Source organism: Trichocoleus sp. ST-U1 (genome assembly GCF_039961835.1).
Lineage (GTDB): Bacteria > Cyanobacteriota > Cyanobacteriia > Cyanobacteriales > FACHB-T130 > FACHB-T130.
The window spans coordinates 1-115,343 of sequence record NZ_JAMPJZ010000003.1 but is presented as its reverse complement, the minus strand read 5'-3'; the positions used below and the strand labels follow the sequence as shown (position 1 = coordinate 115,343).

Annotated in this window: 101 protein-coding genes, 2 tRNA genes and 3 pseudogenes; 39 read left to right on the top strand and 67 right to left on the bottom strand. The window is 47.4% G+C overall.

Annotated elements, in window-relative coordinates; all coding sequences use genetic code 11:
* Positions 1-284: 284 nt before the first annotated feature.
* The 5 genes from NDA06_RS02625 to NDA06_RS02605 form a co-directional block, all read right to left on the bottom strand.
* Positions 285-527, bottom strand: a complete 243-nt coding sequence (locus NDA06_RS02625) for a DUF4327 family protein (RefSeq protein WP_190437435.1) — start codon at positions 525-527, stop codon at positions 285-287.
* Between the two features lie 295 nt (positions 528-822).
* The gene (locus NDA06_RS02620) at positions 823-2,493 is read right to left on the bottom strand and encodes a glycoside hydrolase family 3 N-terminal domain-containing protein (RefSeq protein ID WP_190686335.1); all 1,671 of its coding nucleotides are present in this window, start codon (positions 2,491-2,493) and stop codon (positions 823-825) included.
* A 5-nt stretch (positions 2,494-2,498) separates the two neighbouring features.
* Positions 2,499-2,900: a 30S ribosome-binding factor RbfA gene (gene rbfA, locus NDA06_RS02615; protein WP_190414734.1), complete on the bottom strand. Its 402-nt coding sequence runs from the start codon at positions 2,898-2,900 to the stop codon at positions 2,499-2,501.
* Between the two features lie 51 nt (positions 2,901-2,951).
* The gene (locus tag NDA06_RS02610; protein ID WP_190414768.1) at positions 2,952-3,158 is read right to left on the bottom strand and encodes a DUF751 family protein; all 207 of its coding nucleotides are present in this window, start codon (positions 3,156-3,158) and stop codon (positions 2,952-2,954) included.
* Positions 3,159-3,252: 94 nt separating this feature from the next.
* A complete protein-coding gene (locus NDA06_RS02605; protein WP_190984860.1) occupies positions 3,253-3,414 on the bottom strand; it encodes a hypothetical protein in 162 nt (53 codons plus the stop codon).
* A gap of 106 nt (positions 3,415-3,520) precedes the next feature.
* Between NDA06_RS02605 and NDA06_RS02600 the strand changes: the two genes are divergently transcribed.
* The 3 genes from NDA06_RS02600 to NDA06_RS02590 all read left to right on the top strand — a co-directional run bounded on the left by NDA06_RS02600 (position 3,521) and on the right by NDA06_RS02590 (position 6,447).
* Positions 3,521-4,354, top strand: a complete 834-nt coding sequence (locus NDA06_RS02600; RefSeq protein ID WP_190984859.1) for a DNA adenine methylase — start codon at positions 3,521-3,523, stop codon at positions 4,352-4,354.
* Between the two features lie 159 nt (positions 4,355-4,513).
* The gene (locus NDA06_RS02595; RefSeq protein ID WP_190984858.1) at positions 4,514-5,182 is read left to right on the top strand and encodes an SOS response-associated peptidase; all 669 of its coding nucleotides are present in this window, start codon (positions 4,514-4,516) and stop codon (positions 5,180-5,182) included.
* 173 nt (positions 5,183-5,355) lie between these two features.
* Entirely contained in the window at positions 5,356-6,447 is a 1,092-nt protein-coding gene (locus NDA06_RS02590) for a DUF3616 domain-containing protein (RefSeq protein ID WP_190984857.1), read from the top strand.
* Between the two features lie 195 nt (positions 6,448-6,642).
* On the opposite strand, the gene NDA06_RS02585 is transcribed toward NDA06_RS02590, so the two are convergent.
* Complete coding sequence (locus NDA06_RS02585) at positions 6,643-7,683, bottom strand: SGNH/GDSL hydrolase family protein (protein WP_242037147.1); 1,041 nt, start codon at positions 7,681-7,683, stop codon at positions 6,643-6,645.
* 281 nt (positions 7,684-7,964) lie between these two features.
* Between NDA06_RS02585 and NDA06_RS02580 the strand changes: the two genes are divergently transcribed.
* Positions 7,965-8,162: a hypothetical protein gene (locus NDA06_RS02580; RefSeq protein WP_190414739.1), complete on the top strand. Its 198-nt coding sequence runs from the start codon at positions 7,965-7,967 to the stop codon at positions 8,160-8,162.
* A 201-nt stretch (positions 8,163-8,363) separates the two neighbouring features.
* Here the strand turns inward: NDA06_RS02580 and NDA06_RS02575 are convergent, their stop codons facing one another.
* Complete coding sequence (locus NDA06_RS02575) at positions 8,364-9,746, bottom strand: cytochrome P450 (RefSeq protein WP_348251677.1); 1,383 nt, start codon at positions 9,744-9,746, stop codon at positions 8,364-8,366.
* 217 nt (positions 9,747-9,963) lie between these two features.
* On the opposite strand from NDA06_RS02575, the gene NDA06_RS02570 reads away from it, so the two are divergent.
* Both NDA06_RS02570 and NDA06_RS02565 read left to right on the top strand, forming a co-directional pair.
* A complete protein-coding gene (locus NDA06_RS02570; protein WP_190414741.1) occupies positions 9,964-10,596 on the top strand; it encodes an AAA family ATPase in 633 nt (210 codons plus the stop codon).
* Between the two features lie 5 nt (positions 10,597-10,601).
* Positions 10,602-11,261 carry a hypothetical protein gene (locus NDA06_RS02565; RefSeq protein ID WP_190986258.1) on the top strand — a complete coding sequence of 220 codons (660 nt, stop codon included), beginning with the start codon at positions 10,602-10,604 and terminating at the stop codon, positions 11,259-11,261.
* A 305-nt stretch (positions 11,262-11,566) separates the two neighbouring features.
* Here NDA06_RS02565 and NDA06_RS02560 read toward each other — a convergent pair whose 3' ends face one another.
* Positions 11,567-12,688: a site-2 protease family protein gene (locus NDA06_RS02560; protein WP_190986257.1), complete on the bottom strand. Its 1,122-nt coding sequence runs from the start codon at positions 12,686-12,688 to the stop codon at positions 11,567-11,569.
* 271 nt (positions 12,689-12,959) lie between these two features.
* Here NDA06_RS02560 and NDA06_RS02555 point away from each other — a divergent pair, with 271 nt between their 5' ends.
* Together NDA06_RS02555 and NDA06_RS02550 are read left to right on the top strand one after the other, a co-directional pair.
* The gene (locus NDA06_RS02555; RefSeq protein ID WP_190986256.1) at positions 12,960-13,457 is read left to right on the top strand and encodes a 2TM domain-containing protein; all 498 of its coding nucleotides are present in this window, start codon (positions 12,960-12,962) and stop codon (positions 13,455-13,457) included.
* A gap of 299 nt (positions 13,458-13,756) precedes the next feature.
* Complete coding sequence (locus NDA06_RS02550; RefSeq protein WP_190414745.1) at positions 13,757-14,236, top strand: hypothetical protein; 480 nt, start codon at positions 13,757-13,759, stop codon at positions 14,234-14,236.
* A 9-nt stretch (positions 14,237-14,245) separates the two neighbouring features.
* Here NDA06_RS02550 and NDA06_RS02545 read toward each other — a convergent pair whose 3' ends face one another.
* Positions 14,246-14,377, bottom strand: a complete 132-nt coding sequence (locus NDA06_RS02545; protein ID WP_277878419.1) for a hypothetical protein — start codon at positions 14,375-14,377, stop codon at positions 14,246-14,248.
* On the opposite strand from NDA06_RS02545, the gene NDA06_RS02540 reads away from it, so the two are divergent.
* Positions 14,369-14,800 carry a hypothetical protein gene (locus NDA06_RS02540; RefSeq protein ID WP_190986255.1) on the top strand — a complete coding sequence of 144 codons (432 nt, stop codon included), beginning with the start codon at positions 14,369-14,371 and terminating at the stop codon, positions 14,798-14,800. The genes NDA06_RS02545 and NDA06_RS02540 overlap by 9 nt on opposite strands.
* A gap of 77 nt (positions 14,801-14,877) precedes the next feature.
* Here the strand turns inward: NDA06_RS02540 and NDA06_RS02535 are convergent, their stop codons facing one another.
* The 7 genes from NDA06_RS02535 to NDA06_RS02505 all read right to left on the bottom strand — a co-directional run bounded on the left by NDA06_RS02535 (position 14,878) and on the right by NDA06_RS02505 (position 21,783).
* Positions 14,878-16,578 (bottom strand): DUF6077 domain-containing protein, encoded by a 1,701-nt coding sequence (locus NDA06_RS02535; protein ID WP_190986254.1) that lies wholly within the window; start codon positions 16,576-16,578, stop codon positions 14,878-14,880.
* Between the two features lie 11 nt (positions 16,579-16,589).
* Complete coding sequence (locus tag NDA06_RS02530; RefSeq protein WP_190986253.1) at positions 16,590-16,898, bottom strand: hypothetical protein; 309 nt, start codon at positions 16,896-16,898, stop codon at positions 16,590-16,592.
* 54 nt (positions 16,899-16,952) lie between these two features.
* Complete coding sequence (locus NDA06_RS02525; protein ID WP_190986252.1) at positions 16,953-17,921, bottom strand: glycosyltransferase family 2 protein; 969 nt, start codon at positions 17,919-17,921, stop codon at positions 16,953-16,955.
* A gap of 91 nt (positions 17,922-18,012) precedes the next feature.
* The gene (locus tag NDA06_RS02520; protein ID WP_190986251.1) at positions 18,013-18,903 is read right to left on the bottom strand and encodes a class I SAM-dependent methyltransferase; all 891 of its coding nucleotides are present in this window, start codon (positions 18,901-18,903) and stop codon (positions 18,013-18,015) included.
* 82 nt (positions 18,904-18,985) lie between these two features.
* The gene (locus tag NDA06_RS02515; RefSeq protein WP_190986250.1) at positions 18,986-19,684 is read right to left on the bottom strand and encodes a methyltransferase domain-containing protein; all 699 of its coding nucleotides are present in this window, start codon (positions 19,682-19,684) and stop codon (positions 18,986-18,988) included.
* A 293-nt stretch (positions 19,685-19,977) separates the two neighbouring features.
* Complete coding sequence (locus tag NDA06_RS02510) at positions 19,978-20,373, bottom strand: DoxX family protein (protein WP_190986249.1); 396 nt, start codon at positions 20,371-20,373, stop codon at positions 19,978-19,980.
* A 201-nt stretch (positions 20,374-20,574) separates the two neighbouring features.
* Entirely contained in the window at positions 20,575-21,783 is a 1,209-nt protein-coding gene (locus NDA06_RS02505) for a NupC/NupG family nucleoside CNT transporter (protein WP_190437462.1), read from the bottom strand.
* Between the two features lie 157 nt (positions 21,784-21,940).
* Between NDA06_RS02505 and NDA06_RS02500 the strand changes: the two genes are divergently transcribed.
* Together NDA06_RS02500 and NDA06_RS02495 are read left to right on the top strand one after the other, a co-directional pair.
* A complete protein-coding gene (locus NDA06_RS02500; RefSeq protein WP_190527445.1) occupies positions 21,941-22,771 on the top strand; it encodes an N-acetylmuramoyl-L-alanine amidase in 831 nt (276 codons plus the stop codon).
* Between the two features lie 144 nt (positions 22,772-22,915).
* Positions 22,916-23,560: a molybdenum cofactor guanylyltransferase gene (locus NDA06_RS02495; RefSeq protein WP_190986248.1), complete on the top strand. Its 645-nt coding sequence runs from the start codon at positions 22,916-22,918 to the stop codon at positions 23,558-23,560.
* Positions 23,561-23,632: 72 nt separating this feature from the next.
* Here NDA06_RS02495 and NDA06_RS02490 read toward each other — a convergent pair whose 3' ends face one another.
* The 10 genes from NDA06_RS02490 to NDA06_RS02445 all read right to left on the bottom strand — a co-directional run bounded on the left by NDA06_RS02490 (position 23,633) and on the right by NDA06_RS02445 (position 32,194).
* Positions 23,633-24,280: a hypothetical protein gene (locus NDA06_RS02490; protein ID WP_190986247.1), complete on the bottom strand. Its 648-nt coding sequence runs from the start codon at positions 24,278-24,280 to the stop codon at positions 23,633-23,635.
* 298 nt (positions 24,281-24,578) lie between these two features.
* Entirely contained in the window at positions 24,579-25,751 is a 1,173-nt protein-coding gene (gene moeB, locus NDA06_RS02485; protein WP_190414751.1) for a molybdopterin-synthase adenylyltransferase MoeB, read from the bottom strand.
* Positions 25,752-25,849: 98 nt separating this feature from the next.
* Entirely contained in the window at positions 25,850-26,341 is a 492-nt protein-coding gene (locus tag NDA06_RS02480; RefSeq protein ID WP_190427498.1) for a M67 family metallopeptidase, read from the bottom strand.
* A gap of 378 nt (positions 26,342-26,719) precedes the next feature.
* Complete coding sequence (locus tag NDA06_RS02475) at positions 26,720-27,448, bottom strand: ABC transporter ATP-binding protein (protein ID WP_190427495.1); 729 nt, start codon at positions 27,446-27,448, stop codon at positions 26,720-26,722.
* 90 nt (positions 27,449-27,538) lie between these two features.
* Positions 27,539-27,763, bottom strand: coding sequence for a 4Fe-4S dicluster domain-containing protein (locus tag NDA06_RS02470; RefSeq protein ID WP_190414753.1), 225 nt, complete (start codon positions 27,761-27,763; stop codon positions 27,539-27,541).
* A gap of 178 nt (positions 27,764-27,941) precedes the next feature.
* On the bottom strand, positions 27,942-29,165 hold the full coding sequence (locus NDA06_RS02465) for an ATP phosphoribosyltransferase regulatory subunit (RefSeq protein ID WP_190986246.1): 1,224 nt from the start codon (positions 29,163-29,165) through the stop codon (positions 27,942-27,944).
* A 140-nt stretch (positions 29,166-29,305) separates the two neighbouring features.
* Positions 29,306-30,280, bottom strand: coding sequence for a J domain-containing protein (locus NDA06_RS02460; RefSeq protein WP_190986245.1), 975 nt, complete (start codon positions 30,278-30,280; stop codon positions 29,306-29,308).
* 113 nt (positions 30,281-30,393) lie between these two features.
* Positions 30,394-31,218, bottom strand: coding sequence for an inositol monophosphatase family protein (locus NDA06_RS02455; protein ID WP_190683630.1), 825 nt, complete (start codon positions 31,216-31,218; stop codon positions 30,394-30,396).
* Between the two features lie 60 nt (positions 31,219-31,278).
* Positions 31,279-31,773, bottom strand: a complete 495-nt coding sequence (locus NDA06_RS02450) for a thermonuclease family protein (RefSeq protein WP_242033038.1) — start codon at positions 31,771-31,773, stop codon at positions 31,279-31,281.
* 52 nt (positions 31,774-31,825) lie between these two features.
* Entirely contained in the window at positions 31,826-32,194 is a 369-nt protein-coding gene (locus NDA06_RS02445; RefSeq protein ID WP_190414758.1) for a 2Fe-2S iron-sulfur cluster-binding protein, read from the bottom strand.
* Positions 32,195-32,257: 63 nt separating this feature from the next.
* On the opposite strand from NDA06_RS02445, the gene NDA06_RS02440 reads away from it, so the two are divergent.
* Positions 32,258-32,342: transfer RNA gene (locus NDA06_RS02440), tRNA-Ser, on the top strand.
* Between the two features lie 301 nt (positions 32,343-32,643).
* On the opposite strand, the gene NDA06_RS02435 is transcribed toward NDA06_RS02440, so the two are convergent.
* Both NDA06_RS02435 and NDA06_RS02430 read right to left on the bottom strand, forming a co-directional pair.
* Positions 32,644-34,401 carry an EamA family transporter gene (locus tag NDA06_RS02435; RefSeq protein WP_190427481.1) on the bottom strand — a complete coding sequence of 586 codons (1,758 nt, stop codon included), beginning with the start codon at positions 34,399-34,401 and terminating at the stop codon, positions 32,644-32,646.
* A gap of 640 nt (positions 34,402-35,041) precedes the next feature.
* Complete coding sequence (locus tag NDA06_RS02430) at positions 35,042-36,391, bottom strand: inorganic phosphate transporter (RefSeq protein WP_190673607.1); 1,350 nt, start codon at positions 36,389-36,391, stop codon at positions 35,042-35,044.
* Between the two features lie 284 nt (positions 36,392-36,675).
* Here NDA06_RS02430 and NDA06_RS02425 point away from each other — a divergent pair, with 284 nt between their 5' ends.
* The 3 genes from NDA06_RS02425 (at position 36,676) to NDA06_RS02415 (ending at position 39,186) form a co-directional block, all read left to right on the top strand.
* Positions 36,676-38,070: a hypothetical protein gene (locus NDA06_RS02425; RefSeq protein WP_190986244.1), complete on the top strand. Its 1,395-nt coding sequence runs from the start codon at positions 36,676-36,678 to the stop codon at positions 38,068-38,070.
* Between the two features lie 15 nt (positions 38,071-38,085).
* Positions 38,086-38,490 carry a hypothetical protein gene (locus NDA06_RS02420; RefSeq protein ID WP_190986243.1) on the top strand — a complete coding sequence of 135 codons (405 nt, stop codon included), beginning with the start codon at positions 38,086-38,088 and terminating at the stop codon, positions 38,488-38,490.
* 63 nt (positions 38,491-38,553) lie between these two features.
* A complete protein-coding gene (locus tag NDA06_RS02415; protein ID WP_348245628.1) occupies positions 38,554-39,186 on the top strand; it encodes a hypothetical protein in 633 nt (210 codons plus the stop codon).
* 156 nt (positions 39,187-39,342) lie between these two features.
* Here the strand turns inward: NDA06_RS02415 and NDA06_RS02410 are convergent, their stop codons facing one another.
* The 8 genes from NDA06_RS02410 to NDA06_RS02375 all read right to left on the bottom strand — a co-directional run bounded on the left by NDA06_RS02410 (position 39,343) and on the right by NDA06_RS02375 (position 54,178).
* On the bottom strand, positions 39,343-39,903 hold the full coding sequence (locus tag NDA06_RS02410) for a chemotaxis protein CheW (protein ID WP_190986242.1): 561 nt from the start codon (positions 39,901-39,903) through the stop codon (positions 39,343-39,345).
* Positions 39,904-40,014: 111 nt separating this feature from the next.
* A complete protein-coding gene (locus NDA06_RS02405) occupies positions 40,015-43,845 on the bottom strand; it encodes a response regulator (RefSeq protein ID WP_348251676.1) in 3,831 nt (1,276 codons plus the stop codon).
* A 211-nt stretch (positions 43,846-44,056) separates the two neighbouring features.
* The gene (locus NDA06_RS02400) at positions 44,057-49,480 is read right to left on the bottom strand and encodes a GAF domain-containing protein (protein WP_190986241.1); all 5,424 of its coding nucleotides are present in this window, start codon (positions 49,478-49,480) and stop codon (positions 44,057-44,059) included.
* Between the two features lie 122 nt (positions 49,481-49,602).
* Positions 49,603-50,190, bottom strand: a complete 588-nt coding sequence (locus tag NDA06_RS02395) for a chemotaxis protein CheW (protein ID WP_190437513.1) — start codon at positions 50,188-50,190, stop codon at positions 49,603-49,605.
* 35 nt (positions 50,191-50,225) lie between these two features.
* Positions 50,226-50,591, bottom strand: a complete 366-nt coding sequence (locus NDA06_RS02390) for a response regulator (protein WP_190412983.1) — start codon at positions 50,589-50,591, stop codon at positions 50,226-50,228.
* A gap of 29 nt (positions 50,592-50,620) precedes the next feature.
* On the bottom strand, positions 50,621-51,838 hold the full coding sequence (locus tag NDA06_RS02385) for a response regulator (RefSeq protein WP_190412982.1): 1,218 nt from the start codon (positions 51,836-51,838) through the stop codon (positions 50,621-50,623).
* Positions 51,839-52,193: 355 nt separating this feature from the next.
* Positions 52,194-53,387 carry a deoxyhypusine synthase gene (speY, locus tag NDA06_RS02380; RefSeq protein ID WP_190412981.1) on the bottom strand — a complete coding sequence of 398 codons (1,194 nt, stop codon included), beginning with the start codon at positions 53,385-53,387 and terminating at the stop codon, positions 52,194-52,196.
* A 272-nt stretch (positions 53,388-53,659) separates the two neighbouring features.
* On the bottom strand, positions 53,660-54,178 hold the full coding sequence (locus NDA06_RS02375; protein WP_348251675.1) for an O-acetyl-ADP-ribose deacetylase: 519 nt from the start codon (positions 54,176-54,178) through the stop codon (positions 53,660-53,662).
* A gap of 68 nt (positions 54,179-54,246) precedes the next feature.
* Between NDA06_RS02375 and NDA06_RS02370 the strand changes: the two genes are divergently transcribed.
* Complete coding sequence (locus NDA06_RS02370; protein ID WP_348251674.1) at positions 54,247-54,687, top strand: hypothetical protein; 441 nt, start codon at positions 54,247-54,249, stop codon at positions 54,685-54,687.
* 200 nt (positions 54,688-54,887) lie between these two features.
* Here the strand turns inward: NDA06_RS02370 and NDA06_RS02365 are convergent, their stop codons facing one another.
* Both NDA06_RS02365 and NDA06_RS02360 read right to left on the bottom strand, forming a co-directional pair.
* The gene (locus NDA06_RS02365; protein WP_348251673.1) at positions 54,888-55,979 is read right to left on the bottom strand and encodes a response regulator; all 1,092 of its coding nucleotides are present in this window, start codon (positions 55,977-55,979) and stop codon (positions 54,888-54,890) included.
* Between the two features lie 212 nt (positions 55,980-56,191).
* Positions 56,192-57,796: an ATP-binding protein gene (locus tag NDA06_RS02360; protein ID WP_190412976.1), complete on the bottom strand. Its 1,605-nt coding sequence runs from the start codon at positions 57,794-57,796 to the stop codon at positions 56,192-56,194.
* Positions 57,797-58,003: 207 nt separating this feature from the next.
* Here NDA06_RS02360 and cobO point away from each other — a divergent pair, with 207 nt between their 5' ends.
* A complete protein-coding gene (gene cobO / locus NDA06_RS02355; RefSeq protein WP_190412975.1) occupies positions 58,004-58,678 on the top strand; it encodes a cob(I)yrinic acid a,c-diamide adenosyltransferase in 675 nt (224 codons plus the stop codon).
* Positions 58,679-58,820: 142 nt separating this feature from the next.
* Here the strand turns inward: cobO and NDA06_RS02350 are convergent, their stop codons facing one another.
* From NDA06_RS02350 to NDA06_RS02330, 5 genes are all read right to left on the bottom strand, one after another.
* Entirely contained in the window at positions 58,821-59,339 is a 519-nt protein-coding gene (locus NDA06_RS02350) for a hypothetical protein (RefSeq protein WP_190412974.1), read from the bottom strand.
* Positions 59,340-59,909: 570 nt separating this feature from the next.
* Positions 59,910-60,899 (bottom strand): RNA polymerase sigma factor, RpoD/SigA family, encoded by a 990-nt coding sequence (locus NDA06_RS02345; protein ID WP_190412973.1) that lies wholly within the window; start codon positions 60,897-60,899, stop codon positions 59,910-59,912.
* 563 nt (positions 60,900-61,462) lie between these two features.
* A complete protein-coding gene (locus NDA06_RS02340; protein WP_190984743.1) occupies positions 61,463-63,202 on the bottom strand; it encodes an ATP-binding protein in 1,740 nt (579 codons plus the stop codon).
* 144 nt (positions 63,203-63,346) lie between these two features.
* On the bottom strand, positions 63,347-64,147 hold the full coding sequence (locus NDA06_RS02335; RefSeq protein ID WP_348251672.1) for a glutathione S-transferase family protein: 801 nt from the start codon (positions 64,145-64,147) through the stop codon (positions 63,347-63,349).
* A 356-nt stretch (positions 64,148-64,503) separates the two neighbouring features.
* Positions 64,504-64,773 (bottom strand): GlsB/YeaQ/YmgE family stress response membrane protein, encoded by a 270-nt coding sequence (locus NDA06_RS02330; RefSeq protein WP_190412970.1) that lies wholly within the window; start codon positions 64,771-64,773, stop codon positions 64,504-64,506.
* 698 nt (positions 64,774-65,471) lie between these two features.
* On the opposite strand from NDA06_RS02330, the gene NDA06_RS02325 reads away from it, so the two are divergent.
* Entirely contained in the window at positions 65,472-66,299 is an 828-nt protein-coding gene (locus tag NDA06_RS02325) for a fasciclin domain-containing protein (protein ID WP_190984744.1), read from the top strand.
* Between the two features lie 189 nt (positions 66,300-66,488).
* Entirely contained in the window at positions 66,489-67,091 is a 603-nt protein-coding gene (locus tag NDA06_RS02320) for a hypothetical protein (RefSeq protein ID WP_242030332.1), read from the top strand.
* Positions 67,092-67,141: 50 nt separating this feature from the next.
* Here the strand turns inward: NDA06_RS02320 and NDA06_RS02315 are convergent, their stop codons facing one another.
* From NDA06_RS02315 to NDA06_RS02305, 3 genes are all read right to left on the bottom strand, one after another.
* Positions 67,142-67,627, bottom strand: a complete 486-nt coding sequence (locus NDA06_RS02315) for a gluconokinase (RefSeq protein ID WP_190984745.1) — start codon at positions 67,625-67,627, stop codon at positions 67,142-67,144.
* A gap of 46 nt (positions 67,628-67,673) precedes the next feature.
* On the bottom strand, positions 67,674-69,269 hold the full coding sequence (locus NDA06_RS02310; protein ID WP_190984746.1) for an NAD(P)H-hydrate dehydratase: 1,596 nt from the start codon (positions 69,267-69,269) through the stop codon (positions 67,674-67,676).
* Between the two features lie 96 nt (positions 69,270-69,365).
* Positions 69,366-70,199 (bottom strand): hypothetical protein, encoded by an 834-nt coding sequence (locus tag NDA06_RS02305; RefSeq protein WP_190984747.1) that lies wholly within the window; start codon positions 70,197-70,199, stop codon positions 69,366-69,368.
* 246 nt (positions 70,200-70,445) lie between these two features.
* On the opposite strand from NDA06_RS02305, the gene mnmA reads away from it, so the two are divergent.
* The 7 genes from mnmA to NDA06_RS02270 all read left to right on the top strand — a co-directional run bounded on the left by mnmA (position 70,446) and on the right by NDA06_RS02270 (position 78,706).
* Positions 70,446-71,501 carry a tRNA 2-thiouridine(34) synthase MnmA gene (gene mnmA, locus NDA06_RS02300; protein ID WP_190984748.1) on the top strand — a complete coding sequence of 352 codons (1,056 nt, stop codon included), beginning with the start codon at positions 70,446-70,448 and terminating at the stop codon, positions 71,499-71,501.
* A gap of 414 nt (positions 71,502-71,915) precedes the next feature.
* The gene (locus NDA06_RS02295; protein WP_190984749.1) at positions 71,916-72,188 is read left to right on the top strand and encodes a hypothetical protein; all 273 of its coding nucleotides are present in this window, start codon (positions 71,916-71,918) and stop codon (positions 72,186-72,188) included.
* A 46-nt stretch (positions 72,189-72,234) separates the two neighbouring features.
* Positions 72,235-72,492, top strand: coding sequence for a hypothetical protein (locus NDA06_RS02290; protein ID WP_190984750.1), 258 nt, complete (start codon positions 72,235-72,237; stop codon positions 72,490-72,492).
* Between the two features lie 133 nt (positions 72,493-72,625).
* Positions 72,626-73,840, top strand: a complete 1,215-nt coding sequence (sat, locus tag NDA06_RS02285) for a sulfate adenylyltransferase (RefSeq protein ID WP_190984751.1) — start codon at positions 72,626-72,628, stop codon at positions 73,838-73,840.
* 102 nt (positions 73,841-73,942) lie between these two features.
* Complete coding sequence (locus tag NDA06_RS02280) at positions 73,943-76,408, top strand: caspase family protein (protein WP_199323973.1); 2,466 nt, start codon at positions 73,943-73,945, stop codon at positions 76,406-76,408.
* Between the two features lie 300 nt (positions 76,409-76,708).
* Positions 76,709-77,731: a hypothetical protein gene (locus NDA06_RS02275; RefSeq protein ID WP_190412960.1), complete on the top strand. Its 1,023-nt coding sequence runs from the start codon at positions 76,709-76,711 to the stop codon at positions 77,729-77,731.
* 171 nt (positions 77,732-77,902) lie between these two features.
* Complete coding sequence (locus tag NDA06_RS02270; protein WP_190412959.1) at positions 77,903-78,706, top strand: phytanoyl-CoA dioxygenase family protein; 804 nt, start codon at positions 77,903-77,905, stop codon at positions 78,704-78,706.
* 213 nt (positions 78,707-78,919) lie between these two features.
* Here NDA06_RS02270 and chlP read toward each other — a convergent pair whose 3' ends face one another.
* Positions 78,920-80,140 (bottom strand): geranylgeranyl reductase, encoded by a 1,221-nt coding sequence (gene chlP / locus NDA06_RS02265; RefSeq protein ID WP_190412958.1) that lies wholly within the window; start codon positions 80,138-80,140, stop codon positions 78,920-78,922.
* Between the two features lie 183 nt (positions 80,141-80,323).
* Between chlP and yidD the strand changes: the two genes are divergently transcribed.
* The 8 genes and pseudogenes from yidD (at position 80,324) to NDA06_RS02225 (ending at position 88,704) form a co-directional block, all read left to right on the top strand.
* A complete protein-coding gene (gene yidD, locus NDA06_RS02260; RefSeq protein ID WP_190535678.1) occupies positions 80,324-80,800 on the top strand; it encodes a membrane protein insertion efficiency factor YidD in 477 nt (158 codons plus the stop codon).
* Between the two features lie 281 nt (positions 80,801-81,081).
* Positions 81,082-82,098, top strand: coding sequence for a TOBE-like domain-containing protein (locus NDA06_RS02255; RefSeq protein WP_190412956.1), 1,017 nt, complete (start codon positions 81,082-81,084; stop codon positions 82,096-82,098).
* Between the two features lie 85 nt (positions 82,099-82,183).
* The gene (locus NDA06_RS02250; protein ID WP_190984752.1) at positions 82,184-83,833 is read left to right on the top strand and encodes an ABC transporter substrate-binding protein; all 1,650 of its coding nucleotides are present in this window, start codon (positions 82,184-82,186) and stop codon (positions 83,831-83,833) included.
* A 162-nt stretch (positions 83,834-83,995) separates the two neighbouring features.
* Entirely contained in the window at positions 83,996-85,021 is a 1,026-nt protein-coding gene (locus tag NDA06_RS02245; RefSeq protein ID WP_190412954.1) for an ABC transporter permease, read from the top strand.
* Between the two features lie 23 nt (positions 85,022-85,044).
* Positions 85,045-85,199, top strand: a pseudogene (locus tag NDA06_RS02240) (DNA adenine methylase); the annotation flags it as partial.
* A gap of 76 nt (positions 85,200-85,275) precedes the next feature.
* A complete protein-coding gene (locus NDA06_RS02235) occupies positions 85,276-85,419 on the top strand; it encodes a hypothetical protein (protein ID WP_190527517.1) in 144 nt (47 codons plus the stop codon).
* Between the two features lie 24 nt (positions 85,420-85,443).
* Positions 85,444-87,768 (top strand): hypothetical protein, encoded by a 2,325-nt coding sequence (locus tag NDA06_RS02230; protein ID WP_190984753.1) that lies wholly within the window; start codon positions 85,444-85,446, stop codon positions 87,766-87,768.
* Positions 87,769-87,975: 207 nt separating this feature from the next.
* Positions 87,976-88,704, top strand: a complete 729-nt coding sequence (locus tag NDA06_RS02225) for a response regulator transcription factor (RefSeq protein WP_190411733.1) — start codon at positions 87,976-87,978, stop codon at positions 88,702-88,704.
* 167 nt (positions 88,705-88,871) lie between these two features.
* Here NDA06_RS02225 and NDA06_RS02220 read toward each other — a convergent pair whose 3' ends face one another.
* Positions 88,872-91,343, bottom strand: coding sequence for a PAS domain-containing protein (locus NDA06_RS02220; RefSeq protein WP_242047354.1), 2,472 nt, complete (start codon positions 91,341-91,343; stop codon positions 88,872-88,874).
* A gap of 230 nt (positions 91,344-91,573) precedes the next feature.
* Positions 91,574-91,879: pseudogene (locus NDA06_RS02215) on the bottom strand (glycosyltransferase).
* Between the two features lie 51 nt (positions 91,880-91,930).
* Between NDA06_RS02215 and NDA06_RS02210 the strand changes: the two are divergent.
* On the top strand, positions 91,931-92,158 hold the full coding sequence (locus NDA06_RS02210; RefSeq protein ID WP_199323970.1) for a hypothetical protein: 228 nt from the start codon (positions 91,931-91,933) through the stop codon (positions 92,156-92,158).
* 145 nt (positions 92,159-92,303) lie between these two features.
* Here the strand turns inward: NDA06_RS02210 and lpxB are convergent, their stop codons facing one another.
* The 6 genes from lpxB to purC all read right to left on the bottom strand — a co-directional run bounded on the left by lpxB (position 92,304) and on the right by purC (position 99,510).
* Complete coding sequence (lpxB, locus tag NDA06_RS02205) at positions 92,304-93,458, bottom strand: lipid-A-disaccharide synthase (protein WP_190984755.1); 1,155 nt, start codon at positions 93,456-93,458, stop codon at positions 92,304-92,306.
* A 123-nt stretch (positions 93,459-93,581) separates the two neighbouring features.
* A complete protein-coding gene (gene lpxA, locus NDA06_RS02200; RefSeq protein ID WP_190535668.1) occupies positions 93,582-94,388 on the bottom strand; it encodes an acyl-ACP--UDP-N-acetylglucosamine O-acyltransferase in 807 nt (268 codons plus the stop codon).
* Between the two features lie 252 nt (positions 94,389-94,640).
* Positions 94,641-95,177, bottom strand: coding sequence for a 3-hydroxyacyl-ACP dehydratase FabZ (gene fabZ / locus NDA06_RS02195; RefSeq protein WP_190411736.1), 537 nt, complete (start codon positions 95,175-95,177; stop codon positions 94,641-94,643).
* Positions 95,178-95,243: 66 nt separating this feature from the next.
* Positions 95,244-96,092 (bottom strand): UDP-3-O-acyl-N-acetylglucosamine deacetylase, encoded by an 849-nt coding sequence (lpxC, locus tag NDA06_RS02190; protein ID WP_190984756.1) that lies wholly within the window; start codon positions 96,090-96,092, stop codon positions 95,244-95,246.
* A gap of 79 nt (positions 96,093-96,171) precedes the next feature.
* Entirely contained in the window at positions 96,172-98,679 is a 2,508-nt protein-coding gene (locus tag NDA06_RS02185; protein WP_190984757.1) for a BamA/TamA family outer membrane protein, read from the bottom strand.
* 90 nt (positions 98,680-98,769) lie between these two features.
* Positions 98,770-99,510, bottom strand: coding sequence for a phosphoribosylaminoimidazolesuccinocarboxamide synthase (purC, locus tag NDA06_RS02180; protein WP_190984758.1), 741 nt, complete (start codon positions 99,508-99,510; stop codon positions 98,770-98,772).
* 401 nt (positions 99,511-99,911) lie between these two features.
* Here purC and NDA06_RS02175 point away from each other — a divergent pair, with 401 nt between their 5' ends.
* The gene (locus NDA06_RS02175; protein ID WP_190411740.1) at positions 99,912-100,175 is read left to right on the top strand and encodes a hypothetical protein; all 264 of its coding nucleotides are present in this window, start codon (positions 99,912-99,914) and stop codon (positions 100,173-100,175) included.
* A 56-nt stretch (positions 100,176-100,231) separates the two neighbouring features.
* On the opposite strand, the gene NDA06_RS02170 is transcribed toward NDA06_RS02175, so the two are convergent.
* The 5 genes from NDA06_RS02170 to NDA06_RS02150 form a co-directional block, all read right to left on the bottom strand.
* Positions 100,232-102,928 (bottom strand): GAF domain-containing protein, encoded by a 2,697-nt coding sequence (locus tag NDA06_RS02170; RefSeq protein ID WP_190984759.1) that lies wholly within the window; start codon positions 102,926-102,928, stop codon positions 100,232-100,234.
* A 386-nt stretch (positions 102,929-103,314) separates the two neighbouring features.
* Positions 103,315-104,424 (bottom strand): glycosyltransferase, encoded by a 1,110-nt coding sequence (locus NDA06_RS02165; protein ID WP_190984760.1) that lies wholly within the window; start codon positions 104,422-104,424, stop codon positions 103,315-103,317.
* A 242-nt stretch (positions 104,425-104,666) separates the two neighbouring features.
* Positions 104,667-105,821: an NAD-dependent epimerase/dehydratase family protein gene (locus NDA06_RS02160; RefSeq protein ID WP_190427239.1), complete on the bottom strand. Its 1,155-nt coding sequence runs from the start codon at positions 105,819-105,821 to the stop codon at positions 104,667-104,669.
* A gap of 39 nt (positions 105,822-105,860) precedes the next feature.
* Positions 105,861-106,046, bottom strand: a complete 186-nt coding sequence (locus NDA06_RS02155) for a hypothetical protein (protein ID WP_190411744.1) — start codon at positions 106,044-106,046, stop codon at positions 105,861-105,863.
* Between the two features lie 88 nt (positions 106,047-106,134).
* Positions 106,135-106,725, bottom strand: a complete 591-nt coding sequence (locus NDA06_RS02150; RefSeq protein ID WP_190411745.1) for a chromophore lyase CpcT/CpeT — start codon at positions 106,723-106,725, stop codon at positions 106,135-106,137.
* 79 nt (positions 106,726-106,804) lie between these two features.
* Between NDA06_RS02150 and NDA06_RS02145 the strand changes: the two genes are divergently transcribed.
* Positions 106,805-107,722: an ADP-ribosylglycohydrolase family protein gene (locus tag NDA06_RS02145; protein WP_190984761.1), complete on the top strand. Its 918-nt coding sequence runs from the start codon at positions 106,805-106,807 to the stop codon at positions 107,720-107,722.
* Positions 107,723-107,893: 171 nt separating this feature from the next.
* Here the strand turns inward: NDA06_RS02145 and NDA06_RS02140 are convergent, their stop codons facing one another.
* Together NDA06_RS02140 and NDA06_RS02135 are read right to left on the bottom strand one after the other, a co-directional pair.
* Positions 107,894-108,274 carry a surface-adhesin E family protein gene (locus tag NDA06_RS02140; protein WP_190527540.1) on the bottom strand — a complete coding sequence of 127 codons (381 nt, stop codon included), beginning with the start codon at positions 108,272-108,274 and terminating at the stop codon, positions 107,894-107,896.
* Positions 108,275-108,393: 119 nt separating this feature from the next.
* Complete coding sequence (locus tag NDA06_RS02135) at positions 108,394-109,572, bottom strand: esterase-like activity of phytase family protein (protein ID WP_347276997.1); 1,179 nt, start codon at positions 109,570-109,572, stop codon at positions 108,394-108,396.
* Positions 109,573-109,722: 150 nt separating this feature from the next.
* Here NDA06_RS02135 and NDA06_RS02130 point away from each other — a divergent pair, with 150 nt between their 5' ends.
* Entirely contained in the window at positions 109,723-111,051 is a 1,329-nt protein-coding gene (locus NDA06_RS02130; protein ID WP_190984762.1) for a tetratricopeptide repeat protein, read from the top strand.
* Between the two features lie 525 nt (positions 111,052-111,576).
* Here the strand turns inward: NDA06_RS02130 and NDA06_RS02125 are convergent.
* The 5 genes from NDA06_RS02125 to NDA06_RS02105 form a co-directional block, all read right to left on the bottom strand.
* The gene (locus tag NDA06_RS02125; RefSeq protein WP_190984763.1) at positions 111,577-112,824 is read right to left on the bottom strand and encodes an aminotransferase class V-fold PLP-dependent enzyme; all 1,248 of its coding nucleotides are present in this window, start codon (positions 112,822-112,824) and stop codon (positions 111,577-111,579) included.
* Positions 112,825-112,853: 29 nt separating this feature from the next.
* Positions 112,854-112,925 (bottom strand) — tRNA-Asn (locus tag NDA06_RS02120).
* A gap of 110 nt (positions 112,926-113,035) precedes the next feature.
* Positions 113,036-113,584 carry an NYN domain-containing protein gene (locus NDA06_RS02115; protein ID WP_190411750.1) on the bottom strand — a complete coding sequence of 183 codons (549 nt, stop codon included), beginning with the start codon at positions 113,582-113,584 and terminating at the stop codon, positions 113,036-113,038.
* Positions 113,585-113,705: 121 nt separating this feature from the next.
* Positions 113,706-114,383, bottom strand: coding sequence for an ABC transporter ATP-binding protein (locus tag NDA06_RS02110; RefSeq protein WP_190411754.1), 678 nt, complete (start codon positions 114,381-114,383; stop codon positions 113,706-113,708).
* Positions 114,384-114,406: 23 nt separating this feature from the next.
* On the bottom strand, positions 114,407-114,673 hold the full coding sequence (locus NDA06_RS02105) for a hypothetical protein (RefSeq protein WP_190411751.1): 267 nt from the start codon (positions 114,671-114,673) through the stop codon (positions 114,407-114,409).
* Between the two features lie 428 nt (positions 114,674-115,101).
* Here NDA06_RS02105 and NDA06_RS02100 point away from each other — a divergent pair.
* Positions 115,102-115,343: pseudogene (locus tag NDA06_RS02100) on the top strand (photosystem II D2 protein (photosystem q(a) protein)); the annotation flags it as partial.

The window sequence follows — 115,343 nt, the reverse complement described above, 5'->3', positions numbered from 1 at the left end:
GAATTGCGCGATCGCAGCGCGATTGTTGATCGCAACGTTACGCCAACGCTCCACTACGTTTTGCTCAGAATGGCATCTTCACTTTTTGGATAGGTCTAACAAGCGAACTTAATTATTCGCACTAGAAAGAATCAGAATATTCTCCAAACCAGGCTAATTAAGAATCAACAGGTGAAAGAATAAAAGCAGTCTTTCCTTAAGTTGAGACAAGCGTGGAATCAAGCTTGTCCTGAGTTTCACTGTTTCCAGTGGAAATTTAGGATTGTCTTAAAGGTAAAAAAATATCAATCGTTCTCCCATTGTTCTTGCCCCATCAGATCGCCGATGCGATCGCGGAGTAAGATATTGCATCTTTCTAATTCACACTCAACACAAACCCACTCCCGTGCAGGGATGTACTGGCACAGAACGTAGATGGGTTGCTGACGAGTCACAATTCCTTTCTCCACCAATTGACGGGCTTCTTCTTGAAGAACGTCGATGGAGTATTGCACAGATGATTTAGGCGGCATTATATCAGCAGTCATGGTCTCAGCCTCGAAACTAACGAGCTACGACTATAACTTAATATAATCCAATACTGCTTAGCGCGGAAATAATTTTTGAACAGTATATCAAGTTACAAATGAATTTATTCGTTTAATAAGGATTCCAAAAGTCAGGGAACTTTGACATAAAAATATATCCTTATGCTGATGAAATTGTCGAAGAACGGATCTAGTTATAATTAAGCCTGTATTTTCAAATTGAAGACACCGTAAATAATCGGTGATAACGGTTATGACATTGATTAACAAAATTAATCAATGTGCTGCATAGTTGCTAAATGCTTAGAGCTGGGGCACCGAACAAAACTTCAAGGGCGATCGCCTGAGCTGCTGGCATCTGCCCGTAAGAAAACACACAAGGGATATGCGGGGGCAGGTGTGGAAGAAACTGTTCCAGAAGATAAGGACTGCCGTAAATCACTAGCGCTTGGAGTTCGGCATTTCCTAAGAGTTTTTTAAACAAGTCCTGAGCCAACGGTGTCAAGCCAGCACTGCCTCGGAAAGGATTCCCACGGATGAACAGCTGGAGTAGGGTTGGTTGGGCATTTAAACCCGATTTATGATAAAATACCCAGCCAGGAATTAAGGTGGTGTGGGGATCGAGTAGTTGGAGTTGATAGCCGTGCTGTTTGGGCAGAGCCACAGCCGGTGCTTGTTTATCGAGAAAATCACAATTCAGGGTGTCATCCACCACGATTAAGTTGCGTAAGTTGCCCTGACTGGGAAGTAAAGGAATTTCGCCATGAACGACGAGCGCCTCTCGCACGATGTTGGCAGATGTGGCGAGGGCGTGTGGTTGAGCTAGTTGGAGGAGATGGGGAGGGAATGGTGAAGGCGCTGGTTGGACTTCAGGCGCGATCGCCCTTGCCTCTACAGGCGGCTGTGCTGTGCCTTGTTGGACTCGGCGCTTGGCTGTCCAGATACGCTCAACAGACGCACGAATTCGCGCCTCTGAAATGCGTCCCTGTGCTACCGCGTCGCACACCGCTTGGATAGCACCCGCAGGATCGACTGGCATCAGCAAAATATCTGCACCGGCTTCGACAGCTAAGACTGGAGCTTCATTTGCTCCATAGCGGTTGGCGATCGCTCCCATCACCAATGCATCGGTAACAATTAATCCTTCAAATCCCAGCTGTTGCCGTAGCAGTTGAGTCAAAATCGGTTGGGAAAGGGTGGCAGGGCGTTCGGCATCCCAAGCCGGGATCAGGAGATGGGCACTCATTACGGCATCTACACCGGAGGCTGTACCCGTACCGATTGCTTCTTGAAACGGCAGTAACTCAATCTCAGCCAGTCGTGCCGGGGAATGGGGCAAGACGGGCAAATCTAGATGGGAATCCACCGCCGTATCGCCATGTCCGGGAAAATGCTTAGCAGTCGTTAACACCGGATAAGCTTTCGCCCCCCGGATGAAAGCAGACGCTAGTTGAGTCACTTCCTCTGGGTTTTCGCCAAACGCCCGGACGTTAATCACTGGATTATTAGGATTGTTATTCACATCCACAACCGGCGCAAGCACCCAGTTGATGCCAATCGCGAGTGCTTCCGAGGCGATGATGCCTCCCATTTGTTCGGCGTATTTCAAGGCAAGAGAGGCATCTTTCCGGAATACTGCCCCGATTGCCATCGGTGGCGGAAACCAAGTTGCCCCAGAAAAGCGTTGTCCGACGCCTTCTTCAATATCAGCCGCGATCAGCAAGGGGGTTTTTGCCCAGTCTTGGAGTTGTTGCGATCGCAGTGCTAATTCTCCAGCACTGCCTCCCAACAAAATGACCCCCCCGACGCCCAAATCCTGCACCCAGTGTTGCAGAACTGCCGCCGGGGGTTCCCAATCTGGATACTGAATTTGGTGGTCGAACAGGTAGCCTGACGCCCGTACCACGACCATTTGCGCTACCTGTTCTGCTAGAGAGAGCGATTCCCACTCCGGCAGCAATGCCACAGATTTCAATCTTCTGCCTCAACGATGTCTTCTTCTTCCACTCTCGCAGCCGGACGGTCTTGATTAAGCTGATTCAACAAAGACAAAATGCGATCGCCTCTTTCCAGAGAACGATCTTCCTGAAACAGTAACTCTGGTGTCCGACGCAGTCGCAACCGTTGACCGAGTTCGCTGCGGACAAAGCCAGTTGCTGCTCTTAACCCAGCCATCGTTTCTACCTTTGCTTCCTCGGTGCCATAGATGCTGACGAAGATTTTAGCGTGTTGTAGGTCGCCTGACACATCCACATCGGTGACGCTGACCATGCCAGCACCCACGCGATCATCTTTGATTTCGGTTAGCAGCATTTGGCTGATTTCGCGTTTAATCAATGCGGCAACGCGAGAAACGCGGCGACTTGTAGCCATAATCATCTGCTGCCTTTAAGACAGTGTGAGCAATGCTTTTACTCATCCTACCTAAATCGGACTCACTCCCAGCATCGCCCGTAGGGTTAGGGTAATAAAAGTTAAGGCTGCCACCAGAAAGCCCATCAAAGCGATCGCGCTGGTTCGATTTTGGAGTAGCGGTTTCAACCACCCAAAGGTATAAAAGAATACCCCTAGGATAATGGTGACAAAGTAGCGGGGGTAGCGAGAGATATTTTCCCAAAAGCCATCAAACATATTATTTAAAGCAGCCGACACAAAAAGCGGCGATAAGTCACTGCATCTTAACTGGTAACATTTGTCTGCGAGTTCGACAAGCTCGGCATCGCCCCTAAATGGGGTTTCGTCGAGAGATGGTTCGCCAAGCGTCCGGTGGTAGCAGGTTACTACCCGCTATATTTGTCCAACCGCGACCCATTGACTCATAACACATTGCCCGATAACACACGGACTCATAAGAGCGATCGCGTGTTTTGGTCGCGGTGATAGTCATTTTTTTCCTCTTGTCGAACCCGCTAGGTATTCTAAATTAAATCATATCCCCCCACTTCCACAACAACTGTTACAAACGCTTTAATTTTTTTAGATAGCTAGAAGCAATGTCAACTCAGGCGACACAACAAGAAATAGCGCGTCCCTTTCTAAAATGGGCTGGTGGGAAAAGCCAGCTAATTCAGCAATATATTCCCTATTTTCCCCCAAAATTTACAACTTACTATGAGCCATTTTTGGGTGGCGGCGCTCTTTTCTTTCATTTATTGCCGAAAGTATCTATTTTGACGGATATTAATGGCGAGTTAGTCAATGTTTTCCGATGTGTAAGGGATGAAGTAGAACCGCTAATTGAATTTTTGCACCAGCATCAAATGAATCATAGTAAGGAGTATTATTACTGCGTGCGTTTGATGCAACCTAGCACCCCTCTAGAAAGAGCTTCTCGATTTATTTACCTCAACAAAACCTGCTTTAACGGATTATATCGAGAAAACTCAAAAGGGCAATTTAATGTTCCGATTGGGAAATACAAAAATCCAAAAATTTGTAATCCAGCTTTACTCAGATCGGTTTCCGCTGCGCTTCAGAGTGCCCTGATTGATGTTCAACCTTTTGAAGCTGTCTTGCAATCTGCGGAAAACGCTGAAGATTTTGTTTTCTTTGACCCACCTTATTATCCTCTAAGCCCTACCAGTAACTTTACCGCCTATAGCCGTCATTCTTTTAATGAAGCTGACCAAATTCGGCTCAGGGATGTCTTTGTAGAACTGGCGAAGCGTGGTGTCAAAGTGATGCTTTCTAATTCTGACTGTCTGTTTATCCGAGAAATTTACAGCAATTTTAATATTTATGAGATATCAGCTTCCAGAATGATTAATTCCAACGCTAGAAAACGGGGTAAAATATCTGAATTATTAATCACATCTTATGCAAGATAACTGTTTATCCATAAAATAACGTAAAGTATTTGCCGTACAATTTTCCTTAATTATTGGGATTTGTTATAATAGTATGTATATATTATTCGACCGTTAGAGTGTTAATTGCTCGATTGAAATAAGCTTGCAAATTTGTAATTTACCACATGGGATAGAAGTATGTGTGGAAGATTTACCCAAAGTAAGTCCGCTGAGACAATCGCCCAAGCATTCCAGGTAAATGATGTTCCTCTCCTGACGCCTCGTTATAACATTGCCCCTACCCAGTCAGTACAGACAGTTTTACAAAATCCAGAACAGTCTCAACGACAGTTCAAAATGCTGCATTGGGGGCTGATTCCCCGTTGGGCAAAAGATCCAAAAATGGGAGCAAAACTGATTAATGCACGGGCGGAAACGGTAGCCGAAAAACCGGCTTTTCGGGCAGCTTTTAAACAACGACGTTGCTTAGTAGTAGCGGATGGTTTTTATGAGTGGAAGCAGCAAGATGGGAAAAAGCAGCCATTTTATTGTCGCGTGAATGATGGACAAGCTTTCGGCTTTGCTGGTTTGTGGGAGCATTGGGAAGGAGAGGATGGTGAGGAAATAGATTCTTGCACGATTTTGACAACAGAACCCAATGAGGTAATGCGCCCGATTCACAACCGAATGCCAGTCATTCTCGATCCAAAAGATTATGATTTGTGGTTGGATTCACAGGTGCAAAAGCCGGAGTTATTACAGCCTTTGTTGCGTCCATATTCAGCAGAAGAAATGGCAACTTATCCAGTCAGCACAAAGGTAAATAAACCAATGAATGATACGGCGGAGTTGATCAATAGCCTTTAAGCGATCGCACTCTCAAGATAGTCGGGTGAGCATCGATCGCCTTACTTTCTAGTTTGCCTCCTCAAATACTTCCAAAACTTCTTTCTTTCGGTAGAGGGTAAAAACCAGTCAAGCGTGAGCTATGCTGGCAGTGATTTCTATCGAGTCCAAACCGTTTTAGGAAAGCAGCCGTTATGCCAGAAAGTTTCTTACTCAGCCGCGTACTCATTCGCTTCAACGGCAAAGCTGATGAACCTCTTAGTCAAGATTTATCAGCGGCTGCTTTGACACCTGATGGTAGTTTGTGGGTAGGTTCTGATGAAACGAGAACGATTGAGCGATTATCCCCTGTCGAGCCATATATCTTCGGCAAACATCAGCAATTTTTTGTAAAAGATTTCATCGATTTAGCCGATCCGGAAGGCGAAATCGATATCGAGGGAATGGATTATACAAACCATTATCTTTGGTTCATCGGTTCCCACAGTACAAAGCGTAAAAAAATAAAGGGCAAAGACCTTGAGAAGGATCTTGATAAACTAGCAACCATAAAGTTTGAACCAAACCGTTATTTACTTGCCCGGATTCCTGTAGTAAAAGGTGAATTAGTTAAATCAGTCTCTCACCCAGAGCAGCCAGATAAAAAACTGACAGCAGCCTGTCTGCAAAAAATAGGAAATAGTAACGTTCTGATAGAAGCACTCAAACAAGATCGGCACCTAGGGGCATTTCTAACAACTTCTATCCCCTCTAAAGAGAATGGATTTGATATCGAAGGCTTAGCGATTCGGGGAGATAGGATTTTTATCGGCTTGCGAGGCCCTGTACTGAGAGGGTGGGCAATTATTTTAGAGGTTGAAGTTGCAGAAACCGAGCCAGGAATTTTAACGCTGAAGAAAATTGGCAAAGATGGGAAGCAATACAAAAAACATTTTGTAGAGTTGAATGGGTTAGGTGTCCGGGAACTATGTCTGGATGGTGAAGACTTGATCGTTCTAGCGGGACCCACGATGGATTTAGAAGGTGCGCTGAGAGTCTTCCGCCTGAAAAATGCCTTACAACGTGATGAAAACAGCATCTCTTGGCAGAAAGAGGGAGATTTGGAAGTGTTGTTTGATCTGCCTTTCAGATTTGGTTCCGATCATGCGGAAGGGTTGGCACTGTTTCCCTGTTTAGGACAACCAAATTCTCTAATGGTGGTTTATGATTCTCCGGATGAGAATAGAGTCGTGAAGCCGAATGGTATTTTTGCAGATGTCTTCAGTTTGAAGTCTCTACCTTGTTAACTCTCAGGGACACGGCATTGCCGTGTCCTTACAAACAATATGTATTGCACGTTCATTGAGAACCTCACTAATCGCTAAATGTGTTGGAGATTATTAGCCCTTAGCAAAAGAGAAAAATGCGAACTGACAAGTTAGCGATGCTAACGCGATCGCTTCCTTCGCATACCAGCCACTTAGGAAAGGGGAAATCGCTTCTTAGGATTTGTTTTTCATCCTATGAATGCGCGTCACGATTAACCCACCACCGACAGCCCCCAATATAATCCCGCCTATTGCAATAGTAGGTTCAACAGAGGTTCCAGAGACAGGGGTTGGAGAGACAGTGGTTTGAGAGCTAGAAACTGCGCGAGATTCGAGCGTAGATTTTAGCGCTGGGAATGCTAACTCTACAAATAACTTATGGGCGGCAGTCGTGGGATGAATGCTGTCCCAAAATAAATATTCGTTTGGATTGTTACATATTTTGGCTCTGCTGATACAGGCGTTGGTTACATTCGTGAAACCGAATTTTTTTGGATTGTTGGTGACTTGATTGTAAAGAGAATTGACATCAAGATAGGTGATTTTGATATCAGAGTTGAGTTGCTGACGCAAACCGTTGAGGGATGCGGCTAATCCAGAATTATGCTTCTTTGTTAAAACGTTGAGGGAGCCGGAACGTTGAGTTGTGCGCGTGCCGGGAAGCTTTCCTAAATCTGGTAAGTTAACAACTACGATATTTTTTGCGCCTGCTGCGGAGAGGGACTTCACCGCGCTCGCTAAATTGTTGATTGGCACGGTAGAGTCGGTAGCGCCTCTTAGGTAATCATTCGCACCAGCCCAGACAACATACAGAGCCTTAGGATTAGCCGCGGAATGGGTTGCCTTAAAGCTCTCGATCTGCGTCAGCAATCCAGGGGGAATCTGCTTAGAATTGCCTGTAGTCGCGCCTCCGTAGGCGAAATTCGTCTCTGTACTGGATTTTAATTTCAGCTTAGAGGCGAGATAATCTGTCCAAACCGGGCCATTGGAATAGCGTCCTTGAAAGTAGGGTGGGCTTGGGGGATATTGCCCGTTGGTAGCCTCTAATACATTGCCAACATCGGAGAGGCTATCTCCAAAAACATAAATTTGATTAAAATTCTGTGCCGAAGCCGGATTCGGAACTCCCAAAACGCTGAAGAGCGTGAGAAGCGCAAGGACGCGCCGAGGCTTTGCGATCGCTGCTTTAGCAGTAGCCATCCACAACTTTTTCATGAACATCCCCAGAAACTCCGATTAGAGCTATCACCAGCCGCTTTCTCCTTGTAGCAAAGTTTCTGGAAGATGGCTGAGCGAGTAGCGATCGCTTGACAAACTGTGCTTGTCATTTGCAATTCATCCATAAACGCGATCGCGCTTATGCTTGGGGACTTTCAAGTCATTACCCTAACTCATGTTTCAAAAATGTAACTTTAGCTACTTTTTGCTGAAAATGTCATTAAAATATGACTTATACGGTCTTACCGCGCACCCGTTCTATCAGCAGAGGTTGTCTTATGCCAGAACTTATCTGTACTGTTCCCGTTCCCAAAACCCCACAAGAATTGGAACAAGCCGTTGAGCAATACATCACTAGCGATATCAGCGGTACTGAACTCATTTGTAAGTGGCAAGCCATCCGCGATGCTTCCCTAGATCAAGACTTTTGCGTGCCTACTGATAGCGACCAAGTTGCAGGCGGAGACAGCTATTAAGTTACATCTATTGACACGGATTGGGCGCTTAGGAGTATGGGTTGATTAACCCCCCATTTCCGGCGTAGGGGTATGGCATTGCCATACCCCTACAGATTGGGACTTTTGTAAGTTATTTAGTCCATGTTCATTGGCAATAAATCGATAAAAACTCCCCCAGAGGATCTGAGGGAGTTTGATTTTAAGTTTTCAAAAACCGAATTACACCGAGACTGGAGTATTTGCAGGCTTCTTTAGCCGAGGAGTTGCAACCATTTTCATTCCTTCCGGTGCGGCTAAAGTCAAACCCCGACGCACTGGAATCACCGGACGCTTATTAACGAGCGACACTTGAAAATGCGACACAATTGTCGCGAGAACCAATTTCATTTCATACATGGCAAATGCCATCCCGATACAGCGACGATTTCCGCCACCAAAGGGCAAATACTCGTATGGAGAAAATTGCCGTTCCAAAAAGCGCTCTGGCTTGAATTGCTTCGGCTGTGGGAAAGTTTCCTCCCGATGGTGGGCTAAATAGATACTGGGGACGATTACCGTTCCTGGGGGCAATTTGTAGCCGGTTATCTCGAAGGGCGATCGCACAACCCGAACAAAGGTATTCGCAGCAATTGGATAGATACGAAGCGTTTCAGAGCAAACTGCCGTTAGATAGGGCAGTTTGGCAATGGCACTTGGATCTGGATCGGCGTCAACAGAGTCCAACTCAGCGAGCAGTTTGTCGCGCACCTGCGGTAATTGGTCAACCCAGTACAAAGCCCACGTCAGCGCAGAAGCCGTGGTTTCATGTCCGGCGACTAGCAAAGTCATTAACTCATCGCGTAACTCTACATCCGTCATCGGTTGACCTGCTTCATCACGAGCAGACATCATTAAGCTGAGGATATCTTCGCGATTCAGGTTAGCTTCCGCTCGACGTTCCGCAATCTGAGCGTAAATCAGTTCGTCAATTTGTTTTATTTGGCGCAGCATCCGACCCCAAGGACTCCAATCGCCTAAATCTTGTTTAAGAAACTCAAAAAAGAAGGCGCTGGAGTTGAAGCGGGAAGTCATCAAGTCCAGGGTTGAACCGATTAAGCTGCGTAGTTGTTCCAAACGCGACCCCTCATCTAGTCCAAACACCACCCGTAAGATGACGCGCAGGGTGATTTCTTGCATCGACGCACGGATGTTGAAGGGTTTGCCAACTGTCCATTGATTCATCACCTGCTCGGCGATTTCAGAGATAATCTGACCGTAAGCCCGCATCCGTTCCCCGTGAAAGGGAGGGGTTAACATCTGTCGTTGGCGCTGATGGAGATCGCCATCCAGCAGTAGCAAAGAATTTTCTCCCATTAAAAACTCTAAGCCGCTGTTCCCCCTCCCAGCGTCTAACTGACTAGAATCGGCAGTGAAAATCCTTTGCAGTGCTTGTGGCTGGCTGAAATAGACAATCGGAGTCCCCTTGCTTCCCTGGATGGTAAAGGTGTCACCATAAGCTTTCGCATAATCATCCAGGTACTTGATGGGCTGAAAAATAAATTTCATTAACCGCAGCGATCGCGGAGTGTTTGGCCCCTTAGGCAGGTTATGAGTGAGTTCCATTGAGGCGTTTTGTGTTCAGAGCTATTCGATTCTATTGTGGCGAGTTTGGAGGGCGGAGTGTTGGCTTTCAACCCGATGTCCTCAGAGGGCGATCGCTTGCTTCTTATCGTAGCGATTGACAAAGATTGCGCCAGTCAAGCGCTGCGCTAAGGCACAAAAAGCTCCCCTCGATCCCATTAAGCGGTATATTCGGTGGAGTCAGCATCACAAGCGAGCAGTGCCAAGAATAATTGCGATTCTCAACGGAAAGGGAGGAGTCGGTAAAACCACTACAGCAGTCAATCTGGCTGCAACCTTCTCGGAAGAAAAACGGGTTCTTCTGGTCGATGCAGATATTCAGGGTTCGGCGACTTGGTGGGTTGAGCGTAGCGAGAAAGGAATGGGCTTCGATCTCGCTCAAGAGACAGATCCAAAACTTTTAGGTCGTTTACGTAAGATAGAAGGCTACGATTTAGTAGTAGTGGATACGCCTCCAGCATTGCGATCGGAAGCATTAGCGGCGGTAGTAGCGATCGCTGATTATCTGGTTTTACCCACGCCTTGTGCGCCGATGGATCTGGCTGTACTCATTGAGACAGTAAGGGAAACCGTCATGCCAGTTGGAATCGCCCATCGGGTACTTCTGACAAAGGTGGATGCGCGAAGTTTGGGGGAAGCACTGGAGGCTCAAAACACACTTCAAGAGCTAGGAATTCCTGCTTGCCATAGCTTTGTCCGTGCCTACAAAGCCCACGAACGAGCGGCTCTTGAGGGGGTGCCGATTCATCAATGGGCGGGGAAAAAGGCGCGGGAGGCGGAAGCAGACTATCGCCGCGTGGCTAATGAAATACAGCGTGATTGGAGAAACTAAAAATAATGGCTAAAAAACGTATCTCAGACTTACTACACGAAGAAGCACAAAAATCCCCAGATTCAGAAACTGAACCTGTTCTAGAGGCGACCGTTGAGGAAGTTATAGAAGTGGAGGCGGAAATAATAGAGGATTCATCAACAGATACGCCTGATAAAACTCCTGCTAAAAACTCAAATCCAACGAAGGCTGACTTAGAAGCAAGTGTGACAGAGTTAAAAACAGCTCTGGATCAAGCACGCGAAAGGGAAGAAGCTCTACAACAGCAAATTACCAATTTGCAATCCAATTTGGATGAGCAAAAATCTCTGATGGCTGACTTAAAAGGTGTTGTGAAGGAAACCCGTAAAGTGGAAGCTTCTTTACACCAGCAAATTGCCAATTTGCAGGCGGATTTGGATGAGCAAAAAAAATTGCTAAACAAGCATCAAAAAGCTCAAGAGCAAGCCAAACAGTTGAAAACAGAGCTAGAGCAAGCCAAAAAAGCAGCGATGCAACTTGCAGAAGCGAACTCTAAGCTAATTGAAGAAGCCAATGCTCTACACAAAGCGCCGCAAGCTGCTCAACCACAGAAGCACAAAACATCTGAGCGGGTATCTAACATCTTCTCTGAACCTCCAACCGATGAGCCTGCTGATTTTGCCTCAAAAAGTTGGTTGCTGTAAATACTCTTAGTAAAGAGGGCGAATAGAATTCGCATCTATACAGACTAAACCCACCTATGCGGGTTTCAAAAGTCCGCGTTAGCGTAGCGTGTGCGTTAGCGCATAGGCGGATTTTGTTGAATAGAAGCGAAGCAACTTCTGCCCCCCGTCTTCTTGAAGGGGGGTAAGGGGGTTGGCGTAGCCGCGATTTCTAATCGCAAGGTATATTTGCAAGATTGGGATGTATAGCAGTAGGGGCGGGTTATTAACCCGCCCCTACATCTAAGCGCACTTGTTATTTAGCTGAATTCAAAATCCGAAATTGATTAAGCAGGATTTGCTTGCGCTCTTCTCTGGAGTAAGTTGAGAATCGAAGCTTTTTCCAGAAGTCCTACTAGCACGCCGTTTTCACGAATCACGGGTAGTTGAGTGAGTTTTTCTTGTTCTAGTAGTGTCACCACTTCTAGTAAAGATTGATCGGATTTGACGGTTGTGGAGAATTCGACGGGTTTTGTTAGCTGTGCGACTGATATTTCAGTCCACTGGGAGGTTGGGACAGCTTTGAGATCGTCAACTGCGATCGCGCCCACTAATTGTCCTTCCTCATTGGTGACTAAGAATCGCGACGCTTCGCTTTTGCCAATGATGTACTCGTTAACAAACTCTCTCAGGGAAAGCGACTCAGATACAATCGGGCTATCACTCATGACTGCATCTTCTGCGGTCAAAGCGGCTAATTGTTCTTGCACTCTAGCAGCTTGGGTTGCTCGACCCGCGTTTTGCAGCAAGAACCAACCGATTAACAAGTTCCAGAAGTTAAGACCGCCGCCCAAGAGTAGAGGAACCAGACCAGAAGCGATCGCCATCCAACCAATGACTTGACCGGCGCGTCCCGCAAACACAACACCTTTATAAGGATTGCCGGTGATCTTCCAAACCAACGCCTTGAGGATATTACCACCATCTAGGGGTAAGCCAGGAATCAGGTTAAACAGCGCTAGCACTAAGTTGACGTAAGCCAGCACTCCTAGAATGGCTCCAAACGGCCCGGAAATGCTCGTGGTAAAGCCAATCGCGCTAATTAGACCAAACAGCGCCAAACTGACTAAAGGCCCTGCGATCGCCAGCCAGAATGCTCCTGCTGGGGTCTTTGATTCTTTTTCTAGGCTGGCGAGACCACCAAACAGAAATAAGTTGATAGATTTAACTTCAATTCCCTGCTTGATGGCAACAAAACTGTGTCCGAGTTCGTGCGCCAAGACGGATGCAAACAATAACAGCGCCGCAATTAATCCCAGTAGCCAGGGTAATCCCCCGCCTAGACCGGGAAATTGAGCCGCTAGTCCACTGCCATAACTCACCGTCACCCAAGCCAGGACAAAGAACCAGGTTGGATGTACGTTGAAGGGAATTCCGAATAAATTGCCGACGCGAATCGTGCCGTTCATTACGCCACCTCTGATTTAACATCTGAGAGGCTTAAATTGAACCTCTCTTTCTTGCACCTCTTTATCGTAACGATATGTAACGAGGATTTTAATCTTTCAACTACCGTACTATCCGTCCGTTAAGGTTCGGTTTTGGAATAGCCTGACATGAGGCATTCTTACTTTTGCCTCGGCATAATAGAATCAGTACTGCTCTTGAAAGGCTGACTTCTGCATCACGTCCTTGGGGCAGAAAAGCTCTCCCAACCTCGACGACCGCAGGTGCCTTCCTATGCCCGTCTCCGAAACTCAAATCACCCGCTCCTATAATCAAGAACAGATTCAGCAAATTCTCCAGATAGCGATCGCGCGTCAAACTGACGACACAGAATTTACCCGCGAACAGCTACTAGAAATCGCATCTGAATTAGAAATCTCCCCAGAGTGCCTTCAGGTGGCAGAACAGCAGTGGCTAGTCAAACAGGGAGAAATCCAAAAGCGACAGGATTTTAATCTCTACCGCCGCACCAAATTACAGAAACAAGCTGGCAAATATACGGTCGTCAATTCGTTTTTGATGCTGCTGAATCTCGTGAACGCCGGTCAGCTTTCTTGGTCTTTATATATTGCCTTATTCTGGGGATTAGGTCTGGGGCTTAATGCTTTGAATACCTTTCAATCTGGAGGCGAAGATTACGAAAAAGCCTTTCAGAGATGGTATCGTCAGCACCAATTAAGACAATCATTTACCACTGTTTGGGATAAGGTTCTCAAAGCTTGGCAGATATAAGGCGTATTTCTCTAGCCAAAAAGAAGTCGCGGCTTTGCAAAGCGAGTGCGTTGAGAATTAATTTTTACGGGCGAGAATTTTGTGTAGAGACTATGCAACGTCTCTAGATTCGCTAACCCCAGATATGCCAAAGGCGCGAACTGACAAGTCAGCACAACGCTCTCGCATTTTTTCACCTCCTCAGCACATCTGCCACAGGAACAGCTTTCGTTTGCCTTAAAATAATCCTGTCGGCTTGGTTTAACTAACCAGACTATTACGGCTAGACAAGTTCTCTCTGCATTCTCCCTGCATTAGATATGGTTCAGTACACTCTCGCACAAAGCCCAGAAGTCATCTTGACTGTTTCAGGCAAAGATTCAAAAAAAGCCCGTGAGAAAGCGATGGAGCAGCTCATGGAACTCATGGATGCAGACAAGCTACCCACCGATCTTGAAGATGGATTTAGTCCAGAACAACTGATTGAAGTCAAAGAGCTGGAAGCGGATGGGACTAGCGATGAAGACGCCGTAACCCAAGCTGTACAAGTTTTGAGCAACCTTGCCACACTGAAGCTGAAGGTGCAGGAATCACGCGCCGAGGCGCTTAAGGTTCGCGCTCAAGTAGATATCCTGTTTTCAGAAAAGTCGGTGAGTGAAGAGGAAATCGCTCAACTCAAGGACGGTTTTAAGGTTCTCAAAACCTTTGCTCAAGTGAATCTGCGCTACCACGAGGCTCGATCGAAAGCAGAGCAAGCTCGGAGCGTGCTAGATCAAGCTTTAAAATCTCCTGAGAGCTAATTTCTCTGCTTAGGCGCATCCGCTGACGCGATCGCGTCGGCGAGAATTCAGATTTGATAAGCGATCGCGCTGTTGAGTTTTTCTCTCATTCGCAGCGCCAAATGCATCTGTAACCACCCAAGAAGATAAGCAATGATTCAATTTGGTAAAACTCCTTCTGATTCCGGAGAAAAAAGCTGGCGAAACCAGCTGGCTCAGTTTGTCAAAGCTAATCAGCAAGAATTGGCAGCATTATCTTGGGGTTTGTGGTTAGAAAATGGAGACACTCAAGGTTATCTAGGGATCGATGTGCAACCAAAGCCGCATTTCGTTTATTGTCCAAAAGAGGCAATAGAAACACTCAATAATAAAGTCGAAAATCAGCTTCAGGAGATGTTAGGAGTTGTGGAGGCTCATAACCCTGAAGTGGAGGTTATGATCATTGGAATTGGTGAGGGACAAATAAAGCTGGTTCAGTTTCAACCAGAACCTCCACCTCCCGCTTGCTTTGAGAAAGTCGCCGCAGATGTTAATACCTTGCTAGAGCGATTAGAGCAACTGATGGGTGAGCAAATACAACGCTAAATCCAGATAGCGATCGCACGGGGGCAAATCCAGCTTTGAAAGCTTCTCATAATCGCAGGCGGCAAGAAGAGCTGTAATTACCTAACTTGTCTAACCCAAATCTCGAAGCCCGACGACGACCTAATTCTAGCAAAGCCTTCTTGTGTAAGTACCGAGCGGATTTCATCTCCCCATGATGCTGAAGAGTTGAAACAAACACCTTGAAGCTGGTATCTCACCAAGCTGCTGCGGAATAGAGCGGCACTATTCGGCGGACGCTCCGATCCATCAACATAATTGGCCAACTGGATTCGCCGAGACACCTCCCCATCACCCAGGTAAGGTCGCATCGTGTATAAGTAATGCTGCCGAGAAACCAAGGGATATGGATGGTGATGAAACGTAGTAATCCACGCTGATACTTCTTGAGGAGCAAGAACGTAAGTGCCTCGACCCACACTCTCAACCAGCAGCGATGCAATTTTGTAGCCATTGTCTACTTTCAACGAGGGCAGCTTGAGCTGCACATAGTTTTGTGGTGATAGTGTACTGAAACGGGGGATAGTGCTGGCAAACAAAAGCAATCCAGAAAGAAATGCCACTACTCTAGTTCGCGGCGATAATTTACCTTCACCCAGAAATAGTATAGAAGTAAAAACGATAGCCATGAGGGCAGGAACAGGTAGAACCCAGAAAACCCGCCAATAAGTCGGTACGCTTGTTATCCTCGATGCTACCAATTCCGCTAGATAAGGATTGAAAAGAAAAACTAGAAATCCTAAAGGGAAAAAGATGCTTAATCTTCGAGCCAAGCTGTTATCGCAAACGCACCAGGCAACCAGAATCCCAAAGAGGGCGGTATATGAGAGTAACCCTGTGCCAAAAACACTTTCAAAACTTACCTTTAGTAGACTCTCGCTTGGGAGAGTAAATTCTGGTACTGCTTCAAGAACAGCTTGCGTTTTGCTTCTAAACAACACAGCCAGAATTACGACATAGCTGGATGCTAGTAAACCGAATAGTAGAACTTTTGACTCTTCGCGTGTTGGTCTCCAGGCACTAAACAGAGATAGGCAAGATACAATTGGTGCTATCCATAGGGCAGTTGAAGTCATACCAACCGCAGAAACTTGTGCTGCACTCAGAAGCAGCCACTGCTGGAGTGTTGGTGTTATAGAAAATTGCAGAGCATAGGTTATTATCAGCGGAACAAATATGGATAGGAAAATAGCCTTACCTTGATGTAAGCGAACAAATGAAAAATTACTGTACCAAGGATGGGTATCGCCAACGAATATAAATATTACTAGTACTGCTACGACTCCCCAAAGCCAGTGTAAAGGGAGTAAGACACGAAACAGCTTTGCATAAGCGAAAACAACAAATAAACCAGCAATACTAGGAATAATTAAATGGCTAACGTAAATAGCCGAAATGCCCGTCAAAAATGATACGGATGCGCTGAGTAATTCGACTGCATGCACTTTGTAAGTTGGCAAAATGAGTGGCAGGTTTGCTATTCCGTGAAGTGTATCGTGTTGCAGTAGTGGAAGGTGAGGAGAATCAGCTACACCTACAGCTAGATTCACATAAAATGCATCGTCCACATCAGGGCGATGTGCAATTAGCGTCAAAACAACGCAAATAAGCCCAAGGCTCCAAAGGGAAAGTTCCCAACCCATCGCTCGTTTCGCTGCGGGCAAAAAATATTTTTTCGGAAATCCTTGACAAAAGCAAACAGTTGTAAAATATACAAGCATTAATAACCAGAGAAAATATATGTGATTTTTCAGGGACAAAATTGTCCCCGCTAAAATAAAAAGAAATAAGTAAACCCTTTTTTTTTTGCCTCAAGGGGCTTTTCTGGGGGCTTTTCTTTTGCCTGTATCCTGTTATTTTGCAAATCTTTTTCTAAGAAAAATATTAAACCTAAGTTATTAGGTTTAATCCCAATAAAACCTAAAAATAAACATAGATATGAAATGACTGCAACTAACAATAAATCCAATAAGTTTTTTTGATAAAACACCGCAAAATTACAAACTATTGTCCAAATAGCAAAGATGATGCACAAAGCATCGCATAATCTCGAACTCAAAATGATTGGCTTATTTTTCATTTCGTTTTATGTAATTAAAACTATCAATTTGATTTGGATAATTGCAATGAAGCATTATAGTCTTTTGTGCAGCGTTCTATTAGGCACATTTTGCATATCGTAAGTCATAAAAGCCAATACTAACTGCATACCGATAATCATAGGTAGTGCTGCCAGCATTACAGTGCCGCTGGTGGCAGGGATACCAGTTCGTACACTTACATACCATCGGTCACTACCCACCACGATGCCAAAAATTAACAGGACTAAGCCAAGAATAATCTCGATTGAGGCGATATTAAAGTTACGTAAATAGTAGGTGTAAAAGATTCGCTTAAAGAAGTTGGCAAGATGTTTGCCTGCAAATTCGCCGATGATTTTCGAGATGTTCAAATTGCTTTCTTCGTCGCCATATCGCGCATGCATCGGAATATCAACGACCACAGCGCGTAGGGTGTTAAGACGGAAAAGCATGTCGGACTCGAAAAAATATCGCTTGCTGATTTTATCGAATGGTAGCTCTTCCACCACACGGGCATGGATTGCGGTAAAGCCGTTGGTGGGGTCGAAAATGTCCCAATATCCAGTGGAAAGCTTGCTGATAAAAGATAGCAGAGAATTTCCAACCACCCTAGCTGTAGGCATTTGCTGAATTTTATCTAAATGAAAAAAGCGGTTGCCTTTAGTGTAATCTGCCTCGCCCGCAAGTATCGGACGGATGAAGCGGGGAATCAAAGTTGGTTTCATCTGCCCGTCACCGTCGATTTTTACAATAATCTCCGCTCCCTCCGCGACAGCTTCACGATATCCTGTTATTGTCGCACCGCCAACTCCTTGATTGGCTTCATGGAATATCACCTTAACCCGGATATCTCCAGTCTCTGCTTCAACAAATTTGCCAGTTTTTTCTGGGCACTTATCGTCAACCACAAAGATAAGATGAACATCCGAACCAATTTCGCTAAGAACTTTCAAAATGTGTTTTTTGACTCGGAAGCAGGGAATGACAACAGCAACAAATGGAGCCTTTTCATTGGCTAGCATAAGTGACTACCTATAATCAGTCAAGGAGAATTTTTTGATTATCAAACTATCTCCTGGCGTTGATATATAGTCAAGGAGAATTTTTTGATTATCAAACTATCTCCTGGCGTTGATATATATGCAAAAGTATATCTGGAGGGGCAAGCCAGGTCAGCAAAGGATATGCTACCAAAAGTACTCCATAGATTATAGCCGCTGGCATAAACGACGCTGTGCGGTCCATTAGTAACCGAGACCACAGCCCTTGTAAGCGCACTGTTTCCAAGCTTTGGCTGTGAAATAATTTAAACCCATACTTAGATGCATACGTCTTCAAGTTATCGGAATTAAAATATATCAAATGTGGACTCCGATAGTCCTTTTGCCAAAGCCGATGCAGGGGTTTTTTGTACCCTAGTTGCGCCAATAGACAAGCAAGATGGAAAAAGAAACCCTTACTGTTGGGCAAATTAACTACTAGCTTTCCCCCTGGTAGTAACAATGCATGGCACTGTTCAAACACGCGATCGATGTTGGGTAAGTGTTCTAGAACATCGTTGAACACAATGGCATCAAAGCACTCGTATGCTTTACAACATTCTGGGAAATAGCCAACCCTGATGTCGAAACCCCTTTCCAAGCCTTCAGCCGCGATTTCTTCCTCTGGTTCGATTCCAACTGGAAGCATACCCCGCGCCGACGCTGCTTGTAAAAACCATCCATACGCACAGCCAACATCCAATATTTTGGCTCCCTCAAGGGGCATAAAGCGGCAAAGGGCATTTAAAAGCTGCTCATAATTGTACTCGCGCAGCGGCTTTAAAGCCGTATAGCGTTTCTCCTCAACAAGCAGAGTATCGGAATTTAGCTTATAGTTTGCTTGTGTAAGCAGTGATGTCCACAATCCGCAGCTTGGGCAATATCTTAGCCACGGCTCAATTTTCTGAATCATCACTTTAGAACAAACGGGACAAGAGACAGGGATCAATGTGGAAATTGGCATAGTTACTTGTTAGCTGTTGTGACTGGCAATAACCAGCTATTACTTGACCTTCAGTAGCAGGTTTGGACACAGACATTTAGATTTATAAAAAGTTATTCACTTGGTTGATATCATTTTTACTGTGAATATTTTTCTGCCACACACTAATAATAAAAAGTGGCGTAATAGGCAAAATAAAAGGCAAGAACAATCGGCGCACCCGCCGGAAGCCATTGCGTCTTAAAAATGCCTCAACCTGATAGCCAGTGTGATAATGGTCTACTGGTTTTTCTATTTTGAAAAGCTTGCGTAGCAGTACATAAACGAAGTTTTCTGTCGGTAATGAAGTGAAAAGATAACCATCATCTTTCAACCATTTTTGCAATGCATTTACAGCCGGGCGCAGCTCCTTAAAATGTTCAAGTACATCAGCCGCGATAATGGCATTGAAGGGCGCTTCGATATTCTTTGCATTAGTAATGTCTGCACGTATCAAAACGACGTTATCAAGACAAAAGTGTGTGACGACTTTAGAAGCTTCCTCTGTGTCTAGATCGATACAAATAACTTTGGAGAAAAGAGCCGAAAGAGTTGGCTCAAAAACACCTCCACCCCCACCAAAATCAAGACATATTCCCCGCCGACTTGTATATTTAACCAAAAGCCTGTAGATAATTTTTAGGCGGAGCCAAAATAAATTTCGTACTACTACATTTTGGCTGTAATATAAAGTAGGTATACGCTCATTGCCTTTGGCAATAGACCTCAAAAAGTCTGGGGGTATTTCGATGAAATTGGGCATATTACTAGCAAAAATGATGAACCAAGTATCACGAGTACTCGTACCGACCAGATTATAACAATATACCCGCGATCGTAGATTATAAATTCACTAGCTGCGCTCAAAGGGTTGTTGTCTTAAGTCAACCACATCAATCAAATTGTTGTCAGCTTGCTTTCAGCAATTAGGCGCTCGCTGTTCAACCAAACACTGCATCATAGAACTGACCTCATCTGGATCAAGGAACGCGAGCGCTCCTCCCCGATCGCAACAACATACCCGCGATCGCATCTTTCATCAAACCAGCTAGTGAGTTAATCAGAACGCTTAGATGCCATCTGCTCGTCCAAACTAATTGGCCCAGAGCCAATATAGTAGACCATGAGCAATCCCCCGATAATTGCTAAGTTTTTCATGAACGCAATCACCTGCATTCGGTCGTCAAAATCGGTGTGAAAAATTAGCGTAGCTGGAATCATAAAGATAATTAGCGCGATCGCTCCCCAACGCGCTTTGTAACCGAGCAATACGGATAATCCGCCTGCCAATTCAATAATAATTGCCGCAACTAGCAAGAGTGCTGTCAGGGGTAAGCCCTTGCTAGCCATAAACTGTTGCGTGCCACTAAAGCCCGTAATCTTATCAAAGCCGGATTTCAAAAAAATGGCGGCTAAGAAAGCCCGTGCTATGAGGGGGATGTATTTTTCCATATTGACCTGCGATCGCTTAGCCTTTAACTTACAACAACATCCGGGCGGGAAGCAAAGTAACGGGATAAGCGATCGCCTTCACCACCGCCGATGATATCCTTTGCTGCGACTACCCGAACCTCTAGCTATAGCGAATTAACATAACAATAGTGCTTCTAGAGAATTAGTGCTTCTAGAGAATTCTTCAACTGAATGCCTTGCTCACAATAATATTCCCGCGATCGCAGCAGTCATAAAACCCGCGAACAAACCTCCGATCATCGCCCTAACACCCATTCTCGCTAAATCTTTCTGTCGGTTCGGTGCCATCCCGCCAATCCCGCCGATCGTGATTCCAATCGAGCCAATATTGGCAAAGTTGCACAAAGCGTAGGTTGAGATAATTACCGCCCGTTCGGATATCGCCTTCTGCTCAATCAGCGTCTTCAGATCCAGATAGGCGATAAAATCATTCAAAATCGTCTTTTTTCCTAACAACACCCCCACCTGAGCGCAGTCAGCCCAAGGCACTCCGAGCAGCCACGCAACGGGAGCCATTACAAAAGACAACATCCACTCCAACGACAGCAAAGGCACGCCAAGAAGCCCCCCCAACCATCCCAGGAGCGCATTGACGAAAGCCAGTAACCCCAAAAAGGCAATAATCATCGCCGCGACATTCACTGCCAGTTTCGTCCCGTCAATTGCTCCCCCAGCTGCTGCGTCAATCGCATTCACAAAGGTACTCTCCACCTCTATTCCTGCCTTGCCAACCGTCTTGGGGACTTCCGTTTCTGGATAAAGCAATTTTGAGGCAACCAGCGAAGTCGGGGCAGTCATGAAGAAAGCGGCAATCAGATGTGCCGGTGGAATCCCAAAGGAGAGATATGCCCCTAATACGCCACCCGCAATTGTCCCAAAGCCCGCGGTCATTACTGCATGAAGTTCTGATTGCGTCATCGTCGCCACATAAGGCTTCACCAGTAACGGTGACTCAGTTGGCCCTAAAAAGACGTTCCCCGCACACGATAAAGACTCAGCCCCTGATGTTCCCATCGTCTTCATCATGACCCACGCCATCCCATTCACCACTCGCTGCACAATGCCGTAGTGGTATAGCACCGTGATGAAGGAAGAAAAAAAGATAATCGTCGGCAGCACTTTAAAAGCAAAAAAGTGTTCGACAAAGTTATCTCCAAAGACAAATTTGGCACCCACATCAGAGAATTCTAAAAAGCGGCTAACGACATCGCCGAGAAACTTAAATACAGCTAAACCGCCGGGAGTTTTCAGAATCAGCAGTGCAAAAATAAACTCTAACCCAAGCCCCCAAAATACCGGACGCCAACGCACAGCACGCCGGTTCACTGAGAAGGCATAAGATAATCCCACAAAAACAGCCAACCCCAGTGCTGAAATCAACCGCTCCATCGACTCTCTCAGGGCTAAGTTACAATACGGCGTATCATAGCCTGGATGTGTGGGCAAGAAAGTATCAGCTGAGCCTGCGGATTCTATCTTTGTGGGGATGGATCGGAATGAATTACGACAACATTCAAGGCGATTAAAATTTTGGAGAGATCGTAAAATGGTACGAATTTTTCTTTCCGCTGGACATGGTGCTGGCGATCCGGGCGCACAATCTGGAGGCACTACAGAAGACAGAGAAATGCGGCTTACCCGCGATGCTGCGGTTAAGGAAATGCGATCGCGCGGTTTAGAGGTTTCCTCGGTTCCCGATTCCCTGAGTTTGAAGGAAACGATTACTTGGATCAACGCCTACTCCCGCCGTGGCGACGTCGCTTTAGAAATTCACGCCGATTCCGTCGGCAACACTAATATCCGGGGTGCCAGCGTCTTCTATACTGACGGCAACGAGCAACGCGAAGGCGATGCCCAGTTACTGCTGCAATCCTTACTGAAGGCAGTTCCCAGTTTGCCATCTCGTGGGGTTAAATCGGATATCGCCACAGGTGTCGGGAGTTTGGGTTTCTGCCGTCAAGTGGATATTCCCTCTGTGCTGATGGAGTTGGGGTTTATTACCAATCCAAGCGATCGCTCTTTATTTCAAACGAAGCGTCCAGACTTCGCCCGTGGATTGGCGGACGGTCTAGAAGCATGGAGTCGGAAGGAAGCTCAGAGGCAGGGCTTAACGCCTCCCCCTCCTCCTAGCTACCCCGTTATTAGTGTCAAAATCAACGCCCAGCTATATCAAAATCAAGGAATTTTGGTGAATGGGAATGCTTGTATTCCGGTTGTTTTCCTAAAGTCTTTAGGAATCGATCCGAGTAAAGTCGCAGACTTCCGCACCACTACTCACCGAAATCTCGAATATATCAAAGCGGTAGATTTGCAGCCATTTAAAGTATCCGTTAAATGGGACAATCCAACCCGTACAGTCGTTTTAACAACCTATTAATTTGCTTTCAATGTATTGGGTCATGGGTAATTTATAATCGGTTAAATATTTGAGTTTTGAATGAATCACTCATGACTCACCGCTTATGCGCGATCGCTCTAAAATTACCGATTCCCGATTCCCCGATTGTTCAATGAATATTCAATGAACCCATCCTCGGCTGTATCGCTGACAGCAATTGTTTTGGCAGGTGGAAAAAGCTCCCGCATGGGGCGGGATAAAGCCTTAATTTCTGTTAACGGCGTTCCCCTGATTCGGCGGGTTTGTGAAGTTGCCCAAGCGTGTGCTTCAAAAGTGTATGTAGTAACGCCGTGGATCGAACGATACCAAGATATTTTACCCAGCACCTGTAAATTAATTCGAGAAGTCGGGACAGGAGAACCCCGCCCTTTTTCTACAGAGGAAAAAACCCACGGGCCACTGATTGGCTTTGCCCAAGGACTCTCGCCAGTGCAAACAGAATGGGTGCTGTTACTTGCCTGCGATTTGCCCAATTTAAAAGAGGAAATTTTGCTCAATTGGGTACAGCATTTACCTGAGGTGCCAGAAGATTGTATTGCCTTTCTTCCCCGACATCCCAAAGGCTGGGAACCGTTATGCGGTTTTTATCGCCGCTGCTGTTTGCCTAGCTTGACTGAATTCATTCATAAAGGGGGCAGATCCTTTCAGCAATGGTTGTCTCAACATCCCGTAAAAGAACTGCTCCTAACCGAGCGATCGCTCTTATTTAATTGCAACACACCGGCTGACTTGGGAGAGGTAATGGGTAATAAGAGTTTTGAATTTTGAGTTGTAGAGACCCGATAAACTTTTTACCTTTTACTCATTACCCACTACCGATTACCCATTACCGATTACCATTTAAGGATTAACCGGCGCAGCCGGAACAACGGGTTCTGCTTCCAAATTGGGCAAAGGTGACAACTGAGGAATAGGTGCCTGTGGCGGCGTAAAGTCAGGCGTCGGCTTTCGGGGTGGCGGCGGCGCAAAGGTGGGGGATAAGTTGCGGGGCAAATTATCTGCGGAAATGCAGGTATCCAGCGCTTTAGTGGCAGAAATCTCTAACTGACGATTCAAGCCAACAACGCATTCAGCAAAGCGGATGGGTAGGAGGCTACGACGACAGGATTCGAGGACCTCAAGCAATGGCGGGTTTTTGGTATCTTGGGAAATATTAATCACGCACCTGCCTAACTCGATGGGACGTCGCACTCGGAGACAGGCAGCCAGAGCATCTTGTGAGGCAATCTGAGTTTCTCGGTTAATATTAAACACGCAAGCGGATAAATCTGTCGGTTTGAGGGCATCCGAACAGCTAGAGGCAGAGAGTTCTGTAGAGATACCAACCGCCCTTAATTCGGCAGCGCAGTATTGAAAGGGGCTGAAATGGGTGGCGGTGGCAGGAACGGTCTCAACAGCGATCGCAAATAATCCTGCGGTAAAGGCTAGCCCAGTCGTGGATAATCGTCGGGAACGAGACAAGGCTCGTTCGCTACTTTTGTTTTGCATGATAGTTCTACATAAGTAGGTCACAAGCTATCCTACTTGGACATTGGTAGCAGTTTGCACCTTTGCACTCAGTCTAATGTTATCGGCTGCAACTAAAAATGCGATTGGGGAAGCGAACCGACAGGTCGGCGCTTTGCTATCGCACTCCAAAAGCGAATAACAATCAAACCCCACATCTGCACCCAAGAAGTTAGCAAGTTAAAATCTAGAATCAAATCTAGAATCAAATCTAGAAAAATAGAGACGTTCTCACAGAACGCCTCTATTAAAGGTTACTAAATTCAAAGCTGTAACCTTTTTAGTATTCAGGCACCGAAGGGTCAATTTCTCGACTCCAAGCGGTAATTCCGCCTTTGACGTTGGTGCCTTCTATTCCAGCTTGTTTCAAAATACCCAGCGCCTTCGCCGAACGTCCACCCATCTTACAGTGGGCAATCAAGCGATGACCGTTGAGCAATTCCTTCACTTGGGCGACACCCGCACCATTTTCAATATCTGGTAACGGAACCAAAACGGAACCCGGAATTTTAGCAATTTCGTACTCGTTAGGATTGCGAACATCAAGCAGGACAAAATCATTTGCACCGCTATCGAGCAATTCCTTCAATTCCCGAACCGTCATTTCTGACATTTCCATCTGCTGTTTTGCCTCTTCCGCTTTTGCTTGTGGAATACCGCAGAATTCTTCGTAATCAATTAATTTGTCAATGACTGGTCTTTCCGGGTTCGGACGCAGTTTCAGTTCCCGGAACTTCATTTGCAAGGCATCATACAGCAACAACCGTCCACTCAGGGTATTCCCCTGACCTAAGATGATTTTGATCGCTTCAGTTGCCTGGATGGTGCCAATCACGCCGCACAGAACGCCGAGAACCCCTCCTTCAGCACAAGAAGGTACTAATCCGGGTGGTGGCGGTTCCGGATAGAGGTCGCGATAATTGGGACCCCCTTCGTAGTTAAATACCGTTGCTTGACCTTCAAAAAAGAGGATGGAGGCGTAGACGTTGGGCTTGTTTAACAGCACGCAAGCATCATTAACGAGATAACGTGTGGGGAAGTTATCGGTGCCATCTACGACAACATCGTAGGGTTCAAGGATTTGCAGGGCGTTCTCTGAACTCAGGCGGGTTTCGTACAAATCAACTTGGCAATCAGGATTGATTTCTAAAATCCGGTTTTTTGCCGATTCAATTTTGGGTTTCCCTACCCAAGAGGTGCCGTGAATGACTTGCCGTTGTAAGTTGGAACTATCAACGACATCAAAATCGACGATGCCGATGCGTCCGATACCAGCAGCTGCGAGATACAGCAACAGGGGCGAACCCAGTCCACCTGTACCAACACACAGGACACTGGCGGCTTTGAGGCGTTTTTGCCCTTCCAGTCCAACTTTGGGCAGGATTAGGTGGCGAGAGTAGCGTTCGTATTCTTCTTTGGAAAGCTGGATTTCATCCAGATTGGGATTGAGCATGGCCTTTTAGTGAGGGCAGACAGAGTTAACAGCCTACCAAAAATACAATAGTCTTTGTATCCTTGGGTCTTAATCGTTTTTAAAATTAAGTTTGTAATTTAGGTTGTTTCAACAATTATCATTTCTTCAGGCTGGAACTGGTGGGCGTCGTCGAGACTCCAGTTGCGGAGAGCGCCAGCTTTACCTTGTTGAACAGAGACAATAATATACGAGTACACTGACCAGGCACACGCCCGATCGAATTCCGAAGGAATTGCTGGATGGTCGGGATGGGAGTGGTAAATCCCAATGATATCTAGTGGGCTGGGCGAAGCATCGCGTCCCTGCTTTTGTGCTTTCAGCATATCTTCGGGAGCGATCGCGTATCTGTCTCGCTTATCTGAACCCAGTTTGGCGGAACCTTCAATCTCTTGAAATGCTTCCACTGCTTCTGCATTCCAGCTGTTCTCGGTTGGCATAACTTCCACTACGGTTTTGCCATCTTCCGCCAGTTTACCCAGCAGTAAGCCGCAGCACTCTTCGGGATAGGTGCTTTCGGCATGGGTGCGGATGGCTTGCAAATGGTGAGGGTGGAGTTTTAATACTGCCAAGATGCCAAATCATCCTGCGCGAGACGTGGAACTATTGTATGCCACAGATGTCTCTCGTTTTGATTGTCTGACTATCTGCTTTTCTTTCACAACAGCCTTGCTTCTATAGGAATTTTGAAGAAAATCTTCTCTCTTCTCGCTGCTGCCTTGTCTATCAATTCGTTGAGATTGAAACGACAAATTTTATCGGGAATTCAATCAAAAATATTTTTAATTTCCGGAGGGTTGCTGTAAAATTCCAGAAGTTAATTGTATTGTTCTAAATTTCAGCAATATATATGGGCGCATAGATTCCAATTATAAAAAATATAGTACCAAAGCGAACAATATTTGTATAGTGCCAATTTCTTTAATTTTTAGCAGCGATCGCTCAATGCGTCAGTGAGCTTTACCTGCGCCCAGATACAGTTCTCCTACCTTCGGATCGTTCAAGAGTTCGGAGCCGGGACCTGTGAAGCGATCTCGTCCTGTATCTAGCACATAACCCCGGTGTGCCATGCCTAAAGCTTTCCGGGCATTTTGTTCCACCAGGACAATTGCTTTGCCCGTTTGATTAATCGCTTGAATCTGCTCAAAAACGTTATTGACCAATAAGGGAGACAGCGCCGCCGAAGGTTCATCCAGCAGCAACAGAGTAGGTTCCAACATCAAAGCTTTTCCCATCGCCAGCATCTGCCGTTCTCCCCCAGAAAGAGTTCCAGCCCGCTGATGCCGCCGTTGAGCCAGAACCGGAAAGGTGGCAAAGATATGATCTTTGAGCGGTTGCAAAGGGACATTGCGAATAAACGCGCCCATCTCCAGATTTTCTTCCACCGTCAGCGATGGGAACACATTCGAGATTTGGGGCACATAGCACATTCCCCGCCGAACAATTTGATCCGACTTTAAGCCAGCAATATTTTCGCCTTTGAAAGTAATTTTGCCTTTATGAGGGCTTAAAAGTCCAAAGATAGTCTTTGCTAATGTTGATTTCCCGGCACCATTAGGGCCAATTACGGCAACTAATTCACCCGGATATATCTTGAAATTAACCCCTTGAAGGATATCTAAATCTTTGACATATCCCGCCCAAACATCTTCAACTTCTAATAAAGGTTCATTCGTCATTATTTCTAATTTATTATTTAATATTTATTATTTATGGTTCATGATTTATTGCAATTTCTGCATCAATCATGAACCCTGAATTCTCAACAATTAAGGCGTCTTTTGCAAATCGGGGCGTTCTTCGGGGACAATTGCTCCTTCCACAGGGCAGACTTGCAGGCAGATGCCGCAGTCAATGCAAGTGGAAAAATCAATCCAGTACCAGTCAGTCCCCTTCGTGTTTTTGCCAGGTCCTTCGTGAATACAGGCAACAGGGCAGGCATCGACACAATCAGCGACGCCTTCGCAGGTATTAGTAACAATCGTATGCGGCACAGTGTTCTCTCTCTTGGGATTGGCAGACGGCTGCTTCTATAGCCTACCAAAGTCTTTTGAAAGCTGATAGCTGAAACGAGACTTTTTAAATGCAAAAGTATGCAAATAAAGGTGAAATTTTGCAAGAAAAATCGCCTCCCCTTTGCGTACCTCTGCGCGTACCTTTGCGTTAAAAAATCTAACTCAGCGTCTCAATTTTAGTAGCACCCTCAGCTTCCACCCAGGCAATGCGACGGATGTGACGGCTACGGGCATATTCTCGCACATCTTCAGGCGATCGCTCCCCTAAATCCATTTCCACCCGTACTAGATGAATAGAATCTCTCAGGGTTTGGGCGTAGGCAAACGCTGCCAGATAGGCTTGGGGAGATGAAGGAACGACTAACCAATCACTCGCGGGCGTTTCGCGGGGCATCCCAGCCTTCGAGAGCAAGACTTGATATAAGTCTTCAATATTCAGCGCAAAGCCAATACTGGGGTAAGTTTGCCCCTGGGGATGATAGAGTCCCAGCAGTTGGTCATAGCGTCCACCCTGGGCTAAAACCCGTGCTTGAGTGTCTGTATCGCTAACGACTTCAAACACAATGCCGGTGTAATAGTTAAAGGTTTGGATCAAGCTGAGATCCAGAGTTACGGGGAAGCTTTGCTGATGGGAACAGCCTTCATTGAGAAGATCGATCAGGGATTTCAGAGTATTGACTGTTTGCCGCTCAGATTCTGCTAAATCTAGGGTGGAAACTTGTTGCAGCACATCAGCAGGATGTCCCCGCAGCTCAAATAGAAATAAAGCTCGTTCTCGCAATTCGGGGGAAAGGGGCAGAGTTTCCAGTGCGATTCGATCGAGATGCGCGATCGCCCGTCGCACTTTTTCTTGCAGATGAACTGGAAACGGGGAAAAAAGCGATCGCGTTAACCCCGCTTCTCCCAAAATTACCTGCCACTGGCTTAACCCCAGACACTTAAAGCAGTCTCCCAGCAACAACAGCACTTCTGCATCTGCCAAGACACCCCCCGCACCCAACAGCTCTACCCCTGCCTGGTAAAATTCCTGCTGACGTCCGTAATTACTGCCCTGCGAACGGCGGAATACATTTGCGTTGTAGTAGAGGCGTTGCGGATAAGTAACACCAGCCATCCGCGTCACAGATGCACGGGCGATCGAAGCCGTCAGTTCTGGGCGCAGTCCCAGCGTCCCCTCCTCAGCATCCTGGATTTGAATCACTGTGGAGCGCTGGATTGCTCCGCCTGCCATCAAAGTATCCAACCGCTCTAGAGTGGAGGTGATAATCCGGTGATAGCCCCAGCGGTGATACACCTGCTGCAACCGATCTTCAATCCAGCTTTTTTGAGCGACATCGAGAGGCAGCAAATCCCTCGCGCCTGCCGGGGGTTGATAAACCATTCAGTCGTTGTTTTTTGTTAGTTGACAAGCGATTTTCAAGCGAAGTATTCACGATTAGCGAGTTGACGGTTTGACTCTAGCTCTCACCGAGAACTTCCAAACATCTAATAGCCGAGTTGCTAATCGAAGAAATCGCTTTCTTATTTCTTCTTACCAAACATACCAAATAAACCGCCTCCAGACTTATCCTCCGGCTTGCCCTGCCCTGGCTTGCCCTGCCCTGGCTTAGGCGGCGTCGTTGTCTTGCCACCCGCAACTTTTTGTGCCAGCTTGTCTAGTGCCTGTTTGCCCTCTATCCCAATCGGATCTTGAGGGTTTAATTTCAAAGCTTGGGTGATATGTACCTTCGCCATTGTCACCTTAGGGGGAGTTTGCTTTAAATAAACCATCCCTAATAAGCTATGGCAACGGCTATTGTTCGGCTCCATTTTCAGGGCTTCCCGCAACTCTATCTCCGCCTTCGCAAACTGGTTCTTCGTTATCAACTCATCAGCACGACGGAAATAGGGTTCCGCCACTGATGATGGTGTTGGTGTTGGTGGCGCTGGGGGCGGCGCTGGGGGCGGCGATGCATTTCCGCCAGCCGCCCCCGTGACAGGACGTTTATCTGACATCATCGGGGTTGCTACCCCAGAACCCCCCTTCCGCCTCAGATAAACCATATTCAGTTCGCTGATTTGAGCCGTCACTTCTAGGACTTGGCTCAAAGATTCATATTGCGTTTGTGCTAGCTTTTGCAGTGCCGTTTTATAGGAATGCTCTAAATCGCCCCCCGCTTGAGCTAACTGTTTCGCGGTTTCACCTTGGGGTTGAGCGTTCGCCCCTTCCCCAGCCAAGCGCTTACCCATGCGCCCGACCATAACGACGTATTCTGCCCGCGTGCGATCCTGAGACAGTTGCTCGTAGGCAGGATTTACCAATTTTGACAACATCTGGCTGGCACGCTGTTTTTCTGCTTCGTTTTCAGCCTTGCAACTATCCGGATGCAATCTCCGGGCAATTTTGAGATACCGTTTGCGGATGTCATTGACGCCTGCATCTACTGGCACCCCTAAAATTGCGTGGTGGTCTGTGAAATCAAACTTGAACAGTCCACGGTCGATCCGAAATGACATAGCCCGCTGTCCCACCGTCAGAGCCGAATATTCTTTCTAATATACTTCCCTTGCGAAACCTATGTGTGACCTTGCTTACAGAGAAGCCTGATTTTTAGCACTTTGCCATCTACTTATTGCCATCTACTTAGAGGTGTAATTTGCAAAAGTTCTTGACTGAGCTGTGGGTGTAGATAACCATTTGTCGCCAAAATCCGACCGGAATGAATCGCTAAAGGACTCCCATCATAGGCGCTGACTTTGCCCCCAGCTTCCTCCACGATTACCACTCCGGCTGCCAGATCCCAAGGCTGTAAACCCCTTTCCCAGTAACCATCCAGGCGTCCGCAGGCAACATGAACGAGATCGATGGATGCGGAACCGCTGCGCCTGACACCCTGAGTGAGATGCGTAAGGTGACAAAATTCAGCGTAGTTATTGTCTGCGGTTTCGCGTCGATCGTAAGCAAAGCCGGTGACAAGCAAGCTTTTGCTCAACTCGGCTGTTTTGGAAACTCGGATGCTCCTCCGGTTGCAAGTGGCTCCTAAGCCTTTGGCAGCCCGATACAACTCCTGATGAAATGGATCGTAAACGACACCGACTTGGGGAACTCCGTCAATCAGTAACCCGATTGAGGCGGAGAAAAAGGGATACTGATGAGCATAATTTGTGGTGCCATCTAGGGGATCGATTGCCCAGAGATATTCGCTGTTAGTATCTCCCAGTTGCCCGGATTCTTCTGCCAGGATTTGATGGTGGGGAAAATGGCGATTGATGACTGAAAGAATGGTGGCTTCGGCGGCTTTATCTGCTTCGGTTACGAGGTCGCCTGGACGTCCTTTTTCTTCAACGGCTTCTAATTTGCCCCAGTAGCTTTGCAAGACGGCACCAGCAGCTAGCGCCGCCTCGGTGGCAATATCTAGAAAAATTTGCAGTTGGTCAGGGGTATGGTGTGTCATATTTGTGGCTAATAGCTAATGGCATTGAACAATGAATAATTAGCCATTCGCAATGAGCCGTTAGCGATTTTGACGCCGAAACTCTGCTGGAGTCCAGCGCATGGGTTTTTCTGGGTTCCAAATGCCCTTGCCCATAATTCGAGCATATTCTTGAGCGGTGGTGAGCCGTTGGTCATATTTGTTGTTGAGCGATCGCGGTACAAACACATACCCTTCTACCACCATCTGCTCGTTCAGCAATACCCCATCTTTCCACACATAAGCTAACCGGCGCTCAAACTGGTCTTTGCTCGATCCATCCGACTCTAACAAAACGGATTGTCCGCCAATCAACTGCTTGAGCCGCTCTTGAGCCGCCGATCCCCAAGGCTGCTGTTTCATGTCGGGTGCCTCGATTCCCAGCAGCCGCACTCGCTCTACCAAAGCGGATTGCTTGCTGGTATCCAGCACTTCCAGGGTTTGTCCGGTGACAACCCGCTCCACCTTCACGGTGACGCCTGTCGGAACTTCTTTCGCTTGGCAACCGACCAAGAAAAACCAAAAGCCAAAAGCCAAAAGGCAAAAGAGAAAATTCTTTTGCCTTTTTGTTTTTCGCGATCGCCTTTGGTTATTCTTCATCCAGCGGTAAACCGAAACGGACTTTGCCCTTGCCAAAATAGCGACCGAACTGGAGTTCGTAAACTTCATCCTCATCCTGAGTTTCTACTTCCAAGTCGGAGCGAGGATAACTTACGCAGAGTAGAGCATAGCCTTTGTCGCGCAGTTGCGGAGAAAGCCCCATTGCTTCTGGCTGATGGATTTCCCCTGAGAGGACGCGCACGGCACAGGTGGTACAAGCGCCATTGCGACAGGAAAAAGGCAACTCGACGCTCTGATGCTCGACGCTAGATAGGATATAGCGATCTTCTGGCACCTGAAGGTCATGGTGAGTGCCGGTTTGGCGATTGCGTATCCGAATGGTGTGGTAATTCGTCATAGTTTTAGTGTATTATTAAAAATCGCAGCTTTGAGTTGCACGTTTCAAAATAAATAAACCTCTGGAGAGGTGGCCGAGTGGTTGAAGGCGCAGCACTGGAAATGCTGTTTAGGGCAACTTAACGTGGGTTCGAATCCCACCCTCTCCGTTGAAAATCAAAACTCAGCAATGCTGAGAGGCTTATCGCCCTAGAATTATCTTCTGGGGCGATATTTATTTTTGTCGAGCGCCGGACTATCAGCGAGTGAATCCCCAGCAGAAAAAGCGATTGGTAGTTGATTTTGCAGCCGGAGTTTTGACGTTGGGGTAAGAGCGATCGGATTCAAATTTGACTAGAGAGAAAGACGCGATCGCGCGTTTTGAATAAATTAGAAGTGCCTAATAAAAAACAATAAAAAAAGGGTGAGCATTGCCCACCCTAAGACGAATCAATTAACCAACAGCATCGTTTATTTTGCGGGTTGCGCCTTGTTTTGAACCAGCAGCCGCTCAAAACTTAGGGCAAACACTCCCAGCGTCACCAGTACGATGCCGAAAATTGATATCGGCTGTAAAGCATTCTGAGCGCTCGGAATAATCAAAAATGCCAAAACTGCTGTTAACACAGGGCCACTAGAAGCGATAATCGAGGCTCGTGCGGCACCCAAGAAGCGAACGCCAAAGTTATTTAACAAATAGCCCGCTAGAGTTAATATCCCCAAGACAACGCCGCCGATAATCAAACCCAGGCGCTTATCCGGGATGACCTGAACAGCCAAATTTTCTGGTAATGGCAACATCAGACTGATGCTAGCTAGGACAAAGATGGTTGTAAACTGAACCAAGCTGACGGGGACGGGGTGAAGCTTTTGAAAGCCAAGCTGCATAAAAATCAGGTAGAAGGCAAAGGCGATTCCTGAGGCGGCGGCGGTGCCAACTCCCACCCCAGAAATGCTTGCCACCCCACTATTAACCGCCGGGAAGATTTTAGGCCAAGCTGCGAGGATAACACCCAAGGAAATCGTACACATCACTCCAACGCGCAGGAAGGTGGGGCGATCGCCAAAAAACAGCCACGCCAGCGGGACTGTAATAATTGGATACATAAACAGAATTGTCACTGCAACCCCTGGGCCAATTTGGGGGATGGCGATATAAATCAGCACTTGCGACAAAAACAGGAAGAAGCCACTCCCGACTACCGTTAAAAGTCCGCGCCGGTCTGGATCTAATAAAAACTTCTTAATATCCCTCCACACGTTGGGATAGAGAACGATGGCAAGTAAAGCCATTAAAGGCAGCACCACCATCATGCGGAACCACAAAATTAACAGCGAGTTGCCCAAACCTAGCTTGATGAATCCTCCCAAGGAAAACAAGTTAAAAATTTGACTTTCTCTGCCAATGATTTGGACAACCACGTTATGAACCGACAGCGCCACGGTAGAAATTAAAATCAACAATAACCCTAACTGACCTTGGGAGCTTGGTTTAGGTTGGCGTGGCGGTGGTAACGGGGCAGCCGGAACCGAGAACGGAATCGCATTCGCTTCTGGAGGCTGTTTGCGATCGCTATAAGCTTGTCCTCCAACCTCTGACTCGGATGGTACTAATGGCAGCGCATCGCTTTCTGCTTGCAGTTGTTCGTGCAGGCGATTGACGAGAGTTTCTAAAATTGCTTCTCCTTGTTGCTCCAAGCCGTGCATCCGCGACAGCTGCTGGGAGAACGAACTTTGATAGCTGCTGATGTCTTGTTGCAGTGTTTTAAAAGTCGTTCTTAGGGTTGTATCCAAGGAAGAGAGGATTCGGTAGGCACTGTCGTTGTAGTCATTTGCCGAGGGCGGCAAATTGGCGCTGCTAGTGCCACCCAGCGGGTGATAGGAGCTACCTGGTTGCTGGGACAGCCGTTGCATCAGCAGATCTTGCAGGTGTTCTGCGATCGCTTGGGTGAGTTGCCCAACTAAATATTGCTGCTGATCCTGATCAATTTGTTCTTGAGGCAGAGAGCTTTGGGACGAGGGTAATTGCTGACGCTGAGCTTGTAGATGATTGATCTCATCGACCAACCGGGATTTCTCAGCCTGGAGTCGCTCAACGTCTTGATTCAACTGGACGATGAGATTTTGCTTCAGGTTCTCAAGTTCCTGCGTCATCGCCCTCAAAAGAGCCTCTGTTGCCGTAGCATTTCCGGTGTTGTGATTTTCCGGTAGATTGTCCAGTTGCCCCATTAGCGTATAACCTCGGTACGATTGGCTATAACGAAGTGTAGTTTTAACTTAGTTTACTTAAGTCTTGTTAGTATTTCTGATATTTTGGCAGATACACTTTCTGATGGATGTGATTTTGCTCAACTAGGTGTTGTTTCTCTGATGAAGGAAAGTGTTTAATGTTTTGTCATCAATCCTGACAGATTACTCCAAAATTCTGGTGATTTTTAAGAGATTTTTCTGGTGAATTTAATTTTGTTCTAGACTGTTGAATCTTGCAGTGCCTGCAAGAAAAACTACTTAGACACTATCCTCCCTCGACATATTGAAGAACAAAGAGGGAGTTTCTTCTTCCCGCGAGCGAGAGACTTTTGGAGGGTTCAGACAACTTTTGCAAGAAGTCTAATATTTTGCTCCCTAAAGCCCCAATAAAAGGGGGAAGAAAGTTCGCGCCACGTTTAAAAGCAGAGGTTTGAGCTTTGCAATACGCGGATGAAACAGCGCCGTGTCTCCCTGCCTGAAAGCCAATTGATCGCTGGCATTTAGGATCGAGTTTTTGGACGCAGACGCATTTTCCCCAACAGGGTAGCAGCCGCCGCCTAGAAACTCCTTCCAGAAAGAGTGTATCCCAATCGGGCAACCGGAGAGGGGATGTAAAGTTTTAAATTGAATCCATCAAGTGGAAAATTCCGAATTGTCCCCCTATCTGACGGATAACTAGAAAGATAATTGCCCCCAAACCCGCACTAATGGGAAGGGTAATTAGCCAAGCGAGTCCAATCGATTGCAGCGTTTGGAAGCGGATGGATTTCCAGTCTTTGACTGCACCAATGCCAACCACAGCACCGACAAGGGCGTGGGAGGTGGAGACGGGCAAGCCGAGCCGGGAAGCAAGCAAGATGGTCGTAGCGGTTGCGAGTTCGGCGCAGAAGCCACCGCTCGGCTGGAGGGCAATAATGCCTTCTCCAATTGTCGCAATGACTTTTTTGCCCCAGACGGCAAGACCGGCAACGATACCGGCACCGCCCAATACTAGAATCCAGAGGGGAATGCTAAAGCCAGTGATAGGAACGGAACCTGTGCGATTGATATAAACGATCGCCGCTAAGGGAGCGATCGCGTTGCCAACATCATTGGAACCGTGGGCAAAGGCGACGAAGCAGGCACTTAATAGCTGAAACCGTGCTAGCTGGCGCTCAATGGGATTGAGAATTTTAGATTGGGAGTTTGGGATTTCGCGGTTGTCCGTCTCATTGGCTCCCGCGATAACCCTTGTGTCTACAAGCTGCTCTGCTTCCTCGCGGGCTAATTGTCGCCAGATGAACCGGGTAAGGCCAACTGATGCGATCGCGCCAATCAAGAGAGGGATATCGTGGGCAGGAAGGTTGATGCCGAAACGATTTGTCAGCCAGGTATCGATGGGTTGACTCACAGAGGGTAGAACAATCACCCCAAAGACGCCCAGCAACGTCACGCTCAACCAGGGGATCCATTCGCGCAGTTGAAAAAGTGGGTTGGGTTGATCGAGAATCCAACGCTTGACAACGCTGTAGAATAACGCGGCAATCGTGCCACTGATGACCGGCGTTATCACCCAGGCGAAGCTGATTAGACCAATTAATGACCAATCAATGGCACCGACACCCGCTGCCACCCAGCTAAAACCAGCGATCGCGCCGACTACCGCATGAGATGATGCGACTGGCAAGCCCAGACTGGTGGCAATTTGCAGCCAGACGCCACAGGCTATCAATACCGAAACCATGCCAATCAGTAGCATCTGAGGTACGGCAGCGAACAGTTCTGGATTGACAACCCCGGTTGCCAGCGTCTCCGATACAGAACGACCAAACAGCACGGCACCTGTAAATTCCAACACTCCGGCAATCACCAATGCCTGCCGTAGGGTGACAGCCTTCGATCCCACCGACGTTCCCATCGAGTTAGCAACGTCGTTTGCGCCCAGATTCCAGGCAACGTAGAAAGCTAGCAGGGCAACAAAAACAATCATGCCGTAAATATAGATATCGACACAGCTAGTTTATCCGGTGAAGGATAGGGGAGCGAACTGAGAACTCAGCGTGCGGCTAACGCCTCGCTTCTCTAACGCGATCGCGCTGAAGGGAGAGGAAGCGGCGATCGGGATTTGAAGCGATGATTTTTACTCAAATCGAGGCAAAATTTGCGCGATTATCACTGCGGATACACGCGCCCAACTCTGTATAAGTATCTATTCAACGATTTGGGAAGACCGACTTCTCAATTGGAGCGGTGTGAGTTTAGTAGGGCTAATTTATGCGTTTTCCTCATGTTGCTGTTTGTACTTTAGCTGCTTTTGTGGCTGGAGGGATGACAGCCCAAGCAAGTGAAAGTCCGAGTTCCGAAGGTTCTCCCCAGGCAGCCGTGACCGATGAGGGGAGTGTTGCCACCCCGATGGTGACTCCTAGAAGTATGACAGCGATCGCTGCACCAGAAATACAACAAGAACCACGATTAGCATCCAGGCAGGAATTTCCGTTGCCTTCTCAGAATGCCCCAGGATTCGCTGCAAGGCAACTTCCGGCATTAACAGTCGCCCCCCAAACTGATTTGCCAGAAATCCCTGAAACTGCGGCGCTTCCCTCAAATAACCTTCTCTCCCAGTTATCAACAGCTTCTGATATTAACCAGTCTGCATCTGAGGAATCCGGGAGGAAAGCTTCTGACTTAGCTTCCTTCCGAAACGGGGAAACCGTTAACGAAGCGGCTGTCAATGAACGAACGATACCCGGTGGAAGTGCATTTACATCCAAGGCTGAAGCACTCCGTCCAGATCGAGCGATCGCTAACTCGTCAACGGTACAAACCAGCCAGTCAATGGCAACGGAACCGAAAGCCGGGAATACCTGTGCCTCCCAAAGCATCAAGAACGTTAAATCCTTAGATAATGCAACTTATCAAGTTGCTCAAGAAGTAAGCACACCGGCTACAGAACGCTGTCCGGGTCCGGAACCTGTTGCGCCGCTAGCGTTGCCAGCACCCATCGAGGAATTTGAAGCTTCGCCCGCCCTGAGCATTTATATCCCAGTTGGCTATGGTGCCGATAGAAACACCGCCTTTATCAGCGGCACCTATCAACCCAACGTGCGAGAAGATAGTGGTTCTGTGGGGGCTGCGGGAATCGGCATCGGCTTAGGCAATGCTGATAAAGCCGTCGGGGTAGAACTATCCTACGCTTTAGCGACAAATGACAGCTTCGGCGAAGGTGGTTTTAATGGCAAGCTGCATCGTCGATTTGGGGGAGATGTATCCGCAGCATTAGGCTGGAATGGCTTTTTAAATATTGGTCACAACGACTTTGAACAATCCAAATATGGAGTTGTTACCAAAGTATTCCGAACGAGAGAATCTCTCAATGATGCTTTCAGCCGCGTTGCTTTTACGGTTGGTGTCGGCGATGGACAGTTCCGTTCCAACGGTGCGGTTGATGCGGGTGAAAACAATATCAATGTATTTGGAAATTTGGCAGTTCGTGTTGTTCGACCTGTTAGTTTGATTGCGGAATGGACAGGACAGGACTTAGCATTGGGTCTTTCCATCGCTCCCTTCAAAAACTTTCCTTTTGTGATTACTCCAGCCTTGCGCGACGTTGCGGGTGCGGGTGATGGCTCTCGATTTGTATTAGGTGTTGGGACAGCATTGAAGTTTTAAGGAGGAGTACCCCAAATGCACACCATAAAATCTCTGGGTTGGGTTGTTGGCTTATCAATTGTGGCGCTGGGTATGGCTGCGCCTGCGAGAGCCGACCGTAGTTATTCCGATATCACGGGAACGAATATCTGGAACAATACGGCACCCGTTTTTGATACTGATGACAAGTTAGATCCGGAACTAACGGCAAATATTACCCGGCTTAACCAAGAGTCAGAAACAGCCTTTCAAGCCTGCGGGGCTGCTCTGACGGAACAAACTCCTACTACGCGCCGGTTTACTCGACAGCCTCAAACACCCCCCCCGGTTCCCCAAGCGTGTCAGCGTCTAGAGGAGTTAAGGACAGAAGTCGAAAACTTGAGAACGACTTTGCCGCAAAAAGACCTTTCCAGAGCCAACTCCGGTTTGCGGACTTGGTAGCGGTTCAGTTGTCAGTTGCAGAGTCATTCTAGTGTGAGCAGGAGCAAGAATACGATGAGGCAGATGAAGCGTAAAAACGGTAGAACCGCCGGGTTCAAGTGGCTGCTGGGAGCGATCGCGGCTGGGTTTATGGGCGTGGCAACGCCCGTTCACGCTGAAGATTTGTTTGGCAATGAAGCTGTCCAGTTCCCGGTGGATACGACGATTGAATTTGAATTCAAAGAGTCCCACGGAGCTTATCGATCAACGCTTGGCGTTGTCAATTTAGATACGGGTGAAGAGACCGTGCTGTTTCAGGAAGTCAAACCCTATGACGACTTCGGAAGCGAACAGCCTCAGCCTTCTTCGCCCGGTCAAAATAATATTGGCACGGCAATCGATTTTCTGGGGACAGTTGATGGGGGAGCTGTAGAAAATCGACTCAGCGAATATACTTTTAAAGCGAATACCCGGTATGCTTTCTACCTGGAATCTGTTAGCCCTACGGGTCAAACTCGCCGCAGTGTCAGATCCACCACTAACTTGGCAGCTGCGTTTAATGGCAGTTTAGATGGTGGCACGAACGAAGAAATTACTGGCGTTCGCATCGCTTGGGACGATACAGGTCTACCCCAACCAGGAAAAGATGAGGATTTCGATGACTTCGTGATTGAGGCGGGAGGTTTTCCACCCGTTCCCTGTCCACCAATCCGCTAATCGCAATTTCATTATTTTGATCCCCCAAATTTACTCCCTTCAAAAGAGGAGGTAAATTTGGGGGATTTGGTTGTAAGTCAATATCAATTAACGAGAGCGATCGCGCTTCAGGAGATGAGGATGCGATCGCTAACTCCTACCGATTCCAACCGGGTATTATTGATGCTGCTGTTCTATGTCCTCATCCGTACCAGGTGGCAGAGCCAAATTTCCCCAAGAAAGGCTCGTTGTTGTATCAATATCTAATAGAAATAAGGTTAGAGAAGTCTCTGGTTGAGAAATGACAGCAACGTGACTGGCTATCCCTAGGGAGTTAGCGTGACGAAAGGATTCGGGTAAGACTCGAATCGTAGATAAAGGTACATCTATCAAAGCGGGAACGGTTTCAACGGGGATACCATACAGTTCACCCTCTGTATCTTGAATAACAATCAGGTAGGCTCCCTGAAGGGTTTCTTGGGTTGGGTTGGATGAAAATAACCGCTGCTGTAGATTCAAAACAGTCACTTCGCGATCGCCTACATGAGCAATACCGACTCCATTCAGTTCGCTGCCAAAAATTTGGGTAGAATTTAGCACTTTGTAGATAGACTCAATCCGCAAACCCAAGTTTAAGCTACCAATGCTAAACACAAGCACTTTAATAGCGGGTACAGACGCGGAAACATCTAACGGATCGAAATCTGGGGGGGTTGAGTTGATTAAAGTGCTGTTCATGCCTTTTTTTCAGGGGAAAGTAGGATTCATCCCTCCCGATTCACCCAGAGGGGTGGGGTGGGTTTCTGGACTGTAATAGATATTTTTAAAAACATTGAGATGCTCTCATTATTATGAGCTACGAACGGCAGCTCCTAAAGAGCCACTTTTTTCAAAAAGGGCTTTGAGGGCTGCTAAGAATTCTTGCTCTAAGTAAGGTTTGCTAAAGTAAGCACTGGCTCCCAAGTGAGTGGCTAATTGTCGATGTTTTTCACTACTGCGGGAAGTCAGCATTGCTACAGGTATTTTCGATAGTTGCGGATCTTGACGACGATGGTTAAGAAATTCAAAGCCATTTAGATTCGGCATTTCTACATCGCAAACTACCATTTGAATGTTGGAATTTTGCTGTAACTGTTCGATGGCTTCCCGTCCATCTCTTGCTTGTAAAACGCGGTATCCTGCTTTTTGGAGTGTTAAAGCTAAAGTTTGTCTCAGGGTAATGGAGTCATCTACGATTAATATCAAAGGCGATTTAGCTGTGTTTGCAGATACTTTACTTTTGTCAATTGATGCAGTTTGGATGGGGGAAGCAGTTGGCAGATCGGTGAAAGTAGTCGTAGCGATCGCGTTCTTACTTTGCCCAACCATCTGGGTGAGAAGCGTTGCCCCATCAATTACCGGAATCAGGCTCCCATCTCCTAAAATCGTGCAACCGTAAATATAACTTGGAGGCGCGATCGCTGCACCAAAGGGTTTGATCACCAATTCTTGCTCTGTGACCAAGCGATCGATTTCTAAGGCAAGAATTTGGTTATCTCGGCGGATTAGCAGCATCGGTGGTGCCCAAGCTTCGGGAGTGGGAACGGCGACTAAAGCTTGGCTGGGAATTGATTCAGGCAACGGACAACTATAGTCCAGTAATTCTGATAAGTGATAGACAGGAACGATTCGCTTGCGCCAGTGCAAGAATCTCTGTTTTCCAGAGTGCTTCATCTGGTCAGTTTTCGGAATGACGATCTCTTCAATGCTGTCAGCGGGGAAGGCGTAAGCAGTGGAACCAACCAAGCAGACGAGTAATTTAGCAATCGTCAGCGTCAGCGGGATGCGTAACGTAAAGGTGGTACCTTTTCCAGGAGTGGTCGTGACGGTGATGGTGCCTTTGAGCGATCGCAACTGCGATCGCGCCACATCTAATCCCACACCTCGACCCGACAGTTCGCTGACTTGAGCCGCAGTGGAAAATCCTGGCTCAAATAGTAAATCTAAAAGTCGAGTGGTTGAAGTTGTAACCACTTGTTCTGGTGAAAGCAACCCCAACTCTAGTGCTTTCAAACGGATGCGTTCTAGGTTGACTCCTTGACCGTCATCCCGTACTTCAATAATCGTGTGACTCCCCTGATGATAAGCCTGAATTTCAATCTGACCCCGCTCCGGTTTCCCTTGCTGACGGCGTACTTCTGGTGGCTCAATCCCGTGATCGAAGGCATTGCGGAGCAAGTGCAGTAAAGGATCGTTGAGTTTTTCTAAAGCGGCTTTATCAACTAAAACTCCCGTCCCGCTTAATTTCAGCTCGACTGGCTTTTTGTATTTTGTGGAAAGGTCGCGCAAAACTCTAGGAAAGCGGCTCAACACTTCGCGCAGGGGAAGCATCCGCGCCCACATCAAATCATCCCGCAAGTGGGCGATCATTTGACGTTGACTTTCTAAAGTTTGGCTTGACTGTCCAGCTAAGTGTGCCACATCCCCGACGATTTCTTCGAGTTGCACCATCTCTTCGAGGCTCTCTTGCACCATTGAGTGCAATGCTCCATAGCTGTCCATCTCTAGGGAGTCAAACGAAGAAGTTAGGGGTGTAGAGGTGCTAGAAGACAGGAGATTTTGCTCTATATTTTCCTCGGTTTCAGACGCAGGAAATCGCGTTTTTACATCCGGCTTTTCTGCTTTTCGAGATGCGATTTGCTGGTCTGACGCAATAGAATGGCGTTCTGGAGCCACTATCATCTGGTCTGATAAATCGCGCAGATGATTGGCGATTTCCTGAAATTTAGTAAACCGCCGCAGCAGTTCTTGTACCGTTGCTTGCAGTTGTTCGTTTTGGAGGAAAAGACCGTTTCGGTTAATGGCAAGTTCACCCACCAAGTTATTCATTCGTTCCAGTCGATCTAAGTCAACTCGAACAGAAAGTTGGGGAGTAGAATTGGTAGGGACAATGGTTTCTTTCTTCTTGTCTTTGGCAGCAGGCAATTTAGCGGGTCTAGAAGTTTTAGGCGCTGCTTTGTCGATTTCAGACTGAATTATCTGAGGCGAATTTTCTGTGTTGACTAGATTGACCGGAAGCTCGGTTACGGAAGGCAAACTATCAAATAATTGCTCGATTTCCTGAACAACTGCTTGAATATTCGTTGAGGATTTTGTTGCAATTAATTCTGAGTGTAGTTCTGGAGCTGGGGGAGAAATAGTAACTAGGTTAGTTTCTTCAACAGCTAGCTCTAATTCAGGAATTTCCTCAATCAGCGCCATCGGCTCAGCTACTTCAAAAGAAGATGAGTTTTCAATTTCTATCTCTGGTAAATTTGAGGCAAAACTACCAAAAACTTCATCTAGAGAAGGAGGGGAAGCGAGGATTTCTTCTTGAGCGATTAACTCAAATTCTTGATTTAGATTAGCTGCTGGTAGCGCCGGAAGTTTCAGCCCGTTGAAAGATGAATTATTATAAAAATCTGTAATTTCTGCTGTTAATTTTGAATCCTTAAAAATTTTATCTGAAGTTTGTTTCTGTTTTCGCTCGTCTAAGTTTGGTTTGAGACTTTCCTCATCTGTAGTTAAGGTTAGATGCTCAGGTTCATCAACTTTGAGAAGAGGGAGTTGATTTTGAGTTGATAGGCTGGAATCTGAGAAATCAAGAATTTCGTCGAAAGCAGCGATAGAAGTTAGCGTTTCCCCTGGAATGCCTAACTCGGTTTCGGAAATTTCTTCAGATGTGAATAGTGCCGAAACGTCTAAGAAATCTTCATTGATTTCAGAAGGGAGGACAGAGCTACCAAAAATATCTTCAATAGAAGAAAAGGAAAAGGAGAGCGCTGATTCCTCTTCATCTTCAGTCAGTGTCAGTAGCTCTAATTCGGGAGCCAGTTGGACGCCTGTAACCGTTGATCCAGGGGAAGTTTGAACTGGAGAAGTAGCAGCAAGTTTTGTTAAAGCGGTAGAGGGAGAACCGCCAAGCAAGCGATCGCCTGCGAGTACGTCTTCTCTCGCTGCCAGAAAATCAGCTAATGCCAGTTTAGCAATCTGCAAGGCTTGTTCGGGATGAGCATCGAGCGCCGCCAAAGTAGTTTGCGCGATCGCTCCAAATCCTGGCAAACTTAATAATTCTGCGATGCCGGTAAATACATCAGCGAGTGCCCGCAATTCTCCGGCTACTTGATTGCTCTCAGGATGGGCTAAAACATGAGTGAGGCGCTCTAGTTCTTGCGCCACGTCCACTTCAAATATCGATAAGGTGATATCAATTCCCAATTCCACCGCATTGGGTAAAACTTCCTCTCCGGTGAGGAAATCTCCTAATTGTGCCTCAATTTTGGCAAACACGGGTTCGGCGATCGCGATCGCCTGTTCTGCGTTGAAATGACCCGCCAGAATCTGCTCCGTTAAAGGGAGGCGGAGACAATCATAGGCTTGCAGCAATAAGCTTTCTAGTTCGGCATCAATCTCTAACTCTTTGTTGTGGAGCGCCTTAAAGATGTCTTCAAGGCGGTGAGCTATCGTTTTGATCGTTTCGAGTCCCACGCAAGCAGATCCCCCTTTAATCGAGTGAGCCGCACGCATGAGACTGTGAACTTTCGCGGTTGTCCGCTCTGTCTTGAGCGTCAGCAGTTCCGATTCGATGACCTGCAACAGCTCTGGAGCTTCTTGAATGAAGAACTGATAGGCTTGGTCGCGGATATCAGAGTCGAGCGCCATAATACTGAATTGGTAATTGGTAATTAGTAATTGGTAATTGGGGAATAGGCGTATGGGAATTGGGAATTAGTAATTGATAATTGGGGAAAAGGGGTTTAGTAATTGATAGTTGGCTGGATTCTTCCCCCTACCAATTACCCATTACCAATTACCCATTACCAATTACCCATTACCAATTACCCATTACCAATTACCCATTACCGATTACCCATTAGCTAACTTTAAATCGACCCACGTTTGCTTGCAGTTCTTGCGCCAACGCTAGCAATTCCTTAAAGGATGCCGATACATCGGTGGCTCCCGTTGAGGTTTTAGTGGCGATCGCTGCCACGTCGGTCATGGTTTTGGTGACTGCATCGGAAGCTTTGGATTGCACGACAGCCGCTTGGGCGATCGCTTCCACCAAGGCGCTGATCTGGGCGCTGGCAGTCGTAATTTTGTTCAGGCTTTGGCGGGTTTCATCCACCAGTTTCGTCCCTGTAACGACCTGCTCAGTGCCTGCTTCCATCGCCGCTACCACCTCATTGGTTTCTGCTTGAATGCCTGCAACCAGCTTTTCGATTTCCGCCGTTGCTGCTGCCGATTGCCGCGCTAGCGATCGCACTTCATCTGCAACTACGGCGAAGCCTCGACCCTCTTCCCCAGCGCGTGCCGCCTCAATTGAAGCATTGAGCGCCAACAAGTTCGTTTGAGCGGCAAAGGTGCCAATTAGGTTCACCACTTTGGAAATCTTTTGCGAAGATTCGCCCAAGCGCTTGACTTTTTTGGAGGTTTCTGCGACAGTTTCCCGAATCGCTAGAATCCCGTCCACCGTGCGGTTCATGGCAGCGTCACCCTCCTTCACAATCTGCGTCGCTTGTTGAACCGCAGCTTCCGCTTGTTCGGCATTGGCAGCAACCGCTCGAATCGAGGTGGACATTTCCTGAATTCGATCCAGAGCAGCTAAAATTTCCTCCGATTGCCGTAAAGCTTCTGCCGATAGCTCTTGAACAGAGACTTCATTGCTGCTGGTGGTTGCTGCCACTTGTTTGGCGGCGGTTTGCACCTGGCTAACAATTTTCCGTAAGCTACCGATCGTGGCATTGTAGGAGTCAGCAATCGTGCCAATTTCATCCTCAGTCACCTGCGCCCGAATGGTGAGGTCTCCTTTACTGACAGGATCGACTTCCAGCAGCAGTTCCAGCGCTCGTTTTTGCAGGGCTTCCTTGGCTGACCTTTGCTGTTCGGCATTTGCAGATTGTTGGCGGGTCGCTTCCTCTTGCGCCGCCAGCAAAGTTTGAATCTGTTCCAGCAGCGTCGCTTGGTTGAGGGCAATACCCACTTGAGTTGTCAACTGGGTGAACAAATCGATTTCACCCTTCTGCCAAATGCGAGTCCCCGAACATTGATGAGCAATCATCAAGCCGAATAGCTCGTTATCTACTACGATGGGCACGACCAAGTTGGCTTTGACTTGAAAGCGCTCCAACATTTTAATGTGACACTCGTTCAGACCCGCTTGATAAATATCCTCAATCGCACGAATGCGCCCTTTGTTGTAGCTTCCCCCCTGCGTCTCTTTCAAGCAGGTATCTTCAACTTTGACTCCTTGAGTGGGCATCCAACCCGTCGCTACAGATTCTGCAATTACCGTCCCATCCCAGTTCGCATCGAAGCGATAGACGATTAAGCGATCTGTTTTAAATGCGCGTCGCACCTCTTCGACCGCTGTATTCAGAATGTCTTCCAGCTTCAGAGATTCCCGAATGCGGAGGGTAATCATCGACAAAAGTTGCGATCGCGTAGCTTGAGCTTCTTTCTGTTCCAGATAGCTGATGCGGTCTATCGCCAAACCAACTTGAGTGGACAACTGCGTGCAGATAGCGACTTCAGACTGCTGCCAAGTCCGAGGGGTTGAACACTGCTGGGTACACATTAAGCCCAGTAGTTTGTCACCGCTAACAATCGGGGTGATCACATTGGCTTTGATTTTTAATCGCTCGTACAACTCAACGTGACAAGGGGCGAGATTCGCTTGATAAATGTCATCGATAACAAACACGCGACCTTTGCGGTACAACTCTACCCCCGCCTCTGAGTCGGTGAAATAAGTATCTGCTACTTTCATGTTCATGCAGGTCGGTAATCCGGGCGTCACCGCTTCCGCAACTACATTCCCACTCCAGTCCGGGTTAAAGCGATACAAAAACACCCGTTCCGCATTCAGGATTTGTTGAGCGCCAATCACTGCTTTCTCGAAAACCTCTTTGACATCGAGAGATTCACGAGCGCTGTTGGCAATATCTGCAAACAATTGTGTCAAATTTGCTTCGACTTCTCGCTGTTTGGCTTCCGCTTCCTTCTGTTTGAGGAAACTGATTCGGTCTAAAGCTAAGCCGATTTGAGTAGATAACTGCGAGCAAAAATCTACTTCATACTGCTGCCAAGTCCGAGGAGTAGAACACTGCTGCGTACACATCAAGCCTAATAGTTTGTCACCGCTGACAATTGGGGTGATTACATTGGCTTTGATTTTTAATCGCTCGTACAGCTCAATGTGACAACCTGTAAGATTGGCTTGATAGATGTCATTAATGACAAATACGCGACCCTTGCGATACTTTTCTACACCCACATTCGAGTCGGTGAAGTAAGTATCGGTCACGGTCATTTTCAGGCACGAAGGTAAGCCAGTTGTCACCGCTTCCGCAACAACATCTCCACTCCAATCCGAGTTAAAACGATACAAAAACACTCGTTCTGCATTCAGGATTTGTTGAGCGCCAACAACGGCTTTTTCAAATACTTCCTTGACATCTAGCAACTCACGAGCGCTAGTAGCAATATCAGCACACAGTTGAATGCGCTTAGCTTCAACTTCTTGCTGTTTTGCTTCAGTTTCTTTCTGTTCTAGGAAACTGATTCGGTCTAGAGCTAAGCCGACTTGAGTAGATAACTGCGAGCAAAAGTCTACTTCATACTGCTGCCAATTCCGAGGATTTGAACACTGTTGCGTACACAGCAAGCCTAATAGTTTATCACCGCTGACAATCGGGGTAATCACATTGGCTCTAATTCTTAATCGCTCATACAACTCAACGTGGCAATAAGTCAAACCAGATTGATAAATATCATTAATGACAAATACGCGACCATTGCGATATCTTTCTACCCCCACATTCGAGTCGGTGAAGTAAGTATCGGTAACAGTCATTTTTAGACAGGAAGGCCAACCCGGCATTACTGATTCAGCAACTACATCCCCACTCCAATCTGGGTTGAAGCGATATAAAAACACCCGTTCCGCATTCAGGATTTGTTGAGCGCCAACAACGGCTTTTTCAAATACTTCCTTGACATCGAGAGATTCACGAGCGCTAGTAGCAATATCGGCACACAGTTGAATGCGCTTAGCTTCAACTTCTTGCTGTTTTGCTTCAGCTTCCTTCTGTTCTAAGAAACTGATTCGGTCTAGAGCTAAGCCGACTTGAGTAGACAACTGCGAACAAAAATCGACTTCATACTGCTGCCAATTCCGAGCATTTGAACACTGCTGCGTACATAGCAAACCTAATAGTTTATCACCGCTGACAATCGGGGTAATCACATTGGCTTTGATTTTTAATCGCTCATACAACTCAATGTGGCAACCCGTAAGATTGGCTTTGTAGATGTCATTGATGACAAACACGCGACCATTGCGGTATCGTTCTACCCCTGCGGGAGAGTCGGTGAAGTAGGTATCCGTGACGGTCATTTTTAAGCAGGAAGGCCAACCTGGAGCAATAGATTCCGCGACTATATCTCCACTCCAGTCTGGATTGAAGCGATACAAAAACACCCGTTCTGCTTTGAGGATTTGTTGAGTTCCTTGAACGGCTTTCTCGAAAATTTCTTTGACATCTAACGATTCTCTAGCGCTGGTGGCAATATCGGCACACAACTGTAATCGCTTGGCTTCAACTTCTTGTTGTTTAGCTTCAACTTCCCGCTTTTGCAAATAGCCAATCCGATCTATGGCTAGCCCTAATTGAGTGGACACCTGGGTACAGAAATCGACTTCAGACTGCTGCCAAGTCCGAGGATTAGAACACTGCTGCGTACACATCAAGCCGAGTAGTTTGTCGCCGCTAATCAGCGGGGTAATTACATTGGCTTTGATTTTTAATCGCTCGTACAACTCAATGTGGCAAGGTGTGAGATTGGCTTTATAGATGTCATCAATGACAAAAACGCGGCCCTTCCGATAGAGTTCTACTCCCACCTTGGAAGAGGTGAAGTAGGTATCAGCTACCTTGATTTTCATGCAGGTCGGCAATCCAGGAGCTACGGCTTCGGCAACAACATAACCACTCCAGTCAGGATTGAAGCGATAGATGAATACTCGTTCTGCATTCAGGATTTGTTGCGTGCCTTGAACTGCTTTCTTGAATACTTCGTGAATATCAAGAGATTCTCTGGCACTGGTAGCAATATCAGCACATAGTTGTAATCGCTTGCCTTCAACTTCTTGCTTGCTTAATAAGTCTTTAACTCGTGCTACCAAGTTATTGAAGCTGACAGCTAGAGTTTGCGTTTCAGTAGTCCCGCGAGGTTCAACGTAGGCATCCAAATTTCCGGCAGCAACCTGCTCTGATGTACCCGTCAATTCTTTCAAAGGAGCAGACCAGCGGCGTGCTAAACTCACCACAATGCCTGCACCTACAGCTCCCAAGGAAAGAAAAATTAGGACAAAAATTAGTCCATGCTCATTTCCAGCGGCAGCAATTTCCGAAAGCTCAATTGAGGTGACACTGACCAAATCGATGCCAGGAACTGCGGCAAGGCTATACTTTCTGCCGTCCCGATCGAATGAAGTACTCAGAACTAATTGTCCCTCTTGGCGAACGTAAGGGACAATGGTAAGTCCCTGGAGTTGACCTGTAGTGGCTACGTAGCTTGGTTTTTTCCCAAGGGGAGCGTTTTTCCCAAAATTAGCCTTTTGTACTTCTAGTTCGGCTAACAGAGCTGTGGCTGTTTGTAAAACCGCATCGCCACCCAATACTTCTTTTTGAGCGATCGCGCCATTAGATGTAATGGTACTAATCACGGCTTTGCTTGCCGGAGCCAAAATCTGAATTTTTTCAGTGTTACTCAGTCCCACATGCTCCAACGGCACCGCTAGTTCGTCAAAGTTAGCAGCACGCGCAACATCAATAGTTAAGGAATTTTCTGCCAAAGACGACGAAATCAAAGCATCCTTGACCTTTACGCCAGCCAAGTTGGAGGATAGCATCGCGTCATTCCATAATTTCGTCTCGGTGCGCCCAGATGCTTGATAATTCGTCATCCCCCAGCTCACGATACCTGCGATCGCTAGCGGTGCTAGTACCACAGGTAAGATTGTCCTCAACAATTGGCTGCGGAGCGTGGGGCTTTTAGATAGATTCAGTTGTGGAGGCGGCGGGTTAATGTGGTCTTGCTCTGTTTGCTCTAGCTGCTCTTTTCCCTTGTTCTCTACCTTTTGCTCAAGATTTTGAGAGCCGTTTAAATCTTGTTGGTTCGGAATGAGCTTAAGAGGAGGGGGTTGATGGCTAACACCTGTCTTGCGACCCCGGAGACGACGCTTAATATTGGCTTTTGTTGTATCTGATTGAGGATCGGAAGGCGTCTTCATAGTTTAAACTTTGCTAAAGGTAGATGAGTGTGGCGAGTTGAGTTGATTAAGGGATACAGATAGAGGTTAAAAAATTGAAATTCCAGACCCAAAGAAAGACATCTGGATATTCAAACAGCCATTCAAACTTCTGGCTTAGGCATTCCAGCCATGATGGATTCTCCCTCTAGAACCACCAGTATTTCACCATTTGATTTCAGCCAATATCCCCGTAAAAATGGCACCAATTCCGGGGTGACAGATGATTGTGGAGGAGATTGAATTAAATCTGGATCGCAGCTTTCGATGTCTTCGACTCGATTCACTACCAATCCCAGCATCTTTTTTCCTGTGATTTGGCTACCAGTTCGCTGTTTACCAAGGATTTGCTGTTCCCCATGAATCACAATGACTGTGTAGGTTGATCGGTTAATTGCCTGTAAGTATAAGGGAGTCAGCCCTACCAAATGACCGAGATCCGCAATCCATAAAATCTCACCGCGCCAGTTATAAACTCCCATCACCCAAGCTGGCATATGAGGAATGGGGACAATCTGACTAACTGGAATTGTCAGCACCTCTGTCATTTGGTGCATGGGGAATAGTGCGGTAATGTCAGGAAAAAGATGAAACCGCAAAAATTGCTCTCCCACGACTGCTTTATGTTCTGCGGTTGGGATTTCAAATTGTTGAATCAAAGCTTTGTTGCCAGACAAAAATTCAGATTCCATTGCTTGTCTCTTGACGGTGCTGACGAAGATTTTTCCTAACCTTTAATTAATTGATTAACAGTACGCAGTAGTTCCTCTTGATCGACTGGTTTTGGAATGTAGGCATCTGCTCCTTGTTTCATGCCCCAAAATTTATCCATATCAGTGCTTTTGGTGGAACACATCACGACTGGAATTTTGCTGGTTTCTGCATCTGCTTTGAGTTCGCGGCAGAGTTCAAAGCCGCTACGACCGGGCAATACAACGTCTAAAATGATCACATCAGGTTTATGGCTACTGATTTTTTCTAAGGCTTCTTCTCCAGTATTTGCTGTTAAAACATTTAACCCACCTCGTCGCAAGCAGCTAGCAAAAGTTTCCCTTTCAGTTAGGGTATCTTCAACGATTAAAGCAGTATGCATTGTATTAAGGCTCCTAGGAAAAACAAAAATCAACTGACCACGAGGGAACTGTTTTTGAGGTGCTTGAGGTACTTGTTGGTTATCGCTAGCACCTTTTCTGCATCGACTGGTTTCCCCATGAAATCTGAAGCTCCGACAACCTTAGCTCGGACTCGGTCAATGATACCGTCATTTCCTGTCAAAATAATAATTGGGGTATCTCGGAAAGCAGAAACTTTACGCAATTGGGTACAAATTTCATAGCCGTTCGTATTGGGCATTACCAAGTCTAAAAAGATGATATGAGGTTTGCGGTTTAATAAAGTAGCGATCGCTCGCATCGAATCTGGTACTGCCAAAAATTGATACCCGGCTGACGTAAGAATCTTTTCCATATTTTTGCAAACCAACGGGCTATCATCCACACAAGCAATGAGTGGTTTTCGAGTTGCCGCTTGAGCGGGTGTTTTGCCTGAAGAAGTCGGAGGATTTTTAGCAGTTAATTCTGAAGAAGTCGGGGAAACCGGATTTGCTAAATCAGGAATATCATTTAACTCTACTAATCCAGTTTCAAGGTAAGGCAATAGAGATCGGGTTACTTCCGCAACATTGCGCTTAGTTTGAACTGCAATATCTCGTAAGGTTCTTTGCCCATCTAATAACAATGTCAGAGATTTATAAACGGTAGGCGATGTTTTTTGTTGGAGTTGTTCTGGTTGCTTGATCGATGGCGCTCGATTGGGAAGCACATCAGAAATTTTAGCGATTTTCCAGGCTTGCCAAATTTCTTGAGTTTTCGCGATCGCTTGTTCGGCATCAATCAATAACAACTGGGGGGCTAAGGCATTTTCTTGCTTGATTTGTAATGCTTTTGGTACTTCTTGAGTAATGTCAAACAATAATTCAAGAACAATGCCTTGAATTATTTTTACAACTTGTTCACGGGTAATTTTTTGCTGCTTCAGCCATAAACATAACAAATAATATTCTCGACAGTTTTTGCTAAGATCGGAAGAAGTTTCAGAAATATCAGTTTGTAAACTAAGTTGATTCGGACTAACATTAGAACAATTTATTCCTAAATGTCTTTGCCACCTTCTAACTGGATGAGTTCCTCCAGTTGCGTACAAAATCCGACCCAGGTAGAAGTAAAGAATCCACTCTCGCCCCAAAGTACCTTTCAGGAACAGCCGCCCACTAAAGCGAGCTTCCTTCAAAGTAGTCAGCTTGCTAGCAAAAGCAGTAATCGTCATAGGTTGGGCGGTCATAATTCTTGATTCCTTCTTGCAAAGTTCGCTTGACTTTAGCGAAAACCAGAGTTTACATTTATAAATATTTCTGATAAAAAAGCCTATTAATTTAATTAATAGCACTATATAGAAATAACAAGTCTCAGTAATTTTACTGAAATATTTTTAGAATTTTAGGCGTTCCGTAAATTTACGAAACCCCCCTATTTTAATAATTTTTATTAAGATACGAGCAAACAATTTGATTTCGCTTTGATAATAGTAAACTGAGTCTTAGTTGAGTAAACAATTAAGATAGTTTATTGAGCATAAAACGGAATAAAAAATCCCCCAGGTTGATGCAACTTGGGGGATTTGATCCAAAAGCAGCCTGCTATTGGGTATTAGGAATTAGCCTGCCGCAGGGATAAGTTGCTACAGGTTGTTCAGAAGCATTTTCGACAACAGCGGCAGGAATTTCATCGGAAGGCTGGGTTTTTGCTGCTTGATAGTCCGTCCGCAATTTTGAGAACATCTCTTCTCGACGATCGTACAAGCGCTTCAGGGGGCGGGGCTGACATTGGTTCATCACGTAGGCGGCGATGAGAGGTAGGGCAATTGTGCTGTCGGTGTAACAGACAATGGTGCTAGGTAACTCTTCGGGGTCAATCTTGCCCCAGCTAACGGCTTCGCTGGGTGTTGCACCAGAGAGTCCGCCGGTATCAGGACGCGCATCGGTGACTTGTACGAAGTAATCGTGACCTCGTTCCTCTAATCCCAACACTTCGTGAAGTTGCGGTTGAGTTTGCAGCAGGAAGTTTTTGGGACTACCACCGCCAATAATCACGGCGGCGCTTTTGCCTTCTACGTCTGGGTTGCCGGTTTCACGAGCGCAGTAGGCGATCGCAGCTGTCTCATTCACATCAATGGCTGGATCTAACACTAAGTTTGAGCCTTCCAAGGACAATGCTGCTACGTTCATCCCAATCGAACTATCTCCGGGAGAAGAAGTATAGATGGGGACACCACATTCATAAGCTGTCGCCAATAAGCAGGAATTTTTCACTCCTAACTGCTTTTCCACTTCCCGAACATACTTTCCAAGCAGGTAGTGAAATTCAGCAGTTCCCATCCGCTTTTGGAACGGTTCTGCTTGCAAAATCTTTCGGATGAAGGCATCAGTTTCCAGCAGCACATCGTAGCCAAAGATAATGTCATAAATGCGAATGGTGCCTTCTTCGCGCAGTTTCACATCATCTGCAAACGGATTCCCTGCGTAAAGGTCGAAACCCAGCCCGAAATGCATATCGTGGTAAAGATTGGCACCCGTACTGATCATCCAGTCAATAAAACCGTGGCGAATCAGGGGAGCCAAAATTCCCACACCCATCCCAGCGGGGGTCATCGCGCCTGATAGGCTGACTCCGACGGTGACGCCCTCGCGCATGACCTCTCGGCTGAGCAAGTGACACATTTCCCGCAGACGAGCTGAGTTGTAGGCGCTGAAGTAACCATCAATTAGATCGACAACATTAATTGCTGTCGGCATGGGGGCGGGTGCGATTTTGTTACCGGGCAGTTGTGACATTTTTTACTTTTAAAAGAATGAACCGCATTGTCAACTATAACCAGCAAAAGCAAGTCAGAAACCCAACTGGAGCAGGAAAAATATAAGTGTGGGGAAAAGATAAATGAGCGCTAGAGCGATCGCACTCATTGCATCCTCACGCAGATAATTTTGTCGGGTGAGCAGCGAGCGCGATCGCGCCATCCCTTATCTGATTGAATTCTACTCAGTATCGGTGGGGTCTTTTTGCCCTTACAGCACTTAGGATTTTTTCAGGCGATCGCTACCTTGTCTTAAATAATTTCTTTTATCGCAGCCGAGTAAGAATTATAGGCAGTATCCCCAAAGCAAACGAAAATCGCCTGCTCTATCGAGGTAGTGCGCTCCAAAAACTTCTTCACTTCAGTTACAGCAATTCTAGTGGCGCGTTCTATCGGGAACCCATAGACACCCGTGCTAATAGCTGGGAAGGCAATGCTGCGTATCTCGTATTGCTCCGCCAAAGCCAGAGAATTGCGATAACATCTAGCTAGCAGCTCATCTTCCTGGCGATCGCCCCCTCGCCAAATTGGGCCAACTGTGTGGATTATCCACTCGGCGGGGAGATTGTAACCTTTTGTAATCTTTGCTTCACCCGTGGCACAGCCCTTCAACTGGCGACATTCTGACAACAATTCTGGTCCAGCGGCGCGGTGAATTGCCCCATCGACGCCGCCACCACCGAGTAAGGAGGTATTCGCTGCGTTGACGATCGCATCTACCTTTTGCTGAGTTATATCACCTTGAACGATTGCAATTTTGCCTAAAATCATGGGATTTTTTTCCTTAGCACAAAAAACTGACCAAGACCGGCTGAGTCATAATTGCCATCATAGGGGTGTTGCAAAGCTCCCTGCGGGGATCGCAAAAGCGATCGCCACAATTCGATAAATCTCAAATTTTTGTAAACTGGAAAAAGGTCATTCTCATGGCTTTAATCCAGAGAAGGATTTTGTCTCAGTCCAGTCAATATGACAAGATGGCAAGCAATCTTTCCTCTCGCAATCCACTTAGAGTTCAATCAGCATCTCAGAGCCAGCACCATAATCATTGGTCTAACTTTGAGGAAATGTTGCAACGGCTTCATGCAGAAGGTTTGTACATTCATCCCGATCATCTGGCAGAATTTCTGCTGGCGCATGGTATCCCTGTAAACCTCCGCTATGTACCCGAACATTTGAAGAGTAAAGCGGTTTTCATTAACGAGAACTATCAGGGCGATATGGCTCATTTAGTTGAAGAACCCGATGCTACTTCCAGCCAGTTTCCGTGGTTGAATTAAGACCAGATAATCGCTAATGGCTAATCGCTCGTGGCTAATTGTTAATAGTTATGGGCGATTAGCGATCGGCTCTCAATTAGATATGTAAAATCAAAACTTTGATTTCTCCTCAGCAAGGGGAGAGATTTAATTTAGCAGTTTATTTATATCTATTTACTGATAATAGTTGTGCTACAAATTGCACATAATTTTAAATTCGTTCACATAGGCAGGGTAACACGCACAATGGTTTTTTGAGTGGGAATACTCTCAATTGATAATTCGCCAGCGTGTAGTTCGGCTAGGCGTTTAGCAATGAGCAAGCCCAAACCAGAGCCTTGCTGTGAAGCGAGTTTGCGCTCAAATCGCATATAGGCTCCAATTGTCGCAATTTGCTCTGGTGTCATCCCCTGTCCGAAGTTGCTCACGGACAGTACAAAAGTGCTATTTTTACATCGAGTGGCAACGCGAATTGCGGTGTTGGGAGACGAAAATTTACAGGCATTATCGATTAGTTCTTCCACAATTTTTCGCAATTTTGGCTCTGAAATTAAGACGGCAGCTTCTTGGAGGTCTAATTCCAAATCCATTTCCCGACAAACTTGCTTGGCTTTTTTAATCGCCGCTTCTGCGATCGCGCTCTTCGCTGAATCAGTTCGGCTGTTTTGTCTAAGATCCGCTATCTGAAGCGGATCGGTTCCGATTAGCTCTAATTGAGCGAAGAGTAAAAAATTCTGGACTAACTTAGATAAACGTTCCGCAGAGGTACGAATATCGACTGCCATTTCTAGAATTTCTTGCGGTTCTAGGGAGTCGGCTTCATCAATTAACATTTGCGAACAACACAAAATGCCATTGAGGGGAGTATGGAGTTCGTGAGGGAGGGAGAAAGAGATATTGCTGCGTAAATCATCGAGTTTTTTTTGCGAATGTCGCTCAATCGCCGCCTGTTTTTCCATCCTCGCTGCGATCGCTCCCAGTAATTCCGCTCTCGTAAATGGCTTGGTGAGGTAGTCGTCTGCACCCAATTCCATCCCTTGACGCCAATCGGTTTTCGCTGCTTTGGCAGTGAGAAAGATAAAGGGAATCGTTGCCGTGACAGGGTTAGAGCGAAGTGCCTTCAGAACGCCATAACCGTCGAGTTCCGGCATTAGCGCATCGGAGAGAATTAAATCGGGGATTTCTGCTTGAGCTAACTGCAACCCTATTTGACCATTTTCGGCTGCAATAGCGTCAAATCCCTCTGCTTCTAACAACTCCAGAATGTTCTCTCTGATAGATATTTCATCTTCAATTACCAGAATCTTTGCCATATCAGCGATCGCCTAGCAGGTAAGCAATTAAAAATTAAAAATGTCAGCTCCCAGGACTGCAAACAAGATGTTCGCTAGGATTGTCCAAATTCAATGCACAACAACCGAGCAGCTTTAATAAGGTTTGAGTATGTTCGGGGCACTTTCTTCTATACACCCAAACTTTCCTTTTAAATAAAGACTTTAGACTTTATCTTGCAAGAAAGCTTACCTTAGCACGGGCGGGTAGACCTTGCCTCTACAGCACTCTTCAGGGGTAGTCTTACTTTAAATTTAGTTCCCACACCCACTTTACTCTTAACGGTAATCTCACCCCCGTGAAGATCCACACACTTCTTAACGATTGCTAATCCTAAACCAGTTCCAGGGATGTTGCCGACATTCGCGGATCGATGAAATGCTTCAAATAAGCACTGACGCTCTTGCAGAGGAATCCCAATTCCTTTGTCTTCAATTTGGAAGACGATTGCATCTTTTTGTTGGGTAATTTCAAATCTGACTGGACTCCCTTCAGGTGAATATTTTATCGCGTTTGAAAGGAGATTGCTAAGAATATGTCGCAGCAATTTTTCATCTAGACTAAAGGAGGTAGATTTGCAATGATTAATCAAGTTAATTGCACGGGAATTGCCTTCATTCAGTTGCAATTCTTTCACTAATTCAATACAAAATTCTTCTAGATGCAGCGGTTCAGGTTTGAAGTCCGACTGTCCGGCTTCGGCTTTACCAATGATTAATACATCATCAAGCAGTCCAATCATGTGCTTAACAGCGATTTGAATGCGATGCAGGTGGATGAGTTTTTTCTCTTCAGACCAATTGTTACTGTAATGTTCCAATAATTCGGCAGAAGAGAGGATCGTACTCAGGGGAGTGCGGAATTCGTGGGAAGTCATGGAGATAAAGCGGGATTTTAGGTCGCCGAGTTCTTTTTCTCGCTCAAGCGATGCTCGCAGTTCTTCTTCTAATTGCTTTCGTTTGGTAATATCAATTCCTACTGTGACAGCCGCTTGATCTTGGTTGTATTTCTGCGCCACCATAAGATAATTTTTGATATTGCCGTCAACTTCTGCGGTCACTTCCTGAGAGGTTGTTTTCGTCGGGGAAGCAAAGAATTGCTCCACAAATTCACTAAAGTTGGGGCTACTGTCAAAACAGCTAAGTTCCTGACCGACAAATTCCTCTGAAGACAAGTTAAAGGATGCAGCTAAATGCTGGTTGACGCCCAGGTATTGTAAATCCGAGCTAATCCAGGAGACAAATCCAGGCACGGCATCTAAGACGGCTAAAAGTTGGTTTTTTGCCTGTTGCAGCGCCAATCCCATTTGCTTATAGGCTGCCATTGTAATTTCATGCACCTCTGACTGAGCCAGCAGAAGTTGATGCACGTCTAACAATTTATAAATTCCGGGTGCTGTTTGTACGATGATTGGTTCATAGATCAATTCAGGCGAGCGCTTCAAAGACTCCCGCACCGCTGCGGTAATGGAAGTATAACTGGGAAAAACTAGAATTTCGGTATGGTTAAATTGATAGAGCGATCGCAAACTTCGTTTCGACAGTAACTCCAAGCTGTAACGACGGCTCAGATATTCAAAAAAACGCCTGCGACTGATCATCCCGACTAGTTGGTTTTTATCCATGAGGATTAAACCCGGTAGTAGCGGTTTTTCCTCGAAAAGCCTGAGAACCTCTGCGGCTGTGTGGTTGTATTCAATGCAAGCCTCATACAGGGTTAATCCCTGCAATGTAGACTCCAAATTCAGATTAAGTTGCTCTGCACCTTGTTCAGAAGAGATTGATAAGGTTAAAGACATAAATCTTAAAAGAAGGTAAGTAAATTTATACTGAAATCAGTGTTGCTGAATCTATAGGCAAAATGGAAGGGGGGTTATGCCCTCTGTCTTGAAGTGATGACTGGGAGCGATTCCCTGCAATTAGAAGGAATTGCCGATGGCTTATCCTGATGCATATCCCTTTGGGGCTATTTTAATAGGTGTGAAAGTTTTTTCTAGGCAGACTTGATGACAACTCCTACCCCGACTGATTTAAATAAAAATTTAGAATCTGCTGACTTACTGGAGACAGAAACATCATCACTAACTCCAGAACAATACCAGCGCAAGATGCAGCGGCGCAAGGAAGTTCAAGAGCAGCGGGTGGCAAAGGCATCTCAGGAGAAAGGCTTAATTATTGTTAATACAGGCAATGGCAAGGGAAAAACCACTGCTGCTTTGGGAATGGTAATGCGATCGCTTGGTCACGGCTATCGAGTCGGGATCGTACAATTCATTAAAGGAGCCTGGGAACCCGCTGAGAAAGCTGTCCTCGGTCGCTGGGAAGGTCAGCTAGAGTTCCACGCGATGGGAGAAGGCTTCACTTGGGAAACTCAAGACCAACAGCGAGATATCCAGAAAGCGCATCAGGCTTGGGAAACTGGACTCAGCTTTATCCGCAATCCTGAATTTAAGCTAGTGCTGTTGGATGAAATCAACGTAGCTTTAAAACTCGGTTATTTGAGCGTTGAGGAAGTGCTAGCTGGTTTGGAGGAAAAACCTGCGGATTCTCACGTTATTCTCACCGGCAGAGGTGCCCCAGCAGCCCTGATTGAGCGAGCCGACTTGGTAACAGAAATGACTCTTGTTAAGCATCCGTTCCGGGAACAGGGCGTCAAAGCGCAGCCAGGAATCGAGTTTTGAAGTTCAAAAAATCAAGAAACCCGTTTTCTTCAAGAAAACGGGTTTTTAGAGGAGTTAATTGTTTTTTGGTGATTAGTCCTTGGTTAGTAGCAACAAACTACTGACAACTACCTTGATTTGCACCGCCAAAGCTTACTAATTGTTAGAAGTTAACTTTACAAGCGTTCAAGATTTGCTGGTCGTTAGCGCTAATTTTGTTAATTGGGTGATAGCCCTGGAGCCGTAAACTATCTTCAATGGGCAACCGACTATCGGCAGAGGCGACTGGGGGGGCTTCGCTGAGGGCTATTGAGTGAGAATAGGTTGTACTGTCGTAGGGATCTTGAACGGTTAGATTGATTTGCTGTGCCCCAACCTTGCCGGAAAAACAACTATATTCTGAGGAAGGCATATAAAACGCACCCCTTACCTTTCCCTGACGCGCCTCAAATACTATATATTCTTGACCAATCTCTTCTGTCTTTTGGGAGCTACCATACAAATAAATACCGTCAGCCACTGAAGTGTCTGATGCTGGCATTTGTGCAAGGGAAACGGAATTTGTGCCAACGATTCCCGTCTTACTGAAGGATGTTGGTGCTTGCAATGCAACTGTACTGGTTGCGAAGCTCATCGTTAGAAGTAATCCTAGGGCAGGTACTTCAAGCGGAAGCCGAGACATAAACTGCTGATAAAACTTGTTAAGCACCGTTTTTTCCCCCCTAGCAATTACGAGCAGACACCCTCAAGCATCTAATTAAAAAGTACCTAATTCCTTAGGTGTAAAGCTTCACCCATTTGAATGAACCGTAGGTCATCCGAAAGGAGTTTTTTTTGTTAAGACAAGCAACGCATTCATCTTTGATTCCCGGTTATTAAATTGCCTCCTAAAATCAAAATGCGTATTTATACTCACTTTATTCACCCGTTTTATGAGCTTTCCCAAATCTGGTCAGTGTGGGCTTGTCTGTAGTACTTGTTCCTTAACTGTGGATGACTTCACTGGCACCCGTTCGAGTTCCCGAACTGCTTTACGAAACTTTACAAAAATATAAAAAAAGAGCAGTAACAGATTTTAGATGTCTACAAAAAACTTCAACAGGTAGACACATCTACTCGACAGGGGCTAAAAGCGGGGATTGAAATGACTGAAAAACCCGCCCTTACTTAGCTGTAAGGACGGGTTTTAGGAGCGATCGCTATAGGATGATGTGGGAGGCAGGAGCATAGCGGCTCAATCCCGCCTCTACAATTAACTAGCAGCGATATACTCGCGGACATTCGCCTGACGACGGCGCAGATGGGCGAGGGCTTGGTGTTCTAGCTGGCGTACCCGTTCGCGGCTGAGGCTTAGGCGTTCGCCGACTTTTGCTAGAGATAGCTCGTTACCATCTTCCAAGCCAAAGCGCAGAGTTAGCACTTCCCGCTGCTGTGGGGTTAGTTCTGCCAGAAGATCGTCCAGGTCTTGCCGCAGCGACTCCTGAGTCATATAATGGTCAGGGGTTGGCCCTTCGTCTTCCAGAAGGTCTTGCAGTTCGGTATCCTGGTTATCGCCAACGCGCACATCCAGAGAAATTGGTTGACGGGCGATATTCAAGTACTCGCGGATCAACGCGGGTTCTAAGTCTAGCGCCTTAGCGATTTCACCGGGGGTAGCACTGCGACCAAGCGTCTGAGCTAGTTCCCGTTGCACCCGCTTAATTTTATTAAGCTTTTCGGTGATGTGGATGGGCAAACGAATCGCACGGGCTTGTTGAGCGATCGCGCGAGTAATCGCTTGGCGAATCCACCAGTAGGCGTAGGTCGAAAACTTGTAACCGCGCATCGGGTCAAATTTCTCGACGCCGCGTTCCAAGCCGAGAGTACCTTCCTGAATCAAATCCAGGAATTCCATGTTACGCTTCTGGTACTTCTTCGCGATCGCGACCACTAGACGCAAGTTAGCTTCTATCATCTTGCGCTTTGCCCGCGTTCCCAGTTTGATTATCCGGTCGAGTTCGGGTTCACTCAAGCTAACATGGTCTGCCCACTCTTGATGAGTTGGTTCTCGCTGCAATGTCTCAGCCAAGGTCTCCTTCGCCTCCAGCAGCGCCATCATTTGCTGCACCTGCTTGCCGAAGACAATCTCTTGTTCGTGGGTCAGCAGGGGCACGCGCCCAATCTCATGGAGATAGGTGCGAACCATATCAGCCGTAAACGTGGGTTGTTTAGTCGTCTTTTTTAGGGTGTTGGCAGTGGGCATGAGTGAGTGGTGACTCCGTAAACAAGCAACAATTCTGTAGCAGGGGTTGACCTTAGCGGGAGATTGCCAGCTCTTACAATGAGAGTAGCTAGGTCAATTAGTGGAACACATCCTGCAAAAGTTGTAAAGATCGCCTACCCAATTGAATAGGCAAACATAACACACAAAAAGCTAATCGTCAAACCTTTCGGCTGGGGGATGCCTTAAAGAGCTGGTATCGACCCCCATTTAGCCACTCCTGATAGGTAATAAAGGCTAAAAAGTCAAAGTCGGTATGAGTTTGTTTTACATTTCTATCGTATCACTAATGATAGACGACGCTCCAGGTTGAAAGGTTCATCCGATTGGGTTAAACTTGCTGCTCTGGCAAATTCCTGTTAACCCTTGAGTACCACCCGGAAAATCATTAGCTAAAAGCGTCCTATCTGTGTCCTATATATATAATCATCCACGGAAAACCCTTCAACGGGTACTCTAGTCGTTGTGGGATAACCGAACTATTTTTGCCTAGAAGTCCGTAGTCAATAATCCAATGACTATTGACTACGGATTAAAAACCACGATCAAAAACCAATATCAGCTTTAGCGGCTTCAGCCGCAGCGAACACTTCATCGTCTGGCATCTCTTCCCAGCAAGTATCGCCAATTTCTCTGTAGAACGTTTCATCGTAAGGACGAGTCCTTACCACCACAGGCATTGGAACCGCGTGACCCAAAATTAAAGCTTGTTGCTTAGAATCCAGCTTTGCCAGAACGGAACGCAGACTCATCCCGCCAGAGACGCCAGTAAAAATAGCGTCGATGTCTTTGTCATCGTTTAGCAAAGCCGTGATGCGGGTACCAATCTGGGACATCACCTCATTATCAATTCCAGAGGGACGCTGATCTACCACCAGAAGGGTGACAAAGTATTTTCGCATCTCGCGGGCAATCGTACCAAAAATGGTACTTTGCACGATGGCGGAGTCAAGGAAGCGGTGGGCTTCTTCTATCGTAATGACTAGCTGCTGAGGACGATCGATCGGGTTCTTGGTCTGCAAAAACAATTCAGACTTGCTTACATAAGCTTTGTGAATGCGGCGGGTGATCATATTTGTCACCAGCATATAGGAGAGCATATCTGACTGAGAACCAAACTCAATCACCACGTGCTGACCTGCATCGAGGCATTGCAAAATTTGATTAACGTAGTTGTGGGGACAGGCAGTTCGCAGATATTTGAGATTTTCCAGGCGCATCAGCTTACGCTGCAACGCCATAATTGAACCCTTATGACCCTTCTTCTCCTCGCAGAACAGCTGGATTTCCTCGTTGGTCATATTCAACAGTTGGACAATCCAGGAGTTGCCAAACTCGGCGTGCAGAATATTGGCATTGTCCAAAGCTGCTTCGGAAAGACCTAACTCATTCCGCACCAGCATGATGTCTTGGACTTCGATTTGGTCGTAGCTGAGGTACAGTTCCTGAGAGTCACGCACCCCGCGCCGCTTGGTAGATTGGGGGTCAAGGGTGTAAATTTGCACCTGTCCTGGGAATAGCTGCCGCAAGCCTTTGACAGTGCTGAAGTGTTTGCCTTCGCGGACAGCTTCCCAGCCATATTCCGAGTGCATATCAAAAATTAAATTGACCGCTGCCTGCCTGCGGATGATGCCAGATAAGAGTAAGCGGGTGAGAAAGGATTTGCCGGTGCCAGATTTCCCGAAAACGCCGTTGCTGCGTTCCACGAATCGGTGTAAATCCAGACATACGGGCACATCCATATCCAAAGGTTGACCGATGGCGAAGTTGCACCGAGTGGGGTCATCTTCCCAACCGAAGACGGCGCGGAAATCGCGTTCCGTCGCATCATAAACCTGGCTGAAATGACTGGGAATGGTCTTAACGGGCATCAACTCCATCTCACTATCAGCACTGCTTTGTAGTTGAAACGATCCCAGAGTTGCACCGTTGGATTTGCCGTTGGAGTTAGGATTTTCGGCACCCACCACATAAGCGCCTACTGACTTTGTTGCTTCTCGTGTCAGCATTAACATCGGCGTCAGATTGATGGTGCCATAGGTGCCACTCCCTGCTAGAACCGCTTGCAAAAAAGTGTCCTCTGGACTGGGAGGGTTGGCAACAATTCGCTGACTGGAGGTGCCCAGCGAAACGTCTGTGAGCATACAGAAGAAATCTGAACGGGCACCTTTGACTACCAGAAATTTGCCAACCCGCATATCCTCTACAGAAATATCGGGATGTAGTCTTACTTCTAGTCCCTGACTGAGGGAGCCTTGAATTACCGACCCTAATGGCATTTCCATAATCGCTTCTGGAGTCTTTTTAGTGTTGCTTCAGAACACTTAGGCATCCAAAGTTTACCCTAATTCTCGGAGCCTAACTATTCGCTCAATCTTAGATTTTGGATTTTTCAACCAATCCAAAATCTAAAATCTCAAATGGATTGCCTAATCTATCTCAATTGATGTTGGCGTTGAGCCTGTGGCTCCGGCGGTTGTGTTGGCACTTAGGGGTTTGCGATAATCGGCATAAAGGCGATCGCGCCAGTTGAAAAATGTCTCGTAAGCGCTACGGTCAGCCAAACCAGGGATTCCTTTGCCTCTAAGGGTTTCGGGAAGGTCAAGATAGGGGCCAGAGGGAAATTTAATCAGCATACTTAGCCCAGCGACGGCAAAATCTGCCAAGGTTGGATAGTCGCCGACTAAGTAAGGGCTTTCCAATAGTAGCAGGGATAGGCTCTCTAGGTCTTGCTGAAGATCCTCTGTCGCCGCTTGTACGGCATCGGGGCCGTATCCGACGCCAAGACCCAGGAGATTCAGCACTTCACCAGGCAGTGCCCCCACGAGAGTCTTGAGAGCATCTGGCGTATTGCTGGGTAAAATCGAGGTGCGGAAGTTCTGATTTTGGCTGAGTGCCCCAAACAACACCTTACGACTTTTGGAACCAATAGATTCATCTGCCCAGGCTTCGATCAGTAAGCACAGTCCCTTTTGTTTTGGGTCAATTGGGATCAGGGGGCGGTCGGGATATTGCTTATCGAGGTACTTAGCGATCGCTGTCGAATCAGCAATTACTGTATTGCCATCCTTCAGGACGGGTACCTGTCGTTGACCAGACATCCGGAACAATTCTACCTGTCCCACTCCTGGCGTCACCTCGATTTTGCGGTAGGGCAGACCTTTATAATCCAGCAGCAGTCGCACTTTTTCGGAGTAGTGGGATAGCTCAAATTGGTACAACTCCAGCATTTTTTATCTCCTTCTATTTTTAAGTAACACTGTTAATCTAACGTTTTTAGCCTACTATTGTTATTATTTGCATCGCTGGAACTAAAAGCAAAAGTTATTGTTTTTGGGCAGTTACACTTATTGAATTACTTATTTTTACTGATAAAAAATCTAACTTGGAAAATTACAATTTTACCAAATTAAAAAATTAGTTCAAATGGCTTTATTTCTATTCTTAATGAAAAATGATCGAATCGGCTCTATTAAATGCAGCCAAATAACGACGGCTGTAACACAAAATAGACCCAATAAAAATACCCCAGGCTAAGCTGGGGGTGCTTTCTAAATGCTAGATGGTAATAAAAGGGAACCCTTAATTAAGCTCTCTGGCGAGTTAACAAGCCCCACAGGAATAGCAGAACCATTGCGCCTAGAACAGCAAAAGCAATACTCGGTACTGTCAACGCTCCGTAGGCTGCGCCTCCCGATGACCCCAGTAAAACTTGTCCTAAATAACCACCAACCAAGGCACCTAAAATACCTAATACCATTGTGGCGAGGATACCGCCGCCTTGATGACCGGGATAAATAGCTTTAGCAATCGCACCTGCAATCAGACCTAAAACAATCCAAGCAATAATTCCCATTTTTTTGCTCCGTTCTTATTAATGTTTTTTGTTGATGTTGTTATCTTTTTGTTGTTATTAGAATAACAAGCTGGCTTAATTGTCCACCTCTATCAGAGGGTATAATCAAAAGGCATAGATAATGAAGCTATTGCTTAAGTTTGTTTATATATAAAGAAGTAGTATTTCCAGTTAATTAACTCGATTGCAATAAATTTTGGCTGACTGAGGGCGGTTGAAGCCAGAAACGGCAATCATGACTCAACTCGCCCAGTGGAGAGGGCGGTGCTAGCCTCAGCAAAGCGGAGAACAAAGCTTTATTTAGTCAGACGCGCGAACTTTTTACTCCCCTAACAGAAAGTAGGCAGGAGGGAGAAAAGTCGGAATCGCTCCGAGACAGGAATGGTTTCTGCCTAGATGAGCGTAGGTAAACGTAGGCGCGATCGCAACAAAATTCTCCTTTTAGTCTGAAGAGCATACCAGCCGCCTTGCAACCTCTAACTCTTAACAAGCCGCCACGAAGAAAGCTAACGCTGACATTCTTAATAAGAAATAAGTTGCACCTTTTCGCCTATTTAGCTACTTAGATTGTTCAATCCCCCTGTGTTGTCCCGGTTTCCCCATCGGTTGGCAGAGGAACTCACACTTTAGGCAGAGGTAAACATATGTAACAAAATGTGAACTTAACTAAGTCTAAGTTTTTAGGGAAACCCTTAGCAATGACCAATCAAAAACGCAACAGTTTGATTAAACAACTGGCTAGCCTGATGGGAGTTATCGGTGCTAGTACCCTTATGGGTCTGCCAGCTGGTGCCCAGGTGAATCCCAACCCTGAAATTCTTCAATCAGACGTTTTCAGCAAGCCGCCCTACAATCGCGATCGCAGCGCTCAGTCAACCCCAAGAACTGTACCATCCCCTACCGCTATCCCTAGCCAAGGCGCTCAGCCGAAGCCGTCTTCGACCGACCGGATGATGCAATCCCCCAGCAACAGCACTCAGCCCCCTGCTACAGAAGGGATGATGCAATCCCCCAGCAACAGCACTCAGCCCCCTGCCACAGAAGGGATGATGCCAGCCCCCGGCGAAGGTCCTGACCCGGCTGCTACACAAGGGACGATGCCTTCAAGTAGCAACTTGGTTGCGCTTGCTGCCCAAAATGGTTCATTCAAAATTCTGACTGCTGCTTTGGAAGCCGCAGGTTTGACCGAAACCCTCGAACAACAAGGACCGTTCACGGTTTTTGCACCGACTGATGCAGCATTTGCAGCTTTACCCGAAGGCACTGTCGAAAAGTTACTGCAACCAGAAAATAAAGCGATGCTGGTTCAGATTTTGACCTACCACGTCATTCCCGGCAAAGTGAGTTCTTCCCAGTTGAAATCTGGAGAAGTGACGACAGTTGAAGGCAGCCCAGTCACCGTTAAGGTTGGAAACGATGGCGTGATGGTGAGCAACGCCAATGTCTCTCAGGCTAACATCGAAGCCACTAATGGCATCATTCATGCGATTGACAAGGTGATTATGCCACCGATGCCGACCAAGTAGATGTGAAACAGAGTCATCGTTTGTAACGCTAACGTTTCAAAAGAATAAACACCGTTCCGAAAAAGCTTGGGGCGGTGTTTTTTATCTCTGGCTATGAATAATTTGGTACTGAGGAAATTCAGGATAAATTAGAATACAATCGACACAAACATGGAGCATTTTGCTTCATGGGCGCTGAGGAGTGGGGAAATGGAGCGTTTCAAGGATTTATTTCTGCAAGAAGGAGTCGCCTTAGAAGGTGACAGGAAAAAGGTAAAAAAAAGCCTTTTTTACTTTTTATTTTTTGCGTTTTACTTTTTGCTTCCCGTAACCGATTCGACTTCCGGTAAGATAGGGTTTGCTTTTTGTCAGCCAGCATCGGCTCAAGCAGCATACGGCAGCTATGTGGGTGTTGGTGCTACGGTGGGGATTAATGATAATGATTTTGGAGAAGGTCGCCAAATCGGTGGGGTGGTTGCTGTACGCTACAAACTCCTGCAAGCTCCCCTTTCCTTAAGGGCACAAGCGCTAATTGGGGCGAGTCCCGCGGTTGTGCCAACGATTTCCTATGATATCCCCCTCAACTGGCAAACAGATGTCTATGTGGGTGCAGGCGTTGCTTTTGGCAGTGGGAATCGGACGCCTTCGCCGGTAGGGGATAAAACCAGTTTTGCGATTCAACCGGGGATTGATTACGTCGTTCCCAACAGCAATGCTGTTCTTTTTGGCAATGCGATTATTGCTTTTGATGCCTACCGCGATGGCGGTGGTACTGCTGTTTCAGTGCAGGGTGGTGTGGGTTTGAGATTTTAGGATTGCCTGTGGTGAGACAGTGGATTTGAAATGATATGCGATCGCTCGTTTTAGATTTCTAGACGTTTGCGAATCTGCTGCACGATTACGTCTAGCGGCTCGGAAACATCCACCCAAAGGGCATTCTGTGGTTCTTCAAGAGTGTCAAACTGGCTTTGCAGGAGTGTTTTGGTCATAAAGTGGCTTTGACGTGCTTCCAGCCGTTGCGCGATCGCCTCGAAACTCCCTTTGAGATAAACAAGTCGCATCTGTTGGGGATCTCGCCACAGCATCTGACGATAGGATTCTTTTAAGGCAGAACACGCGAGTACCTGATTCTTGCCTTCCTGTAGCCATTGGTCGATGGCGTGTTGCATTGCCTGCAACCACGGCATTCGGTCGGCATCGGTGAGGGGAATGCCACGGCTCATCTTTTCAATATTAGCGATCGTGTGGAAGCAGTCGGCGTCGCTAAAATCCCAGTTTAGTTCTTGTCCGAGTAGCTGGGCGACGGTAGATTTGCCGCTACCAGATACGCCCATAACGAGAATAATCATCTTTCCTCAATCAGCCGGATTCAGGGATTTTACAGTGCGATCGCGCTCAACGGGACGATCTACTATGCGATCGCACGACTGCCATCAAATACTGTGTCAAAGTATACGCATCAACTCCTAACTCAGTCTGCTCCTCGGCTGCCAAAATTCCCGCTTGAGCGTGCCACCAAGCCGCACTTTGCACCATCTCTGCGATGGGTAACTCTTGCTGAGATGCCGTTGCGACCAATCCACCCATTAGCCCCGTTAGCACATCTCCACTACCGCCACGGGCTAAAGCGGGAGTGCTTTCGGGAACAATCCATACTGAGCCACCAGGATGGCAGATCGCAGTCCTTGCCCCCTTCAGGAGTACCACTGCCCCACTCTGCTGGGATGCTTCCCGAACTGCACTTACCCGATCTTTCGTGGCATCGGGTGCATCTGGAAACAAACGCTTAAACTCACCTGTATGAGGCGTGAGAACAGTGGGTGCTTGTCGTTTAGATAGGGTTGAAATTGTATTTAATTGGGCGAGGATATTTAAGCCATCAGCATCTAAAACAATCGGCAAATGGCTTTCTAATACTTTTTCGACGACTGACGTGGCATCTTTTGTCAAACCGGGACCGCAAGCGATCGCATTATACGAACTCAAATCAATTTCTTCTGGCAAAGATGCGATCGCACCTGTCTCCGTTTCTGGACAACCGATAATCAGTGCTTCCGGCAACTGAGCTACCAGCAAAGGTTTCAGCGATTCTGGCACTGCAATTGAGAGCATCCCGACGCCACTGGATCTGGCTCCCAAACCGGATAAAATTGCCCCTCCCGCATACTTGCGAGAACCGCAAATCAACAGCAAATGTCCTTGTTTGTACTTGTGAGTTACTGCGGGGCGAGGAATGGGAAGATGCGCGATCGCAACTGCCGGTGTCACCCGCTGAATGTTGGGCGTTTCGCCCAGTACCGCCGAGATATCCGCCACCGGGATACCAAAATCAATCAGTTCAGCTTTTCCGACAGATTCCAACGCTTGATCTTGCAGAAATGCCAATTTCCACAAGCCCAAGCAAAACGTGTGAGTTGCACGAACCGCCGTTCCCAGAACTTCCCCAGTATCGGTGTGCAAACCGGAAGGCAAATCGATACTAATGACTGGCTTAGACCACTGATTAAGTTGATGAATTGCAGAAAATATCGGTTCTGCGATCGCTCTTTCTAACCCAAACCCAAACAAACCATCAATAATTAGATCGCACCCTTGCAACGGCTCAATCTCCTCAAAACAGGGAATGCCCAAACTCTCAGCATACTGGGCGTGTTGCGAAGTTAATTCTTTCAGCTTGGCAATCGGACGATAGATAACAACTTCATAACCCTGAAAATGCAACTCACGGGCGACCACCAACCCATCGCCCCCATTGTGACCTGGCCCTACCAAAACGCCTACACGCAGTCCCTTCTTACCTCCCCCCGTCAATGGGGGGAATGAGGCGGGGAAACAAGGATAAAGCGCTTGAACTCGACTAGCAATCAGTCCCCCCACCTTTTCCATCAAAGCCGCCACCGGCATTCCAGCAGTAAAGATACGCTCTTCAATCTCGCGCATCTGCTGGGCAGTCACCACCATTTGCTGAATCTTTTCCTGCCTTTGTTGCATCTGTGCCAATTTCAGTGCTGATTCCTGCGAGTTCTAAGTTTTATCTTATTCAGCATAAGCACGGGCAAGGTCTTCCCGCCCCTACGCAGGGGCGCGCTATTGACCGAAATAAACAACCCGCGCATCCATACCATTAGACCGAAGAAAGCGACTCCAGCGTTCTGCTTGTGACTGATTCTCAAAAGGGCCGACCGCAACGTGGGGTCCGCGTGGTACCTCTCTTTGAAACACCGCATCTTCGGAGAACCCCAGCCGGATCATGTGGGCAGCAATGTCAGGTAAATACTCCTGACTCCCTGGAATCACAACGAAATAGGTAACTTCCTCCACTTCTTCCCTACGGGTGACTGGACGAGAATCGAAATTCTCTGCATCAGCATCAAAATTCTCCTCAGAATAAGCGCTAATTTTCGCCCGAATGCCCCATTCTTCCAGATCCCGAATCCGCTGCTGGGCTTTAACTTCATCAGCAAATACTCCCGCTTGGATTACACCCCCGCCGTACCGCACAAAAGCTTCGGGTTCTATTTTTCGGACTTGGGCTAACAACAGCGGGCTATCCCCATTAATAAAAACCCCAAAGAGACGAGAATTCCGACGCACCGGGGGAGAATTCTCATCTCTACTTCTGCTGGGTGTCCTTCTGCTAGGTGTAATTGGTGGTGCCTGAAATTCAATCTCACGCCTGCCCGAAGGATTCGGTGAAATCGAGGGCAAAGTATCTTGAGGAAACGCTGGCGGAGTATTTGGTGATGTAGGTAAGCCAGGAAGCACATCAGGTGGTGTAGGGAGAGGTCTGGCTGCTGCTGGAATTGGGTGTGGAATGAGCAAATATCCACCCCAGAACAAGCACGAGGCAAGGGACAACAGCCAACAGGTTTTTCTTTCTCTGTTGCCATGAGTGAGTAAACGCTGCTGATTGCTCCTCATTTAAAATCAGCTCTCCTCGGCGATCTTCCAGGAATTGTGCGGACAAAATTTGTAGTCAATCTAGCATAATTAGTCATCAGTCCTTCATCATTAGTGATTAAAACGTTGGAATATTGTCAGGTTGGAACGTTTTAACCTGACAACGCCTACAGACAAAGGACTAATCACTCTAGACGAATGACGATTATCAAAGTGTTAGTCTAGAAAAGAAAAAACTGATAATTCAGTAATTCACTTTTTCGTTCTATGAATAAAGTCGTCGTCGGCCTCTCCGGTGGAGTTGATAGTTCCGTCGCAGCTGCCACCCTCCATCATCAAGGATATGAAGTTGTTGGTCTTACCCTCTGGCTAATGAAGGGTAAAGGTCAATGCTGTTCTGAGGGAATGGTCGATGCGGCTTCTCTTTGCGAACAGTTGAGTATTCCCCATCACATTGTTGATAGCCGGGATGTTTTTCAGGAAAATATTGTCGATTACTTGGTTGCCGGATACGAATCGGGGATTACTCCGTTGCCTTGTTCTCAGTGTAATAAGGCGGTGAAATTTGGCCCGATGCTGCGCTATGCCTCTGAAGAGTTGGGGATTGATAAAATTGCCACGGGTCATTATGCGCGGATCGGGTATGACGCAGAAACGGGACGTTATCAGCTACGTCGGGCTGTAGATTTATCTAAGGATCAGTCGTACTTTTTGTACGATTTGAGCCAAGAAATGCTAGCGGGATCGATGTTTCCGTTGGGAGAACTACACAAGACAGAAACTCGGCGTATCGCCGCAGAATTCGGCTTAAAAACCGCTGATAAGCCAGAAAGTATGGATTTGTGTTTGGTTGAATCCCACGGTTCCATGCAGACGTTTCTAGACAAGTACATTTCTCAGCAGACGGGGGACATTGTTGACCAGTCCGGGAAGGTGTTGGGTCAGCATACGGGTATCCATCACTACACCATTGGACAGCGGAAGGGAATTGGTGTTGCGGCGGCGGAACCGCTGTATGTGGTGGCGTTGGATGCGGTACGGAATCGAGTGATTGTAGGCGATCGCGCTAGCACTCATAAGCCTGAATGCACCGCAGCGCGGTTAAACTGGGTTTCAATTCCCGAACCCACTAGTCCCATCCGCGCCGAAGTGCAAGTCCGCTATCGTTCAAAGGCAGTTCCAGTCAGCGTAATTCCCCTGGAAGATTCGCGCATCAAGCTTGTCTTCGATGAACCTCAGTTCGGGATTACCCCTGGACAAGCTGCGGTTTTGTACGATGGAGATATCGTACTCGGCGGTGGCATTATCGACAGGTTTGAGTAATTAAGAAACCAAAGGAGCGCCAAGATACGCAAAGGAAATTATACTTAGCGTACTCTACAAGAAATAGACAATTTATTTAGAGGCAAAGCTAAAATATTTTGCCTCTTTTTTATTGCTGTTCAATCAGCTAAAGAGGTGTTATTTTTGGGATAAATGTAAATCCAATTCAGAGAATTTCCTAGCTTAAAACTGCATAAGTGAAGCCATTACAGATTCTAAAATTATTCAAACAGCACCAAAAAGTTATCCGAGGCATCTCTTGCAGCCGCAGAATAGAAGCTAATTATATTATCCTATCCGTGCCGTAATGTTATACATTTCCTGCATCGACTCTTGAAAACGGTTGAATTCAAAATTCTGTCCTGTTTCTAGGTAAAGCAAGATACTGTCTGGTACCTTTATATCCCTTCAAAAATGCCTATCTATGAGCTTTTGGAAAGAATAAAACCTAGACCTGGTATGTACTTGGGAAAGAAGTCTATTACCTTATTAAAGGCATTTATTTCCGGGTACTATTTTGCTAGACAAACAAATAATGTTGCTATTCTAGAAGAAATTCCTCCATTTGGAAAATTTCATGATTGGATTGCTAGATATTACAATTGGGAATCATCAACAGCAGGATGGAATAACATTATTTTGCAAGAACTTGGAGACGAAGCCAAAGCTCTAGATGTTTTTTTTTGAGCTACTCGAATTATTCAAACAACGATTGCCCATCTTAAAGCATCGTGTGTTTCTAAGTTCGCAACATACATCTACCAGAGTCGTGCGTCGGTATCGCTATGTAAATGGGGAAAAAATAGAGCTATCTCCACCTCAAGAAATTAGAATTGTGCAATACACACCTGACTCTGGTTTCTATCTCTTTCAAATATCGCAGGAGTGGGGAGCTTCCGAAGAAGGTTACTTTGAAACAGAGGAGTTAGCGATGGAACAAGTCTATAAAGAGTTTCAAGTTACCTGGGATGAATGGGAAGCGATCGCATAATGAGCGCAAACACGTTAGTTGAAAAATCGATTCTCTTTAACCCCAAGAGAAGGGAACTGGGGGGTTAGGTTTTTCACCGTCCGGTTCTATATATTGGTACGATGTTTTTTGCAGCTAAAATTAACAATTCGATATGAGTCAGCGTCCAGACGGCATAGCACCTCACGGCGGTCAGCTAATTAATCGCATCGCAACACCAGAACAACGACAAGTATTTCTCGATAAAGCCGACTTTCTGCCCAGAGTGCAACTCGACGAACGAGCAACATCGGATTTAGAGTTGATTGCCATTGGTGGATTTAGTCCGCTGACTGGCTTTATGGAACAGGCAGACTACGATCGCGTAGTGACTGAAATGCGGCTTGCCAATGGGCTACCGTGGGCAATTCCCGTCACGCTTTCGGTGGATGAGTCGGTTGCGGCGAATCTCAAAGAAGGCGGTTTGGTGCGTCTGGATGACCCGACTGGTAGATTTGTGGGTGTCATGGAACTCACACAAAAGTATCGCTACGACAAAACCCGCGAGGCGGTGAATGTTTATCGTACCCACGATGAAAAGCACCCAGGCGTTAAGGTTGTCTACAAACAAGGGGAAATAAATCTCGCGGGTTCAGTTTGGCTGTTGCAACGCGACTCTCATCCTTTATTCCCTAATTACCAGATCGATCCCGCTCAATCTCGCGCCATGTTCAAAGAAAGGGGATGGAAAACGATTGTCGGCTTCCAAACTCGCAACCCCATCCACCGGGCGCATGAATATATCCAAAAGTGCGCTTTAGAAACCGTAGATGGCTTGTTCTTGCATCCCTTAGTGGGAGTCACTAAAGATGATGACATCTCGGCAGAGATTCGGATGCGCTGCTACGAGATTATGCTGGAACACTACTACCCCCAAGACCGGGTAATTTTGGCAATTAATCCCGCTGCGATGCGCTACGCTGGCCCTAGAGAGGCAATTTTCCATGCCCTGCTTCGCAAGAATTACGGCTGTACGCACTTCATCGTTGGACGCGACCATGCGGGTGTCGGCGATTATTATGGAACTTACGATGCTCAGCACATTTTTGATGAGTTTGAGCCGGGTGAATTGGGCATCACGCCGATGAAGTTTGAACACGCCTTCTACTGCACGCGCACGCAGACAATGGCGACGACAAAGACGAGTCCCAGCACTCCCGCTGAACGCATTCATCTATCGGGAACGAAGGTGCGAGAAATGCTACGTCGGGGTGAATTGCCACCACCAGAGTTTTCTCGTCCAGAAGTTGCGGCAGAATTGGCAAGGGCGATGCAGGTGCCAGAGGAAGCAAGCAAATTTAAGATTGCAAGTTTCAAATTTGAAATTTGAGAGGGGATGCTGCTTAAATTTGAAAATTTGCCATTCTTTCTATTCTCTAAAGCCTAGCCCCTGATAGGCTGATCGAGTACTGGCTAATGGCTAATGGCTGATATGGGATTGAATCGGCGAAGTTTTCTGCAACGGGCGGGGTTGGCGCTAGCGGCGCTGGGCGTAAGCGAAACGGCCCTATCTCTACTGGGAGATCAAAGCTTTGCGGTGCCTCTGCTAGATCGCTATTATCAGGCGCTGGCACAACCGAGTGGGCGGAAGTTAGCGCTACTGGTAGGAATTAATCAGTATCCGCGTGGGACAGAGACGCGATCGCTTCCGTCTCTCCAAGGTTGTGTCACAGATGTAGAACTGCAACGGGAACTTTTGATTCATCGCTTTGGTTTTCACCCTAGCGATATTCTGACGCTGACAGATAGCCAAGCAACGCGGCAGAATATTGAAACTGCTTTTCTGGAGCATCTCACAGAGCAGGCGGCGGCGGGAGATGTTGTCTTGTTCCACTTCAGCGGCTGCGGTAGCCGCGTCAGAATCGGGGCTGAGGAGAATGGACTGAGGACTTTGGGTGCCGATAAATCTTCACTCAGTCCTGAGTCTACCCTTGGGGACGGGGAAAGGGTTGCGACTGCACAGCTAACGCCTACAGTCTTCAACACTCAAAATAGTTTGGTGCCAGTAGATGGGGTGCTGCTGACGAAAGGGGCACCGGCGAATGATTTGTTGGAAGAGACTCTGCTGTTGCTGTTGCGATCGCTTCCCACAGACCAAGTCACAACGGTACTGGATACCAGTTACACTGACGCCGATACTCTCCTCCACGGCAACTTGCGGATTCGTTCTGCCCGACAACCGCTAGCAGAGCAAGCGAGTGACGAGGAACTCGCTTTTCAGGAACAACTCCTGCTGCGTCTCAAATCTTCGCGGGAACAGCTCAACAAGCAGTATAAGCCCGGTCAGATGCCTGGAATCGTGCTGGCAGCGGCTGGTCCCAGTCAACTGGCGGCAGAGGCTCCTTGGGGCGGTTTCAGCGCTGGATTGTTCACCTATGCCCTGACGCAACATCTCTGGCAGGCGACTCCTCCCACTACGGTTCAAGTCAGTTTCAGTCGAGCGGCTGGGGTCGTTGAGCAGCTGGTGGGGAAAGAGCAACAGCCCCAGTTAAGCGGTCAAAGAAGTAACCAGCCTTCCTTGTTACCCTATCAGCCGGAAATTAGCATTGGCGCGGATGGCGTCGTTACAGCGGTGGAAGAGGGCGGTAAAACGGTACATCTGTGGCTAGCAGGATTACCTGCACCCGTTTTGGAATACTACGGAGTGAATTCTCAGCTGAGTGCTTCCCTACCTATGTCGGAAGCTCAGACTCCAGACAGCAACGTGACAGGTGAAGTTTCATCAGTTCCGACTCAACTGCAACTCCACATTCGTTCCAAGGAGGGTCTCACCGCCAAGGCGCGAGTTATCGGCAGCACAGACACTTCTAGCCTCTCTAGCCTCCAAGTGGGGCAACTGGTTCACGAATCCGTCCGGGTGTTGCCCAAAAATATAGGTTTGACAATTGCCTTAGATGCCGGACTGGAGAGAATTGAACGGGTGGATGCTACCAGTGCTTTTGCCAGCGTTCGCTCTGTATCATCCGTGGTAACGGCAGGAGAGCAACCCGCCGATTATTTGTTTGGCAAGGCGCAGACACCCGATTATCTAGGGGGATATGGGTTATTTTCTCTCGGTCGGGATTTGATTCCCAATACCGTTGGGGAATCGGGTGAGGCGGTGAAGGCGGCTGTGAATCGGTTAGTGCCCAAACTGAAAACGTTGCTGACAGCGAAATTATTGCGTCTGACGATCAATGAAGGGTCTTCCCGCTTGGGAGTGAGAGCAACGTTGGAGATGATTTATCCCAACCAAAAGGTGCTGCTAAACCGAGAAACGCTGCGGATGACAGGGGACGCCGTTGTGGATTCTAATTCCAGAAGCGAGTCATCGCGCCTCGACAACTCAAAAATTACTTCTGAGGGAGGCATCCCCACCATCCCCATCGGTAGCCGCATCCAGTACCGAGTCCAAAATTATAGCGATCGCCCGATCTATTTGATGCTTATCGGCGTTGATAGCGGCGGTGCTGGTGTTGCTCTCTATCCGTTGCAATTTCCCCAAATCGGGGACAGTCCGGATGCGAAACCAACGATCAAAGAGCTGGTCGTCGAGGCGGGTGCTACCCTGATCGTGCCACAACCTTCTGGCTCTTTTGAATTGACGATTCACGGTCCTAGTGGGTTAGAAGAAACTCTTCTAATTTGCTCCTCGGCACCCTTTACCCAGACGATGGCGGCTGTAGCATCAATTCGCGGGTTGAAGGGAGAGGGAGTGGGCGAGTTGTTTAAGCCGCTGAGTGTGGCGCAGGCGGTGCTGCAAGACTTGCATCAGGCGAGTACGTTAGGGAAGCGGCATGAAGGGGAAACCGAAGCGATCGCTTCAGTCCCTACCGAAACGATTGCTGTCTCTTCTGACTCCTACGCCCTAGATGTGCGAAGCTGGGCAACACTCAGCTTTATTTATCAGGTGGTTTAAAAGCGATCGCCCTACCTTTACATTTCAGATGTGCCGATGGGTTGGGACTGGGAAGGGGGAATTAGCGTTTTGAGTTGTAGAGACGCAATTTATCGCGTCTGAGTTTTGAGTGAGAGGAGCATTCTTTAATTCAAAATTCAAACCCCTGGCATTGAGCGAAGTCAAGGGTTATAACTCAAAAAGTCTTTACCCATTCCCCATTTCCAACCCTCTGCAACTAATCTGCAATTTAAATGCACATCGGCTGATAGTTTTGGCTCGGATTGGGAATACTAAGACTGAAAGCTAACAGGATGAAAAATGAAAATTCCCAATCTGGTTGCGATCGCAAAGCTTGCGCTTCCTGCACTGGCGCTTTCTTCCCTGCTAGTATCTGCCGTTGCTACCACTGCCCAACCCCAGCCTAATTCACCTCCAACCTTGTCGAATCAAGAACGAGAGGAACTAGAACGACTGCGGCAAGAGAAAGAGATACGCGATCGCGTCCAAGCTGAAGTTGACCGCGCCTTTAGCCGCATCACTACGCTGCTCAATACTTTGGTACTTGTTCTGACGCTGTTTCCGATTGCGATCGCTGTTAGTGTAGTTCTGCTTCGTCGCAGTATGACAAATCAAATAATTTCAGATGCTCAAAAGGAATTCACGCAGCTACAAGAACAACTTATTAGACAAATAGAAGAGACCGCTAAGGCTAATTTAAAATTAGAACAATCTGCTTTACCGCAAGAAGCTAATTTTTTGGAAACGGATACTTTAAGTCAATTAAATACAATTTTAACCCAAGCTCAGATTATATTAGAAGACTTAAAAGAACAGAAAGAAAGTGTACAACAAGAAATTGCAAAATTTAGGTACGCACAAGCTGTTAAAATTCCGACCGTTATAGATAGAGAAATTGAAACCTCTAACTTTGAGCATTCTTATCACAATCATGAACTGCTTTCCGATACCCTATCGGAGCCTGTAGCCCAAACAAACGATGCAGTGTCTGAGCAAAGAGTGACAGAAACAGAATCTGTCAATCAAAATCTTGATTTAAATGCCAATGATTACTTGATTTTAGGCAACTCTTGCTTTTCTGAAGGTCGATATTTAGAGGCAAATCAATCTTACAACTTAGCGGTTAAGATTGAACCAAACTTTTCGGAAGCTCGATATAACAATGCTCGCTGCTATGCAATGCAATACCGCCTCAATCTAGCAGTCGGAAACTTACAATGGGCAATTGATATTGAGCCTATGTATAAAGAGATTGCTAAAACCGATGAAGCTTTTAGCGCAATTCGAGGAGAAGAGATGTTTAGAAAAATAGTAGATGAGTAGATTTTTCTAATTTATATTGATAGGTTTATTCATAAAAAACTTAATTTTATAAAAAGATACGATGCACCTCCATGTGCAAGGTTTTAAAGCGCCTAATTATTGATTATTAATTATCATAAATAAAACTTTAAACTACAGCCATTCGCTATACTCAATCGCTAAAATCAAAAGATGATGACAAAGCGCTATAACCACCAACAAATCGAATCGTTCGCCCAAGCGGTTCTGAACGATGGCTATTGTGTGTTGCCCAATCACTTTTCCCCGGTAACACTTAATTCTTGGCGTGAAGCTTTCACGCCTTTGCTAGAAGATCACATTGTCCGCGAAGGCAAGCTTCGCAATCGCGGTTCAGCCCGCTATTATGTAACCCTTCCTTTCACTGCTCCTTTTGCCGATCCTAGTATTTACGAAGATGACGATATTCTGGCACTTGTAGAGTTGTTAGTAGGCAAAGATGCAGTGATGTGCCAACTAGCAACTGACACACCTTTGCTGGGGTCTGAATATCAAGACGTGCATCGAGATGCGCCGCCACTTTTCCCCGAAATGGGTACAGAAACGCCGCCATTCCAGTTAGCTGTCAACTTTCCACTCGTAGATATCACTCTGGAAAACGGGCCAATGGAGATTACGCGCAGTACGCACATGATTTCCAAAGAGGAAGGACTGCGCCGCATGGAGTCTGGAGAAGCCAAGTTAGAACCTGTCACAATGCAACTGGGTGATGTGATGATCCGGGATGTTCGGGGTCTGCACCGGGGCACTCCTAACTACACAGAAACACCGCGTCCGATGGTTGTAATTGGCTATAGTCGCCGCTGGATGTTTCGTCCTGAGGTATCGATTAATATTCCGCGTGCAACCCTAGATACACTCTCCGAACGCGCCCGTCACTTGTTGCGTTTTAATCCGATTGTGGAATCCGTAAACGATAAATCCGAGGTTGAGGTTTATCAATCGTTCGCTTACTAAGTCGCTTACTAAGTTTAGTTGTGACTGTTCTAAGTTCAAGTAGCGGTCGGTCTTCTTCTGTCGTCAATCAAAACTCTCAGAGGAGCGCTATCTGAATATTACGAGGATAAAAAAACCAGCGTTGGATTCTTAAGATCCAACGCTGGCTGAAAAACCATTTGTTAATGTTCTAGGTTTTTTTGCTTTTCAAATTCTGCTTACCGATAGAAACCACTAAGGAGCTAGCGCGTTACCCCGCAACAAGCTACCAATCGTTTTGGCAGTAATTTTCATCTGAATCAAGGGATTTGCCGGAACGACTGTTTTGTACAGGTAGCTATCGAAGGTAAGCTTCTGCACATCTTTGTCGGCGCACATTTCCACAAAGGCTTCGCGAGTGGCATCAGAGCGATAGAAGACGGTTTGCAGAATGTCCAGCACCTTGTAGGTGATGCCGTATTTCTTATCCCAACGCTTCAGGTACAGCTTCAGATCGGCTTCTGTGGGGATGCGGGTGCCACCGTTGGAAGTTTCGACAATGGTTTCTGCACACATCCGCGCCGACTTAGCGGCAAAGTAAATTCCCTCACCAGAAGACTTTGTAACCGTTCCGGCGGCGTCTCCCACTAGAGCAACGCGACCGACAACGCGGCGGGGTCTGGGATGCTCTGGAATTGGGTGAGCTTCTACTTTGATGATTTCGCCGCCTGCAAGTTTTCTAGCGGCACGCTTGCGGATGCCTGCTTGCAGATTTTTGATGTCGGCTTTGTTCACCTTCATGGTGCCGGTGCCGACGGCGACGTGGTCGTATTTGGGGAATACCCAGGCGTAGAAATCGGTGGAAACATCGTTCCCGACGTACATTTCTGCCAGGTCGTTGTAATAAGCCATTTTGTCTTCTGGCAGGCGAATGCGCTCTTGGAAGGCGATCGCATAATTGTAATCCCCGGCGTCAATTGCCTTCGCAACGCGGGAATTCGCCCCATCTGCCCCAATCACCAGATCGACTTTCAGGGTTTTCATCTCCCCTTCAGCGCTACCGTTCGAGTGATCGGCGTAGTGCAAGGTGTAAGGGTCAGTATTGCCCGTGGGAATATCGAGTTTATAAACAGTGCCGTTAATTAAATTTGCACCCAATTTAGCTGCGCGATCGCGTAGGTATCCATCCAATACCTCGCGGCGACACATACCGATATATTCATGTTCTTTTTCAATGTTGATATCTACCTCAATGTTGGAAGGTGAGATCATCTTCATTTTTCTGACCCGCCGATCAATAATCTCAGGCGGTAGATCAAACTCGCTCACCATGCATAGCGGAATTGCCCCGCCACAAGGCTTTGCGTTGTCTAGCTTGCGCTCAAACAGGTAAGTCTCAATTCCAGCTTTTGCTAGCGTTTCGGCAGCAGAGGAACCCGCCGGACCCGATCCCACAACAGCAACCCGTAGTACCAAAGCTATTCTCCCGATTCTCTTACGGCTACAAGGTGAGATGGTATCACGGACTTTTCGGTTGTCCCAGCAGGATCGTGCAGGTTGTGACTGAATTGCAACAGAGCTTAACACATTGAAAACTAAATCGCGGTTCCTGGGGTTGTAGCTACTCCCAATCACTCCAGAGATTTTTGCTCCAACTCTATGAATGCTCCTTCCCTCGATTCTGCAATTCGGCAAATCGCGATCGCTTCTATCGGCGGCTATCAGAGGCACATTTCACCCCGCAAAGGGTTTTCTTGCGCTCATCGATTGCTTTACAAGGGGGAATCTTGCTCTCAGTACGCCAAGCGCATGATTGCACAACAGGGTTTGGTGGGGGCGATCGCCACGGTGCGCCAACGATTCCGAGCTTGTAAAATCGCAAACCAAATTTTGCAAGCCAGGTATAGCAGTCAAGCTGATAGCGATCGCTCCAAGCGCGAACGCAGAAATAGAAACTGGGGCTGCAACTGTGATGATTATGGTGCTGTAGATTGTGTTACAGGTGTCTCAGAGCTGAGCTGTGAAGCGCTAGATTGTTTCTCTGAAATGGATTTTGCTTCCTTAGATTGTGGAGTCGCAGATTGTGGCTCTGGGATAGATTGTGGAGTCGCAGATTGCGGGAGTTGCGGAGGATAAAACATTCATCCTTCTTTTTGTTACCCCCCGACTTCAACTTAATTTAAGAATGCTGTGGGGGAGAGCAGGCAAAATCTAACTGTTCTCATTTTGCCTGCGAGTTTTGTTGACCCCCAGGTTTCTAGCAAATGTCAATTAATGCAAATAGATTTTAGGTATGGTATATATGTACGTTAATCTCATCGATAAACCGGAGATTTGTCTATCCTGAACTTTGATGGGTCAATGAAAACCCAGATTAGGATAGCTAAAAAAATATTCTTGTCTAGGGGTCGAAAGTAGTGGGCATTGTTGTTGAAAACGTCTCTAAAGAGTTCGGCAGTTTTAAAGCCGTTGACGAAGTCAACTTAGAAATTCAATCAGGCTCCTTGGTCGCGCTTTTAGGACCTTCGGGTTCTGGTAAATCTACACTGCTGCGACTGATCGCCGGTCTGGAAATGCCAGATAGCGGGAAAATCTGGTTGACTGGTCAAGATGCTACTCATCAGAGCGTTCAAGACCGCAACATCGGGTTTGTATTCCAACACTATGCTCTATTTAAACACCTCACCGTCCGCAAAAATATTGCCTTTGGCTTAGAGATTCAAAAAACTCCCAAAGGCAAAGTAAAGGCGCGGGTAGAAGAATTGCTGGAGTTAGTGCAACTAAGCGGACTAGGCGATCGCTACCCTTCCCAACTCTCCGGCGGTCAGCGACAACGAGTTGCCTTAGCCAGAGCGCTAGCAGTTCAACCCCAAGTATTGCTGCTAGATGAACCCTTTGGAGCCTTAGACGCCAAAGTGCGTAAGGATTTGCGGGCTTGGTTGCGACGTCTGCACGATGAAGTCCACGTCACCACCGTGTTCGTCACCCACGACCAAGAAGAAGCAATGGAAGTCTCCGATGAAATTGTGGTGATGAACAAAGGCAGAGTCGAACAAATTGGCACACCCGCGCAGATTTACGATCGCCCAACGACACCGTTTGTCATGAGTTTCATTGGCCCGGTGAATGTGTTGCCCAGCACTTCCCGCATTTTCGAGGCAAACGGGTTTGATTCGACCCAAGCTGAGATATTCCTGCGTCCCCATGATGTCGTCGTAGAGACGAATCCCAACGGCAGCTCCGTACCCGCACGAGTGAACCGCTTGATTCATCTCGGCTGGGAAATTCAAGCAGAATTAATCTTAGACGATGGTCAGGTCGTCATGGCTCACATCACGCGAGAGCGGTTCGATGAGTTAAATTTGGAGCCGCAACAGCGAGTATTCGTCAAACCAAAGGATGCGAAATCTTTCCCGCTGTATTTTTCGATCTAGCACTTCAGGCGTCAACACTCAGCTTTCAGCTGAATCGGCTTTAATTAGATATCTAAGTCGATTTGAAAGAGCGCATAGTTAAGTTATGAAGTGGGGACGCCTGTCTATTCATCGGTGGCGGTTCATCGGACAATTCTTTTGTCTGTTTTGTCTTTGTTGTTTTCTCGCGATCAGCTGTGGGAAACGACCGGCGCCTGATTCTGCGACTTCTCCCAGTCCTGGTGGTGCCAATTCTGGTCGGATTACCATCGGCACCACCCAGAAGCCACGGACGATGGACCCGGCAGATAATTACGAGCTAGCAGCCGTCTACTTGCTCTATAACCTGAGCGATCGCCTGTATACCTACGAATTGGGAAGCACCCAACTCAAGCCACAGCTGGCGACGGCAATGCCGAAGGTGAGTCCAGACGGGTTAACTTACACGATTCCCGTGCGTCAGGGCGTCGTCTTCCACGATGGCACTCCTTTTAACGCTAAAGCGATGGAATTTTCCCTGCAACGCTTTATCGAAAATAAAGGAAAGCCGTCATTTCTTCTCGGCGATGCGGTGGACTCAGTGAAGGCAACTGGCGACTATGAGTTAACGATTAAGCTGAAAAAGCCGTTTGCTGCTTTTCCCGCCCTGCTGGCCTTTTCCGGTGCCGCTGCGGTTTCACCGAAAGCTTATGAAATTGGCGCTGGAAAGTTCAAGCCAAACACATTTGTGGGTACTGGCCCTTACAAGTTGGCTCAGTTTAGCAGTGAGTCGCAGCGATTGGATGTTTTTGACCAATACTGGGGCGAGAAACCAGTAAATAAAGGAATTGACGTGCAAGTGCTGAGTAATTCAGCCAACTTGTTTAACGCATTTCGCACGGGAGGCGTGGATGTCGCCTACCTATCCCTCGATCCCGACCAGATTGCCAGCTTGAAAGATGGGGCGACCAAAGGGAGCTGGCAAGCGATCGAGTCTCAGGGGAGTGCTGCTAGCTTTCTGGTGCTGAACACCAAGAGTAAGCCGCTAGATAACCCAGTCGTGCGCGGTGCGATCGCATCCATCGTCAACCGACCTTTGGTGAATGAGCGATCGCTCAAAAATCAAGCCGAACCTCTCTACAGCATGGTGCCCACTACCTTTGATGTCTACAAGCCAGTATTTAAAGACCAATACGGGGACGGCAATACCGAAAAAGCAAAACAACTGTTGCAGCAAGCGGGATACTCTCCTACCAATCCCTTGAAGCTGCAAATTTGGTATCCCTCGACTTCACCGACTCGCCGACTCGCTGCCAGTACCCTCAAAGCAGTGGCAGATCAACAACTGGGAGGAACGCTGCAATTTGAAGTTAACACCGTAGACTCTGCTACCTTCTTTAAAAGCGTCTCCCAAGGTCTTTATCAGACCGTCTTACTGGATTGGTATCCAGACTTTCTCGACCCTGACAACTATGTTCAGCCATTTCTGGAGTGTCCGAAAGGATCGGCGGCAAACGGCTGTGAAGACGGCGCAAGCCAGAATCAGGGTTCCTTTTATTACAGCGATCGCATGAACCAGCTGATTGCCCAAGAACGAAAAGAGCAAAACCCCGAAGCCCGCAAGAAGATTTTTGCGGATATTCAAGACCTACTGGCGAAAGACGTACCTTACGTTCCACTCTGGCAAAGTAAAGACTTCGCCTTTACTCAAAAAGGTGTCAGCGGTCTTCGTATCAACCCCACCCAGGATTTCGCCTTCTGGACAATTAGCAAATAGTCTTGAGTTTTGAATTAAAAGTCAAGACTACTTTTGAGTTTCTGGTGTCGAGTTTTGAGCTAAAACATTTTAGAAATCAAAAATCAAACGACAATTCCTCAAAAAAACTCAAAACTTTGAACTTTAATTCAAAACTCAAAACTCAAAACTCAAAACTCTTTTATGTCACGCTCCAAAGCCCTACAGTCTTACATCTTCGTCCGCCTTCTCCTAGCACCCTTGATGCTATGGATCATCATCACCCTAGTGTTTTTGCTCCTCCGTGCCACCCCAGGCGACCCGGTGGATGCAGTTTTAGGCGGTCGCGCCCCAGAAAGCGTCAAAGAGCAATATCGTCAACAGTTGGGGCTATCAGATCCCTTACCGTTGCAATATATTCGCTATTTGGGTTCCCTACTTAGCTTGAACTTGGGGACTTCGCTGACCAGTCAGGGTCAAGATGTTTGGGGTGAGATTCAGAAATACTTTCCCGCGACAGTAGAATTAGCAGTATTTAGTATGGCGATCGCTTTCCTAGTCGGCGTTGGCGTTGGCATCCTTTCCGCCACCCGCCCTGGCACGGCTTTAGACGCGAGCGGTCGCTTGTTTGGCATCATCACATACTCGCTCCCGATATTCTGGGTAGGGATGATTCTACAGTTGATTTTCTCGGTTCAGCTAGGCTGGTTTCCCTTAGGATCGCGCTTTCCCCTAACTACAGCACCCCCGCCACTCATCACGGGTCTTTATACGATTGATAGTCTCCTCAGCGGTAACTTTGAGCATTTTTTCACCGCATTGCATTATCTCGCCCTCCCCAGCTTGACCCTCGGAATCCTCCTAAGCGGAATTTTCGAGCGGATTGTACGGGTGAACTTGAAGCAAACGCTTAAAGCGGATTATGTAGAAGCTGCTAGAGCTAGAGGTATTCCAGAATCGCGGATTCTCTTTGCCCATGCCCTAAAAAATGCCATGATTCCAGTGATTACCGTCCTGGGGCTGACTTTAGCCGCATTGCTTGGCGGCGCAGTTTTAACAGAAGTTACCTTCTCTTGGCCTGGTTTAGGAAATCGACTTTATGAAGCAATTTCTTTACGAGATTACCCTACCGTGCAGGGAATCATGGTATTTTTTGCGTCGATTGTTGTAGTTGCTAGCATTTTGATTGATATTATCAATGCTTACATCGACCCTCGAATTCGGTACTAAAACTGGCAACTCAGACAAAAAGAATGGCTAAATTAATCGCTTTGGGTTGATAAGGGGAAATTAATTCAGCCATCTTGATTGGCTGCTGCCCTTGTTGCCAAAAACTCAGCACTATTAGGAACTTTATGGTGCTTCGGCTGCGGTATTGAGCGAGCGACAACCTTCACCTGTTGCAACGATTAGGTGAAGTATGGTGACGCAGAAGTGATGGAAGTGGTTGAAAACCCGGTTCTTTAAGAAACCGGGTTTCTGATATGCAGCCTAATTTTAGGTTGATTAACGGACAGGAACGGTGTTTGAGAAGGTGGGAACTACGCGATCGCACTGAGAGCCAAATGCCAGTTAATGAGATATCCAGCAAATTTCCCGATGAAGTAGGGAAAGGAAGCAGCCAATAATCTATTTAGATTTCCGGCTGCATAATGCGTAGAATTCGGCTGCTTGCTTTAGCTACCATCAGCTTTGTTGCGACTCTAGTAGGCTCCTTGTTTGACCCGGTAACATTCCTGCACCGCCTTCTCGCAATAGCGCTCAGCACCGTTTTTACCCTGAATTTGGGTATTAGCAGTCCCAATGCCGATTCTGCCTCTGTTGCCGTTGCTGCTCACCCACCTGCCATTCAATCTGCATTCAACAATAAGCTGAATCAATTTGCTTCTGAGTCGCAACAACCGCAAATCCTAGCAAGCCAACCCAGCCCTTTTGAGAGGACCGCCCCGACAAATTACTGTGGTTCTGGCACCATCACCAAACCTACCAGGGGAATCGATACAGACACGAGAGTGTATTCCGTTTTCTATGACTTCAGCCGAGGTCAAGAGTCAGTGAATTCTGCCGCTTGTGGTCGGGAATATTGGATTCCAGCCGAGCAAAGCAATCCTTATTACGGACTTGTATTTGTTTATTGGGTGGATGGATACAAAAATCGTGTTTCTTCTACTCGTTATGTGGAAACGAACAACGGGACACTCATTGTTTGGGATGGTAATCCAGTCAATCCTCTACTGAGAAGAATCCTGACGCGGCAAGATGGAAACCAAGCCCTTTCTCATGCGATCGCGCGGATTCTGAATTGGAGGCAGCTAAGGCGCATTCAGACTGCCTCTATCCCCCAAACCCTTATAAATAACCAGAAACAAGCTTCTATAGCAGCCCAAACCGCCTCTACTTCTGCTTCCCCAAGCCCTCAAACCAGCAAAACAGCAGCTCAAAACTATTGTGGCTCTGGGAGGCTAACTCAACCCGGTAAAGGAGTTGATCGGGATGGTCGTCTTTACTATGTTTTCCATTACTTCAATCGAGTTCCAGAGAAAGTAAATCCTGCTGCTTGCGGTCGGGAGTATTGGATTCCAGTTGAACGCAGCAATCCTAACTACGGTCTTGTATTTGCTTATTTGGTGGATGGTCAAAAAAATCGCGTTTCTTCAATCCGTTATGTGGAAACCCGCAAACGGCAGCTGATCGTTTGGAATGGGAATGCAAACTCTCAACTCCGGAGAACCACGAGGCAGCGAAACGGAACCCAAGTGATTTTTCAAAATTGGTTCCGGATGGTTCTGAGTCAGAAAAAGCTGATGGGTCAAGGTCAGACCATCTATACTCCTCCGACAACTGCTCAGACACCCGCAACTCCTCCCCCAACACCCGCAACTCCTCAACCCGTACCCAACACTCCCCAACCCAATAATTCATTGCTAATTGGTTTTGGTGGCGACACTAGCAACGTGGAAGAAACTTGGATGCACAGCCTTGACGTTGCCAAAGAAGTCGGTTTACCGAAACCGAAAGCTGCATCGCTTGGAGTAGAGGTGGGATGGCAACCCATTTGGTTTGGTTGTGTCGCCGGTCAGAAAACTTGCGCGACGACAGACCGAATGTTTAAAGAAGGAGTTGTCCCCGTCTTTATAGTTAATTTGATTACCCACGATGTCCAAAGTAAAAAAACTTGGGCTGAAATTGAAGCCAGAAAGAGTTGGTACTTCTCGGAGTTAGATCGCCTCGCGAAAGATGTACTCTCTAAGACCCAAGGGACGGTGTATGTATCGCTGGAACCGGAGCATAATCTGGTAGGAACGCTCCGCGATCCCGTCAATGCGAGTTATGGGTGGGATGCCAGTATTCCGCAGAAGTTCGGGCAGTTAATGGCTGAAGCTGCCCAAAGATTACGTACCTCAGCGAGTTCGGTTCCGGGACTGAATTTGAAAGTGGGTTTGGCTTTCGGTGACTTCAATGCCTCCCCCACGGGTCTGCAAAACTATTTACCTGATTTGAAGGCGGCTGCACCGGGAGTCGATTTCTTTGGGTTTCAAGTAACCCAAGGCCCCTGGCGGAATGATGGAAACGGATGCCAACGCTTAACCCCCGATCAAGCGAAGCTTTATGATATGCCCGACCGAGTAATTGCGATCGCCCAATTCATCCAAACCCAACTGCAAAAGCCGTCTCTGATCGATTACTTTTTCCTGATGGCTGATGCTGGCACCGATTGGGACGAGGGAGGCGCGAAAGTTTACCAGGAATTACAACAGCGCTCCTTAGAACTGCAAAACGCTGGATTGATTGGCTTGTTGCACTTTACCCTCATTGATACGCCACAATCTGCTCCAAACTCGTACTGGTGTGACGGTGAGAAAAATCGGGGTATTATCAAGCCCGCAGCCCAACTTTCTAATTTCAGTTACAAGCGCCCTCTTCAGCTAAAAAAGATGGGCAAGGCACTGGGAGATTGGATTGACGCTCAAAGCTAAACGAGTGCATTTCGCCCAGTCACGATCCTTTCTGGTGGGGCAGATAGAATGCTCTGCGTGTTTGTGCGATCGCCAACTCTCTTGATAATCCAAGGTTTTCTTTAGAAAGAATTTAGAATCCTTGCGTATAATCTGTACAGGAATCTTTGGATTCCGATAAAGGTTCTTATAGAAACTTTAAAATACTGTAGCAATAATTTAGTAGTGATGCCCCGGATACTCGTCATCGACGACGACGCTGCGATCGCAGAATTAGTTACCATCAATCTGGAAATGGCTGGATACGATGTCAGCCAAGCACCAGATGGCATTAAAGGTCAGGCACTGGCTTTGCAACTGCAACCAGACCTCATTATGCTTGACCTAATGCTGCCCAATGTGGACGGTTTCACCGTCTGCCAGCGGTTGCGGCGGGATGAACGCACTGCCGATATTCCGGTGTTAATGTTGACAGCACTGGGTCAGACTCAAGATAAGGTAGAAGGCTTTAATGCCGGAGCCGATGATTACCTGACCAAGCCGTTTGAACTCGAAGAAATGCTGGCACGGGTCAGAGCCTTGCTGCGACGAACAGACCGTATTCCCCAAGCCGCCAAACACTCGGAAATCTTGCACTATGGCTCTTTAACCTTAGTCCCAGAACGCTTTGAGGCTATTTGGTTCAATCAGACAGTGAAGTTAACGCATCTGGAGTTTGAATTACTGCACTGCTTACTCCAGCGTCATGGTCAAACCGTTTCTCCTAGTGAAATCCTGCGGGAAGTTTGGGGCTACGATCCCGACGATGACATTGAAACGATTCGGGTGCATATTCGGCACTTGAGAACGAAGCTAGAACCCGATCCCCGCCACCCGCGCTATATTAAGACCGTCTATGGTGCGGGCTACTGTCTGGAGTTGCCGACTGAAGAGCAAGTTAGCACAGACGCAAGCTGATTGATTGTTGATTTGCCTGTGTTGTGTTCATCAAGATGTGTTCATCAACAGCCCTTTCTTCCTAGGTGGGGAAGGTCTGCTTGAAGAAAATGGAACGGTTCTAAGCTTCCCGGAGAAAGCAAAAAAACCGACCTTGGCAAGCAGGGAGTGCCAAGCATAAGGGAGTGTTAAGCCACCCGATGGGGCTGTATAGATAGAGGAATTGGGCAATGCGCCCCTAAAAGAGATTCCTCTTCTACCTTCTGGATCGGAATTTCGATAATAAACTCTGTTCCCTTTCCCGGTGTTGACACGCACTCGAGTTGACCCCCGTGACGTTCAACTACAACTTGGTAGCTAATGGACAAGCCCAAGCCAGTCCCTTTTCCCACGGCTTTCGTCGTAAAGAAGGGGTCAAAAATTTGTTTCTGAATTGCTTCGGGAATGCCAGGGCCATTATCCGCAATCCTGATGACAACAGAGGCAGGATTGGGACTTAGGGATGTAGGGCTTTGCCCTTCTCGAAGGGTGGGATGAGGATTGGCATTGAATTCATCCTTTATCCTGATTCCTTCATCCTTCAAAGAGGTGCGAATGGTAATCTGGCTGGGGTTGGCTTTGAGATCCTCCGGCGTCAGCGATGCTCCTCCTGCGGAGACTTGCTGGGCATTGTATTCTTCTAAAGCATCAATTGCATTACTGAGGAGATTCATAAACACTTGGTTGAGTTGCCCAGCGTAACAATCTACTTTGGGCAAATCGCCGTATTCTTTAATAATCTGAATTTTGGGATGGGAGCTGTCTTCTTTCAACCGATGCTGCAAAATCAACAGCGTGTTATCTATGCCCTCATGAATATCAACCGCCTTCTTCTGGGATTCATCCAGGCGGGAGAAATTCCGCAGCGACAAGACCAAATCGCGGATGCGGTCGGCTCCCATTTTCATGGAAGTCAGTAGTTTGGGAAAATCTTCCACCAAGAAATCTAAATCGATATCCTGATTTGCAACTTGAATTTCGGTAGGGGGTTTGGGAAAGTGCTTTTGATAGAGATTTAACAGGTTCAGCAGGTCATGAGCATACTGATTCGCATGGTCGAGATTGCCGTAGATGAAGGAGACTGGATTATTAATTTCATGGGCAACACCTGCAACCAACTGCCCTAAACTGGACATCTTTTCGCTCTGAATTAGCTGAGATTGGGTTTGTCCCAATTCTCCCAAGGTTCGTTTTAGTTGGGTTGTTTGTTCTTTTAGCTGGGCTTCTGATTTCAGCCAAGCGATTTCTGCCTGTTTGCGTTCGACCAGTTCGGCGTTTAGCTGTTGGAAGAGAACGGATTGCTTAATTGCGATCGCTAGCTGCACGCTCAGCTGTTTGAGCAATTCTACTTCTGATTCTTGCCATTTTCGGGGTTCTCGACAGTGATGGGCAATCAGCAACCCCCATAAATTTTCCCCTTGCAGAATCGGAACTACCAAGTTAGCTCTCACCTGAAACTGGGCAAGTAAATCAATATGGCATTGTTGGATACCAGCAGTATAGATATTGTCAATCGCTCGAACCCCACCTTGCTGGTATGGCGAGACGTAGCTTTTCCCAAAGCAAGGATCTTGGATGCTGGTTCCTAAAATAGGCGTCCAATCCTCACCGACCGACTCTACAACCACAACTCCGTTCCGATCTAGATCGAAGCGGTAAATGAGTACCCGGTCAGTAGAGAGAAAATGGCGCACTTCTGCCACAGTTGTATTGAGAACTTCTTCTAAATCTAGAGACTGACGGATGCGCTTAGCGATCGCTCCGACCAGCCGTTCTCTCAAAAATTGCTGTCGCGACGCTTCCTCTGCTTGCTTGCGTTCGGTAATATCCATCACCGTTCCCATCATCCGCACGCACTTCCCCGTATTGTCGCGCACAACGGCACCCCGTGACGCCACCCAGCCAATTCCATCAGGACGAATGACGCGATACTCCATCTTTAAGTCTTTCCCGACTTCTACGATGCTCGCAATCTCAAGTCCCACGCGGTAGCAATCTTCAGGATGAATGCATTGGAGATAAGCCTCGTAGGTGCCAGTAAAGGAACCAGGAGCCAGACCAAAAATCCCTTCCACCTCTTCAGACCAAGTCACCCGATTGGTTCCCAGATCCCAGTCCCAAACCCCCATACTTGCCGCACCCAGAGCCAGCCGCAGCCGCGTTTCCCCTTCGCACTGCGCCTCTTGGGCGGCTTTACGCTCGGTAATATCCGTCTGGACGCCAATAAATTGCGTCACCCGACCCTCGTCGTCATACACCGGCGAAATACTCAGGTCATTCCAGAAAGGCGTCCCATCTTTGCGATAGTTCTTGAGAACAACCTGGCATTCTTTCCCCGTCCGCACGGCTTGACGAATTTGCTCAATTGCGGCTGGATCTGTATCATTTCCTTGCAAAAATCGGCAGTTTCGTCCCAAAACTTCGGCGGTCGAATACCCGGTTATTTTTTCAAAGGCAGGATTGCAATAGATAATTGGATTATTTGGCAGACTGGCGTCGCTAATGACGATGCCACAGCTGGTTGCTGCCATCGCTCGGTCATACAGCCTTAGTGTCCCCGTGTCCCCTTGGTGCCCCGTGAGGTCTTGGAACTCCCCACATCTAGCTTGCTGGCTTGCCATCAGAATTTAAGAACCGAACGTTAACAGCCTTTCTTCAAGATAAATCAATATTAAAAATAACTTAAATATTCCCGAAGATAGATCCCCCGCTTTTCTATCATAAATAAAGCATTTTTGCCAAGATAATCTCTAAAATTAAGCCTCATCAAAACAAAGTAAAATCGGGAATTTCCCAGAATCGAGAAATTGCCACAAAAGCCTAGCAGTCGGTAAAAAAATTACAGCCAGTATTAATTTTTAAAGGAAGAATACAAAGTGATTCGCTCCAAGACGTAGCCTTCCAATTTAGAGGCTCGATGGGCTGCCGTATGTTGTGCCAAAGCGCGAGTCCAAGCGCGATCGCCGATTGCAATTCTCTCAGCTTCCGGAGTTTCTTGAAGCTCCTGTAAAGTATCGGCAGGCGACTCGGCAATCAGAATTTCTTTACCCATTTCAAAAATTGTTTCCAACCCCTACCAATAATCACTAATCATTGGAGTTCCACATGCAGATGCTTCAAATAAACGCACGCTGGGAGAATAATCTGCTTCAACCATATTAGTCCGTCTAATATTAAGAGTGAACAGTTGGAAAGGGTAAAACTAGCGGTGTCGAGCAGGTGGCAAATGCTCGATTTGCTCAACATTTTTGGGCCAGTTAATATTATTCGGATACTGTGGCCCTGCCACCACAAAGCGACCTTCTTGCTACTGATGAGCTGGAAGCAACAGATTGTCCAGGCTAGGCTGTCAGTCGCCCCGTGTAAGTTTCCCTATCGTCAAGATGCCAAAATTGAGGAAACTGTTCCTGATATCGCAATCCTAAATGATTTGTGAAGGCGAGCTCCCCGACTTCTTACGGAAGTCGGGATCTGAACCCCTGGAATCTCACAAGGAGTGCTATAGAACCTTACAAATTGATGAAATTCGGGTTTTAGGAAGGAATGATGTCAGTAGTTAAAGGAAGTTTTAATAAAAATTTTCAAAGCATTTGAAAGATTTCTTTGGCAGCGCGATCGCAAACTCCCACTTCTCCCAAGGAGGAGCGCATTTCTTGATAATCTGCAACAGTTTGCTGGCGACGTTCGGGATTGAGTAAGAGTTCTAAAGCTTCTTGGACAATGTTTTCTGGCGTAGCTTGATCTTGCAGCAATTCTGGCACAATCGACCGCATCATTACCAAGTTGGCTGGCGACATGAAGGGAATCGAGAATTTTAGAAGATTACGGGCAATCCAATAGGTAAAGCGACTAACGCGGTAGAGAACCACCTGCGGCACGTTTAAAAGGGCAAGTTCCAGATTTACAGTCCCCGACTTAGCGATCGCTAAATCAGCCGCCGCCAGAACTTCCTGACTTTTACCAGAAACCAGAGTTGCATTTAAACCATAACGTCCAATCGCCGCTTCAATTTGGAGCCGATAAGCTTCCAGAGACAAAGGAATCCAGAAATGAACTTGAGGCAGTTTGTTTTGGATCGCTTTCGCCGCCTCAAACATAACCGGCATGAGATACTTGAGTTCTTGAGGACGAGAGGCAGGGAGAAGCGCGATCGCAATTTGTTCTGGCTCTATCTCTAAGATTCTTCGTGCCGCTTCTCGGCTGGGAGCCTTTTGCATCCGATCCACCAAGGGATGCCCCACCCAAGCAGCCGATGCCCCCCGTTTTTGGAAATATTGCGCTTCCTCTGGGAAAATCGCCAACACTTGGTCGCTAATCTCGATGATTCGAGTGGTGTCGCGCTTAAAGGGCGACCAAACCCATACCTGCGGCGTGATGTAGTACGCGACTGGCACCTGCGGCATCTGTCGCTGAAGATAAGTGCCAACGCCAATATTTGGGCCTAAGTAGTCAATTAGCACCACCAGATCGGGTGGGTTCTCTCGGAGGTACTGTTTGGCTCGACGCTGGACTTGTAAGGTCGGTAACACATAAGGGAGAGATTCAAAAAGCCCCACCGAACCAATCCCGCTGGTATTGCTCAAGAGAGTCGCACCCGCCGCCGCCATGCGATCGCCCCCCAAGGCAACAATTTCTAATTCCAAGCCAGTTGCCTGTGCTTGTCGATAAAGTGCCTCAATCAGTAGCGCCCCTTGCAGATCCCCTGAAACTTCGCCAGTGCTGATAAATATACGCATTAATTTGGTAATCAGTAATGGGTAATCGAGTTTTGAGTTTTGAGTTGAGTTTTGAATGAAACAAATAACTTTGAACTCAAAACTCAGACGCGGTTTAGGGCGTCTCTACAACTTTTTTCCCAATTACTCTTCATCTTTATTCTTCGTTCTTTTCCCTGGAATCGGACCGCGCCGCCCTGGCGCTTGAGAAAGTTGCAGGAACCGGCGCAGGTGTTGCAAGTATTCGTTATCTGGGAGCAGATCCAGTTGTTCTAGGGATTGATTCAGGGGTAATCCAGAACGATAGAGAATCCGAAACGCTTTTTTGAGAATTCCCAACTCAGCGGCAGATAAACCAGCGCGTTTGAGTCCCACCAAGTTGAGACTGCGTACCCGCGATGGATTTCCCTCTACAAGCAGATAAGGAGGCACATCGCGGTCAATGCGACTCATCCCGCCCACCATCGCGCCTCGCCCGATGTGGACAAATTGATGAATCCCTAGGACGCCACCAATCACCGCCCGCGAATCGATCTGGACGTGCCCAGCGAGCGACACCGCATTGGAAATAATCACTTTATCTGCGATCGCGCAATTATGAGCAACGTGGACATAAGCCATCAGCAAATTGCCATTGCCAATTACCGTCGCTTCACCCTCGCCAGTTGCCCGGTTAATTGTGACATACTCTCGAATTCGATTACCATCACCAATTTTTACCCAGGTTTTAGCCCCGTCATACTTGAGGTCTTGGGGTTCTAAGCCAATTGCTGCCCCCGGAAAAATGTGATTTTGTGCACCAATTTCCGTTGGTCCCTCGATTACAACATGAGCGCCAATCGTGGTTTCAGCACCAATTTTTACTTGTTCTCCAATCACCGCATAAGGCCCAACTTGCACGCTGGGGTGTAGTTGAGCGTCAGGGTGAATTATCGCGGTGGGATGAATCATATACAGGACTGTTAGCGCTCTTCGGCGCGATCGCGCGGACTGTTAGCGAAGCACGGACTGAGTAAACAAAAGTGACAAGTCACAAATCAAAACTGAGGAATGAGGAATAAAGTTAGCGTTAGGAGTTATGAGTCAGAATTTAACCATCAGCTTCTTCAACTAATGTGCCATCAAACTTCTTTTCTCAAACCTGTTTTTTAGCCTGCGAATAGAGTAGGGCTAAGCAAACACTCCTCAGTCCTCATGACTGTTTTAGTCAACGATGGAAAACATCAGTTCGCCTTCTGTAGCCAATTGACCATCGACTTCGGCACGGGCGTGCATCTTTCCAAAACGACGCCGTTTGACACACAGCAGTTCCACGGTCATGACTAGCTGATCTCCCGGTACTACGGGGCGACGGAAGCGGACTTTATCAATGCCAGCAAACATAAATAAGCCGCTTTCAATATCTGGGAGTTGGGTCAATACAATCCCGCCCACTTGAGCCATTGCTTCCACAATTAATACCCCAGGCATAATCGGACGACCGGGGAAATGCCCTTGAAAATGGGGTTCATTAAAGGTGACATTTTTGATGCCCACAGCCCTTTCTCCGGGCACGTACTCGATAATCCGATCCACCAATGCAAAAGGATACCGATGGGGCAGCAATTTTTGAATGTCTTCGATCGTCAGGATGGTTTTGGCAGCAGACTGGCTGTTTTGTGCTGTTTCTTCCCCGACATTCTTGGCTTGGGGCGTCGCAGTCTCAGCATCGGGTGTATTGACTTCAATCAGTGTGGACATGGGCTGTATGACAGGGATTAGAGGCTAGGGGCTAGAGTTGCGATCGCGCAGCCACTTTACACAGGCTCACTCAGGGCGACTCGCAACTTCTTGGAGTAACTGCTGGGTGAGTTGAATATGCAGGTGATGGCTGGCTTTGTAGGCGAGGATATGAGCTTGCGGGAAATATCCCAGTAAACTTAAATCCCCTACTAAATCTAAAAGTTTATGACGCACTGGCTCATTTGAAAATCTTAAGGGAGGATTAAGCCATCCTTGTGAATCGCAAACGAGGGCGTTGTCTAAACTTCCGCCTTTGATTAAACCTGCGGCTTGTAACTGCTCAATTTGGTGAGCCAGACCAAACGTGCGAGCGGGTGCGATCGCTTCGGCAAAATTTTCTCGCCCCGGCGTCCAGCTGTGCCACTGGTTGCCAATCGCCGCCGAGTCAAAGTCAATTCCGTAGGAAAAGCGCAACTCTGGCGCTGGTAGGGCGGCGACAAAAGCATCGCCTTGATAGACCCAGACGGGCTTTTCTATCTTAAAAGTTGAATCGGGAATTAATTCATCGTTACCGACAATCCCTGCTTGCGCGATCGCTTCCGCCCAAATCAGCGCTGAGCCATCCAGCAGGGGCACTTCCGGGCCATCAATCTCAATTCGAGCGTTATCGACACCGCTGCCTGCTAAAGCGGCTAGCAGGTGTTCCACAGTCCGAACCCGCGCCTCTCCACTGCTAGCAAGTTCGGTGGAGAGGGTTGTCTGACTGACTGCTTCCACCCGCGCTGGAATCACGGGTGCCCCAGCCAGGTCAACTCTGACAAAGTAACGTCCCTCTCCAGCCGCCGCTGGTAGCACTCGGACATGGGTAGGGACGCCGCTATGTAGACCGACGCCAGATTGTTCAAAAGATCCTTTTAGCGTGTGTTGTTTCATAATTAAAAATTAAAAATTAAAAACTAAAAATTGAAGAAATTCTCCTAATTTTTAATTTTTAATTTTACATTTTTAATTTTTAGAATCTCTCCCCAATTCCAAAGTGGAGGCGGCTGTCCCCTTCGTTATTAAAACCATAGTCGATACGAATCGGGCCGAGGGGAGATTGCACGCGGACGCCAAGACCATAACCAAAGCCGCTTCCGGGCTTACCCCGCACCCCAGCCGGATCTCCGGGCACGGTGCTACCAGTCCCGAAATCGGTTGCGGCATCGACAAACAAAGCACCACCCACAATCGAGAAAATCGGGAAGCGATACTCTGCGGTCGCTTGGATAAAGCTGCGACCGCTGCCGACATCTCCTTCCTCAAAACCCCGCACCGAGTTACTACCGCCTAGAGAGAAAGCTTCATAGGGAGGTAAATCGCCGAGGACGGTTCCGGCTTGAACGTTGAAGGCGAGCGCTTGTGGCCCTGGGGAGAAGTTCGTATATCTGACAGGAAGATAGTAGCTATAGCTACCGCGCAGACGGTTAAACAGAATCCCTCCCACACCTACGGGGAGAGACTGTTCAACGCCTAGGCGCAGTAGAGATCCAGAGGTCGGAATTACGGCGCTGTTACGGCGATCGCGCACAACCCCAAATTGCAGGGTCAACAAGTCGTCTTTCCCTTCCCCACTAAAGCTCAGGTCGTTGCCTAGCTCATCCTTCGGGCTAATGTCGCCGTCGGAATTTCGGATCGAAACCCGTTGATACTGCAAGCCCAGACTCGCTCTCCATTCCGGATCTGCAAAAACATCTCGGGAAAGCGGACGGGTAAAGGTGACGCCACCCCCCAATCGCAGGACGCGGGGTCTGTCTCCATCGGGTAATTCCACCTCTGTGTCACCGCCATCAAAAATCAGCGAAATGGATCGGCGTCTGAACCCATTGACGGTGTAGGAAGTCCGGTAAGGATCGCCAGCAATCCAGGGATCTGTAAAGTTGACATCAAATAGCAGTTCTCGCTGACCGACCTGCAACTCTGCCCCCAGCTTCTGGTTATTGCCCCCCAGATTTTGCTCTTGATAGCTAATGGTGCCGAATAATCCACTAGCGGAACTAATCCCAGCACCCGCCGCCACTGAGCCGGTGTTCTTCTCAATCACGTCCACGACCACCACCACTTTGCGCGGATCTTGCCCCGGTCTGAATGAGAGTCGCACATCTTCAAAGATGCCTAAGCGAAAGACTCGGCGCAGATCCCTTTCCGCTTTCGTCCGGTTAAAGACTTCTCCAGAATTCAGTTCAATTTCTCGCGTGATGATGAAATCGCGGGTGCGACCCCGGATGGGTTGACCTTCATCATTTGCGGGTTGTCCGTCTTTGTCGAGAAAGCGGACTTCGATATCCTCAATCAGTCCTTCTGCTACCTCTAGACGTACCGTGCCATCCTCAGCAATCTGGGGTGCGGCAACTACTTGTGCCAAGTCATAGCCGTTTTCTTTGTACCACTGGTTTATTTTTTTAATGCCTTCTTGCAGTTCGCGGATGTTGAGGGTGCGACCATACTGAGGCGCGAAGGCGTCATCGATTACCTTTTGGGGGAGTGCCCGCTGATTTTGGTCGGCAGGGACGGGGACAACCACTACCTGACGCAAAACTGGGTTAGGTTCTACTACAAAGACGACACGGACACCCAGCGGGGTATCCTGTGGCTCTACTCTGGCGTTGCTGAAAAAACCTGTGGCGTAGATGGCATTCACATCTTCCTGTAACTGGCTCCGGGTCGCCGTTTGTCCGGGTCGGGTGCGAATTGCCTCATAAACTTCGTTTTCGAGATCCCCTTCTACGCCAGTAACAACGACTTCACCCACTAGCACTCTGGCTTCTGGCTGGTCAGTAGGCGCAGGTTGTACCGTTTCAGGCGTTGTTGCAGGTTGTCCACCTTCAGGGGTTGGTACAGGTTGTTCCCGTGGCTCTGGCAACTCAAGATTCGGCTCACCAGTCGTCCCTGGCGTGAGATCGAATTCAATGGTATCCGGCGTTTCTTGTTGCGGTGTTGATTCTTCGCCAGTGCGCGGAACCACTGGCTCTGTTTCCGGCGTGGGAGAGGATGGAGATTGGGTTGTGGGAGTTTGGCTGAGTACGGATGAGGGGGATTTTGCCCCTACAGGCTCTTTTGTTGTTGGAACGCTCATGGTGTTAACCACCACGTTATTGGCTGGTGGCGGTTCCCGACGACTGCTACTGGCAACCTCTACGCGCTCCGGTTTAACTGGGACGTTAACTGGGACGTTAACTGGAGCGGGTGCGGTGGTGGAGCGTGTAACAATCTCAGTGAGGCTGGGCGACGGTCTAAGCGCCCTCCCAGGCGGTGTCGTCTCTGGGGCACTCACAGCATTGACGACTACGTTATTGGTTGGTTGAGATTCTGGGCGATCGCGTCCTGCGTCAGCCTGGGTCTGCTCAATATAATCGCCATACCACGCTGTTCTCTCGGAGGTGTCCGACGAAGAATTTGTCGTTTGCCCTCTGGCAGGAAATGCTACACAGCAGGCAGATGAGGCAGCCAAAATCGTCAATAAAAAGGGAGATAAGCGCATTCTTTTACTCGTTTTCGACACTTCCACACACATTGAAAATAGAGACAAAAGTAAAAAAGCAAAAAGCCAAAGAAAGAATTTTTTCTGCTTTTACTTTTTACGATTTACTTGTTCGAGAACTCTTTTTAGCACTTGCTGGTAGGCATCTTCCACCTGCCCCAAATCCCGACGGAACCGATCTTTATCTAGCACTCGCCGGTCGGGATCGTCTTCAGACTCATCCCAAAGACGGCAGGTATCGGGGCTGATTTCGTCTCCCAGTCGTATCTCGCTATGCCGGTCAACGCCAAACTCCAACTTGAAATCCACTAGGGTAATCCGGCATTGGTGAAAAAAGTCTCTGAGGATTTCGTTAATCCGCAAGGCGCTACTTTGTAATTGGTCAAGCTGTTCTGGTGTCGCTAATTTCAATAACATCAAGCGATCGCGTGTTAACAAAGGATCTCCGAGATCGTCATTTTTAAAATAAAATTCCACCAGCGGATCGGGCAGGACGGTACCTACGGGCAACCCTGTTTGTTGACACAGACTTCCCGCAGCAATGTTCCTGACCACCACTTCTAGGGGCAGAATCTTTAACGCTTGGACGCGCATTTGGTTGGGTGCCGGACAGTCAATGAAGTGGGTTGGGATGCCCGATGCTTCCAAAACCTGGAACAAATAAGCGGCAATGGTGCAGTTAATTTCACCTTTGCCGATAATCTGACCGCGCTTTTTGGCATTAAAGGCGGTAGCTTCGTCTTTGAAGTGAGCCAGCAGAATGTCCGGATCGTCCGTGGTATAGAGAATCTTGGCTTTGCCTTCGTAAAGGTTGGTTGATTGGGCGGACATGGAGAGTCGTTATTTGTATTAATGGATCGTCGGCAGCAGCACAGAAGATTTTAATGCCTTAGGAGCCGAATGGCGTCAACATCTGGGCATCTGCGAGTAACTGGCATAATCTTTGATTAAGATAAGGTTAAATTTTGATTAATTTGTAATTAAAATAAGCGCAGCCCTTTGTGCAAAGATCACAATAGTGGTCAAGACTCGAACAAAACACCCGGTAAATCCTGATTCCAACAGCGGGCGATCGCAAGAAAGTTCTACCGACTCCAAGGTGGATCGGGCAACGGTCGGAATACCTCCCTGTTTCTGTTGCTAGCTTTTCCAGCTTGGGCAAAAAACAGGATTAACGATTGGTTCGTTTCTCACGCCAGTAGGTTGAGTAGTTTATCCCAAGGAGGTAATCTATGGCAGACCGCTCTGATTTTCTGTATCCTCGTAGTCGTTACTACGGTCAAGTCAAGCCAGAAAACCTGGTTTTTAACGCAAATTTGCAGGAATTTGCTCAACGGGTGAATTTCATCTGCAACCTGGAAACTGGGGGGAAAATTTCATCCTCCGAAGCCTACGAACAAATTAAGAGTCTCTGGAAGCAGTTGAAAAAAACCAAAAAGCAACTCGCCATCGGTGAGAACCCTTTCCAGAGTGGAGAGGATAATCCGGAAAGGTGAGGTGCAAAAGGGCAGCGTCTAGAGAATTTACGCCCATTCGCGAATAGCGATTAACCTCATTTGCTGGTCATCGTGTGGACTCCGTCCCAGGCATCTGAAGGCGGTTGCCGAAGGTAGTTCTTACACCGTTCCAAGTGGACGGTGACTGCCTGATCCGTGGGTCGTAGGCTGTAGGCGTCCTCAAAGTAGGCGATCGCTTTCTGGAAGCTTCTTCCCGTGTAGGCTGTACGCCCAAGATGATAGAGATCGAGAAACTTCTTCGTGGAGTCGTCGAGATGCTGTCGATGGTCGCCGATCAACTCGTAAATACTAACGGCGGTATTTTTGCCCTTGACGCGGATTTTGTCTAACTCTCGCACCAAGATGCGATCGCGGCACAAGTTGTAGGTAAACTCGCTCAAGATAATATCGCAGCCGTACTCCTTGGTGACGCTTTCCAGGCGAGAACTCAAGTTCACCCCATCCCCAATCACCGTGTAGTCCATCCGTTTGTGGGAACCAATGTTGCCGGAAACGACTTCTCCAGAACTTAGTCCAATGCCAATATGAATTTGCGGCTGGTTTCCAAATAAACGGCGACGGTTAAACTCTGCCAACCGGCGGCGCATATCCAACGCCGACTGAACCGCCATCCAAGCATGATTTTCTGCCAAAGGCAGGGGCGCACCAAACACCGCCATCAAGGCATCGCCGATGAATTTATCTAAGGTGCCTTCGTGGTTAAAGACTGCCTCTACCATCGTTTCAAAATACTGATTCAGCAGCGAAACCACTTCCGAAGCCCCTAAATTTTCCGTCAGAGTGGTGTAGCCCCGGATGTCAGAAAATAAAATTGTCACCTCCTTGCGTTCGCTCATCATCAGCGCTTTATCGCCCAGTGCCATGACTTGCTCTGCCACTCTAGGCGTCATGTAGCGATACAAGGTAGATTTCATCCGTTTTTCGTGGCTGATGTCTTCCAAGACCACCAAGCCTCCTCTGACGCCTCCTTCCGGATTGGTAAGGGGATTAACGGTGAGATTCATACTCCGTTCAATTTCCTGGACTTGATCGGCACTCAAAATCTGATGACAACTGTGGGTGGCGACACTGCCAGGACTGCATGATTCATTCCAGGGAATGAAGATGTTTGGATTGAGGCGATCGCGAATTGCCAGAATATGGACTCCAGTGGGTTCTCCCTCCGAGTGAGTCGCTTCCGAATTGAGAACTTCTGCTACCTGCTGACACTGGGCGCATTGTGCCTGCACGGACAATTCTGGCATTGCTCCTACGGCTGCTACTGACGGCTGGTGGTTCTTCTCTACATACAATCCCACTGTCAGGGTTTGCTCCGGCACATATTGCTTGGCACCCGTCTTCAGACTATCCTGGAGGCGAAACTGGAGATGTTCGATGGGCACCACATCCCAAACGAAACGACCGATTAGTTTCTGCTCCCACAGATGCTTGTTGTTTTTACCCGTGGTTTCCCGAATTGGGCACCCTAACAACTCCAGTGCAGCTTCGTTAATCGTGACAATCCGTCCCTGCATGTCTGTAGAGATGACTGCATCTGAGAGACTTTGCAGGATATCTTTTTGATACTGCTTTTCCAACAACACATTCTCGAAGAGCTTGGCATTTTCCAGCGCAATTCCCGCCTGGATATTAAATGCCTGCATAAACTCTTCATCTGAACTCGTGAAGCTGCCGGGTTGCTTGTTAATTAACTGCGTAACGCCGATTAATTCCATTGATGAATTAAACACCGGCATACATAGGATATTGCGTGTCAAATAACCCGTCCGTTGGTCGGCGCTGGGATCGAAACGCGGATCTTTATAAGCATCCGGGATATTTAGCGGCTGACGAGTGGAGGCAACATAACCGGCAATTCCTTTGTTAGAAGGAATGCGAATCGGGATGATCTCCGTACCATCTTTGTTGGCAACTTTCGTCCAGAGTTCTCCCGTTTCTTTGCTCAGCATAAATAGGGTGCTGCGATCCGCCTGCATCAGATCCCGCGCTTGCTCCATCACAAAGCGCAGAGTTGCTTCCAAGTCAAGACTTTGACCGAGATAGGTGGTTGCCCGCAACAGTGCCTCTGCCCCCCGCTGCTTGCGTGCCGCCATATAAAACGATTGGCAGCTTTCTAGGATAATGCCGATAGAGGCAGCAAAGTCGCGGAATCCCTGCTCATCCTCCTCGGTAAACGGCCCATCCCCAGCTTTATTTAATAGCTGAACGACCGCAACAATCTGGTTTTTGCTGCTATAAATCGGCATACAAAGCAGACTGCGGGTTCGGTAGCCCGGTCGCTCGTCAACTTCTTTGTTAAAGAGTGGGTGAGAGTAAGGGTCTGGAAGATTCAAAGATTCGCCGGTGCTGGCGACGTGACCGGCAACGCCAATATTAATGGGAATCCGGATTTGCTTGGTGGCTCTCCCAGTCTCCGTATCGGGAATTTTTGACCAAAGTTGATTTTTTTCTTCGTCTACTAAAAAAATAGTGGTGAGGTCTGCTTGCAGAATCTGACCCATTTTGAGGGTAAAGGCGTCCATGACCTGCTCCAGCATGGTTTCCAGCGCTTCGTTGTTGATCATGTCGATCGCCCGCAGAAACTGCTGGAACTCAGCGGTAATAAAGTCGAGTAAGCAGATAAATTCGCCGAATGACAGGTCTTTGACGCGCGAGGTCAGGGCGCTAGTACGATTGAGTTGCGTAAGCTGAGTTAACGTAGCCAGAACGCTGCCGGTATTAGAGAGTGTCATGGGGAGAAGCATTTGCAAGCTGTGGTTTTAGCTGTTAGCTGTTATTAGTATGCGATTCACACTTTTTTTTAGATTCAATTTAGTCAAAATACCCGTAAAAGCCTAAAATCGCGATTAATTCTGTAAAAACTAGCCGAAAAACGCAAATTTTCGCATCTTTACGGGGAAAAGCGTTGTTCAATCTGGGTTTGTTTGGTCTCCACCTACTGAGCTAATCGTTAACGCTTAAAAAATAAGCACCCACTAACTTAATTTAACCTCGGAGACCTGAAATCCTCATCCGTAGTGTTTAGAAATATGTATTAAATAGGAGCATTTCAGGGTTCAGTTATCAGTTGTTTTTCGGAAACCCTGACTGCTGAACCCTGACTGCTAATGATTGATTGTTAATGAATCGCTGTTTCGTAGTAATTTTGCAACTGGCGGGTGGCGGCAGCCCAACCCCAGCGTTCGGCTTCGAGGCGGGCATTTTGCCGTAGGGTTTCCCGTTCTTCTTGATGGGCCAAAAGGCGCTTGGTAGCAGCGATCGCTCCCTCTTCATCTTTTGGGTCAAATAAGTAACCGTTAACGCCATCGGTAACGATATCGGGAATCCCTCCGGAACGAGCGGCGACAACGGGACATCCGGCTGCCATCGCCTCCAACAGCACTAATCCTAAAGTTTCTGTGCGCGAGGGAAAAATAAAGGCGTCTGCTGAGGCAAAGGCTGAGGCGAGTTCAACGCCGGTCAGATAGCCGACGAAATGGGTGGGTGTCCCGGCAAAGTGTTGTTGCAAGGCTTGTCGATGGGGGCCATCTCCCACTAAGGCGAGACGCGCGTTGGGAATGGCTGCTAGGACGGGCTTAATGCGGTCAATTTCCTTTTCTGCGCCCAGACGCCCTACGTAGAGTAATAAGGGGCTTTCCGGGTGTCCTTGGCTAAGACGCGATCGCATTTCTCGGCTTGATAAGTGGGGCTGGAATAATTCTGTATCTACCCCCCGCTGCCACAAATCCACTCGCTGGATGCCATGACTGGTAAGTTCCTGCACCATCGCCGTAGAAGTACAGAGATTCAGCCGCGCTTGGTTATGGGCTGATTTGAGCAATTCCCACAGCACACCTTCTAACATTCCCAAGCCGTAATGCTGGAGATACTGGGGTAAATGGGTATGATAAGACGCTAGTAAGGGAATCTGCATCGCTTTGGCGTAATACAGACCCGCTAGTCCCAAAATAGCTGGGTTGACAACATGAATGATATCCGGTTGAAACTTCTCTAGTTGATAACCAATGGAGGGGCGGGGAAAAGCCATTTTCAACTCTGGATACCAAGGCAACGGGAAGCCAGAGACTCCGTAGATCCTAGCTCCTTTATATTCGGTTAACCCCCCATCTGGGGAAAAAATCAGCACTTCGTTGCCGCTGCGCTGTAAATGTTCAACGGTGTGGCGCAGGCGCGTCACAATGCCGTCAACCTTGGGCAAAAAGGTTTCGGTAAAAAGAGCAATTCGCATAATTCAGTGCTGAGGGATGAGGACTGAGGGCTGAGTGATAGATTTAAGAGCGATCGCGACTGAGGGCTAAGGACTCAATGAACGGTCAAGTCTGAGGAGTTATTAAAGTTTATCTGTCTTTATCAATGCAACAATTCAACCCAGCAAATTGCTTACCAGTTGCCACTCTCTCCTCTATCTCTCTTTTCACTCAGTCCGTGCTTCGCACCGCTTCGCTAACAGTCCTCAGTCCTCAATCCTGATTACTGACGGTGCCAAGAAACTTTGGGCATGATCTGATTTTTATCGACGCGGTGCTGGTACTTGACGGCAAAGTTGAGCAACGAGTCGAGTAGGGCGTCGGAGAGATAATGAGGTTGTAAGCCGAGATCGAGCAAATTGGTGTTTTTGGCGTTGAAGTAGTGTTCTTCTTTCTCGACTCTGGGATTGTCGAGGTTGTGGATATCAACATTCAGTCCCAAGGAATTCCCGGCTTTTTTCACCATTGCAGCTAAGTCACCGATGCTAAATAGTTCGGTGAATTGGTTGAAGACGCGGAATTCGCCGGGTTGGGCGGGGTTCGCGATCGCGAGTTCCATACATCGCACTGTATCTCGAATATCCAAAAAGCCTCTCGTCTGACCGCCTTTCCCGTACACCGTCAGGGGATGCCCAATTGCTGCTTGGATACAAAAGCGGTTGAGTGCCGTCCCAAAGACTCCATCGTAGTCCAGGCGGTTAATTAACAGCTCATCCATGCCCGTCTCTTCTGTCAAAACGCCGTACACGACGCCCTGATTCAAGTCGGTGGCGCGTAGCCCCCAAATCCGGCAAGCAAAGTGGATATTGTGGCTATCATGAACTTTGCTGAGGTGATACATCGATCCGGGCTGCTTCGGATAGGGCAAAGTATCCTTACGCCCGTTGTGTTCGATGGTGATGTAGCCTTCTTCAATATCAATGTTAGGTGTCCCGTACTCGCCCATCGTCCCTAATTTGACGAGGTGACAGTCGGGGAAATCTTCTTTGATCGCATATAGCAAATTCAGCGTCCCCACCACGTTGTTCACCTGGGTGACGACAGCGTGTTCTCGGTCAATCATCGAGAAGGGTGCCGAACGCTGTTCGCCAAAGTGAACGATTGTCTGTGGTTCAAACTGGTGCAGCGCTGACTGGAGGAACTCGTAGTTAGTGATATCCCCAATAAATAGGTCTATGGATTTGCCGGTGAGGTCCTTCCAGCGCTGAAGGCGTTGTTGAATGGGTGCAATAGGGGTTAGGGTATCTGCGCCTAGTTGCATATCCCAGTGACGCCGCACCAGGCTATCTAGAATGCCGACTTCGTATCCTCGACTGGAAAGATAAAGCGCGGTTGCCCAACCGCAGTAGCCATCACCGCCAATAACCAAGACTTTCATACGGGTTCAATTAATCTTGCTTGCCAACACTCGGTAAATTTACCAGGTAATGGTACCTTCTAGACCATCGAAGTGAATTCCTTCTGAGCGATCGCCGGTACACCCCATCGAGCTTGTAGTCGTTTGCTTCTTTCTCGTATTTCTTCCCTCCTTCGTCATCAATCTTTGGGAGGAAAGCGTTGTTGTCCCAGTGGCGGCGACCCAGCAATCAGGGCGACCTAGCAATCAGATGTGAAAGTGTCTCCAAGACCTCCAGATTGAAAGTTGAAGGTTCCTAGCGACAAGGAACCTTCAACCTTTAGCTTTGAACCCTTTACACCTTCACTTCCTCGGCAAAACTTCCCCAACGGACGAACTCGAAAGGACCCCCGACCGATCCCCAAATATGCTCATCGGTTTCGGGATCGCGTCCCCGATCGAGACTGATAAACCTGTTTTCGTCAATCTCAAAGGTGCTGTCGAGATAGGTGTTTTGACCTTTGCGAACCACCATACAACCTTTACCGGGTTCGACGTAACCTTTGAAGCTGTGACCTGTCCATTCGACGATCATGTTACAGCCTGGTAATTTTTCCAGTTGGTCTGCTTTGAGGTTGTGCAGGCGCTTGGGGTCGCGGGAGGCACCATAAAATTGTTCTTCATTCTTAACTGTGTAGTTTTCAATTTCGATGCGATCGCCATTCGTAATTAACTTTAAAACCCGCAGCCGATATGGGTCATTAATCATATAGTCATACGCTTGTTCCACCAGGAAACTCACGCCCGACAACAGTTCCAGGGGTAGAGGACGCATACAGACGCGGATATGGGCAAAGATGGGAGGATTTTCAAATGCTTGTGCTTGGTTGCTGAAATCTGCTGCCATCCAGCGAGCTAAGGTAGCAATATCAGTAGAATGCGTCATTGTTTATTAAAATGCCGTTGTTGAGAAATGATCCCCCTTATTTTAAGATGCGCGATCGCTCCTCCTGAAGTTTCTTGAAATGATGAAGCTACTAGAACGAATGCAGTTGTCCTTGACAGGGCTTTCGGTCGGAGATGCCTTGGGTGACAGGTTTTTTGGGCTGGGAGAGGAACTGCGCGAAAGAATCCAAAGGCGTCAAATTCCTCCAAAACTCTGGCGCTACAGTGACGATACTGAAATGGCACTGTCTATCGTGGAGACGCTGTGTCGCTATGGGAAAATAGACCCCGATGCACTTGCCGCCGCGTTTGCCGAACGCTTCAATCCTAATCGCGGTTACGGTGAGGGGGCGCAACAGTTGTTAATTCGGCTGCAATGGGGCGCAGACTGGCGCACAGAAGCTTCAGAGATGTTCGGGGGTACTGGTTCTTATGGCAATGGTGCGGCGATGCGGGTGGCACCATTAGGCGCTTATTTTGCTCACGATCTAGACGCAGTGAGAGAAAACGCGATACTCTCAGCGCAACCAACACACGCTCATCCAGAGGGAATTGCTGGAGCGATCGCTGTTGCAGTTGCTGCTGCGATCGCTTACAGGGTGGGTGAAGGTGAATTTATGTCTGGAGAGCAATTTCTCCAACAGGTTGCTCTGAATGTCCCGGAAAGCGAGATTCAGAGCAGCATTCGGCAAGCGATAGATATTCCGAGCGATCGCTCTCCACCTGTGGTAGCGCAACAACTGGGTTCCGGCTACAAAATTTCAGCTCAAGATACGGTGCCTTTTGCCCTGTGGTGTGCTGCCCATCATCTGGAAGACTACCAGGAAGCTTTCTGGGCGACAATTAGCGGTTTAGGCGACATGGACACAAACTGCGCCATTGTAGGCGGGATTGTTGCCCTTTCCGCACGCCAAAAAGGAGTCCCTACCCCGTGGATTCAGGCGAGGGAACTGTTGCCAGATAATTTTTCAAGCATTTTTGCTGGCGAAAGTTATTAAAAATGCAAAATCAAGGTAAAAAACTGAACGCGCTACCCGTTTTAGGTAGATGCACAGGAGATACACACAAGATTTTCTTGCTCCCCTCTCCGTGAAGGTCGAGTGGCGGGGAGTGAAGTTTTTCTTATCGCATTCAAATAGGTTTAAGCTGAAGAAAAAATTCCCTTTTTGTTATTTTTTTTTAGGTTCCTCGATCTGGGCTGGGCACACTGCTTGATAGAAATCCCCGATGATACTTCCCGATTGAATTTTTGCTTCTAGCAGCTTGTCGTTTTTACCTACATCGATATCCCCGACAATCCGACCGCTTTGGTCAAAACGAATAGACCGACGCCATCGGAATAAGCCTTTTTTACACTCTATTGCATGATAATTGTCCACCCCAATCGCACCATCTGCTTCCGGAGCTTGAAACAGATTCCGTCGCCAGAATTCTACAAGATTTCCCTGACGCACAATCCGCGCATCGTCGATATAGATAGGGGTGTTGTCGAGGGTTTTGCTTACGGGCACCCAAGCCGCGATCGCTCTTGACGTAGCAATCATTGTCATCAAGCTGATCCCGGATACTATAGCGAGACGCGAATGTTGAAAGGTAAGCAACTTAGTCATGGGATTGCAAAGATTATCGAGATGAATTAAAGGGTGATAAATGCGAGCGTTAACTGTTTTTAACGCCTGCTTTTGAGTCGGAATAATAGAAACTGAGTCGTCTGTTTATCTTGGAAATTATCGTCACTGACTAGAAGTAAACTTTGGCTACCATCCGGCAAGCGTGGACCAAAAGTCATGCCTTCCAAATTGCCCAACGGAATGCCTATTTCATCCAAGTCCAACAGCAACTTTTTCTTCACTGGCTCAATGCCGGTAAGCTCACCTTTAAGGCTGGGAACACTAGAAATATCTGTTGCCCCGCCCATTGCTGCCTGATAAATTCTCACCCTGTAACCTAACAGGCTCAAAGAACGTTCCAAGGTGAGGAAGTGCCCCCCTGCATCTAAAGATAAAAATTCCGGCAAGCCATCTTTGAGTGCCCCACTTGGAGGCGGTTCCATTTCATATAAATGTTCGGCAATCAACAGCGGTGGGCCATCGCTGAGCAAATAGTGCAAGATCCGACATTTTGCTCCCTGCTTTGAACTAATTGCTTCGCTATCCTGCATCAATGATGACTCAGTGGCAGTAAATAGACGAAACGGTTCCCCGGCTGCTGGGAGAGTACCGACAGGATTGAGGGTCAGGGCTTCAAACCCCAGGTTATTCTGGATGCCACGAGTCTGGGTTTTGTTGCCGCTGACATCGGGAAGATAGCGTTCCGGGATGGGTAAGTTCTGCCGCAGACGTCCAGTTTTTAAGTCAAACTCCCCGATAAAGGGGGCAATGCCATCGCGGGCGACCCCTTCGCTAGAGATAAATACTGATTGTTGAGGAGACAGAGCAATCCCTTCCGTATCCACCGTACTCTTGGGATAGGTGTTGCCATCTTCCTTGGTTAGAAAGGTAACGTTCTCAACTTCTACTTTCTGGATGCCAATTTTGCCATCGCTGGCGTCATCGATAACCATGTTGAGAGTGTAGAACCGGGCTGGGGCAAACTTACTGCGGTCATCTGAAATTGCGTAAAAACGGTTCTGCTTCCGGTCGTAGGTCAGCCCCGATAAGCCAGAAACAGGTGTATCCTTAAATTTCGTCTTGGGTAGCTGGTATTCCCCCAAAAAGTCGAGGGATAGATCCAGAAAAACTCGATCTTGTGTCATTCCTGGCTGGACTCCGCAGGAAGTGACAAAAGTCAGTAAGGCGATCGCTATCCCCAGCACCCAAGATCGTGGTCTAAATTGCCCACCGTTCACCAGCTTTCTCCTAAACTTCACAACAAGCGCGGAAACTATCGCTTTACTGTAGCAGTCAGTTGGGTGAGAAACGCTACAACTTCTGATATTAACCAGGTCTGCTTGTATAGTTTGTTATTAACAATTTAAACTGCTCGCGCTAAAAATATTATGCAGAATTTGCTTGCTCGTCTGTGGTTGCAGCAACGTCGCTCAAGGGCTTTAGGGTTGGGAATTGCTGCTGCTTTGTTCCTACTGTGTTCCGGTTCTGCCGGATGGGCAGCAACTGCGGCGGATAATAAACCCAAACCCAACCCCTTAGAGATAACGACACCCGATCCACTGCTGCCGCAGCCGCAAGTAGATCGTCCCCTGACTCCTGGAGAAATCAGCCAATTCAGGCAGGCTCTGGATGAATTAAATGCTCAGGCAGCTGCTCAGCTTAAAGCCGGTAATGCACCGGCAGCGTTTGAAATTTGGTATCGGGAATTGCGATTGCGGCGATCGCTAGGGACAGTGGAAGAGGTGGAAGCGCTAGGACGAGTTGGAGCGATCGCTTGGGAAAATAATCAAAAACTTGATTTGCAAATCATCACCAAGCGTTTGCAAGCAATTCAGGATCGGGCTTTTGGCAGGACACCAGAGCCGAAAGGCAAAACGCCGCGCCAGCAAACAAACCAAAATGGAGGCAAAACCGAAGAAATTGTTTTGTCTTCCCCTGTCTCCGCAGTGGACATAAAGCTGTTGCAAGCTTTGGGTCAAGCTTACCAGCAGATACGACTGCCAGCCCCCGCGCTAGAAGATTATCAGCTGTTGCTGGCTGATGCACGGCAGCGCCAAGATAAAGCCACAGAAGAGGCAATGCTGAAAATCATTGCCCAATTGCACCTGAACTGGTTTGATTATCCCAAGGCAGCGGCAACTTATGAGGAATTGCTGAGTTTTGCCACTCAACAGGGCGATACGGTCAACCAAGTGGTTTATCTGCAACAGCTGACTTACATTTACGACAAGGCGAAGCAACCGGAAAATTCTTTAAAAGTGAAGCAACGGCTGGCAGAAAGTTACCTCGCCATTAATGATTTAACTCAGATACCAGCGTTGAAGATAGCGATCGCTACCGATTACGAAGCTCTCAAACAACCAGATGAAGCGAGTAAAAATTACCAAGAAGCCTATAATATAGCGTGGTCTTTACAGCAGTTTGCTTCTGCCAGCGAAGCTTTGAAAAAACTAGGAGATCTCTACCGAACTTATAAACAACCTGAATATGCTTTGCAGGTTTATCAAACTCTTTTGCAGGTAGAGCGGCAGTCCTACGATTACTATAACTTGATGAAAACCTACGACCAAATCGGTCAGATTTATCTAGAACGCGGGGACTTAGCGCCAGCAAAAGCAGCGTTTGAACAAGGGTTGGAATTGGCAAGGTCGTTAAAGTATCAGGAAACTTACTTTGCCAATCAGCTAGCGCGAGTGACTCAGCAAGGTTCGCAGTAGATATCGGTTCAGAGAAAAGCGATCTCTTGTTATCTATAAGCCGCAAGCATTTCCAATCCCTAGTCAAAAATGGTCTAACTGGGCATTCTGCCCTTACAGGCGTTTGTCCCAGCAAAACAGAAAGTTTTATATTCCTTCAGAGAGAGCTAAGACCTCAGGAAGTTTCCCACCGAAGATTGATTCTGTTTGTTTTGGAAATTGATAACTTTATAAACATAAAGACAGCGCGGTTCTGAGCCTAAGTATTAAATATTAGAACTGCTATCAAAATTATCTCCCTTCCTGAGATAGTCTTTCTCCCTTGGTTATAGACTTCTGTGATTTGGTGTTTGCTCTTAGAGCCAAGTAGAAATGCTTGGTTCGTTTTTTTTATCACAAAAAGAGTACATCTTACTTTTGTAAAAATGCAAACGTGAGTTTAGTCACGGTTTTAGAAATCAAGAAAAAACTGTAAAGGTAAGGTTACTTTCTATCTTCCAGGAAGGTTTTCTGGGTGTTTTAGTGGCTTACATCAGTTGTCTTTCGTCAGCTAGATAGTAATTCCACAAGCGTTTTACCTAGATATTCATACTGCGCCGGAGTGTTGTAAAGTTGAGCTGAAATCCGAATCAGCTGTTTGGGAGGTGCAGGCCAATAAATCACCGGCACCTGAATCCCAAAGCGATCGCATAACGCATCTTGTAGTAGCGGCGTTATTTGCATTTCTCCTGGGCTGCCTGGCATTTCATCCTGCAATGGCACGGCTGCCATCGAACCAATCATCTCATCGGGACACGGTGGCGACACCTGTAGCGTTTCGCAAAGTAGTTGTCGTGCTGTCAATGCCATTGCTCGGTTACGCGCCATCAGTTCGCGCCATCCCCCCGGCAACAGCGAACCCAAAAACCGAATTGCCTCTGGGACACACAGATAAGCGCTGGGATCGTCGGTGCCCATCCAGTCGAATTCTAGATGAAAGCGCGATCGCTCTTTTCGGGGCGAGTTGGCACCATGACTAATCGTTAGCGGACGAATTGCCGATTGTTTGTCGCGCCGCACATATAAAAATGCGGCTCCTTTCGGGGAACACAACCACTTATGACAGTTGCCAGTGTAATAAGTCGCTCCGAGTTCCCGCAGATTCAGCGGCAGCATCCCTGGCGCATGGGCACCGTCTATCAGTGTATCGACGCCGCGCTCTGCCAGTTGGTGAGCGAGTTGCTGGATAGGAAAAATTAGCCCTGTCTGGCTGGTTACATGATCTAGCAGCGCTAGCTTTGTTCTGGGTGAAACCTGTTCCATCACGGCTTCGATGACTTGTTCTGGCGATGTGATGGGAAAAGGTACTGTCGCCACCACTATCCGCGCCCCAGTCCGACTGGCAATGAAATTGAGCGCATTGCGGCAGGCATTGTATTCCTGATCTGTTGTCAGTAATTCGTCGTCTGGGGAGAAAGCAAGCGATGCATCGCTCGGATCGGCTAAGCCAAGCGATCGCAATATCACATTCACTCCAGTTGTCGCATTCGGGACAAATACCAACTCTTCTGGATCGGCACCCACGAACTGAGCTAACTCATCCCGTGCAGCATCCAGCAGCGGCTCAAACTCGCGCACAAAAAATCGCAAAGGTTCCCTTTCCAGTTGCGCCCGGTAGCGTTGTTGGGCTTCCAGAACCGGCAGCGGACAAGCACCAAACGAACCATGATTCAGGAACGTTACGGCTGGGTCAAGCGACCATAACTTCTGAAATTCTGAATGGCGAAGGATGAAGTCTGAAATTTTCTCTTTCATGCTTCATCCTTACAATTAAATTAATTAAACTCCCCAGGCAAGATTCGAACTTGCGACCAATCGATTAACAGTCGATCGCTCTACCACTGAGCTACTGAGGATCGTTCACTCAATCTTTTCAACAGTTACTAATATTAGCGAGTGCCAATATAACTTGTCAAGCCCTTTTATAGTTTTCTGAGAAATTTTTTTGAGCCGAATGAATGTTCAGTTATTTCTGGTTCAAACGCCACTCAGCCAGACGCTCGCGAGCTTTAGCATCCAGGGAATTCGCTAAAAAACGCCCCGACGAATGTTTCTTGGGTCTATTTTTGCGTATAACCGCACGAGCGGTTAATTCTACGTCGTAACCCAGCTGTTGCGCTGACATCCATTCTGCGCCATACCCCACTACTGTTAATTGCTGCGCCCGATCTGATGTAGCGACAATCAAGCGCCGTGCCGATCTGTAGGGATTGTAACGAAAGGAGGCACAGGTTTTTTCGATGTAAGTATCTGCTGTCTGCCCAAAATCCGTGTAATAGACTGATAGCTCGTGGGTGATAGATTCACAATTACTGCGTGTGTCTTGATACTGGGCATCAAATACAACTTGAGTTTCAAAGCCCTTAAAAGCGCTGTAATTGACCAAAGCCTCAATTAATTCAAGACGAGCGGCTTCTAGCCCATTGCGATCGCGGGTTCTTTGCAGGTAAGACCATAGTCCAATGACGTTGTAGCCGTCAACGAGCAAAACAGCCTGCGGGGATGGGCGTTGCATTGTTTTAAGCCAAGATTTTTTAGGTGAAAATAACTATTTCATCATCTTAACAATATAGTCAAGTCAGTTCTGTCGTCCTTTTTGCAGAACTAGGCAAAGCCTGCCCAAAAATAGTTTTTGGTTACAAGGAGGAATCTTGGGTTTGCAGGAGGCGTTGTCTTAAGCGTTTGGGTTCTCCTCGATCCACTACGCAGCCCTGCTCTAGTAAGAATGCCCCGTCGGCATAATTTAACTCATCTAATCGATGCGTGACCCAAAGGGCAGTCAGACCCCGGCTTTTCACCAAGCTTTGCACTTGCGCGACTAAATCCAACTGAGAATCCGGATCGAGCAGGGCGGTGGGTTCATCTAATAGTAAGACTTCCGATCGGCGGGCGATCGCACCGGCAATGGCAATTCGCTGTTTCTGACCCCCACTCAGAGCATAGATGGGGCGTCGTTCCAGCGCGAGTAAATTAACCGCTGCCAGTGCTTGCTCTACCCGCCCGCGTATCTCAGCGGGCGAGAGATTTTCCTCCACCAGCCCAAAGGCAACATCAGCCCCGACTGTCGGCATCACCAACTGATGATCGGGATTCTGGAAGACAAAGCCAATTGGGTTTAATATCTGAATTTCTCCTGCTTGGGGACGCAACAGCCCAGCCAGTAATCTCAACAATGTTGATTTTCCACTGCCGTTGGTGCCCAAAAGCATCCAGAATTCACCCTTGGGCACCTCCAGAGAACAGGAATCTAAGACTTTCTCCCCTTTAGGCCAGTTGAAGCAAAGGTCTTTGACTTGAATGGCAGGCTTGACCATTTCGACACCAGCAGGAAACGTGTTCATTCAGCGAGGGCGAAGAAGCCGGGAGGTCTTCCAGCCGATGCTGTGCTGGATTTCTGAGATATCTGAACGGCAACAATCTCGCTACTGAGAATGCCGATTTTTTTCTCCGGCTGGCGTTCGCAAGTGAGTTCTAACAGTTGCGCGTTGCCAGAGCGGATTGCATTCAGAATTTCTTGGTAAACGCTTTGGGCATCTTCGTCTGACTTCCGTTGCACCGACAACGACATCGGCGTATTTTTCAAAATTAGGTCGATTGTAAACATGAGTTAAGCAATTGCAATTAAATATCGGCTCCACATCCCTAGTATCTCAGACGCGAGCCAGTTGCTGCCCGATGGGAAAATTCGTTGAGCAGGGGAGAAAGGATTTCATCTTCGCCTCTATCTTGGCGTTGGTAAGTTTCGCTAATCCTTTACTAGCCTGGACTTTAAGCGCACTCACCCCCTGAACTGTCGCGAGTGATGAACATCTGCGATCGCATCTGTCGCCCCTACCGCTAAATATTAAAATGAGTTAAATAAATTTACCCAAAACTGTGCAAGTTGGACATAATAAGATTAAACTCAGTAAAGAATCGTAAACTAGATTGACATCCTAGTTTGTTTTCTGCGTAGCCCATCTAGTTACAGATGGAGCCAGCAGAAACCGCGATGACTGTACTTATAACTAACCTGTTTGGAGATTTGCTGTCATGACTATCGCAGTCGGACGCGCGCCGAGTTCAAGAGGGTGGTTTGACGCCATTGACGACTGGCTCAAGCGCGATCGCTTCGTATTTGTCGGCTGGTCCGGCCTACTGCTATTCCCCTGCGCGTATCTGGCGCTAGGCGGCTGGCTCACCGGCACCACCTTCGTCACCTCCTGGTACACCCACGGACTCGCCTCCTCGTACCTCGAAGGCTGCAACTTCCTCACCGTCGCCGTCTCAACGCC

Excerpts from the sequence above, each read along its gene's own strand:
- NDA06_RS02625 (WP_190437435.1), bottom strand. The coding sequence starts at position 527 with ATGACTGCTGATATAATGCCGCCTAAATCATCTGTGCAATACTCCATC.
- rbfA (WP_190414734.1), bottom strand. The coding sequence starts at position 2,900 with ATGGCTACAAGTCGCCGCGTTTCTCGCGTTGCCGCATTGATTAAACGC.
- NDA06_RS02610 (WP_190414768.1), bottom strand. The coding sequence starts at position 3,158 with ATGTTTGATGGCTTTTGGGAAAATATCTCTCGCTACCCCCGCTACTTT.
- NDA06_RS02605 (WP_190984860.1), bottom strand. The coding sequence starts at position 3,414 with ATGACTATCACCGCGACCAAAACACGCGATCGCTCTTATGAGTCCGTG.
- NDA06_RS02600 (WP_190984859.1), top strand. The coding sequence starts at position 3,521 with ATGTCAACTCAGGCGACACAACAAGAAATAGCGCGTCCCTTTCTAAAA.
- NDA06_RS02595 (WP_190984858.1), top strand. The coding sequence starts at position 4,514 with ATGTGTGGAAGATTTACCCAAAGTAAGTCCGCTGAGACAATCGCCCAA.
- NDA06_RS02590 (WP_190984857.1), top strand. The coding sequence starts at position 5,356 with ATGCCAGAAAGTTTCTTACTCAGCCGCGTACTCATTCGCTTCAACGGC.
- NDA06_RS02585 (WP_242037147.1), bottom strand. The coding sequence starts at position 7,683 with ATGAAAAAGTTGTGGATGGCTACTGCTAAAGCAGCGATCGCAAAGCCT.
- NDA06_RS02580 (WP_190414739.1), top strand. The coding sequence starts at position 7,965 with ATGCCAGAACTTATCTGTACTGTTCCCGTTCCCAAAACCCCACAAGAA.
- NDA06_RS02575 (WP_348251677.1), bottom strand. The coding sequence starts at position 9,746 with ATGGAACTCACTCATAACCTGCCTAAGGGGCCAAACACTCCGCGATCG.
- NDA06_RS02565 (WP_190986258.1), top strand. The coding sequence starts at position 10,602 with ATGGCTAAAAAACGTATCTCAGACTTACTACACGAAGAAGCACAAAAA.
- NDA06_RS02560 (WP_190986257.1), bottom strand. The coding sequence starts at position 12,688 with ATGAACGGCACGATTCGCGTCGGCAATTTATTCGGAATTCCCTTCAAC.
- NDA06_RS02555 (WP_190986256.1), top strand. The coding sequence starts at position 12,960 with ATGCCCGTCTCCGAAACTCAAATCACCCGCTCCTATAATCAAGAACAG.
- NDA06_RS02550 (WP_190414745.1), top strand. The coding sequence starts at position 13,757 with ATGGTTCAGTACACTCTCGCACAAAGCCCAGAAGTCATCTTGACTGTT.
- NDA06_RS02540 (WP_190986255.1), top strand. The coding sequence starts at position 14,369 with ATGATTCAATTTGGTAAAACTCCTTCTGATTCCGGAGAAAAAAGCTGG.
- NDA06_RS02530 (WP_190986253.1), bottom strand. The coding sequence starts at position 16,898 with ATGAAAAATAAGCCAATCATTTTGAGTTCGAGATTATGCGATGCTTTG.
- NDA06_RS02525 (WP_190986252.1), bottom strand. The coding sequence starts at position 17,921 with ATGCTAGCCAATGAAAAGGCTCCATTTGTTGCTGTTGTCATTCCCTGC.
- NDA06_RS02520 (WP_190986251.1), bottom strand. The coding sequence starts at position 18,903 with ATGCCAATTTCCACATTGATCCCTGTCTCTTGTCCCGTTTGTTCTAAA.
- NDA06_RS02515 (WP_190986250.1), bottom strand. The coding sequence starts at position 19,684 with ATGCCCAATTTCATCGAAATACCCCCAGACTTTTTGAGGTCTATTGCC.
- NDA06_RS02510 (WP_190986249.1), bottom strand. The coding sequence starts at position 20,373 with ATGGAAAAATACATCCCCCTCATAGCACGGGCTTTCTTAGCCGCCATT.
- NDA06_RS02505 (WP_190437462.1), bottom strand. The coding sequence starts at position 21,783 with ATGGAGCGGTTGATTTCAGCACTGGGGTTGGCTGTTTTTGTGGGATTA.
- NDA06_RS02500 (WP_190527445.1), top strand. The coding sequence starts at position 21,941 with ATGGTACGAATTTTTCTTTCCGCTGGACATGGTGCTGGCGATCCGGGC.
- NDA06_RS02495 (WP_190986248.1), top strand. The coding sequence starts at position 22,916 with ATGAACCCATCCTCGGCTGTATCGCTGACAGCAATTGTTTTGGCAGGT.
- NDA06_RS02490 (WP_190986247.1), bottom strand. The coding sequence starts at position 24,280 with ATGCAAAACAAAAGTAGCGAACGAGCCTTGTCTCGTTCCCGACGATTA.
- moeB (WP_190414751.1), bottom strand. The coding sequence starts at position 25,751 with ATGCTCAATCCCAATCTGGATGAAATCCAGCTTTCCAAAGAAGAATAC.
- NDA06_RS02475 (WP_190427495.1), bottom strand. The coding sequence starts at position 27,448 with ATGACGAATGAACCTTTATTAGAAGTTGAAGATGTTTGGGCGGGATAT.
- NDA06_RS02465 (WP_190986246.1), bottom strand. The coding sequence starts at position 29,165 with ATGGTTTATCAACCCCCGGCAGGCGCGAGGGATTTGCTGCCTCTCGAT.
- NDA06_RS02460 (WP_190986245.1), bottom strand. The coding sequence starts at position 30,280 with ATGTCATTTCGGATCGACCGTGGACTGTTCAAGTTTGATTTCACAGAC.
- NDA06_RS02455 (WP_190683630.1), bottom strand. The coding sequence starts at position 31,218 with ATGACACACCATACCCCTGACCAACTGCAAATTTTTCTAGATATTGCC.
- NDA06_RS02445 (WP_190414758.1), bottom strand. The coding sequence starts at position 32,194 with ATGACGAATTACCACACCATTCGGATACGCAATCGCCAAACCGGCACT.
- NDA06_RS02435 (WP_190427481.1), bottom strand. The coding sequence starts at position 34,401 with ATGGGGCAACTGGACAATCTACCGGAAAATCACAACACCGGAAATGCT.
- NDA06_RS02430 (WP_190673607.1), bottom strand. The coding sequence starts at position 36,391 with ATGATTGTTTTTGTTGCCCTGCTAGCTTTCTACGTTGCCTGGAATCTG.
- NDA06_RS02425 (WP_190986244.1), top strand. The coding sequence starts at position 36,676 with ATGCGTTTTCCTCATGTTGCTGTTTGTACTTTAGCTGCTTTTGTGGCT.
- NDA06_RS02420 (WP_190986243.1), top strand. The coding sequence starts at position 38,086 with ATGCACACCATAAAATCTCTGGGTTGGGTTGTTGGCTTATCAATTGTG.
- NDA06_RS02415 (WP_348245628.1), top strand. The coding sequence starts at position 38,554 with ATGAAGCGTAAAAACGGTAGAACCGCCGGGTTCAAGTGGCTGCTGGGA.
- NDA06_RS02410 (WP_190986242.1), bottom strand. The coding sequence starts at position 39,903 with ATGAACAGCACTTTAATCAACTCAACCCCCCCAGATTTCGATCCGTTA.
- NDA06_RS02405 (WP_348251676.1), bottom strand. The coding sequence starts at position 43,845 with ATGGCGCTCGACTCTGATATCCGCGACCAAGCCTATCAGTTCTTCATT.
- NDA06_RS02400 (WP_190986241.1), bottom strand. The coding sequence starts at position 49,480 with ATGAAGACGCCTTCCGATCCTCAATCAGATACAACAAAAGCCAATATT.
- NDA06_RS02395 (WP_190437513.1), bottom strand. The coding sequence starts at position 50,190 with ATGGAATCTGAATTTTTGTCTGGCAACAAAGCTTTGATTCAACAATTT.
- NDA06_RS02390 (WP_190412983.1), bottom strand. The coding sequence starts at position 50,591 with ATGCATACTGCTTTAATCGTTGAAGATACCCTAACTGAAAGGGAAACT.
- NDA06_RS02385 (WP_190412982.1), bottom strand. The coding sequence starts at position 51,838 with ATGACCGCCCAACCTATGACGATTACTGCTTTTGCTAGCAAGCTGACT.
- speY (WP_190412981.1), bottom strand. The coding sequence starts at position 53,387 with ATGTCACAACTGCCCGGTAACAAAATCGCACCCGCCCCCATGCCGACA.
- NDA06_RS02375 (WP_348251675.1), bottom strand. The coding sequence starts at position 54,178 with ATGATTTTAGGCAAAATTGCAATCGTTCAAGGTGATATAACTCAGCAA.
- NDA06_RS02365 (WP_348251673.1), bottom strand. The coding sequence starts at position 55,979 with ATGGCAAAGATTCTGGTAATTGAAGATGAAATATCTATCAGAGAGAAC.
- NDA06_RS02360 (WP_190412976.1), bottom strand. The coding sequence starts at position 57,796 with ATGTCTTTAACCTTATCAATCTCTTCTGAACAAGGTGCAGAGCAACTT.
- cobO (WP_190412975.1), top strand. The coding sequence starts at position 58,004 with ATGACAACTCCTACCCCGACTGATTTAAATAAAAATTTAGAATCTGCT.
- NDA06_RS02350 (WP_190412974.1), bottom strand. The coding sequence starts at position 59,339 with ATGTCTCGGCTTCCGCTTGAAGTACCTGCCCTAGGATTACTTCTAACG.
- NDA06_RS02345 (WP_190412973.1), bottom strand. The coding sequence starts at position 60,899 with ATGCCCACTGCCAACACCCTAAAAAAGACGACTAAACAACCCACGTTT.
- NDA06_RS02340 (WP_190984743.1), bottom strand. The coding sequence starts at position 63,202 with ATGGAAATGCCATTAGGGTCGGTAATTCAAGGCTCCCTCAGTCAGGGA.
- NDA06_RS02335 (WP_348251672.1), bottom strand. The coding sequence starts at position 64,147 with ATGCTGGAGTTGTACCAATTTGAGCTATCCCACTACTCCGAAAAAGTG.
- NDA06_RS02330 (WP_190412970.1), bottom strand. The coding sequence starts at position 64,773 with ATGGGAATTATTGCTTGGATTGTTTTAGGTCTGATTGCAGGTGCGATT.
- NDA06_RS02325 (WP_190984744.1), top strand. The coding sequence starts at position 65,472 with ATGACCAATCAAAAACGCAACAGTTTGATTAAACAACTGGCTAGCCTG.
- NDA06_RS02320 (WP_242030332.1), top strand. The coding sequence starts at position 66,489 with ATGGAGCGTTTCAAGGATTTATTTCTGCAAGAAGGAGTCGCCTTAGAA.
- NDA06_RS02315 (WP_190984745.1), bottom strand. The coding sequence starts at position 67,627 with ATGATTATTCTCGTTATGGGCGTATCTGGTAGCGGCAAATCTACCGTC.
- NDA06_RS02310 (WP_190984746.1), bottom strand. The coding sequence starts at position 69,269 with ATGCAACAAAGGCAGGAAAAGATTCAGCAAATGGTGGTGACTGCCCAG.
- NDA06_RS02305 (WP_190984747.1), bottom strand. The coding sequence starts at position 70,199 with ATGAGGAGCAATCAGCAGCGTTTACTCACTCATGGCAACAGAGAAAGA.
- mnmA (WP_190984748.1), top strand. The coding sequence starts at position 70,446 with ATGAATAAAGTCGTCGTCGGCCTCTCCGGTGGAGTTGATAGTTCCGTC.
- NDA06_RS02295 (WP_190984749.1), top strand. The coding sequence starts at position 71,916 with ATGCCTATCTATGAGCTTTTGGAAAGAATAAAACCTAGACCTGGTATG.
- sat (WP_190984751.1), top strand. The coding sequence starts at position 72,626 with ATGAGTCAGCGTCCAGACGGCATAGCACCTCACGGCGGTCAGCTAATT.
- NDA06_RS02280 (WP_199323973.1), top strand. The coding sequence starts at position 73,943 with ATGGGATTGAATCGGCGAAGTTTTCTGCAACGGGCGGGGTTGGCGCTA.
- NDA06_RS02275 (WP_190412960.1), top strand. The coding sequence starts at position 76,709 with ATGAAAATTCCCAATCTGGTTGCGATCGCAAAGCTTGCGCTTCCTGCA.
- NDA06_RS02270 (WP_190412959.1), top strand. The coding sequence starts at position 77,903 with ATGATGACAAAGCGCTATAACCACCAACAAATCGAATCGTTCGCCCAA.
- yidD (WP_190535678.1), top strand. The coding sequence starts at position 80,324 with ATGAATGCTCCTTCCCTCGATTCTGCAATTCGGCAAATCGCGATCGCT.
- NDA06_RS02250 (WP_190984752.1), top strand. The coding sequence starts at position 82,184 with ATGAAGTGGGGACGCCTGTCTATTCATCGGTGGCGGTTCATCGGACAA.
- NDA06_RS02245 (WP_190412954.1), top strand. The coding sequence starts at position 83,996 with ATGTCACGCTCCAAAGCCCTACAGTCTTACATCTTCGTCCGCCTTCTC.
- NDA06_RS02235 (WP_190527517.1), top strand. The coding sequence starts at position 85,276 with ATGCAGCCTAATTTTAGGTTGATTAACGGACAGGAACGGTGTTTGAGA.
- NDA06_RS02230 (WP_190984753.1), top strand. The coding sequence starts at position 85,444 with ATGCGTAGAATTCGGCTGCTTGCTTTAGCTACCATCAGCTTTGTTGCG.
- NDA06_RS02225 (WP_190411733.1), top strand. The coding sequence starts at position 87,976 with ATGCCCCGGATACTCGTCATCGACGACGACGCTGCGATCGCAGAATTA.
- NDA06_RS02220 (WP_242047354.1), bottom strand. The coding sequence starts at position 91,343 with ATGGCAAGCCAGCAAGCTAGATGTGGGGAGTTCCAAGACCTCACGGGG.
- lpxB (WP_190984755.1), bottom strand. The coding sequence starts at position 93,458 with ATGCGTATATTTATCAGCACTGGCGAAGTTTCAGGGGATCTGCAAGGG.
- lpxA (WP_190535668.1), bottom strand. The coding sequence starts at position 94,388 with ATGATTCATCCCACCGCGATAATTCACCCTGACGCTCAACTACACCCC.
- fabZ (WP_190411736.1), bottom strand. The coding sequence starts at position 95,177 with ATGTCCACACTGATTGAAGTCAATACACCCGATGCTGAGACTGCGACG.
- lpxC (WP_190984756.1), bottom strand. The coding sequence starts at position 96,092 with ATGAAACAACACACGCTAAAAGGATCTTTTGAACAATCTGGCGTCGGT.
- NDA06_RS02185 (WP_190984757.1), bottom strand. The coding sequence starts at position 98,679 with ATGCGCTTATCTCCCTTTTTATTGACGATTTTGGCTGCCTCATCTGCC.
- purC (WP_190984758.1), bottom strand. The coding sequence starts at position 99,510 with ATGTCCGCCCAATCAACCAACCTTTACGAAGGCAAAGCCAAGATTCTC.
- NDA06_RS02175 (WP_190411740.1), top strand. The coding sequence starts at position 99,912 with ATGGCAGACCGCTCTGATTTTCTGTATCCTCGTAGTCGTTACTACGGT.
- NDA06_RS02170 (WP_190984759.1), bottom strand. The coding sequence starts at position 102,928 with ATGACACTCTCTAATACCGGCAGCGTTCTGGCTACGTTAACTCAGCTT.
- NDA06_RS02165 (WP_190984760.1), bottom strand. The coding sequence starts at position 104,424 with ATGCGAATTGCTCTTTTTACCGAAACCTTTTTGCCCAAGGTTGACGGC.
- NDA06_RS02160 (WP_190427239.1), bottom strand. The coding sequence starts at position 105,821 with ATGAAAGTCTTGGTTATTGGCGGTGATGGCTACTGCGGTTGGGCAACC.
- NDA06_RS02150 (WP_190411745.1), bottom strand. The coding sequence starts at position 106,725 with ATGACGCATTCTACTGATATTGCTACCTTAGCTCGCTGGATGGCAGCA.
- NDA06_RS02145 (WP_190984761.1), top strand. The coding sequence starts at position 106,805 with ATGATGAAGCTACTAGAACGAATGCAGTTGTCCTTGACAGGGCTTTCG.
- NDA06_RS02140 (WP_190527540.1), bottom strand. The coding sequence starts at position 108,274 with ATGACAATGATTGCTACGTCAAGAGCGATCGCGGCTTGGGTGCCCGTA.
- NDA06_RS02130 (WP_190984762.1), top strand. The coding sequence starts at position 109,723 with ATGCAGAATTTGCTTGCTCGTCTGTGGTTGCAGCAACGTCGCTCAAGG.
- NDA06_RS02125 (WP_190984763.1), bottom strand. The coding sequence starts at position 112,824 with ATGAAAGAGAAAATTTCAGACTTCATCCTTCGCCATTCAGAATTTCAG.
- NDA06_RS02115 (WP_190411750.1), bottom strand. The coding sequence starts at position 113,584 with ATGCAACGCCCATCCCCGCAGGCTGTTTTGCTCGTTGACGGCTACAAC.
- NDA06_RS02110 (WP_190411754.1), bottom strand. The coding sequence starts at position 114,383 with ATGGTCAAGCCTGCCATTCAAGTCAAAGACCTTTGCTTCAACTGGCCT.
- NDA06_RS02105 (WP_190411751.1), bottom strand. The coding sequence starts at position 114,673 with ATGTTTACAATCGACCTAATTTTGAAAAATACGCCGATGTCGTTGTCG.